The following is a 115,343-nucleotide window of genomic DNA, read 5'->3' on the forward strand; positions in this document are numbered from 1 at the left end:
GCCTGGAAAGTGTCCGGATGGCCGTGGAATCGGTGTCCGGATGCTCGTGGAATGAGTGTCCGGATCAGCGTGGAATCACTGTCCGGATGTGCGTGGAATGGGTGTCCGAGTCAGCGTGGAATCCGCACTCCAAGCAAAAGCCTGGCGCGATGCAACAGAGTCGAAGCTTGGTATAAAGCCAGGCAGTCTCAGATCTAGATCAGCTGGGAAACCTTGGTCTGGGGTTTCACTGATCGTTTCTAAATCGCCTATGGGGCGCTCTTACTGGGGGAGCAACCATGTGCTTGGACTGAAACCCCTTCGGGCATACATAGGCAAGCGATCTTACACTGCGGCCTACCATGACCTGATCCGGCGCATTGCTGAACGGGATGGCATACCTCTACCGGACGAATTACCGTCTCCGCCCCCACCTCGTGCTGATCAGTACCGCCGTATGTCAAAGGCGGGGCTCACAGACATTCCACAGCCAGCGCGTAGAAGGGCAAGCCGCTTAAAGAGCTAAGCTTCGAATTCGGACGCCACCTTTTGACTGGTGATTTTGAATCTTTGCGGTACGTTGTCCTCAAGTATTCCAGGACACATCGATAATGAAACCCTTCGCCTTTCTGCTGCTCCCACTTCTACTGGCTGGGTGCGGCGACAGTATCAATGGCGCCTACCAGGCCTCTATCCAGTACGCCGAAGAAAAGCCGCGCCCTGTGGGGTTGGCGATTATTCAAAAAGACCAGATCATCGCAGATGGCCGCGCTGTTTCGATTTCCGAATGGAAGCGTGAGGGTGCCACCTTTACCGCCTTCGACACCCAGGGTAAGCGTCTCGCTCAACTCAAGCGTAATGATGATGGTGACCTTGTCCAAGCGCTACCAATGAGCCGCGTCATCTACCATAAATTCGAGTTCTGAGATCGAGCTCCTACTACAGGATGCCCGGCCTCAATTCTTTGGTCAGTGGGCGAGCCTCAGGAATTTAGAATGCGCTTCTTCCTCTGCGGGCTGCTCGCAGCCTCCGTTTTCAGCGCTATTTCTAGCGTTGCTACAGCAAACGATATTGAGATTTTACCTTCGGCTACTGCAGGAGCCTCTTCCCCTCCAGAGGTATACCTGGCTGGCGAAATTACTGACGACACCGTCGCACAGCTCGCAAGTCTAATACCGAGCAGAGGCTTGGCTGGTTCAATCGTGTATTTGGACTCTGCCGGCGGAGATCCTCAAGCTGGTATGCGGCTTGGTGAGCTTATCCGCGGGTCTAGCATGAACACCGCTATCGGCAAGCCGGGGAAAACATCTGGACGCCCCTCCCCCGGGAAATGCATGAGTGCCTGCGTCCTAACTTATGCTGGCGGTAAGTTCAGGTTCATTGATCCAGCTTCCCAGCTAGGGATTCACCGGTTTTACCGGCGCACCGCACAGTCGACGGATCTTGATGTTGCTCAGGTGCTCTCCGCGGCCATCACTGCCTACTTAATCAAGATGGGCGTAGTGCCTGCCCTTTTCGAAAGAATGGTCCAAGTCGGCCGAGGTCAGATGGAGCTTCTTTCGCACTCTGACGCCGCTAGGCTCAACCTAGTGAACAACGGTGTGCTTCCGGCTGAATGGGGTATCGAAGGAAAGCAGGGGCAGGTCTATTTGATGGGGCGTCAGCAGACCTGGAACGGCACAGGCAAGCTGATAATGTCGTGCGCTCCAAATCAGCGGGTGAGGTTTTCAGCCCTTTATGACGCCGGCGATAACAACGGCTTTATCACTCGCAACGCCACGAACTACACCCTACGCATTAACAAGCAGTTCTTACCGATTGCTTCCCTGCAGGGAAAACCATCAGTCAGTGGTGACTATGTACTCGCCAGTTTCACCCCTAACGATTCAATGCTGTGGGCCATTTCCGGTGGCGAACAACTCGGTTTTGGTTTCCACACTAAGGATTCCAACACGTTCTACGGCTTCTTGGTCGATGCAACAGGCGAGCAGGACCTGGTCAGAAGTTGGATCAAGCACTGCACAGACCGCTAGGGGTTCTGCCACGGCCTGGATGAACCGAGGATTCTCTATCATTCATAGAGGAGCAAACCATGCGATCAGCTGCAGATTTCGAAGCCTCATCCCCGCAGAAGCGGGTATACAGTACCGACGGTACCACTTTCGGAATTTTGACTGGCGGTAGCCGTCGCTGTCAGATGGAAGGCTGCTTGGGGAGAAGCTTTGCTGTCCGCTGGCAAGATGGTCAACTCACCTACCCTTGCAGCAAAGGTCTAATTGATCACTCTTCAGGATCTCTGCAGGTAGGGAGGCAGTTTTAATGATCATCCCTCCCGGGCGTCTCTCACCCGAAACTCTTCAACGGTTGATCGAAGATTTCGTCAGCCGAGAAGGCACTGATAACGGTGATGACTCTACCGAAGCTCAGAAGGTGGCCAGGGTACGCGCCGAGCTCGATGCTGAGTCTGCAGTGATTTACTACGATGCTGAGTTCAGCCAGTGCATCCTCGCGGCCCGTAACCAGGTTCCACCTGAAATGATCAGGGCATGGAAGGAAGAACAGCAGGGATAGCCTCTCGCTAGGGCAGTTTTTAACTGCCCTGGTATGGATTTGCGTCTTGCATTAGGGGGAGTATTTTGTAGCCAGCAACCAATACTGGACTGATGTCCAAGGCCTCACGTCAATGCCAACTCAAGCGCATCAAGCTCTCTACCCTCATCCATCATTGCTTTGCGGATTATCCAGTCTGATTCGTTCACGAGGGCTGGGGAATGCAGCAGTTATCGACGGTCACGTCTTTTTTCATCTGGAGCACACCCCGGTACTGCACTGCGCCCAGATCACCGACGGCTGCGCATCCTGTTCGCCGATTCGCGCACTGATTGGCGCTGATGACCTTGATATGATGCAGATCACTGAAAGTGTGAGCAGGTTCCTTGAGTCTCCTGGCCGCTTTCGCCCCAAGTCAAAGGGGCTAGTTAAAACCTATCTAGCGGAGTGGTCGAATCAGGTAGCTAGGGCGTCCTGTGCAGTTGAGACTGTGCTCAAGATTTTTGACGCCCTGCTCGAGGTAGAGAATTGGTTATCTAGTGACGGACCGGGTGCCTGCGTTATCACTGGTGGCATCGTTATCTGGACTGCCGGCCGACACGGCATGAGCGATCTTCATTTAGCTGTCAATGTAGGAGAACGTCCTAATCCCGATATGACGACTGCTCATCGGTGGGATGCTATATCTGGTGCGTCAAACGCCGAGCTTGAACACTTGTTAGCGAGCCTTGAGCTTTGGAGCACGTCCCCATCGATCTGGAGCTTCCATGGTCGCAAAGTCCCTTCGGTGGTCTGACCAGCGTTGCTGCTTTAGGCTACCCTTAATAGCGACCAACCCCATTGATTCTGCTCTTAACCACAGCGGCAAAGATTGTGCCGGGAAATAACACCTCGGTAGTAGCTACATAGGAGAAATCGTTTTGAACACACCCCCATCTAAGGATGCACTCCGGGAATTCCTAGCATCAAAGTTTGCAGAAGCCGTTGAGCAGAATCCTGATGCCGTCGTGCTCTATGCCGCAGAGCGAGCCCCGGACCCTAAACCTTATGTGAAACGCCCAACCGTCCAGGAAGTGGCGTTCAAGCGCGAGCTCGAAAAAATGCGAGACCACCAGGCGGACAAAACACCAGCTGATTCGGCTACCTCCGTCTCCCCGGCGATCAGAACCAATGCTTTGTCTCTTGATGACTACCCTGGCCTTGTCCAGCCGGCTGAGAACAATGAATTCTGAACCCCTGTTTTGACTGTGAACACACCCTGCTTGGTGTAATGATCTGATTCCCGCAAATGCCGGAATTCCACTTACATGAGTTTCACCAGACTACCTCTTTGTATCCTCACGGTTGCTGTCATAGCTGGGTGTTCATCAAGTACGAGGCCTATGAGTTCCGGCAATCCGTTTGATGAGCCTCTCGCTGCACCTGAGGTTGTCGATTCGGTCTCACGTCAGCCACCACTACCTGTTCCCGCAACTCCGCAAGAGCTGCCCAATCAGGTTGAACTAAGTGATGGGGCTTCAGACCAGCCGGTGGAGTCTGATGTACAGGTTTATGCTGTAGATGAAGCTCCCTACTCTAGCGTCTCTGTCCCTTCTCCAGCTGTGGATACCTCTGATCCTTCGTCACCAGGTCAGACCCAGCCAACCACAACCCCAAGCCAAGCCGATGAGGTGCTTCAAGAGGCGCGCCGGGTTGGACGTACTGGAGATGTTATGGGACAGCTTGCCTTGCTTGAGCAGTCCGGATACATGGGCAATCCAAACGCGTTCTATGAATTGGCAAAGATCTATCTCACAGGCATTGGTGTTGAGAAAGCCCCAGACGCCGCTGTCGGGTACCTCAACTCTGCAATGAACCTGGGTCATTCAGAAGCTACGCGCGTCTTGGGCTGGCTATATGTGATGGGTAACGGGGTAGGCAAAGACGTTGCTTATGGTGAAATGCTGCTAGCTAAATCCGCGGAGACCAGCGTTAGAGCCAAACGTGAATTTGGTATGGCGCTGACTAACCAGCGCATTCCTCATCTGAATGATATGGAGCGAGGGCTCGAATATCTTAAGTCGGCCTCCGAAGCAGGTGATACAGAGGCCGCTAAGGCATTTGCGGCAGCTTTCACAGCCAACCCAGCTTCTGCGCCTGAACCTGAGCCCAGTACCGCACTTAGCGCGGGAGCGGATACAGCAAAGCGGCCTTATGAAGCCAGGCCACGCCAGGCTATTCGGGATGGTGGTGATGAGTTGGAGCAGTTGGGGCGAACAGGCGACACCTCAGCGATCTACCAATATGCGCTCAACCTGTCACTAGGGCGCATACGCGCCCAGGGAGATCCACAATTCAAGGCCTACTGCTGGTATTCCGTGGCTGCCGCCCGCGGGTATGGGCCAGCACGGGAAGAGGTTCGGTCTTTGGCGGGAGTCAGAACCCTCGCCGACAAAAAGTACCCAGGAAGAATGGATGCTTGCATTGCAGAACTGAACGCTGCAATCGATGGCTAGCTAGCGACGCTGGCCGCCGCGCGGCCAGTAACCGTAATCTCGTAACCACCACCAGGCAGTTCAATAGCTTTTACAAAACCGACGCTTTGAAGGCGACGAAGGTGACGCCCGCCCAGCATCGACTTGCGCGAGTTGTCCAGCTTGCTGTTGAGTGCACCGCCCAAGTCTGCAGCAGTGAGCACAGAACCTCCTAGCCCATTCAGTACCTTCAGGGCTTGAAGGTCGAGCTCGGAAATAACAATGTTGGCGGGGCCCCGCGAAAAATTCTGATGTTCGAGTAGCGGTGTTTTGGGGTGTCTCATTAGCTCATGTCTACGCTTACGGGTCGCAGCAACTCTATATGGTCAAGGATCGTAGGCAAGTCATTATGGCCCTTCGAAATTTGAGAGCACTCGTTGCGCTCTGTTGATTGATTAAAAAAAGCACCATCGTTTTGGGTAGCTACTCTACCGTTTATCGGTAACCATGGCCCCGCATGGAGCTCCAATTTCCCCGAGGTTGAGAAATGGCTGATTCACCACTACGCGTTATGATCGTTGATGATTCCCGCACAATTCGCAAAGCTGGCGAAGACATCCTGACCAGTGCCGGATGCGTAGTCATGCTTGCAGAGGATGGGTTTGACTGCCTCACCAAAATCAAAGACTTCGCTCCTGACTTCATCTTCGTTGATGTAATGATGCCCCGAGTTGATGGCTACATGGTCACCCAGGTCATCCGGTCTCACGAACACCTCAATTCAAAACCAGTAGTAATGCTTTCCTCGAAAGACGGGGTTTTCGACAAAGCCAAGGGTATGGCCGCCGGCGCAACTGATTACCTGTCAAAACCGTTCAAGCAAGAAGACCTGATCGCTGCCGTTACTAAGCACGTTCCTACCTTTGTGCCGATTACTACAAAGTGACCAGCAGCACCAATCAGCAATGACCCTATCGATGCCACGGGGCCTTCCATCTTGGCCCCGTTAACCCCACCTTTACATCATTTTCCATCTCAACCCTTGTAAACTCAGATTCACACGTTATCCCAGTATCACAGGCCAACGGCCTACCAAACAGGGTGTCAATGTCGACCCCTTCTGTGATCGCTTCGGGAGAACACGTATGACTGAATCACTTCTTCGTATTGCCTACTTCGCCATTGGCATCTACACATTTGCGAGCGCGCTGCTCACAAGCACCATTCTAAGCCGTGCGGATACCCTATCGGCTGTCGAAAAGCTCAGTCTGAGCAGTATCTGGGTGTCGTTCGTTGCCTTCGTTCTGATTGTAACTTGGGCCTCGAGGGCTGCCGCTGCAAAACCCGGTCACAAACTTTCCGAGTCATTCCTACGCGTCTCGTTTCTAACGATGGGGCTCTTCTTCGGTACCTGCGCCGTTGCAAGCACCATGGCTTTGACCGCATCCAACAGCGCACTTCAGGATTGGTTCTGCGTTGGTGGCCTGTGGTTCGCATTCGTAAGTTTCTGCGGGATCCTTTTGTTGCCCGGCCGTATTGGCGGCAAGGTAGTGGCTGCTGAACTTTCCACAGACGCGCATTCCGCATAACCGTTTTGACGTGATTCGGTCGCTGTAAAGTGTCAAAGTTGGATCAATATCCAGTGAGTCCAACGAGGGAACATGACGGATCTACAGCAAACTCATAATGCGTTTGGCGGTTTGGACGGCTATAGGGCCGTCCATGAGGCTCTTTCCCGAGCTCTTGCCGAGCCCGCTGCCCAAGGCGACCACGCACACGGTGCTCGCGCAGGATTTCTCCTTAGTCAGATTGCTCCTCAGGTGCAGGCCTTGCGCTCAGGCTCAATCACTCAAGCTCTGGAAGACGCTGGTGTGCCTCAGGAGTACCTTAATCTCCTCGCCCCATACCTCGTTCCTCAGGCAGAGCCGCCTCAGACCCTTGTTCATCAAGTGGTTGCGCTCTAATGCGAGGCACATTCAAATCTCAATTCCATTTTCAGGACTTGCCGACGACAGAACATATGGTTGTCTCTGGCGCGGAGCCAGGTGATTCCTTCATTGTGAATCAAGCTTCGATTCTTGTTCGCCACCCAATTGGTGATCAGTTCGCTTACACAAGCAACGACGCTTCGGGCGTATTCCTGGTGTGCTGTGAGATCGATGGGGCCGTTGTTGAAACCTTCGTCAAATTTCATAATGGACTGGTCACTTCCTGCGATAACAACCACTCACAACCCTGTGGTTACCGGTTCGCTCCAACCTGGATCAGGTCACATCGACTTGATCGGCCTGATGCAATCCGCACTCCCGAAGCCACTCATCTCGTTTCGCTTATTCGTGCTGTGGACGCCGGCGTGATTGTTGACCTTTCCTCAGATATGGATCGACTCATGGTTGCGCTCGCCCTTTGCCATGTCGACCTTTTAGGCGCGTTCACTCCAGCTCAGGCTTGGGCCTTCCTAGACGAGGCGCACATCTGCGCAGTGAGTCAGTGGGCTCGGTAGCATTGTCTGAATCGATTGTTTATTTAGACTGGCAGTTTCGCTACGCCCTTATTCAGAACGCTGATAGCCTTGAACGTATCTATAATACGAGACAAGTCATGCAGACTGATTGCACTGACGTCAGCGAGCATGTCACCCGCACGCTAGGCGTCCTTCAAGAACTGCCTCACGGCCCTTCTCATCAACGCCCTTTGAGTCTTTCTAACGATGGGGTCAACCCTGCTGAGAATAGCGGCTCACCTGATCATTACCTTAGGATTCTCCTAACCAACATAGCCAATGAGGTAGGCGCAGGGTTCCTCTCAAGCGTGAACCCTGCGCTCCTCGAGCAGTTTTGCATTATGACCGTCCTCAGAGGAGAGCCTGGCGGCAAGATGCTCAACGACTTGCTTTCTTCATTTCTCAGCTCCTATGCCGATCCAAAGAGCAGTGATTCAGCTGTTGACCTTCTCGGTGATCTCATTGGTCTTTCTGGCACCGCCCACACTCCTTCACCCGCTATTTAGAAACGTTCGGACCGCTCAATCGAGCCGTAACCAGAATTGGGGCCTAGCCCCTTTTTTGGTGTGAGGCTTCTGCCACGCGACAAGTACGTCTCCAATGGGGTTAATTTCTAGGAGTGTACTCATGAACACCACCATCTCTTCCCGCTCTACTACACCCCAGCTCGGATTCGATTTCCCCACTGGCATGGCCCTTTCTGCCGGCATCAACAAGTCTGGATCAAAATCCATCCCGGATCTCGACCTTACCAACCCAACTGGGATCGCAGCCGGGGAGGCTTTGTCACGAATGATCGTTGATGATCGCGTTCTCCACATGGGCATGACGACCTGGCGAGCTCTACTCGACCGTGCGATCTCTCTCGGGCACACAGAGTTGTATCCCTCTGAAAGTGGTCAGGTAGGCCTTCGCACCCCTGGTCTTCGTTTCGGACCGATCCAGCGCATGCCGGACCTGGGCCCGCAGTACGTCATTCAGTCAATTTTCAGAAACCGCCTCGATTCCCGCCTTAAAACAGAAGAGCAAGTGAAGTCTGGGCGGGTAATTGTCCAGGGCACGACCAAGGTTGAACTGGTCGTGCTCCAGGAGACGATGACTCTCTGCCTTTTCTTGGGCCGCAAGCAAATTGGGGCTCTCGAACTGGATCTGGACACATTGACAGCGGGTTGCGTGAACGACGGCGCCTCTCAAACCGCGGCATCTCTCACATCAAAGCTGGCCGAGGCCTTTCCCGATGAGGATCACCTCTTGATCACTCGATCGGCCCAGGCCGCCTTTGACCAGGTGCTGAAGGTCTTGGGGATCGGAGGTGTGAAGTGAGCCGACGGATTAACCAAGCTGTAATTCAACATCTGATTGATATTGAACATCGGGATTTAAACGCCGGGTCTGTTACTCCGCGGCTGGTAGAAGCCGCAGGTGAGGCGATTGCTGACGTTCTTCTTGATCATGGGTACCAGCTCGAGAGCAGCTATCGGGACGGTCGCGATGTTGTCCATTGCTACATCAACCCGCGAACAGGCGAGATTCTTGATGATATTGGATTCACTCTCGACCTTATGGATGACGGAGTGGACGGGCCAAACCTGACAGTGCTGTTGCGTACCGACGTGGCTCACACAGCACCCACTTTCGGCTTCTCCGAGGCATTGAGAACAGCCAGATCCTGGTACCTGCCCATGTCGAATATGGCGACTGCTCGCGAACTGTTCTCTGTTGCCGGCGGCCTCAAAACCGAAGCCTGCTTTGTGTGGCTCGCTGCTGCCTAGAACTAGATCATTGCGGGATGGGTGGAGACGTATGAAGAAGAAATCAACCAGCAAGAAGCACAGGCCGTTCAACGCACTACGTGAAGCTAGAAACAAGCTCGGGCTATCCCAGCTTGAGCTGGCTATCGAATTTGACGTTGCCCGTACGACCATCATAACTGCAGAGAAAACATCTCCTCGGCCGTGGATGACTATTGCCTGCCTAGGCCTAGGTAGCCTTATGTTTGTTGATCAAGGGGTGAAAACGCTATCTGGTGAGCGCTTCAGTAGTCTGCGTGAGCGGTTGGGCCTTACCCCTGGTTCCCTCGGATCGAAGCTAGGCTTTGCCGAAAGTACGATCATGACCTGGGAGAGGACATCGCCGCCGGCCTGGGCCCATCCAGCGATGATAGGACTGACAGTTTTATCGCTGGTAGGCTAACCAAGCTCTAATTTCTGAGCGGTTCCTTTGAGTTGGCAAAGGCGGGCAGTGCGTTACCCTGTTCGCCTTCATTAAACTGATTACAGAGGAATAGTGCACGATGTGGTTCAAAAACGTTTTGGTCTATCGGCTGACCCAAGATCTGCCTCTTACCCTCGAGAGCCTTGAGCAAGCGCTGCGTACCAAGGTTGCCAAGCTACCTGAAAGCCAAGTCCTCCAAACTGTTGGCTTCCTTGCTCCTAACAGCAAGAACCCCGACGCTCCCCTTGCTCACGTTGTTGATGGTGTGTTTCTCGTGGCACTCCGGATGTATGAACGTATCCTCCCCCCAGCAGTAGTAGCTGATGCTGTCGCTGAGAAGGTGGAAGAAATCGAGCTCAGTCAGCTGCGAAAGGTCTACAAAAAGGAAAAGGATCAGATCAAGGACGAGATCACCCAGGCCTTCTTGCCGCGCGCCTTCATCAAAAAGGCAACAACCTACGCTGCCATCGATCTCAAACAGAACCTGATCTATGTGAACACCTCGAGCCCTAAATCGGCAGAGGCACTTCTCTCGACATTGCGAGAGGTGCTGGGCAGCCTGCCGGTACGTCCTGTAGCAGTCAAAATTGCACCAACGGCCACCTACACTTCCTGGATCAAGACCGAGAAGGCTGCTGATGATTTCTACGTCCTCAGCAACTGCCGTCTGAACGACATCAGTGAGGACGGCGGGGAAATCCAGGTCAAGAATCAGGACCTTACATCTGACGAGATCAAACAACTGCTCGATAGCGGTAAAATCGTCAGCCAGATCAATCTGGCTTACAAGGACTTGCTGAGCTTCACTGTGAACGACAAGCTTGCAATTCAGGGCCTCCGTTTTGAATCGCTCCTGCATGAGAAGGCAGTTCAGGATGGTGGTGATGATGCAGATTCCCAATTTGACGCATCTTTCCTGCTCATGATGAAAACCTTGAACGAAGCCGTTCCAGCGTTGCTTACCGCCCTGGGCGGCGAGGATATTCCCGCCGGCGTTTAACTGACTGAATAAGGCCCGCCGCATGCGGGCCTTATGGTGAAAGCATGAATGATGTCGACAGCTTTATTCTCACGGTCCTGAAGACCGATGCGCTACCGGACAGCTTCAGTCTGGAGCAAGTCCAAGCTCTTATAGGCTCAGCTTTGGAGCATTCCGCGGACAAACAGTCTGCTCTTGACGAAGAGCGCATTCGCAATCTTCGCTCAGCCCTTCATACAATCGAGGAAACCACCACAGATACTGTGGCTGGGCTTGCTGCGCGGCATGCAAGGCTGTTAGATGATGACTGATGCCTACCAGCCGATAGCCGCGACTCAAATCCAAGCATTGCAACCCTTACTGGCTGGCTTCACCAAAGGCCTCATTGATCTAGCTACCCGCATTGCCAGCGGTCTTGCTGAGGTAGGTCTACCTACGAGCTTTGATCTGCAGGGCGACTGGGTAAAGCTCACTTTACTGACTGATCAGGGGGGCATCACCTTTGCCCTCATGGAGCCTGAGGTGTGCGGGTTATCGAACGAGGCTTTACCGATGCGTGTAGGGGTTAGCTTGTCGTTCGGTATTCCGGACGGAAACGAACTGACCGATAAGCCGGACACGATGTTCTACTTGCCGGCTTCGTTCACCGTGGATCAGCTCTTGGCACTCGGCCGAGGTCAATTTTCACCACTGCAGTTCACAGAGCTGTTGAACATGTCGGTGCGCCATGCCATGTCATCTCCACGTGATAAGTTCCCTCGCTCAATCCTCCTGATGATCGCTGAGCGAACTTCTTTACGTGACACTGGGGTTCGGTATTTTGAGCTTTGGACCCAGTCCCGTGGGGGTGTAGACATTCAACAACTACGCCCTACCAACAACCCGCACATCGCTGCAGCTGAAGCACGCACGCTTGGCTTCCAGCCAACTATCTATCGTTGCCAGTCAGGATTGTTCATCAGCTTTACGGAGACTGATGCAGGGGTGTTTTTATGAGAAGGCCACTCAGCGCTGGGATCGGTCTGCTGATCACCTTGAGCCTTGTTCAGGTGCAAGCACGTGCAGCACCTGTAGAAACACTGCCCAAACCAATACGGACCTCGTTGAAAACCGATTCGATAGTCTGCTCGCATCCCGAATCCCTATTCCTCATATACGAGGCAAGCTCTATTGCAATGGCCGGCGGGGGTAGCGATGCATTCAAAGCCTATTTTGCGGCTGCTGGGAACGTGTTCGAAGCACGATCTGAGTGTCTGGTCCAATCCCAGAGCATCGAGGTGACAGTAGAGGGTTACACCACGATTAATAATCCACTAAAACCCGAGCCAGTGGTATACGGGCGCTTTGGAATTGAGGGTTCGGATAATAAGGTTTGGGCCACGATTGGAAACCTCCCGGCCTTTGAGAAGGATGCTTTACGCTCGGGGTTGGTGAAATCATCCGCCCAAATAGCGGATACCCCACGATGAAAGACGCCTTAGCTGCTGTGCTTGGCGGAATATTGAATGGTTTTGAACAGGAGAGCCATGAAGCATACCTGGGTCTGGCCGAAACAGATTTCTATGCAAAGCTCGCTCAGGATATCGAAGAACGAACGCCCGAACGTTTCTCGATGCACCTGAGTGTCGAGCATATGAGAGCTGTGGACGGCTTGCTCCTGGCGAAACTTGGGGGTAACTCGAGTGCAAAATTCCTGTTTAAGCATGGGGATTTTATTGAGTCACATGTAAGAAAGGCCATCGAGCGTGCTGAAGGTTTTTCTTGTGGGGCAGATAAAACCAGAACCGTTATGCGTACGTTGGCTCGGCATCTTGTTGACGGCATCGCCATTGATCACGATTACTCAGGTGAGCGTACATACCACCTGCCAACAACAGTGCTTACGAACCAGGTTGAGGTCTTAAGTTTTTTCAATGGGCTGCACCGTCTATACTACGGTGATCCTGTCCCTTACCTTTCCCACCTGATGGCCTATCCACCCGCCAGCGCTATTTCATAATCAGGCGGTGACCGCGGCCGGCGAGCCTGGCCGCGTCAACCTCGTCATCGAATGGCGCAGTATTCCTTAAGGTCAGCGATACGTTCTTGTGAATACATGTCGCCCGACGGGAGCTTTCGAGTCTCAGTACGCTCAGTGGTTTGAGCTATACCCGGAATTCCGTCTCGGGCCTGTGTGATGGTGTAAACAAGGCGTACATCGTGACAAGGCTGAGGCTCACAACCCTTTTCTGAGGAGCAGATTTTTGCTGACTTCTCGACTAATGCATCAATCTGCCGGCACTCGATATTTGAGAACCCAGCCTTGCATTTGAATCCTTCAAGCTTGAGATCGTTGATCAGGCTCGCCATCGCCGGGCTTGGATCGGTTATCCAAGCGGATGTACATCCAGCTAACGATGCAACGGTCAATAGAAGCATGGCTGTTGTCGTTCTAGGCACTGCCCTTCTCCAGCTGGCGCTGATCTTGAATGCGTTGATAGATCTCATCTCGATGAACATCAACATCCTTCGGAGCAGTGATCCCCAAGCGGACCTGGGTACCAACGCAGCTCAGGACAGTAATCGTGATGTCATCACCAATCTTGATTGATTGACCGCTGTTTCGAGTAAGTACGAGCATGTTGCCTCCTGTATTGACTCCAAGACCATATCCCCTGCTCGGGTCCGACGCATCCGAAAAATGGTCCTCCGAATTCAGTGCTGGGATTCTCATGAATTCCGACGACCCCTTTTGGCGTGCAATCGAAATATCAGCCGTTATCCTCGGAGGCTGACCTGTTCTCGAGACCAAGACTGTGCAGATTTCAATGAAGAAGATCGTTTTGACCGTTGCCGCCATGGCGATGGCAGCTGCTGCATACGCAGCTTTGCAGCGGCCGGACGATGTGCAAGCACTTGCTACTGCGCAGGTTGAGGATTCCGACACCGTAAGATTGGCGATCGGCAAGGCATTCATTGCTGATCCTAAGTCTTTTGATCTGCCTGCAGCGTCTACACGTTTGGGTAAAGCCCGGCTGGAAGGATATGCGGTCTGCACGCAATCTGCTGAAGCCACTGCGGCCCAATACATTGAGGTTTCTCAGATGCTTGACGCTGTCGCGAACAATGTTCAGGACTTTCAACGCGTCATTGATGGGGTTATGGAATCGAAATCCGGCATGTCTGACTGTGATTTCCGCGTAATCGTAGCTATGGCACAAGCCAACAAGGGTATTTGATCACCCATGCATTCTTCGTCCGCCTTTCGTTATCGTCTTGTCTACCTCCATGTCGGCAGATTGAAAGCGAAGTGCGTAAATTCAAAAGTAAAGTGAGCCAGCTCACTCTTCTTGCTTCAACCGCCGCAATGCATATATGCATCGCGGGGTGCACGGGTAACCCCTAATGGACCACAGCAATCCAAGCACACAGCAACTCCCTGGGATGGAAAATGTATCAGCTTCGGCTGGCCGCCCCGACAACTCTATCGCTGCCAAGCTGCGCAACATGCAACATGCAGCATCGCAACATGCAACGCTCGGCCGGGCCAGATCTGCAGGGCGAACTATTCAACCCATATGAAATCCGACTTGATGATGCTGATCACAGTAATCTGGTATCGATCTACGATGCTCTGCCTCGGTTCAGTTGGGCTTCGAAGACTGTTCGTGACATGAGCCAGATGAGCACCCAGCTTGAGGGCAGCCTCAATGGTCAGCCCTTCCGTGTGGTCATGAAGGCTGTGAGCATGGAGATCCCAATTAAAATCAAAGGAAAGGCGACTGGCCAGACGGAGTGGGTTGGCTTGTACCCCAGCAGCCGCGAAGAGTGTGTTGAGGAGGCTCTTCGAAAGTTCAGCACACAGCCCGGGCGCTTCAATGAGGTGAAGTGCTCTGTTAGCTTCAGCCTTTACGACCTCCGGCAGGAACTCAAGTCTGTAGGCCATACCTACACCTACGATGAACTGCGCCAGGCGCTGGACATCCTGGCAAAATCAAGCTTGACGATACAAACCCGGTCCTCCGATGGAGACGTGATAGACATTACCTCCAACTATCTCCCATTTCTCTACTTGCGAAGCAAGAACAAGAAGAGCAAAAACTACATCGATGTGAAGGATATTTCCGATCAGGAGAAGGGTGACGCCACTCTGTGTATGGCCGTATTACACCCCCTGATCTCACGTGGCATCGAACGGGGCGATTACCGCCTGTACCACTACTCAACCTCGATGAAACTCACGAACAGTCTTGCTAAGACTTTAAACCGGGAGCTTTCAATGCGCTGGCGGAATGCTTCCCCTACCCACCCCTATCGCTTCCACCTTGTTGAGTTTTTGAGTAATACAGCGAGGGGCTTGTCCAAACGCATGCCTGAGGATTATCGGGCGGTGAACATAGCCTTGGCCGAGCTTGTGCAGGAAGGGGTGCTCTCCGAGTTTAAGTCGACACCGATCAAGAAGCCTAAGGGCAAAGGTGCAATCGACTACGTCTACGAAATCCTACCAACTAAAAAGTTTGTCGGGATGATGATCGATGGCCATCGTCGAGAAAACAACCGCCAGCTTGCCCTCACAGCGTAATCAACCGGCATACAGCATTAAGCCCGCATCATGCGGGCTTTTTTGCACTTGCTGAAAACTTCCCCTACACATCTCGGATTTGGGAAATTATGACTTTCAAGCTTTGGTAGCGGCCGTGAGGGTTGCGTCTATTACGCAGCCCGGGCACTGGTTGGGAGAAGTGCGTGCATTTGGCTGTCCAACCAAAGATGCCTTCATCGTCTCAAATTCAGAGGGTGAGAGGTTTCGATAGCCATTGCGCCAAGGGTCGTTCGGAGAATCCAAAAATCTAATACTGCCCTCGTTGCCTGCTGCTCTGACTGACTGTTCAAGCCTTTCATCGATGCTCTGTTTTTCGATCATGGTTTGATTTCCTGGGTCAGCGTTTGACTAATCATAATTGAACCCCTAAGCATCGCTCAATGGATTCAGGAGAACCTTCGTTACAGACCAATTGTAACCGAAGGCTTAGGTGCCATCCTGTTGCGCTCATTAATCCTAAGTCCGCCGCGACAGGTTTGAATAGGCAGCTATAGTTGTATTTCTCTCAAACCAACCTGTTCTGAAACATGTTCCAGGTGCAGGCAAATCAGAAGTCAGGAATGGTGCACGATTGCCGAGCCTAATCTTCTCTCGATACCAAATTATACTCGGTTTCCTTGCCTCCAATCCGAGGACTCTGCGTCTTCATGTCAAGACCTCGCTGTCGAATCACGTTCAAACCTTATTCAAAATCGACATCTGGCCGATCCGCCATCGATCGATTACTGTCATTTGAACAGTCAGGATTGCTCCACGATTCACCAGCGACGATAGCAAGGATTGATGCACGATTCGAAAATTCCAAATCGGTATGTTCCAGGCAGACTTGCATTTCTGCCCGTTCGCGCCCTTTTCTGAATTGACTTCAATGTTAACTGTGTTCTCGGTACCGCTTAGCAAGGATTGCTTCACGATTCCTTGATGTCGAAAGGAATGAACTGTTCTCTGACATTCGTCTCTAATTTTGACCAAGTGAAAATATTTTGTTCTTTTCACCGCTATACAGTAGTAAGCATTGGTTCACGATAGTAGTCAGGATTGGTGCATTCACCCTTTGTATCTCTAGTTATCCACAGAAATTCGGTCTAAATAGCAGCTTTCCTTAGCGAGGATTGGCTCACGATCAAGCTAAGGCTAGTGAGGTTTAGTTCACGATCAGTTCTTATACAGTAAGGATTGGTCCATGATTCCGGCTTCCTTTTTGTCTCTTAATCAGGATTGATGCACGGTTGGAGTCAGGTTTGGTCCACGTTGATACGCTGCAAGGCCCGCTGTTATTGGGTTCCTGAGTTCCTTCCTTCTTTTGTCCTTTTCCTATTTATTCCTTTGATTTACCCGCTTCTGGCACGCGCCCTTACGTAGCTTAATACCCTCAAATTCACTGCGAGGATTTCACTATGGAAGGACTAACCGCCTACGGTCGTTTTGCCGTCATTTGCTTTACGGTCGGGTCACTCGTTGGGAGCTTGGTCATCGGGTATCTGATGCTTACTCCTTCGCCACTACCAGTAGGCCCAACGGTTATCTCTTTCGCTGGCGCTGTATCACCAGCCTGCATCATCGCGTTAGTGATTGCTCGCTCGGTGCGTTCGATGTCATGGCTTCTGGCTCCAACCTTGTTGATTGGAGGGCTTGCAGTCCCTTTGGATTTTGCCTTCGCTTGCTTGCTCGGTTTCTTGAGCGAACGCGGCCTGCAGATGACGATAGCTGGTTTGCTCATGATTTCCATGGTCGCACTAGCAGTCGCTCTAGAGCGGACTTTGATACGAAGCTTGACTAACAAAGCACTCGGGATGCCGGTACAGCCTGGGCATGAAGAGATCTCTGGAGCCGCACGCTAATGAACGCAAAAGCAAGTCCAATTGGCGGCACCCAATCACTGCTCGTACGATCCCAGAAATGGCTCATGTCCAACCCTGAGTTGCTAGATGTGAAGCAAGCCTTATCAGCGATAGTTGCCAAGGTTTCCAAAGGTGCTATCGCCAACGACGATGATTCTCGGGATACCTACGACGCTCTGACTGAGCATTTTGTCGACGGCGGTGGCGACTTATCAGACCTCCCCTCCTACCCTGAAATTCCGATCAGTGACGGCTTGGAAACTAAGCTGGCAACTGTTGGTTCAGCAGGGCTTGATTATGGGAACTTGTACCCCGATCAGGTAACGGTCGCACCGCTGAGCCAGGAGGAAAAGCGAAGCAGGCTGCAAGAGCTCAGATCCACATTGGTTCGCCCAGGAGGTTTCAGATGAGCCCGTTGGAGCAAGCAAAAGAATGGCTCTCGAATGAAAAGCCAAACACTGAAGAAATTCAGCAATCTGTCGACAATCTATGCCACCAAGTGGCGAGGCCACCAAGCGGTTTATCTGTCGAACAGATCATGGCTGCTATTTCTCATCTGATGATGTCGATTGGAAAAGATCCAGCAGAATTGGTTCTCCCAGATCCCCCGCCCAAGGCTTGCCTTGACCTTAGCCCCCTGGGCGGCAACTCCGAGCATTTTGAACCAGAGCTGGACATCGTCGAGCGCCGTAGACGCTTCGAACAGTTGAAAGAGGACCTAAGGTCGCCGTTCTAAGATTCCGCTCGCTTCCGGCCCTTCAGCGACTCCACAGGAAGGCAAGGGGCCGATGACGCCTCGACAAAGAGATCAGCGTCGAAGAATTTTATGGCTTCCCTAAGCTCTGGCTCTTTCAGCAATTGTGCCAAGGCAGGATTGGTGCTCGATATCTGTTCCCATGCCTCACGCTTGTATTTCTCAGCTAGGCCGCTGAGCTTCACATACCTCTCACCCTTTGGCACAACTGGCATTGAATAGGTATTCATCCAGGTTGTAGCGGACTCATCTGCCATGGTTCACCAGCGGTTTTATAGATCAAACCACTGTGCCGGTATTCCCCCTCTCAGCAAGTCATAACGCCCTTCCCGAATTCTGATGAGGTGTTTTGGATTGTCATGTGTGCCGCGGCAGTTAGAATCTGCTCAATCATGGGCCAGAACTGACCATTGTCATGGCAAGAGCACTCATCCTCACTGACGTCGCGTCCGAGGCGTTTCACACTCAGCAGATCCTAAGCGACTTCTTCGATAGGGTTCGTGCGTGCAATACCGTTGCCGGAGCACTTGAGGAAATAGCTGAATCAAAGCCTGACCTGGTGATTGTCTTTGGGCTTGAGGGTTTCAGGTCCCAGCCATTCAAGGCTTTGGCTCAGGTAATAACCGACACCACCCCCGCAATGCTCATGTGTGTTGGTCCTCAGGTTGTCGGCAATGGAGAACCCGAACGGTCAATGATTGTTATCCCTCCGCTCAACCAGACCAATGTCGTAAAAGCAATACACGAACTCGGCCTGGCCGGCATCGTGAACCAATCCTCACTCAACAAATATTGCCTCCCGGCCAATTAGGGATGACCATGCTCAAGTCTTTGTTCAGCCTCACAGCTCTTTGCCTCGCCATCGCGGGCTGTGCTAGCAAGCCCGAGTTCCAGCAGAAAACGTACCAGTACGACTCCAAAGAGCACTCTGGGACCGTAGCTGTTACCGAAACCACCAATGTTCCTGATGAACAGTGCACAGAGCGCTGGCGGGATGAGCGGACTTACCAACCCAATGGTGTTCAACAGATCACCGGTTTTCGGATTGAAATTCAAATCCTTGACCACAGCCCTGACACCTACGGAAACCTGATCAAGGTTGAACTCCCATCAAACCACGGCCGTGATGTCCTGGTGCGCGACTTTCAGAAAGACAAGACTCTCATGGTCGGCGTCGACAAAAATGGCATGGTCAAACAGGGCGATTTGTTCTACTTCCCTGAAGGTTACTTTGTCCGTGCTGCACAGCCTCAGTTCAAAGACGAAAACTTGAGTTTCTGCCTAGGTGTCGATCGGACTTACGTCCCATCTGCAGAGTTGAATACACCTAACCCGCTGATCCACATGGACCGTTTGAACGTCCGATTCAACGGCAAACCTGGTGAAGAGAAGACCTTCAACTTCGGTTCGGTTCAACCGATCAGCGTTAATGTCCGGGCCGTACCACTGTGACTACGAAAACGGTTCTGGTTTTTGCCCCTAATGTCGGTGTGGCCTGTTCGATTGACGGACTGACTTCGATCGAGCTGGCGCAATACGCCATGGGGTACTACGAAAGTATGTTCGAGACATGCCGTGTCTCGTACCCGGATGGGAAGGATGCTTTCCTGATCGACGTTCTTTGCAACGGTTACACCGAATGCCATCAGGTTACAGCTTGGGCGGGTGTTCCTGAGGTCATCGAGTTCGATTTCGACAAATACCCTGCAACCCCAAAAGCGAAGCTTGATCACGCCACCTTTGGTGACGTACCAGCTCTCAAACTCATCATGAGCAAGTTTGCCAATATCCTGTGAGGACTTACCAATGCGTTGGATTGGTTTCATGTTGTGCCTGGTCCCTTTGGTAACCCACGCAGCAACCGCGGAACTGCAGGTCTCTGTGGTTGCAGGTGCTGAAGAGCCACAGGCTTACCACTACGCTCTGGATGGCAACAAATACGAGCTCGACATTCGTGAGAGCCATCGTTACCAGGCAGCATTCAAGGATGGTGCAACCAAGCGGGACGTTTGCCGGGAAGCCCAGTACAAAACTGGTCTGCTGCTCTCTTTGCGATCCTTGCCCAAAGCAGCTGATGGCTCGCAGCCTGTCGAGGTCATCGGTCAGGTCTCAACCCTTGATAGTCTGGTCGACGGCAAGAGTTTTTCCTGCGGTCAAAATCAAGAGGTGAACATGAGTAATAAAGCGTTCTCCGATACCGTCCAGGTTGAGCCCAACCGTACAAAGGTCGTTGTGATCGATGGTAAATACACGGTGATGTTGAAGGTGCTTTAGCACTTTTGAATGTGCTTCGGCATGTATTACGAGGGTTAACGTTTTTTGATCGGTGTGTCCTTGGAGGTCCCCTTGTTAAGACTTTTGATACTCGTATGTGTGTGCGCTGCTATTGCTGCAGCCCTTACGTCCGGATTATGGGGAGGCAAAGGTTGGTTCGTTTGATATTTATGGCTCATTCGTACAACAGGATCCTACTCACCGCCCCCCGGAAAGTGATGTAGACCTTTTCGGCTTTTTAGAGGGTTTCAGAATGTGGCACTACTCGCGTGTTGACTATCTGGGCCCTCATGCCATTTGCATTTTCTGCAACCGGCTTCTGCGGAGCCGCAAAGGAATCGTTATTTCCAACGGGTCTGAAGAGGCCTTTGCCGGCCCTAATTGCGCGAAAAAAATGCTAGGCCCACCAGAAGAACGTCTTCTGGACGTTACTCGCCTTGCGCTGCTCGTAGTCTCCGACGATGACCCGACTTTGCCTCCCGCCCCCTCGACTCTTCCAAGCTTGAAATCAGTTCCGCAGCTTGGGTCTGTACCCAAGACTCAGGTTCAGGTCCGCTCTCCACTTCCACCTCTCGACAAGATCGTTCAGTACCTCAGGCTGAGGTGCGAATTCATGTCCGAATTTGCGCACCATCGATCTCAAATATTGACTCAGGCTTTTGATGCCTATACCCGAACGGGGCAACTTGATGAAGCTGACCGCAAGAGAGTTGCAGGGACGATTCGTAATGCGGGTGAGCAGAATACGGTTTTCAGTGAGGCTAATGTGATGCGTTGCATTGGAGTCAATCACTGGCTTCGTGAGGCTCTGGAGAACACGCACGCCGATCGACGCGAATTTCTGACTGCGATGCTCAATAAACTCCATAGTCAGTGGCATCTCACTGAAGCTCAACTCTCAGCGGTTAACCGCTGGGGTGAGTGGCTACGTAAGAAGGTCCATTCATTCCCCCATCTCGACACCCAGGTATTCAGTGGTGTTGTGGTACCCGAATTTATGAAATCAAAAGGGCAAAGGAAAATAAAACCCTAACCCGGCTCCGTACTTAAACTTTGAACTGGATTTAAAGATAAATACGGACGCTGAGGGTTCTGGCACGCAGTTATGGGGTCAACAATTTGCCCATCCCAACATAACGAGATCCTCCCGTGACGAACCTTTCTCTTGCGACCACCAATGTCCCCCACACCCAAATTGATCCAGCGCTCTCTGGTCAGCGAGTGGCCTGTAATCTAATCCGACGCAATCCAAAGAATGACCCCCGTAAGGGTCGCAATAAGGCCCGCTATGCACAGATGAAAGAAAGCATCCGGGCTGAAGGTGTCATTCAACCCATCTTGTTGCGCCCTATCCTCAATGCTGACTATCCATACGAAGTCGTCTATGGGAACACCCGTTTCGATATCAGCGTCGATCTGGACATATCGGATATCCCCGCGATTATTCGTGAAATGACCGATGTTGAGGCGCGCCGCGCAGCCACCATCGAGAACATCCAGCGCGCCGATCTGACTCCCATTGAGGAGTCGTATGCAGCCGTTACTGAGCTTGCTGATCAGAACAACGATCACGAAGAGGCATGCCGTACACTCGGTTGGTCGCGCTCCAAGCTCGACGCTCGCATCCTTCTGTCCAAATGCTGCGACGATGTTGCTGAAGCCCTTGTGCAAGGGGATATCAAGCTCGGCCATGCCGAACTGCTTGCACCAATGATTCACGATGACCAGCGACTAATCTGTGCCCGTATTGTTGAGCGCAAGATGACAGTTGCCGCGACCCGCGAGCGACTGATCCAACTTTCCGGGGTTATCGCTAATGCCCCCTTCGATACAACTGCCTGCCAAGGCTGCGAACATAACAGCTCGCAATTCGGTGATCTGTTCGGCACCTCGCTTGGTGAAGCTAAGTGCCAGAATCGCACCTGCTGGGAGGAGAAAACGTCCTCGCTCATTAAGGTCAAGCTCATTGAGGCCGAGCAAGAGTACGGAATCGTCCATACCGACCTGACCCTTCCTGACAATGGCTATGTGCTTTTGGAAGACAAAGGCCCGAATGGCGTCGGCATCAATCAATTCACTGCTTGCACAGCCTGCAAGAGCTACGGCGCTGTGGTGAGCACCAAGCCGGGGAACGAAGGGCACATCATCGGTGGCCACTGTTTCAATACGTCTTGCCATAACGTGCATAAAACTGCCTACAAAGCCTTGATCGCTAGCGCCACTGCTGAACCCGCAGCGAATCAAAGCGACAACGCACAATCGCTTAGCCCGACTGGAAAAGCTCCGGCTGCTACCGGCCCAAAGTCGGCAACTAAGCCCGGTGCTAACTCCCCTGCCAAGCCGCAGGAGGTCAAAAAGGCGATCAAGCGCGAGGCATTCACTCTGTTTTCGCAAATGGGCAGTCAGGCTATTCAAGCGAATCCATCCTACTCGTTGGCGATTGCCATCGTTTCGATGTACCTCGACATGCGTTCCGATCTGCCAAGCGAACTGCTTACCCGCTTGCAGAAGGCCCTTGGCTTACCGAATGGTCTGTTCGGGCATGACCGGGCATCTACCGAGGCTGCACTGGCACAGAAACCCGCAGAGGAGCTTCAGGGATATCTGAGCCAACTGGCCGCTTGTACTGTTTTCCGCCGCGACGGCAGCGACCAATTCCAGAAATCGATTCCTGGTGCTCAATCCATTGCATTCATCAAGGCAGCGGGTATGGATCCGGTCGATCATTTTCAGATGACCGAAAGCTACCTCAAGTCCCTGACTAAAGCCGGTGTGGTCGCTGACTGTAAAGCCAGCGGTTTTGAAGCGAAGTATGACGAAGTCAAAGGGGCGAAAGAGTTCGCAAAACTTGTGATGGGCAAGAGCGATGAAATTATCAAGGCCGTCCTAGCATTTGAGGAATTCAGCTGGAAAGGCTATCTGCCAGAGACGATGAAAATCTCTGCTTACGATGGTTCTGGCACAGTCTAACCACCCCCACACTGGCTCCAACTTAACGAGGAACACAAACGATGAACACTTTTCTCCAGTCAGTAGGTGCGGTACTCACCACCGGCCTGAAAGCAACCGTCGAGCTGCATGGCTTAGGTGATGGAAAGATAAAGCTGTTGTACACCCCGGACATTGGCCCAACCCCTGAAAAATCCTCCGAGGCAGTCGTTCAGCTTCGTTCCGCAATTGCAAAGCCAATGGTAGTGAGTGGCACGCCAGAGGAAATCGAGGAAGCGTTCGCAGAGTTGATCGCATCCAAGGCGGCTGTAGTGCGTCGTGGTTTGAGCGCTCTGGATGAAATCGAGCGCCTTGCCACTAAGGCGGTTGATGAAGCCAAGTCGAAGCCTGCGGCAAAAGCTGCCTCCACTGCACCTGCTGTGGGCGAAAGCGAAGACCGTGACGATGAAGCCGACAGCGATGCAGACAGCGAAGCCTCAGGCCATCGCGCCCCCGTGGCAACTGAAGTTACTGGCAACAGTGCAACGAACTTTTAAGGGGGATTTATGGCCGTTTCAATTCTCACTCTGAGCCGTTTGTTTCGCTTTGCCGGTCGCGATCTTCCTGATCCTGATCCGAGCATGGAGCCGATGGATGTGCTCAAGCACTATGCCCGTCAATTTCCTCGCCTGAATGGCGGCAAGTTGATCGACCCTATCAACGAAGGAGATTCTCAAGTTTATGAGTTCCGTCAAGGCAACTTCGGCGACCGCGGCTAGCCCGATAGAACAACTCAGGGCATGGGCGGGCGGTGCAGCCGCCCCCACTCCCGAACCCACCATCAACGATTGCTGCCTTGAGCGCAGCCAGCAGGTCAGACTGTGGAATCTCATGCACAAACCAAGCAAACCTGGAGTCCTCTCCAGTTCCCTAGCGCCCCGCTAACCGCGCTGACCATCCCGCATGTTAGTGCAGCAGTGCAACACAGTGTTGCTGCCTTGTTCATGCGCGAGCACGGCTATTTGGTAGATCATAAAGGTCACAGCGCTTTCTGCTTGGAGGCCCTTCAGGGAGGATTGCTTCACGAATCTGACCTAAGCCCTCTCAACTGCTACCCGAATGGGTACGGCCTGCATCTGGTGACTGGCAAGGTTGTGCGTAGCATTGAGTCGCGGGTCGAGTTCACACGCGAGGCTGCGGTTCCTGATGCCGAGCGAATTGCTTACGGTCTGGCCCGTAAGGACATCGACATCACATACGCTTCCGGGATTGCGCTGTCGGTAGCTGAGGCAGGATTGCTGCACGATTCTGTTCTCGCCCCCATCCTCACTCAGGGGGCCGATTGCGGCTATGACCTTGTCAACGCAACTAAGGCAGCCCTTGACGCCTTGTGGCCTCAAGCTCAGCGCGAATGCCGAAATGTCGAAGGCGGCACGGTCTACACCGATCAGCCTTTTTACAGCCACATCCACGGTAACGACTTCTATCTAGAAGCCTGCGAGCGCAACTGCTTCTACCTCGATTGGCCAGAGTTGACCCAAGAGAATCTTGAGATGCATATCCTGCTGACCAAGACGCTCGACGCGATGAATACCTACTTGATCCCGTTTCACACGCCATTCACAGCTTTCAGTTGCTGGGGCCAGTACACGGGCGGGGTTTCTGAGAGCTACGAAGCTATCAAGGATGACGTTACGGGCAAGAGCCATGCTGAAATTGTAGAGGTTTTGAAGGCGCACGATGACCTCGACGAGCTTGGCTGGCTGGGGATGGAGATGGATGCCGACGAAATGGATGATGCATCTGTTGAGCGCGCCGCTTCACTGCTGTGGCAGATGGATGACGTCGAGCGCAATTTCAAATATCAGCTTACCTATGGCCAAGATGTTACCAACGAAAACCGTAAAGCCGAATTGGGTGAATTGCTTTCCCAGGCTCGGGAAATTAGCCGCCGGAACTCAAGGGAATCTGGTCTTGCGCAAGTTCTGTCTGACGCGCTCAGCTCTTGCATTAGCCGGGTTGACGGACACCAACCCGTTGACGCCCTAATTGCTCAGGCTTACGGCGACAGCGAGGAGCTTGGGGGATACGAGAACAGCCCAAACCGATTCTTCGATTGCATTTGGGTGCTCGCAGATGAACGCCATAAGGCGCTTCACGTTGAAGCTGTTGAGGGCTTCAACGCCGATCTAGAGGAGTGCGCTGATGTGACGGTGAAGCTCCCGCTAAACACCGGGGTGCTGGTGGCACAGGTCACAGTCCCGATAATGGAGAGAACTAGCCAATGCCTTGAACTGCTAAGGCGCATCCAGCTCTCTCTTGAGGTTCCTGCAAATGCTCAACAATGATGTCACGGCCCGCGCCCTCATTGCGTTTCACCACACCAAGACCAATCGTCTCGATTTCACTTCCCATGAGGTCATTAACTCACCAGTAGAAGGTGGGTTCACTCTCGGAGCTGGTCGGGCGTTCTCAGAAGAAGACAAGGAAACGCTGGTTGATCTTCTTTTGAATATTGACGCTGGCATCGAATTTATCGACACCCGGATTCTGATCAAGTCGCGTAGCTTGCTGGCTTGGTACAACCCGCCTCAGGTCATTGACGTTCTGTTCAGGGACGCTGTTCACAAAGCTCCGATCCCGGGCCTGATATTTATCGCTTCCCAAGGAAAGCTCCGCTGCTTCGCCTTCAAGGGTAAAGGGCGTCCTACCCCTGACACTAAACTGTTCTTGGCCCCAATGGGCAATATGTATAGCTCGGGGTCCTTCTGCTCGGGCAACTGCGATGTTCCAAAGGACAACACCATCGCGAGCATCCCCGGCTGGGAGCGATTCGTGCTGCAATGCGTGAATACGCACATGGGTATCAAGGTGCTCAAGACTCCGACGAATTACGAGGAGGTTATTGCCTTCTATAAAAAGCTGAGCGACACCAGCGCCAAAAACTTTCCGGCAGCTCAACTGCTTCCGATGCTTGCCAAGGGGGTTCAACTCACTCTGAAGGATGCAGTGGTTACAGGGGGTGAAGAATGACTGCTACCGTTCAGGCCTTGCCAGTGGCGACACGTTACAAGACCCCCAACGAATGGACTTCTAGAGCAATTCGTATCGTCGTACTTGGAGCTGGGGGCAACGGAAGCGAGGTCGTAGACTGCCTGTCGTCGTTGCACTGCGCCCTGCGCAGCCTTGGTCATTCACATGGGCTGCATGTCACCGTCATCGATGATGCAATAGTGCGCGAATCCAACCTAGTCCGGCAGCGGTTTTGGCCTTGTGATTTGGGCGCATACAAGAGTGTGGCCCTAGCCAACCGTTACAACCTGAACCTGGGACTTGATTGGGTGGGCCTACCGTACCGGTTTCCTTGTGAGGAAACTCGATTTGCGTTCGCCAAGGCCGACCTGCTGATTTCATGTGTTGATGTGAACTCGGCCCGGTTAGCAATCGGGAATAGTGAGGGTGATTTCAAGCACAACGCAATGTGGCTCGACATGGGCAACGGACATCGTCACGGTCAGGTTGTTTTTGGTGGGCTGCGGGCCAAAGACCGTAAGAAGTTTCCATGTGTACTGGATCACTACCCCGAAATTGCTGACATGGCTGACAACCATACGAAGTCGTGCTCTGCTGCTGAATCGATTGCAGCCCAAGACTGTCTAGTTAATCGAACGGTTGCCACGGCGGCGATGAACGTCGTGTGGGAGTTGATCCGTACTGGCTCTACAAATCGAAATTGGATCACCGTCAGTTTGGAAACGGGCGAGCAGCAAACCTACCCTTTCCCGCCTCAGAACAGCGATAGCTGATTCGCCTCGAAATAAATCCGCTCCATACACTGGGGCGGCAGACCGGAATGCCCTGACGCCTTAGCCCGGGCAATCATTCCTTCCCTGAGATTTGCTGCGAATGCTGCGGCACACGATGTACAAATCGTGAAATCTTGAAGCACGGGCAGATCATCAACTTCCACAGTGTAGATGACCTCACTCCCAGCTACAGACAGATCACAAAGAGTTAGCCTTGCAATCAAAGCTGGTTCAGGTCGGGCCATAGCAAGGTGAACGTGCTTGTGCATCACCAGCATCACCAAGGTGTCCCCTTGGCGAATAGCTTGTTGCAAGGTAGTCGTTGGGCCCACGGATCGATCACGTTTGGAGGTGTGATACGAGTATAACGCTGGCGCTGAATGAGTCATCTGAAAGCAAACCTTCTGAATCCTGGCTCAGTTAGCTAAAAATCCCAATATAGGGCAGTTGCCTTCCACTATTAGGCTATAGGGGAGACAAAATGCCGTTAGCAATCCATTTCTACGATGCAATCACAGCGGGTAAATCACCCGCTGAAGGTCAAATCGTGCGCTATGACTCGCTCATGTGCGAGGAGTCTCTAATGCCTCAGGTTATGGAGATGATGGTCGGTTTGCGCAGTGATGTGCATGTTGATCTGGAGGCTGCTGCTAACTCTGAACTCGGTTCAATGGATCTGCTGAGCGGCCATTCGGAATTGGAGTGTGCGAGAACAGTCCATCGTCATTTCACGCGACCAAACTGTTTGCATATCGGCTTAGGTAATACTACGCGAGTTGATCCGTTCCTAAGGTCAACTTTTTACCGCAATCTTCTTCCTTTCCCCTGCATTGGGCTACCGGGACACAGCTACTACCTGGATCTAGAAACCATGCTCCGGGCCATTAATATCTTAAGGCCGGATGAGTACCCTTGGGCGGACAGCCCTGACCCAACCAACACCCAATCCTTCCATCATTTCCTCATGTGGGATGCGAATGTAAGCGGCGAGAATCGCGCGGTGAGGTTGAGAGATCTACTGGCGGACACGCACGCCAGCTGTCCCAAGCTTGTTGGCCATGCTCTCAAGCACTCATCTCTACAGAGCATCAAATCTGCCTTGGGCTTAGAGCAGGGTGAGGTCAGCGATCTCGAAAGCGCCACACCCATGTACCTGGTACACCAAAGTCTGCAGGCACCGAAAGGCTTCATCCTTGGACTGCCAGTTGGTGTCGATATCACATACCCCGATATTTTGTATGTGGCGGATCTTGAGTCCGATCTTAGCCAACTATGCAATCCAGCAATCACTTCATACCAAAGCTTTGTCCGAAACCCTTCATCAAATCCTAATGGGCCGCTTGTGCGGATTTCCCTCAGCCGCTTTCCTTTCTGCGCACCGCTTTCGGCCATACGACCGGCCGATGCAGCTCGGCTTTCCATCGATATCGGACTGGTGAAGCGAAGGATCGCCCAGCTCAGGTCTGCGACGCTCTTACCGTCCAGGTTAAAGGAAACACCTGTACTCCAGTTGTCGTCTCAACCTTCTGACGTGTACCACCGCATGTGGGCAGGAGATTTTTCACCTAAAGACCAGGTACTGATGCAAGAGCTCCATCAAGCGCCTATGGGGGAATGGCTAAATCTAGCTGTTGGCGCGAGCGACGGTAGGTTCCATGAATTAGTCGTCCGTCTGCTGGGCAGGATAGCCCCGGAAATATTAACAAGCGGCCAAAGAAGCGAGGTTGATGCATTCACTCAATCTCGGTTCGCCAAAAATTCGCCCCCCCCACTTTGGGTAGCAGAGCTCTTGAAACAGGCACAAGATGGCAATGAAGCATCATCAGCGGCAGTCGGCCTTATGCAGCTGCACAAACGCATTACCCGCAATATCGGATAAGTCATGGAATCATCGACCTCACCCAGCTACGACCCATATGCTTTTTTACCCTTTGTTGCCTATCGCTCTCTTGATAGGTCCGAGGGAGAGTTTTGCTACTCATTGATGCACTTCGTCGAATCTGAGAAATTCCGGGGTGTCGATGAGTCCTATCGTCAGTTCCTGCTGAAGCAAGATGATCGTGATGACTTCCTGCTGGAGACAGGTGCCATTGACCAGGGTGGTGTAAGGCAGGATTGGGTTCAGGTTCGGTTTGCTCTGATAAGAGCAGGAATGTGGATGCAGTTGGTTCAGCACCAAGACCACCTGCGTGAGTCATTGCTTCAGGCAGGATGCGAAACAGGTGTTCCATTGATTGACCAGGTTGCCGCGGACATCTACGAGCGGTTGATGAAAGCTCATGAGCCAGGAAATGAGTTGCGGCGGGTTGTACTGGCGGGCGACTTAGGCGTGATCGATGCAGAGATATTCAAAACCTTTGACCATCTGTTTCAGAACCGAATGCCCGATGAAATCTACGTTTCAGATGAACCGGGGGTAGCTGAAATGGTGCACAAATATGCACTTGCCAGGTACATTCCCCTTCGAGTGTTCACTTCAGCAGATCAAGACTGTGCTGATCAGATGCTCGCTAAGGGAACCCATGTCTTCACAATCAGTGTAGAGGCTGAGTCGGATTCTTCCCTGGCAAACCGTTTGCTACAACTCGCTGCGGAGCAGGGGAAGGTCTTTCATCGCTTCCCTTGGGTCAGTTAAGTCGTGAAGGCCCAAGCGCTGATCATTGCAATGCTTTCGCTATGTGGCTGCGCTGCAGACCCTGCCTGGGTTGTAGCGCCTCCAAAAGCCATCTGTTTTGAGCACGCGGACAAAAAGTGCATCGGTGACATGATCGCTAAAAGCGTTGAGACCGAACATCCTGGTTCAGTTCGGGACTCAGCCATCCGCAGCACTACGGCATTAACTCTAGGCGCTGGTATTCCAACCCCCCAGCTTCTGATAGACCTGAAGACGCAGTCTGAAACCTTCATGTGCCTGAGGCCCGATATCGACTTTGTTAGTGCTGGGCAAGCGATCAACGCGGCTAGAGAGAAGCGCTTTGATTCAGCACTCGATGAGGCACTGAGTGTGAAGGATCCGGAAGCGCAGGTATTAGCCCTTCGCCACATTGCTGCGCTGGCATCTCGATCAAGCGATGTTAAGGCGATTGGACGGTCCCTCAACACCTTAAACTCGGTAGACCAGCCAGCGTATATGGACGCGCTTCAGCAACGCTTACTCACTCTTCTGGCAACAGGCGACATCGAGCGGGCAAATACCCTGAGAGACGTGTTGCTAGATTTTTACGCGAAGCGACCGGGCAGCACGATGGAGCTCGCTCAGATAGCGATTAGCTACGTGACTACCGGACATATCGAAGACGCAAACGTATTCCTGAAACGAGCGGCAGGCCTAGTCAAAGAACTGAACAGCAAAGACATTGGTGTGCTGTTCGGGCTGGTTATCAAAGCAGCCCAAGGTGTCTACCCTCCTCCACAGGACTTTTACGAGTTTTCTAGTGACGCCATGAGGCTTCAAGCTTACGTTCAGCTGGCGATCCTTTTTGACCGTTCAGGGCAAACTGGGTACGCCCACCGGGTAGCCAGTGACATGGCAAGGTTTGCACAGAAGTCATCATTTAGAGTCGACGGACGTGATGCTACCAACGCATTCAGCAAGGTTCTGATCGAAGCAATGTAATGTTATCCACAATTTCCGGGGACAAATGTGTGCATAACCCTCCGCAACTCATACGGTAACAACCCTCAAAGGATGTGGTTAATAATTGATCAGCACGACTGGTTCTGGCACATTCTTTTGGCAGTAATTATGGGCAATACCTCAAAGGGATTAGCCCATGAAATTCTCCATCAAGTGTTCCGATCTAGCTCACTACCTTAAAACCGTTGCACGTGTACCCCAGCGCAAAGCCACTGACGTCTACGGTCACTTTTTGATACAGGTAGATGCCTCAGGTTTGGTGCTGTCTGCTCATAACGGCCAGAAGCAAATGAGCCTAACCATCCCAGCCGATCTGTTCACCCTTCAGGGCGATGGGTTTGCTGTCTGCGTCCCGGCAGTCAAGTTCGACCAAGTGGTTTCAGCTCTGGCAAAAGATGCGATGGTTTCCATCCAGTTTGCCGAGCCTAAGCTCGTGATTTCAGCTGCGCGATCGCGCTTCACTCTCGCCACAATTCCTGCCGATCACTTTCCCGTCATGGAGTTCACTGCCGACCAGAGCAAGGGTGAGCTGAACATCGCTGGTAGTACCCTCAGTACCGCAGTTCATCAAGTGGGCTTCTGTGCTGCCCGTAATGACGTTCGGGTGATGCTCAACGGCATTCTGTTCGATTTCCAACAGGGGCTCATGACCCTCGCTGCCGCTGATGGACTTCGCCTGGGTGTCACTGAAGTACCTGTGACTGGTGAACCGATGCAAAACTTCATCCTGCCGAGCAGCTGCATTGAGGATGTTTGCCAATTCGTTGGCACCGGAAGCGTTCGGGTTTCAACCTCTGGCAGCATGGCGCGCTTCACTCGAGAGGGTGGCGTACTACACACGAAGCTAGTTGAAGGAAAATTCCCTGACTACCGCAAGCTGTTAGCAGCTGCTGAGCAAGGCGACGTCGCCCGCATTGTCCGCGACGAATTTGCTGGTGCTATGGCCCGTGTCGGGCTCTTGTCCGAAGGTGCAGTTTCCTTGGTGCGCCTCGCAGTTTCCGCCGAGTCTATCTCGATCCAGTCAGTGGGCGGTAAGGCCGAAGACCTGGCCGACGATGTTCTCCCATGCGACTACAACGCGGAGCCGCTGGAGATTGGTTTCAACGGCCAGCTGGCTGGGGAAATTGTACGTTCTCTTGGAGCCGCCGAGATCGATGTGATTTTTTCCGGAGCTGCTTCTGGCACGCTCCTAAGAGCTCGAGACTTGCCATCACACAGTTTCGTATTGATGCCGGTACGCCTATAGGGCCAGGCTCTGGAGATAAATGATGAGCAATGTTGCGATCCAGCTTTCAACACAACACCAAAGCCCGGCAGAGCCACGTATTGGTAGGGGCTTCGATCTGCCTACCCAGACCCCGGCACTTCCAAGCCTCGATGGCCCAAAGGGGCTCCTGAGCGCTCAAGATGAGCAAGCTCTGGGCTTCCGGATCCTCATGGGTCAACTGGACCTGGTACGGGCATTGGCCGTCGATACGAGCATTGTCTCTTCGATGGTCAAGGAGATCTGGGATGCCATGGGCGAGAAGGACAAGGTCGACAAAGCGGTTGCGCTGATCTACCACGACGGTGCCTGGTTACGTGTTGGTACCCTGCCTGAAGGCGACTACTCAGCCAAAGAGGCTCACAAGAATGCAAAGGCTATTGCTGATCAGAAATTTGCTTCACTTGTTCGACGCAAGCTGAACACGATCCGAACCCTGATTAGCGAATTGCGGGGCTATGCGGCCGAAGGCATGGACGGCACTCTCTTCAGCGCTGCTGTTCGCGATGAGCTGCGTTTGAAGCTCGCTGAGATCGTTCCATACGACTACATCTTGAATCGTGCGGCTGATCAATTTCGCGTCAACTGCAAGGAGTTGAGTGCTCGCACTCGTGATCTGATCAAGTTTATCTGCGACGAGGTTCGGATTCCTAAGATCAAGGTTGAAGGGATCATCTCTGGCAACTGGACATCACCTAAGCTGATTCCGGCATTGCTGATCTCTGGCGGCTATGAGCTTAAGCTTTTCCCCCCAGCTGCGATGAAGAAACTCCGTCACGGTATCACCAGCCGTCAGCAAGCAATCCTTGACGCTGCGTCCACCGGCGAAGCGCCAGCCATTGAGATTCTTTCCGCGTGGTCCGTTTTCAACCGCGTTGATCGTGATATTGAGAAATGCGCTGATATTTTCACCAACGCAAATGTTCGTCTGGTAGAGCAGCAAATCGGCCGCTTCCGTTTTGCGGACAAGGAAATTGCTCGGTCTGCAGCCAACATGGGATTGACTCGTGCGGTTTACAGATTTGCGCCTGAGATGGGTTTCCGCTTCTCGACGATCGCGCTCACTTGGATCAATGTATCCATCAGTCGAGATCTGGCTGACCAAGAGTCCATCCGCCTACCCGAAGGTATGCATAAACACCGTCGCATGATTTCTAATATGCTTCGTGATCAGCCAAACGTGTCTATCAATTCCCTGGCCGAGGCAACGAAGCTGGAGCAGGACGTTGTTCGTGACCTTGTCCACTTCGCCGGCGGTCAGAGATCGATCGACACAGCGTTCCAGGGCACTGACACTTCAGATGCAGATGGCCTTCATGAGCTGCTCGCTGACACCAACAACGATTTCATGTCTGAGATCGAAGACGACAGCATGCGCCAGTTTGTAGAAAGCGCTCTGGGAGACGTTCTAACCCAGCGCGAGATCTTCGTAATTGTCAATCGCTTCGGCATGGGCGACGCCCGTGAAAAAACCTTGGCAGAACTATCGGTCGAAATGAACCTCTCGAAAGAACGAGTGCGTCAGTTGGAGATCCAGGCTTTGAGTAAAATTCGCGACTCTGAATTCGCTGAGACGCTCTTTGAAATGTGGGGTGACATGTGAACGATCGCTTACCTCTTCCTGGGGCAGACGTAGAAGTCCAGGGCGTTATGGGAACTTTCGTGGGGGCCGATCTGATGAGTAACGGGCAGGTTTATTTCACTATTCGATCATCGGTCTCGAACGTGTCCTTGATGGCCATCAAGTGCATTGATTGCTTGGTAGGTATCCAGCGAATCAGTGACTGTGTCGTTACGGTCTCATCGGGGGCGTGTAAGTGGCGCAAGAGTCCGACTGGGGATCGATTCGATGAAGATTTCTCAACGATGCTTGGTCACTCTATTGAGGACTTCCAGGCATCTGAAGATGTACAAGGTTTTCAGGCCATGCTGTCACGGCGCAACATGGCTTGGGCACGGTCTCGTTGACGAGGTGACGCATCCTGGTTCTCTACGACCATGCCTGCGAACTCATCACGACCTTCAAAATCACCGTTCACCTCAAGTTTCCATGCCAGCGAAAGCATGCGTTCCGCATCCTCGCAGTCAGGCACCTCATTGAGGTTGTCGATTTTGGACTCTTCCGTTTTGACCTCCTCTACAGTAACTGTTTCAGTTTCCAGGATGATCTCTACAGGAGGTGGCGCGGGCGCAAGAACCGGCATGCCTTTGTATCTCCGTACCTCATTCACTGGATGCGACAATTCAGGAGGATGCTCATAATGCTGCGCCTCGGACGCATGGTTGCTCAGCTTCAGGTTCCAAAGGAACGCCAAGGCAATTACGAGCAACACTAAGCCTACAATCCAAATCAAATTCGATGGCACATCAATCACGACAAATTCTCCCGTTGCTAATACCCTAATAGTGGCCACCCACTACCCCATTTTATGTGGTTTTCGCTGGTGGCACAGCTCGCTGAGCGGATACTCAAGTCATTCTCTCAAGGGCATCACCATGAACACAGTACGCAGCGAACAGACCCAAAGCATCAGCCTTCCAGTAAACTTCAATGGTGTGCTTAACGTCACACTCCCCGCGCATGTCAATGCTGAGGAGTTTTGCGCGATGGCACTCGCTCAGTTCAAGCAGCTCCTCCAAGCTGAAACCGCCATGGGTGAGACGGGGGAAGCCTCCTTCTCGTTTGAGGGTGATGTTTGGAGCACTGAGGGCCAAGCCCAGGTTGGCGATTTGATGTTTGAGGTACAGCACGACCTCTCAATGAACGTATCAGGTGCGCTTGTTGCGCTTAAACCGCGAAAGGGCGAGTTCGGGGCGGACCGGTATCGCAGTCGAATCTGCGCTTACGTATCTGAGCACGATGTCTACGTTACAGGCCGCTGTCCACAGACTGACGCAGAGCGAGTGCTCGTGCTTGTCCGGATGGACGCTTCCGACCCCACTGTGCACGTTATGAACCCCTCATTTGACGAAGATATGAGCCTCGATGGTCAGGCGCCTTTGGTGAGTGTTCCATTCCGTGGCATGTCATTCGCCCTAAATTGACTCGACATTGAGTGGGAGGTCGACTCCATAATGATCAATCCCTTTACCCTCTCAAAACCTAGATTGGGTCAGCCCTGCAACGGATGTGGCTATTGCTGCACGTTTGAACCTTGCATGCTGGCCAGCACCTACTTGAACTGTACCTCTGGACCTTGCGTCGCTCTCGAACACAATGATGGGCAATCTAGCTGTGGCTTAGTCCGAAACCCCCTTGGCTATTTGTACCAGGCGGCCAATCCAGACTCCACGGTATCGGTTCTTGATCCATCTCCAGACCTGGAAGCTGGCTACCACTTATCCGTCAAGATCGCTGCTGCCTTGGGCGTAGGGCAAGGGTGCGACTCTGACGATACGGCCGATGCGTTGCATTGGCCTTCGCACATACCCGTAACCAACATTCCTTAGCCCGTTTTAGGGCACTCCAACTCCACTATTAGGTAAAGATTCCTTTTTGGAGATTGGGATGACCACTCGACGCGAATTCAACAAGCTTTCCGCGGTTACCGCTCTAGCAGCTGCGTCTGGTCTGGGCCTTGGGCTTAAGCCGGAAGATGCCGAAGCTGCAGTAACATCACTAGCGACCCTTCTTGTCATTGATCCTGTCACCCTCAGCTATATGGTTTATGGCCCTTGTTGCTGGTGGTGTGAGGATTACCTCATCGTGTCCCACTATCAGCCTGTAGCCATCTGTGAAGTGATCAAAGGCGGGGGCGATACCGCCTTGGGTCAGCCCATCAGCGGTCCGCTCAGTGCCGGCACTGATAACAACGACTACACCTCAATGCATGTGCGACTTTGGGAGATCCCTGACTGGGCCCTTGATATCGCTATGGCCTATCAAAGCTGCAAGCTTTGCGGGCCTGATATGGCTCGGACCTCGAATGTTGGGTTGACCAATATCCTTGATGTATGCGGAGCGGCATCTAATGTCCTCCAAAGTAAAGCGCTCAATGCGTTCAACCAAGCCTTGCCTAGTTGCTTTCCAAAAATGATCTATGACACTGAATTTGACCCCACTTGGAACACCGGGTGCAGAGATATCGGTGTTGCTTCCGCCCTGGGTATGGTGGCATGCACAAATCCTCTGACATCCAGCGTTTCCCTTTTTGGGTCGGAGATCTGCATAGGCACCAGGTGGGGAGCCCTTTATCCGCGACAAATGGCTGATCACGATGACAATGCGGCAATTGCCGCAGGAAAGGCTGCCTACCGAGCAATTCATGTCAGTGGCTTTTCTGTTGGTTCTTTCCCTTTCAATGCCTCTCTTTCGGTCGGAAAGCTTCAGCAGACGTCACCAGGGGTAACTGTAGGGTTTGAGGCTGGTAGCTTTCTTCTGGATACCCAGATGCGGTTGTGGCCAGTATCGCTGGAGGAGATCTATACCTTTGTGTGGTGGGTCCCAGTTGTTTGCTGCAAATCCTATGATGAGATCATGGGTTTCTGTACTCCACAAACGTGTGGCTGATGGGCTTCTGGCACGTGATTTAGCGCATAGAGTGGTCCCGACCATGAGGATCACACTATGCCAAGCGTTCAAATCAATACCTCTCCCCTCCTACGCAATTTCGCTACCCTGATGCCGAATACCTGCATACAGGTGACCACAAAAATGGGACCTCAGACGCTTCTCAGGGCTGAATTCCCACCTGCCGACTACCCCGTCGACTCAGATCAGCAGTTGCAGTTTCTCCTGGACTTGATTGCCACTTCGAATCCAGGCGCCCTGGACTTAATTCATGAAGTCGCAAGCCGCTGCGTTGAAGATCAGCGTACGGCAATCGGTGACTTGCTTCGTTCCGCTCCCAACCGGCACAACAACTAACTCTCGAAAAAAAGGCTACCCTTGGGTAGCCTTTGAATCAGAATGTTTTTTGTCCGTAAATTTGGGCAAGCTTTCGGGCCAGTCCCTCAGGGTTCGCCGAATACTGAACCGCGCCGGTATTGCGAGCAGTGTCCGGCATACTCTTAGCCCCAGATGATTCGTGATCTTGGGCCATGATCATTTTTGCTTTGCCCTTGATCGTTCTGATCCCACCAGACCCATCCATTCCCATGCCTGACAAAATGATCACCCCGAGGTGCGGGTGACAGTCGAAGACAGAACGAATCACTGCATCTATGCATGGGTTGAATGACACAGATTGAGCGCTGTATGGCTGAAGGTGGATCACACCAGCATTGATCACAATCGTGTTATCGCGCGGAACTAGGTACACGGAGTTAGGCTTGATTTTCATGCCTGACTCCGCTGATTGAACTCCCCACCCTGGAGCAACATCCTTCAAGCGTGCCAGCATCTGACTGTATCCAGCTTCTGACATGTGCTGGGCAACGAAAATTGAAATGGGCATCCTTGGAAGATCACCAAAGAACTGACGCAGCGCCTGCGGCCCACCTGAGCTCGCACCAATGATCCAAAGGTCGGGCACGTTCTTATTGTCCGCCTCATCCTTTTTTTCATCCAATTCGTTGGCTAGGTCAGGCAGAGCCAATTTGATTTCTTCGATCGTACGGTTTCGCCATGAGATACGATCACGTTGAGCCATGGCATACAGATTCTTATCGTGCACAAGACAGATGGGCTCTTCGCGGCCCAGTGCCTCCATCACCTCCTCACATTCCACGACGTTCGAGTCCGCCATGTCTATCAGCAGGATATGTGCATTGCTGATTTCCAGGTCGCCATCTTTCGCATGCGAAACGTCATACATGATCAGGTCGCCGACCAGTGGTGCAAGAAGCTCAGTGAACAACGCCTTCTGCACCTCATCCGTACTTACTACGCCAACTCTCATGCTGCGGATTCCTCCATCGATTTCTGCGCTTTGATCTGAGCTACAGCCTGTTGAAGAGACGGTGCATCACAAGGTTTGAGCAGATACTTGGTCACGCCGGCCCGCATTGCTTTTTCTTCAAGGCCCGTACGTGTAGTGATCATGATGATTGGAGTGTCGTCAAATTCCGGCTTGCGCCTGATCGCCTCAGTGAACTCGAAACCGTTCATATTCGGCATCTCAACATCAACCAGCATCAGGTCCGGCTTATCGATTAAGCCCAACTTGTGCAACGCGTTCTGACCGTCGACTGCAGTTATGACGGTGTATCCGAATCCGGTGAAGATTCGCTCAAGTTGACTGCGGTAGCTTCTTGAGTCGTCTACTACCAAAACAGTTGGCTTTTTTTCACGCTTCAGCGAACGAACGCGATTTTGTCGAACTTGATACCCTTTCGAACCTTGCTTGAGATTCAGTCGAGCCATTTCCATTACGTCCAGCACGAAGACAGGACTGCCATCTTGCATCTCTGTCTCACCCACCAATCCACGGACATTCGCGAGCATACCTTCAAGCTTTCTGATGTGGATTTCTGGCATAGAGTCGACTTCAGCCACCTCGATAGCTATCCGTTCATCACCTTGCTGGCAAAGAATGACTGTTACATCCCCTCCTTTCTGATCGGCACTGCGTGAGTCCGGCATAGCGACCAGATCTGCCAGGTGAACGACGTCGAAGCTGCGGTCGTCGTACGTGACAGTAGCAAAGCCATTAGCTGCTCTTTGCGCGGCCAGGGAGCTACGAGATACAAGTAATACTTGAACCATTGAATAGCTCTGAATCGCAAACCATTGGCTGCCAGAGCTCACTATCATTGCTTTGTTAGAGCCGATCGTGAATGGCAACTCAATCAGAAACCGAGTGCCGATACCCTTCTCACTTTCGATGTAGAGGCGACCCCCAAGCCCCTCAACAGTGGTTGCAACGATGTCCATCCCAACACCCCTGCCCGAGACATGCGTCAGCTTAGCCGCGGTCGAAAAACCGCTATGTGTGATCAGTCGCATGATCTCGGCACGGCTCAGTTGATCGCTATCGGAGATGATCTTCATCTCAATGGCTTTACGGTGTACGGCTTCAACATCAATGCCACGACCGTCGTCACTGATCTCGAGAACGATGTGTTTAGCCCGGCGGGATGCTTTGATTTTTACAGAGCCTAATTCCGGCTTACCAAGCCTCAAACGTTCTGCAGGGGGTTCGATACCGTGGTCTATGGCGTTCCGAATAATATGAGTCAAAGGGTCAGATATTGCGTCCAGCATCATCTTATCCATGATGACTTCTTCACCCGCCATCGTCGCTTCAACTTCCTTGCCAGTTGCTTTCGCGGCTGTCTTCGCAGCCCCTGTCAGCTTCTGTCTGGCGTTGAGGAATGGTACCAGGCGAGAATGGAGCAGATCTCGCTGGAGTCCGATTAGGGCGGGATCAAGCTCATAGAGAGCATTTCGCATTTGGCGGATGTACGAGAAGATCTCGTGAACCTGTTCACGGACTTCATCTACTTGTGCACCCATTGCAACATGCATCGCAGAAAGGTCATTGAACCGCTCTAAATCTGCTTCTGCAGCATCCTCAAATTTCCGGGCCTGAGGTTGATTGTTGAAGAAGCTCCTGAGGGCCGTCGTAAGCTGACCGTGTTGAAGACTGTTGGCTTCAAGTAATTCCCGGGCACCGGTTAGCCGGATGTGCGCCTCTTCGTTCAGGGCACTAAGACGGTAGCGTACTGCGACCAACTCCGAAGCCCTTTCCGCAGCAGCCTCTAACAGATGAAGTTCTACACGGATCTTTTCGGAGGTACCCCCGTTAGATTTCTTGCCATCATTAGTGGCCTGGGCCTGCTCACGCCCTAGCAGGTCGAGTACAGCGTTGGAGACGATCGGTTGTTCGACTCCAATCTCGCTGTCCATTTTAATGGTGTAGAGCCTGTCGAATGCCTCGGAAGCTTGGCGGGCGTATTCGGCTCGTACTGGATCGTCCTCAAAAGATTTCGCATGCGAAATCTTTTGGCTAGGGGCGATTTGGTTTTGGTCATCAGTCTCCCGCTGAGGTTGGGATTCCTGCACAGGATTTTGATCAGCAATTGATTCTTTCGCTACGATATCGTCGGACTGAATCAGCTGTTCAGGTGCTTGAGGAATGTTTAAGACTGTCGCCTGCTCGGCGTCATCAGTGGTGATTTCCTCATTAATTATGCCTCCCTGAACGCTATCCTCACGTACAGCTGGGCCATACTCGCCATCAGTTTCCATCTCGGCAGCAGCCGTTGAAGCTTGGCCCCTGCCACCTTTTCCGCGGCCACCTCGTTTCTTCCGAGCCGGTTTGGTTTCAGCTTGATCAACGCTGACCTCATCGAGGAACGTTACCACCGGCATTTCTTCCGCTACTTCGCCTGTGTCATGAGGCTGCTCGAGAATAGCTTGGTCTTCGGTGGCAGGCTCAAGATCGGGCTCGCTTGAGATCACGGTCTGAATCTGCGCCTCGAGTTGAGCACCGGGAATCGCTTGATCTGAATGGAGTAAAGACAGATCGATTGTGTTTGTATTTACGGATTGTTCAAGGCATTGAATGAGGGAACTCGGTATTGGGTATCCACGGCCCTTCTTAACATCCTCCGTCATCGCCGTAATAGCTTGCATCACCAGCATAACTAACTGAGCGCACGCTGGACTTGGATTGATAAGCTTAATTGAAAGGCTTTCAAACAGACTTTCCATCGAATGCGTAATTGCTGCAATCGATTGTGCTTCCGCCATCAACGCTGCACCTTTCAGGGTGTGCATATTGCGTTTGATGGTCAGCACCAAATCTTTATCGTTCATATCCTCGAGCCAGGCTGCAACGTTGCTTTCGAGATCGGGGAACACATCCTCAGCTTCATCTAGATAGAACTGGAAATCCTCGTTGTACTCTGGAGGAATCTCCATAGACGCTTGAATAATGCCTGCTTCAACTTCCTCACCATGGGTCGGTCCTGTGTCGTTGGTCAAAAAAGATTCTGCATGCGGAATCTTTTGCTCCTCAGAATCACCTTCCGATTTGTTGTGCCTTGCGAAAACCTCCACCTTCTGCTCGGTTGGCGGCTTAGCAATCGCGGCAGGCATTTCAGTGAATACCGCTTCCTCAATATCATCTCCAATTGAGGCAGCCATCGTGACCCATGCACCTAAGCGCGAAGTCTCAGACACCCACGGGAAATCCAACATGTACTTATGCGTCTGCGCGAGTACGTCGGAAAGCACCGATATGTCGTCGGCCGTTAGCGCTTTGCCAGCCGTGAATAGAACCTCAAAGCGAGACTCTAGGACGCCGTATACCTCGTGCAATACCTCACAATTCACAGACCCTGAGATGCCGTGTATTGAATGCGCAGCTCTGCAAATGTCACGAGTCAGATGAGGTTGGCTGCCCTCGCTAAATGACAGGAGAATCCCGTGGTAGAGAACGAATTCCTCACGGTAGAGTTCGATGTGGCCGCCGTCGATGCCTTCTGGATATTCGCGGAGCTCAGTAACAGTATCGCGTTCAACCAACTCACCAACCAGCACCGAACTAGTTTCTGAGGAGTCAGGTGTCTGATTCACGTCGTGGTTGGTAATTTGGGGTTCGTCGAGTGCTTGGACGATGCCTGGATCGGACTTAGCAAGTAGGGCTTTCTCCATATCCCTAGTGAAGATAGTGACCTTACCGCGAGCAGAGTATTCGTCCATGCAACGGAAAATCATCTGGAGGGACGAAACGACTAAAGCGTCAGCTTCAGTGCGATTGAAACCCTCATCTCGTGAATGGTTATTCACCGTTTGACTGAACGTGCCCATTGCTCTTGCAAGGCGGTGGAATGAGTCGAACCCATACAGTTTCGCACCCATCGCCAAACGGTCCGCAGCTTTGTACAGCTGCTCCATTGTCTTTCTATCGCGAACATCTGGTTTGAGCAGTACGGGCTCGAAGATCTTTCTGAGCTCAAAGATTTCTGAGAGGAAGTGATTTTCGTCGCTCTCATTAACTTCGTCGGTAGCGATTGCTGCCTCAAACTTTTCCATCAATTCTGAGGGAGATACAACATCAACGTGCTCGACCTGGATGTTCAGCTCGCTAAGTGCTTCTTCAGCCCGTGTCATGAGGGTAGGAGACGGTGCCATGCCGGCCAGAATGGCCGCAAGGTAACTCTCGACGGCTACAAGTGCCCGTGCCGACATATCTACCGCAGTGGACCCTTTGATCCCCTGTTCAGTCATCTGACTCAGGAAGCCCTGGCATGACCCATTGAGAACAAGACCTGCACGAGTCAATCCCGTGAAGGACAGTGCCGCGCTGGCGCCTACCAAGCGGCTTAGGCCTGATCTCAAATCCTCGATGCCTGCGCCGCTGTCCAAGTGATCGGTGATCGAGCGTCGGGTGAGTGCCAACTCTTGGATGGATTGCTCCACAACGCTGGCGATGACGTCAGGTTTTACCCCTGGAATACGCAATGATTGAATCGATTCGTTTGAGTCCAGGCGTCGGATGTGTTCATCAAGGAACATGAAATCCGACTTCAGCTTCTCAATCACGTCAGTTGTGAAACCGTCCACGGTGGACACCTTCTCCACTCTCGCTAGCGATTGCGCCGCGACAGCAGCCATCTCGCTCTCGTTCACCATGTAGAACACGCTGGCTACCTGCCGGATGGAGGCCCTGAAGGTCGCAATCTGGGCATCAAACGTCAGCGGCGATTTGCTGATGATCGCCCGGCCAAGGGAAACCATAGAGGTTTCCAGCAGAGGTTTGAGCTCGACTACCACATCCTTTATCGAGTCAGCACTGGCGGTTTCAATACGGGCTTGAAGCTCCGCGAGCGAGGTAGCGTCCACTGACTTTCTGACGTTGAATACGGCCAACACGTCTTCGATGGACTGAGGTAGCTTCGCGGACATGCTTAAGACAGAAAGCAGGGATTTGAATCTTGTGACACCTAGCGTCGCTTTAGCACCATCCTCTCCGTCAGACTCGGCTTTCTGAATGGCAACAGATAGCATACGAATTTTTGAAAGGGTATCGCCAGCCGCTCGGATAGCACCACAAGCAAGTGCTTCAGTCAGGCACTCCCCGACCCACCAAAAGCAACCGACTTCCAAATCGCTTGTTACGACCTGAAGTTCTCGAAGAATGTCGCGCAGTTCGATAACCGCAGCTTTATTCTGGTTGGTCATGTACGCGCTGAATGCGGTTTGAAATCGCTTGGGCGAACGACCAAAGACATCCTGACGTTCATCGTCAGAAACATCGCGGTTTCGATGCGGTGGCTCGACGTAAGCGAACTCCACATCGGGTGGAAGAAGGTTGTCCTCTTCCAGTAGTGGAACCCCACGGAGCTCCCTCAATTCGTTGATCTGTTTAGCAAGGATGCCAGCGCTATCTGGCGCGCCGTCCACAACCATACCCAGAAACTTCGGTATGGTCAGCAGACTACCCATTATTGAGACGAGCGCCTGCTCAATCTTCTCTTGAGCTAGTCGATGATCTGCAATGTTTGTAACGATGATCTTCACTTCGAGTGCTAAGGCACTGCCGCCGATGCACTCAGCAACATCGAGCGCGGCATGGATATGCTTGACCTCGATCTCGACATTTTTGAATGCAGCATCGCGATCCTTCTTTTGGTTTTCAAACCAAACAGGCTCGGCATCGGGTGGAGGACTCGCTAAAGCTTTTGACTTTTTATTAAAGACTTCAAGCTGCAACTTGGTCGTGTCGACGCTCTTCTGTATAGGAGCCCGAAGCCAGGTCAGTTGGGCGATACGCAGTTTGTTAGACATCGACAGACCTTTGGAATACGTTGGGATTACTGTTTGGAATACGGGTCATGAATGGGTGAGACCAATTGAGGGTCTCCCCGGGGCCGGTGATGAGGTGGCCACCTGGGACAAGCATTGCTGAAAGTCTGTCCAGGATTTCGTATCTAGTATCTGTGCGGTAGTAGATGAGCATGTTCTGTGTGATTACGATGTTCGGATTCGCCAGTTGCACGGGTCTGTCTTGCAGAATGTTGTGCTCCTCAAACGTCACCATTTCACGGACGAACCTGTGAAATCGCATCTTGTTACCGCGGGTAGGGGCTGCGGCCAGTAAGCCAACACCTTCATGCCTTGGGTACAGCCCCTCACGCGCAGTGTTTATGCACACAGATGAAACATCGGTACCGTGAACCCTGAAAGTCGGGTGACCAGCATCTAGTAGCGCGGAAGCAATGCTGAAAGGCTCTTCTCCGGACGAACATCCGACAGAGAGAATCCGCGGCGAGGTAATGCCTTCGCATAACTTGACGATTCGTTCAGTGGCTGGCAGCGATCGAAAGAACCGAGTTTCATGGTTCGTAGCCAGATGTAGAAGCATTGACCATGTCTCAGCGTCCACACGGCCCGACTTACGCCGTTCATCCAGGCTTTCCAGGTCCATACCAATACTTTCTACAAAACGCGTCAGAGCGCTCTTGAACGCGCCCTGACGGTTAGCATCAATCTGTATTGAGAACCTAGCCTCGATAGTCACTAACCATCGGTCAAATATGTCCAGCTCAGCCGGTGCATCGAGGCTATTCATCGTCAGTCCTTGGAGAATTGAGCGATCGTGCTCTGTAGGTCTTGAGCTTGTCGGTTAACGTTTTTGATTGCGACGGCTGTCTGCTCGCTAGCTGCGCTGTTATCAGCGCTGTACTGGTTTACGCTGTCTACAAGATCTCCCACGTCGCTCGACTTCGCCTTCAGCTCTTTTGTGTCTTCGGTTGCACGCTGTGCACCCAGAGTCAGGTTACCAGCCAGGTCCTTGATGTCTTTCAAAGCGTCTTGAGCAACATTCGACCTATCACGGAGCTTGTCTGTTTCACGCTGCGCACGATCCACCGCGGACTGGTTTTCGCGTGCGGCATCGTTCATTGTTTTCAGCTGGACATTAATTTGCACGACCGCATCTTTCGTCTCTTCACTAAGGCGGGACATTGCCTTTGCTGCGTTGGCAATGCGGATCGACTGCCCCTTATCCTGAAGCTCATCAGCCATAAGGTTTGCGTTGAAAGAGAGCATCGCGGCCCTGGAGGCTACCTCTGCAACAACCTGCGCAATTGTTTCCAGAACCTGGAAACTCTCGATCATGTGTTTCGAGCGGTGTTGGATTGATAGGGTCTGCTGTTGCAGCTCGAGGATGTTGTCATGAACCTGTGTTACCGACGATTCACCCGAAGCAACCTTCTGCACCATGTCGTCAGAGATCTGCTGAGTCTCTAACGTCATATCCTCAATCTGGTTGATGAACTGAGACAGATCGCCAAACAATTGGCTGATATGTTCAATTGCCTTGTCCTGCTCGCCACGATTCTGTGCAACGTTCTGCTCAGTTATCAGGGTTTGCTCAGTCGCTGCGGAAAGGCCAATGATTGTTTCTTTGACTTCGTCAAGAATTGTGGCGAAATTGCCAAATGTTTTGTTAAGGCCCTTGGCGATATCGCGCGTAGCTTCGTTGTCTTCAGTCAACCGTGTATTGAGCTTGCCCTGCCCTACCAACTCGATCTCATCAAGCAGCAATTTCAAATGCTTAGATCGTGTGCTTATCGAGACCTCTTGATGGCGGCCCTGAGTCTCAATGGACTCTGTACGACTGCTAGTGATCGATCGCATCATCAGCATTGAGATAATCGAAAGGAGCAACGTCAATCCGCCCAGGCCTGCGACGATAGTGATCCCCATTGGGCGACTGTCAGGCAGTGCTTCAACTGAACCGATGAGGCTGGCCGCGGACGAAGAAACTCGGTCACGGACATTCCAAATAGTTTTCGCATGCGGAATGTTTTCACTTACCCCTGATGCGTTATCAATGGTCTTTTGAACCAGGCGAACGACGGATTCAGCTTCTCGATAGCTTTTGACCAAGGGGGTCATAAAGTCTTGATCTTTTGGAAGCGACGGTCCGAGCCTGGCCAATGTAGTCACATACTGGCTGAATGCGCTCGCAGCCGCCCGCAACGTATCGCTGTTGATAGCGCCATCCGAGCTCAAAGCTTGCTGGCCTTCTTCCAGCGACGACACAGCCTTAGAAAGCTGTCCCTTGATTTGCGGCCCGGCCGATGATGCTTCAAGGCTCGCACGAGCCTCCTTCGCAGCTTTTAAAGCCTCGGCTGCGGTTCTCTGGGTGTCAGCCAGAGTCCTGCTGTATTGATCAGTAACTGTACGCTGGCTAACAATTTGGGAGATTGATGGTGAAATCTCTGCCCAGACCTTCTGAAGTGATTCCAGATTCGCCAGCACTACTGGTGGAGCTGGTTCGATACCTCGGACTGGATCACCGTTGCGCAGAGCAGCGAATGCTTTCTCTACAACATTTTCTAAATTAGCCATATCTGAGTTGTAGCTGCTATCTGTCGCTGCTCGCTCAGCAAGGTAAATGGCCTGCATAGCGCTTGTTTGTGCTTGGTAGCTGGCCTTCAGCAAGAAGCCTTGCTGGGTATTGTTTTTCAGGAATTGATACCCGGTATAACCGGCTGCGCCACCCGACAGGAGGACCATAATTGTTGCTAGTGAAACGATGGAAGAATTATTACTCATGCTGTCCAATCTCGGGTGGGGGTCAAGTGAGGTCAACGTTCTGCAGCTTGTCGTCTGCTATTAGCGCTGGGAGATCAATGAGGGCCCAGGTGCGGCCCCTTGCAGTTACAGCTTTCCGCATGCTCTTACCAAGCCCTGGGGGGATCATGAATTCACTCTGATCGCAATCCCGAAGCTCGCTCGCAAGTAAGAATTCGCAAATCTCATCTACGACAAGTGCCACGTTACCGACGCCCTCACCGCCCTTAACAAACAGGGCCGCTCCTGCTTCATTACCTAGGGCGGGGTCTCGATATATGTTCAAAAAGCGTGAAATATTTACGAAGGGAAGGAGTTGTCTGCCCAATCTCCCAGCGCCCATCAACCACGGCTTGGTGCCCGGAATTTGATTGAGCAACTTCGGCACCTGATCTACAGCAATGATCGAAGTAGACGGGCTAAGGCAGTAAGTTTCACCTATCCGGTAACCGGCAAAGTGCATCCCCCCTTTCTGCTTGAGGCTATTCAAGGAGTTCATCCATCTCAGTTAGAGCTTGTTCAAGCTTCGCCCGTGTGAAGGGTTTAGTCAGGTACAGATCGGCTCCGCTTATGAGACCAGATTGCTGGTCGAAAACGCTGCTTGCACCTGAAAGCATTGCGATTGGCTTGTCACCCCAATCCTTCCAACCGCGTAGTAGCTCGATGAGCCTAAGCCCGTCGAGCTGGGGCATTTCACGGTCTATGAAACATGCGTCGGGGTTTGTTTCTCGGATCACGGCCAGGGCCTTATACCCATCCTCAGCGACGTGAACCTCGTACCCGAGTTTTTCAAGCAGCGTGATACCTAGCTTCCGCATACCGCCGGCATCATCGACGATGCAGACAGATCTGATTTTGGGCATATTGAATCCTCTTCTATGCCCTAATAGTGAGGTTCAGGTGCTCCATATCTGGGGTATCAGCGAATCTGAGGTGGTTTTTTTTTGGCAGTCGTTATGTTGCTTGGGTTTAGGAGAACCCAGTGCCGTCAAAAACAAACCATCGATCTGCATTTGCCTCTGACCCGAAGTTTCTTGAGCGTCTTGCAAAGCAGGGGTTAACCCCAAACACACAAACAGCTGCCACCCCTCGCTCAGAGATAAACGCCCAACCCTCTGGCCGGACAGGTGAAAGCAAGGCAACCACCCGCATGCGCAAGGTGCGTGATGCCAATATGGACGGACGGAATGATCGGTTTGAATTCGACACGTTGACTAAGTCTTTGTGTGCCTTTTTCCCAGGTGCCCTACTTCTAGGACTCAATGTGATGTTGCGAGTGCATGATGCGAAGAGCACCTCTCTCAAAGCTACCTGGGTTAAACGAATTGAAGCGATGAAGCTTGAAGGCATGCCAGTTTTCAAAGAGTGGCTTGCTCGCGCTGAGTACCCAGTCATTGTGGAAGAGATTTATATAACCCCAGAAGTTAGGCTTTTGGACCACGAATCAGTGGCAGCAGCTTGCAAGCCTATCCTCGATGCATTCGTCGTGAATGGCTTTTTGCCGGACGACAACGGTCACTTTATAGCCCATCCCCTCGCCTTCACTGAAAGGGGCCAGAATCCTGGTCTCCTCATCCGGTTTAAGCCTACTCCTAAGCCGTGGGGCTTGATCGATGACGACACTATGCTCCGAGCTAGGACTTCAATGCTCGGGAACTGAACGATCTGTGGAAACCCAATCCTCGACGACATGGTTTTTGAGGACGAGATCTACACAGTCTCGGCCTTAGCTGAGTTGTCGTTTATTGTATTTTTGGCTTGACCTTGCATTAATTCTCATGTCGGGTATACCTGTGTATCCGTTACACGACGAACAGAGTGGATACACGTGTATCAATTAGATCCGAAAAAGCTGTCCTGTCTGGGTATCCAGGATGTACCTACAACCCTCATGAACATTGAGGTCGAGCGGCTTCACCCTGGGGTTTGGCAGAAGCGAAAGCTATTCAGTGAAGAGTCCTTGGATGACCTGGCGGACTCGATGAAGACAACGGGAACGAACGTTGTCCCCATGATTGTATGTTTCCGGCCAGATGGTGACTTCAGCATCATTGCAGGCGAGCGTAGATGGCGTTCAGGCCAACGGCTGGGGTTTCGAACCCTGAAATGCGAGGTTGGTGCCTATAGCTATGAGCAGGCTGCATACATTTCGGCTGTTGAGAATCTTCAGCGTACGGACCTAAACCCCATCGAGGAAGCTACCTCATACAATGACCTTTGCACGGAACTGAATCTTTCACATGGCGATCTGGCTACTCAGCTAGGAAAGAGCCGAAGCCACATCTCTAACTATGTTCGCTTGCTGGATTTGGACATTCGAGTACGCGACTCGCTAATCAGCTCCCGGCTTTCCTACGGTCATGCTCGGCCTCTTTGTTCATTGAAAAACAAAGCTGATCAACGAAACATTGCGGAAAAGGCTGTTCGGTTTGAATGGAGCGTTCAAAAGATTCAGCAGGCAGTGAACGCTCTCACTCAGCGTAAGCCCTCCCCCGTTAAGCTGTCTGATACGGATCCTGATCTCAAGCGTCTTGAGCGGGACATTTCAGAGGTCACTGGGCTAGATTGCGTTGTTAAACGCACTCCTGGCGGCAGCTGGCAGTTGGGGTTTCTCGCACCCGAAAGTGAATCGTTTACCGGCCTTCTAGACCGATTGGGTGTCCGCTTCGATTCTGATTTGGAAAACTGAACCGCGACATCATGTTTTTGGGACACCTGCCCTCCACTATTAGATAAATACATATGGATTCCCCGCAGATGCTTTCCCACCTCGAACTCATAGATTGTTTTAGTCCTGAGCGCGATGCTGGGCAGGAGATCCTCAGCGGTACAGCTCCAGGACCATTCCGCATGCGAAATCTTTTCAAACTGACCCTGTTGGCCGCGGCGCTGACGCTTTCGGGATGCGGTTCTCACGCGTCCAAGCCGTCAGAGTTATCGACCCTTGAACCGCAGAGCCAGTATGACGATCGCATTCAAGATGCTTTGGGCGCCCAAAAGTACACAGAAGCACAGATCCTTTATCAGCGCAGGTTCAACGATTACCAAACGCAGATCGACGATCTGGAAAAGAAACGGCGTGACTTGGACGCAAGGCTCAACGCCAGGGCTTACGAAAGTGGCCTAGCCGACGCACCCGTTTCTGATACTGAAGCGGGGCGAATACAAGAGTACCAGGAGGCCTCAAGAGCCTCTCAGTCACGTGTTGCTGAAGCTACCTCTCGCATGGCTATCGAGCAGTCATTGATCGAGAACAGGCGAGATAAGGAGCTCTTAGAAGCGGACAGCAAAGCCGCTAAGCTGATTGCCGATATAGAGATCAACGCTGCTAAGGATCTCTCAAAGGTTGAGGATCGTATCAATCAAGACATTGAGGGAAGGCGCAGTATTGATAGCGCTGAACGCCTTGCTGAGTCAAAGCGGTTTGATGATCAACGATTTACCCTTGCATTAGCTAACGCTGAGGCTGAAAGGCTTGCTAAGGAGCGCCGTGATCAAGAGTCGGCCGCGTTAGATAGAGCACGAGCCGAAGCTTCCATGCATGTGAGCGCTGAAGAAGCAAAAATTGCAGAGCTTCAACGACAAATTGGTGTAATCGAAGCCAACCTGGTCAAGGTCAAAGGCCAAGATCAGCTTGCAATCCGAACTCAGGAATCGAAGTTGAGCTTCGCCCAGGGTGAAGTCGATAGGCTCGCTAAGATCAGTAGCGAACTCAAAACGTCGGCATCATCAGCTCAAGCTGGTCTTACCCCAGCAGGCTCTGACTATGTGCAGGCGAAAAATACCGAGTTCAGTCGTGCTCGCGCAGAGGCGGATGTCCGGAAGACTCAGTTGATTGCTGAAGTGAAGTCGCAATCCGCTCGGGATAAAAACGAAATCACAGCCAGAGCAAGGACAGAGCTAGCTTCGCTTTCAGCAAACACTGAAATGGCTAAAGCGGATGTGATTGCACCGGTTGTAACCGGAAGGGCCGTCTACAACGGGACAATGAAACCCAAGGCAGCCCCCAAAATCCCAACTGAAACACAAGCCTCGCCTCAAAAGCCTGCTACTCCTGTGGCGAAGGGAGCTCCAGTTCTCACCATTAGTAGGTTCGAACCAAAAGTAGATGCAACGCCCAAAGTTGTCACGAACGATGAGATCGGTGGCGTCGTGCTAGCAGGAGGTCCACGAGTTTCTACGCCGGCCGCACAGGCTTCTGTAGCCCCTTTGATGGTATCGCCCAAAACACGCACGATCTACGACGTTTACTATGTGTACAAGGACGAGGGGAGCTGGACTAAATTTCAGCAGTTTTTGAAGGCATATGGGATCACTGATTTCGAGCCCACCAGGAATAACAAGGCAGGTGAGTTTTTCATCTATTGCGGTCGTTACTACGACAAGGATGAAGCAGCGACTCGAGTTGCGTACTTAAACAAAACGACCGCCTCATCCAATGTGAAGGTGCGCGAAACGCAGGTTCCTCGATAGAAAAAGATTCCGCATGCAGAATCTTTTTATTTGGTCTAAATTCCGCATTGCGTGAGAATTCAAAAATTATTTGCGCATGCGGGCTTTTATCCTTGAAAATGCCCGCGATGCGGTTACATTGATCTGCATCTGCAAAGGAGCCAGTCATGTCACCGAAGAAACGCACCCAAGATCCTGCGAAGGTCATTGTCATCGAGAATCAGAAGGGCGGCGTTGGCAAAACCACCATCGCTTACCATCTCAGCTGCTACCTGGCTGAGCAGGGGTACAAAACCTTGGCTATCGATCTAGACGGCCAAGGAAACCTCTCAAGCCGGTTCCTCGATCGATCCAAGCGAGTAGGTGGCTGCCGCTCCGTTCATCTTTTCAACGACACTACGCCTGATCTCAAGCCTCTGGACACACCAGACGGCGTCGATTTGATCTATTCGATTGATCGCGATGTCGAGCTCTTCAACGTTGAGCGTATGGATTTCGACAAAGCCCTGATAAATTTCAACGAAAATCTTGACCCTATGCTGGATGCGTATGACTACATCGTCATGGATACGCCTCCAGCCCACGGCAACAAGATGTCTGCTGCAAGCATCACCAGCAATTACATCTTTGTTCCTGTTGAAATGGCTGCCTTCGCCGTAACAGGGGTCGAAAGTGTTCTTGAAACTCTGGCTGAGATTCAGCGCTATGTATCGGACCGGCTACAAGTGACCGGCGTCATTTGTAACCGGCTCCGTCCGGTTAACTCCCACACGGAAGCGTTGGCCGAGCTTAATGCTGCGGGCGTGAACATCCTGACAGCTCGTTTGGGGACAAACGGCGCAGTGGATGATGCGTTACGGGATGGAGTGCCTGTGTGGAAGAACAAAAGAACAGGTGCTCAACGAGAGACAGCCAAGAGCATGGTTTCTCTCATGCAGGAAATCTGCGGTTATGTGGGTGCCAAGATCCAACCGCCACCAGCTAAGGCTGTAGCGAAGAAATCAGGAGTTACAAAGTAATGGCCCGCGATCTTACCCGTCTTAAAGGCCTTTCCAGCGTTAATGCGCTGACAGAGGGAGCTCAGCAGGGAACTGTTCTCGAGCTGGACCCAAGTCAAATTCGCGTAGAAAAACAGGTCCGTAAAAAGTTTCGTAACATCGAAGAGTTGGCGCGATCGATGAAGGAGGAGCAGCAATCTCCGATCATCGTTTCACCTCTAGACAAAAACACTAACACTTATCTGCTTCAGAAAGGCGAGCGGCGGCTGCGTGCCGCGATGCTCATCGGAGAAGGTTTTAAAATCAAAGCTATCGTCGACCCGACGATTCGAACAAAGTCTAAATCCACAGCTAGCCAGTTGGCTGAGAATATTCAGCGTGAACCGCTTACCCCGATCGAAGTCGCAATCGCGCTGGTTGATTTACGCGAACAGATGAAGGAAGAGGGCAAGAAAGGCACCGGCCGTGAACTCGCAGATTATTGCAACAAGCCCGAATCGTGGGTTTCTAAACACCTGGCACTTGCTGACCTACCTGATGAGCTTGCCGCTCTCATTGATGATGAGATCACGTCTGATTCGGAATTGATTCAATCATTAGCCAAAATTTGTGAGCTTAAACCAGATCTATATTTACAACTGATCGATCAAGCACGGTCTGAAGGCGGCTTAAGCCGCTCTGAGGCCCGCGATCACTTAAAGGCAGCTAAAGGGGCGCCTGCGCCTAAACAACCATCCGAGCCCCCTCATGTAACATCTCAGATGAACCCACTAACAAAAGATCAAAGTGGGACTGAAGTTGAAGCCGGCGGGGTAGGGCAGGGTGGTATCGAAACATCCGATCCGCAAGCGCAACAGAGCGGCGAAGATAACCTTGCAAAAGAACAAAACGGCGGAGGAAGCCTCCCAAAGACTCCGCCACCAGCAACTACACCGTCAGAACCTGGAGCCGGCCACACTGAACTGAACCCTACACCACCAACGGCTAGGCAGCAGGCGAAGAAGCTCGGGAAAAGCGAAGTCCGTGAGATTCCAGCTGATCAGATGGTTATGCAGGTTCGGGTATGCACTGACAAGAAGCACTTCACCGGCGAGCTGCTTCTGAATGTGGTTTGCGGAAACCCTAACAAAGGCATGGTTTCGTATCTCGATGGAAGCAAGCAGCAAAAAGGTCTGTTTGACCTTGATCAGATCGAAATAATTACTATTGCTCAGCTAGCGTCGGGCGACTAAAAGATTTCGCATGCGAAAACATTTAAAGGGCTGCGGCCCTTTTTTTGTGCCTGATTTGGGACATGCCGTCCTTGATTCTCAATCTGCGCAAAAGTAGCCTGAAGGTGTTTTTAGTGATCTCCCTGTGCTTCGAGTATTTCTCAAGCGCTGATCACGGCCTGCTCCGACCTACGTTATTTCGTTGGTTTGTTTAGGTGGTCTGTCTGAGGTGCTACTTCTCCTCCGGCCTGACTAATCGTTTTTGCTTTGGCTTTTGCTTTTGCTTTTTTGCACTTGCTTCAGCTTCACAGCTTGCCTTTGACTTCTGGTCTCTCGGCTTCGCTGATCTGCTCTTTAAAAAGTCATTGTCTTCGGTTTTTCTCAGGATTGCTTCCTGCGACTTGTCGTTTGGTGTTTACACATCCATCCGTCACCTCGCTCATTGCCCATCTGTGCTTTCACTTGCATGTGGTCGGTCTGCTTGGATTTTGACGTTTGTGTGTGTGTCCTTTCGCACTCACCATTCATCACTATCTTGTCGCAGTTCGCCGTCCCGATCTTAAAAACTATGACATCTCTGATGCAGTATCAAATCTCCTCAGAGAGATGTGTTTCGACTACCTTATCGTTTGTCGATACTGAAAACCTCAGGACTATGCCACCGTGTTCGCCGCTGCTCTTTGCTGATTATCAGCTCTTGATGCGCAGTTCATAGTTGTGTATTTCGCCCGCACCACACTTCGTGATGTAGGTTTAGAGCGTTTTCTTTGCATCTATGACTTTGTCTGGGTACCCCTCGTACAGCTTTTCTCAAGGCTGTAGGAGCGGTACCCAGGCGAAAGCAATCCCAACAGGCCCTGGCGTTCGCGTCAGGGCTTTTTGCGTTTCTGGTACATCGTGTCCTTGAATACGAGTTCCGACAGCTTTAGCGTCATAGGTGATCTTTTTGCCAGTTTTTCGCATGCGCATTTCGCATCGAACTCTGTCGAAGGTTCCTCGTACAGCTATTTGCTGCGCTAGGGCTCTTTAAAAATCCGTATTCACGTAACACACACCCTCAAGGGCACGCCTAATGCCCCTAGGGACATGGCTGCCTCATTTTTCAAGGAGATACAGCCATGTCAGATAGTCAAAAACGTCTTCCTTTGAAGGACGAGGTTGCCGATATTGTTAAGCACGCTGGTGGTTGGTTAAACGTCATCGAACGTGTAGCCCCTATCCTCGCGCCCGCAATTCGACATCATGGTCACGGCGTAGATTGTCCTTTCCCAGAGCGTCATCGGGAAGGCGGCGGTCGTGACTCCTTCAGGTTTTCCGAAAAGGCGGACCATGAAGGCCGGGCCATTTGCTCCTGCAACCAGGACGGATGGAGTCAGTTTGATCTGCTTATTCAAGCAGGTGTTGGCAGTAATTTTGTCGATGTCTGTAAAGAGATTAAGCGGGCGTTTGGTGGCGGTAGTGAGGCGTATAAGGCTAAAGAAGCTCCGGCTCCTAAGCGTCAGCGTCCTCGTTCAACTGCTGAAGACAATGCAATTAAGGCGGCTTCGATGAAACAGATTGTCAAGGATCTGCTTCCGCTTGGTCATCCTGATGCTGCAGTCGGACGGTTGTACTTCCGTCGCCGCGGAATCCCACTCAACAAAGCCATTGGCGATGTTAAATTCCATCCAGCTCTTCCGTACTACCGCACTCGTGTGGAGAACAAAGTCCGGATCAAGGAACTGGTAGGAAGGTTCCCGGCGATCGTGTCTGCATTTCGTAATGGGCAGGGTAGGGTGATGAACCTTCATCGCATCTTCCTCACTCAGGACGGATTCAAGCTTGATCACCCCCTGGTTTCGAAGCCTAAGAAGGTTTGCTCAGGTTTGGACAACTGGTCGAAGACACCCGTTGCTATTGCCACCGTCCCAGAGTGCAGAACCTTGCACATATGTGAAGGTGTCGAAAAAGGATGGGCGCTTCATCTGGTTACGGGTGAAAGCGTACGGGCTGCTAATAGCTGCACGTCTTTGCCTGGTCTCTACGTCAACCGTGATGAGTTTGACGACGTTGTGCTTTGGGCCGATCACGACCCTTACAACGAAGTTAGCGAAAAGCATGGTGCAGGTCAGACCTACATGTACAAGCTCTTCATCGAGCTGATGCGTGCAGGCTTTCGCGTATGTCTCATGATCCCCGATACGAACCCCACCAAGGAAGCGAAAGGTCCTGACTGGGAGGACATCGCGGTCAATGAGAAGGTGCTGGAGATGCCCCTGACTGAGCGTTTTGACTACCTGCGTACCCGTGCTCTCGAAGGCGGTGTGTTTACACCTACAGGCCACGTTAAGAAGATCTCGAAAGAGACCTTTTTGGCTGAGGCTAAAGTGGCGTGACTACAAAACAACCCTCTGGCCAGCTATTGCTGCCAGAGGGTTTTTTTATGCTGTCATTTTGGCTTGACGGCCGATCAGAGGTGAGTCAGCATTAACCCGTCCTACTAGCCCTCCTCGAGAGCTAACCTGATCTACGTCGTAGCATTTCTATGAGGTTTTTCAGGGTGTGATTCAAGTCATGCTAATTCTTGGCTTGTTGAGCACAGACATTGCTGGAACCATTTTGGACCCGTCTTTTGACGTTTCCATATTCGAGGTACTAGGCATTTCCTGCTGCGTTCGCGCTTCAGTAGATTTGTCCCAGGATTTTGTATCTCTGCCATCTCAGCGCTTTCTTGCTCTGATAATGGCTCCTCCGGCTTCATGCCAACTCCCCTGCACGGGTAATCTCTATGAGCTTATTCCTGGTGCAGTCAGGGATATAGGAGGTTCTTCATGTCGAACGAAGTTGAACTCGTGAGTGTCCCTCCAATTTGGAGGACACCTTCAGGCGATTCATTTGAGCAAGCGAAAGCACGCTTTTTGTCGCACGAACACGAAGGTAACTTTGATTTGAAGGATGAAAAGGAAGAGTCTGACGATTCTCCTTTTTAACTAAATATTATTTCCCTCAAGGGCACTCACACTGCCCTTGGGTTAGTCGTGTGCGCCGTTAATAGGTGAGAGCATGACTGCATATCTTAATCCGACATATATTTTCAACCCTGTCTCTGATGACTTTGTTGTTGATATGTCACCTACGCAGATTTTGAAATCTCAGGTCTGCCAACGTTCACTTGGCTATTACCGAGCTCGTATAAAACCAATGGCTACACCTTTGAATCTTGTGTTTGGTTCTGCCTTGCACTGGGTAATAGAAGGTTATATCAAAGGTTATATCGACCGCGATCAAATGGGAAAGCACTTCTCAGATGAGTTTTTCCGTTTGTCTATGTCAGGCTTAATCAGCATGGCAAAGTCAAAGACGCGCGAGGTTAACGAAGCAATCGGCAAGCGTCTAGCAGATCAGTTCCCATCGTTTTTCGAGAATCTGGGTCTTCGACCTTTGATCATTGAGGGAGCTTTTCGGCTAAGGATTTCACACAATACCTACATCAACCTGGTCATCGACTTTGTTGGTGTTGCGGAAAGGGACATCATTTTCAATGGTGTTCTTATCGCATCTAAAGGGGATACAGTCATTCTTGACTGGAAAACGGCAGCTACTAAGGAAGGCGCTTTATTTGCAGGCATCGCTTTGCAACTGACGTTTTACTGGGAAGCTGTACGTTTAGCGTGTGAGTCTCTTGGGATTAAGGAACCGACAGCGTGTGGTTTTGCCTCAGGGCTAAAGCCGAGTATGTCAAAACCTGATTCCGAGTCTCTTGTAAAAGCCATGTGGCAGCCAGTGCAATGGACCAAGCGTACACGTAGTGATGTTGAAGAAGCATTCGACTACGCTCGTGTAGTTGCTGGCCGTATTAGACGTGGTGAGTTTCATCGAACGTCTGGTGCTGCTTACAACTCTCCCTGTGATAGTCAAACTCGTTGTGATTTCGCTGGGCTGTGTCTGGAAGGTTCAAAGCGTGGCTACAGAATACCAGGTGGGCTAACAATTGCTGATCTGGTCTAAATCATCCTACCTAGTGGGGCACAACTGCCCCCAGGGTAATGCTGCCCTTCGGAGTGACAAATGAAAGAGTCAGTTCGTATGGAGCGGTATGCTCAACGTGCCGTCGATAAGCGCCGTAAAGAGGAAGACTCTAACCGCAAGATTGGTCAGTTTGTCTTGATCAAATATCTTGCGCAAGGTGATCATCTTTGTGAGGCACTGAAAAAGATGAGCCAAATGGAGCGGCAAATGTACATATCCCAACACACCGAACTGATCGAAAGTTCAGACGGTGCGGAAGGGATCAACGTGGTTTGGTGTCCCAATTCACAGGTTTTGACCCATAGACTCCTATCATCCGAACTTCGGAAGGAGTTCGAAGGACAGCATTACCTTAGTTCTTGGGTTCGTAAGGTAGGTCCTCATCAGTATGAAGCGCTACGCACTACATTGCGTGACAGACTGGAGAGACGAGTTGCCGTGCGTCAGCATCAAAAGAATCAACTTGCTATAGACTTCATTGAAGCTAATGTCGGTTAAATAGTTTTCCATCAGACGATGGGCTAAATCCAGCCCTCGGGCCGGAAGTAAATACTTCCGGCGGGACGCCCCGGGAGTGTTATCAACTAACGCGCGACGGCGTCACTGGAGGTACTGATGTCATACATCAAAAACCTGATGCTGGCAATTGTGTCAGCTATCATGGGTACTGTCTCTGCCTCCTTGTTTGAAGGGTGGACTGTTAAGGAACAGAAGATTGTTTTTCTGATTTCGGTACTGATGGTCGCAGTAATGCTGACCAAGTCTTCAACTTCCTCAAAGGAGAAGAGCAGAAAAATGAAATTGCAGCAGCGGAGAGCGCGTAAGCGTAAGTCCCTACGCGGCAAGAAAAGAAAAGGTCATGGCCCTTAAGTGTAATGGTGAGATGAAAACTTTCATTAACTCACTTAAGGAACTGACCATGTCTTCCACAGCAATCATAGCGGTATTGATCATGGCTTTTTTAGTATGGTTACGTTGCGATCACTGCGAAGCAAACGGAAAGCGTTTTATTCCGTTCAGACACACCCCTCGTAACTGAGGGAGCTGCAAGGATTCACCGCCCAGGGGCCCTAACAATCCCCTTTGGGTTGTTAGGTTTTGGGAGGGCGCAGCACTCTATAAAAACAAAATCTAATAATAATGGTGAATATATGTTTTATCAAAACTGCAAAAATCAACAAACTCGTTTATCAGGATTTCAGAAAGGGCTCGCTCCTATGAAAGCACTGATTAAAATCTATCATCAGTACCGCTTGGTCCTGGTCTTCGTGCTTCTTGCATCGACGATCACTTCTGAGCCACCTATGAGGCACTGGTTAGTTGTACCTACATTCGTGTCGGTATGGCTGGCTAAGGTTTTCAAATGGGGGGTGACTGGTTTTACGCTCTATATCCTCTTTTTCAACGGTATCCATCTACCTTGGTGGCTTTCAGTCGCTAGCGTGATGACCGGTGAAATTCTCTCGATAGCTGTCGCAGCTGCAGAGATGGAAATGAAGCACTACGGGTATCTAAACAGCTAACGCTGTCTGGTCGTGAAAACGTCCGGCACAGCTTTGCTGTTGCCGGGCGTCGGCAATTCCACGCCCGGTCTGCAGACGGGCGTTTTTTTTAATCTCCCGTCTGCAGCGGGTAGGAGAGTTTTGCAATGAACAACATGAATTTTCGCGGTGACCTCGTATGGTTTATCGCCCTCGCTAACGATCTAGTCACTCCTTGGGAGGCTGGCCGCCAGGCTGCTAACCTCAAAGAGGGCTTCACCAGCAACCCTTTTGAGACAAACACTTTCAACCATGCTGAATGGGCGAAAGGTTTTGCTCATGGAGTGTCGCATGACGCTCCGGCGGTGTCGCAATCCATCAATGCTTCAGTTGTAGTTTCACTACCTCTGATGGAAGTGCAGCACCTACCTGATAGGGCCTTCTGGGCCGAAGCTAACCGATTATCTGTCGGTGGAATGTCTGAGTTCGCACTTGCTGCGCGCTTGGGTGTTTCTCGGGATCAGTTAAGCGCTGGAATGATCCTTCATCACTTCTGGGATGAGGATGCGATTCCTTTGGGAATTCGCGAAGCGGGGTAACCCTTGCATTAGGGCTGGATAAAGCATCCGGCCTTGCCGGATGTTTTAAACATTCGACCGTGTGTGCTTTCGCATGCATTTAGTAGGTAAGGGTAATAAATATGTGGCTGATTAAAGTATGGGATGGGAATTCGAATTGTGAGTATCACCGAAAGGGATCTTACGATGAAGTGACCACTCAGCTTCGTCATTTACCACCAAGTTATATCTGGTCTGCTCAACCAGTCTGAGTAAATCTCAGACGGTTAGCTCGTTGGCATTTCGCCTGGATTTTGAATCCCGGCGACTGCCGGCGAGGAACCAAAATGTCTATATCTGCCGAATGGGTACCAGGTTTTACTGGTATCGCTACCGAAACGTTGCTGAACGTTCGTCGCGCTTCCACGGGCTGCAGGATCTCGAAAGTTGAGTTCCAGCAGTACCTTGAAGAGGTTGCTATGTACACCGGCACGCAGCTGAGCATGAACGGCAACGTTCTTACGCTGAAGCTGAAATGGATGGGTCAACTTCACTCCTTCGATCTCACTGAGATTGAAGGTGGCGACTACTCATGCCCGGTCCAATTGGGTGTGGGTACACATCTCATTCTTCTGTAATTCGGACGCCCTATCCGGGCGTCCTTTCTCCTAGTGATCTGGATCAAACCTCCAGCTCACGCTGGGTGTTTGCTCGAGTTCACTACTCGATTCGCACCCGGCTCCGGCCCCGGGTGTTACTTAAAGATTCCCCGTGGTCCGGCGGGTGAGAGGCTTTTAAAATGACTAACGTAACTAACGCTGTAACCAACACCGTAGCTGCTCGCACTGTTGCTGATATCGAAGCGATGCACCGTGAATCCCTGGCTTCGCAGCCGGTTAAAATGGTCATGGCTCACGAGCTTTTTGGCTTCTCTGAGGAACTCAAGGGAGTAGGGCAACTGCCTGTCTTCGTTGGGGACCATCCTCTAGTGCCGAAGGGTAACGATGATCATGTCTTCAACAAGAGCCTGGTTCGCCGGATCCTGTTGAGCATGAAGGGTGGCGATACCAGCTTTATGCTGGTAGGTGACAAAGGGACAGGTAAATCCTCCTTGGTTACACAGATGCACAATCGCCTGAACAAGCCGATGATCGCTATCACTGGCAGCAATGGCATCGACGACACTCACTTGCTTGGTTGCAAAACCATCAAGGGTGGTGACGTTGAAGAGTTCGATGGTGTTTTGAGCTATGCGTATCGCACTGGCTTGACATGCCTCATCGACGAGATCTGCACACTGCGTCCCGGTGTTATGGTTGGTGTCAACGACATCCTTCAAGGTGACGGGGTAATCAACCTGAAACACCACGGTATTGATCCTACGCTCAACCCACGTGATCTTTTGAACGTGGACGGCGGGATGACTATCGTTAAACACCCAATGTTCCGGTTGTTCGCGACCGATAACACTGGTGGTAAGCAGCAGAGCGATGCCCGGTTCGCCGGTGTCAACGCTCAGAACGCTGCTGTTCGTAGTCGCATGACCAGCTTCAAGGTGGGCTTCATGACACCTGAAGAGGAAATGAAAGCCCTCAAAGGTGCTGCAGATGCCTACGCTGCCAAGCGTGAACTGACCCCAATGGATGACATGTTCATCCATCAACTCGTAGAGTTCGCTTTCCGTTTTCGTAAAGCGTTCGCCATGGAAGAAGCCTGCGACAATATCTCGTTCCGCGAGATTCAGCGTTGGGCTTACAAGTGGATGATGTACGGCGATACTGATGAGTCCTTCGTGGATTCTATCTACACCAATCTTGAAGAAACCGACCGAGTGCTGGCTATTGAGTTGTTCAAGTCAACATTCAGCCGCGACCTGATTTTGCCGGAAGAGCATGCTTATTCGGTTACGTCGATCGCGGACGATTTCATCACCAAAAGTGTAGCTGCCTCAAAAGCAGCAGCCGCCTAACCAAAGGAGTTCGCCATGTTTTACGTTGTGAACCCCAATGGAAGTTTCCTGGCCGGCTTCCTGCCGGCTGGGACGCGCGAAAGCATCATGTTCGAGGGTCAAATGGTTCAAGGCGAACCTAAGATCACTAAGCGTTTGGAGGGAGCTGCAAGCAGCTCTCACGATGCATGGGAATTTATGTGCGAGATGGTTTCTGAGGCGAGAGCTGACGGTTATCTCGACACTGCATTCACTGCCAGCAAATTGCAGGTGCCAGCAGATCTTCACCATGAGGAATTCCCTCTGGTGTTGAGAGGCTTTTACGCACGTGTGAAGACTATGGCCAAAGATCAGTTCGCAGCCGGGCTTGCCAGGTTGCGGGCAGTTCATGAGGTCTTGTCACATGCTGATGTCCAGCTACAGAGCTATGACGATGACAAATTTGTTGAGATGCGCCTTGGGGCTCAAATCATCAGGTTTGGATTTGTGCCTGAACGGTTATGGGAAATCATGACCACGAAGGCGAAGGAGCTTTGCGAGAACCGCGGAATGCTGGATGACAATTACCTTCTCCCTGATGGGCGTGGGTTGTTGCATCTGCGCACTCGCGAAACCTTTCTTGATGTGTACGTCCGAGCATTTCTGCAAGGGGCCATCAAGGCGGGCGCGGTGATCGAGCTTACATCTGATCAGAACTGGCGCTTTCTCGAATCGAATCCGTTCATTGCCGCTGATGTGAAACATCTTCAGTGGTATCAGGATCACCCTGAAGTTCTCAGCAGTGTTCTCAAGCTAGACCAAACGATCCCTGTACAGGCGACGAAAGTCTTCAGTGCAGTAGATTTTTATTGTTGAAAATGCGGTCCTCAATGGACCGCACCTCTTTAGTGAGTTGGACCAAAATCCCAGCTCACGCCGGGTTTTTGTTCGAGTTCACTGAGCTCACACGACCCGGCACCGTGCCCGGGTTGAAACCAAATTTGTTCCTGTGCACGGCAGGTAAGAGGCTCCAAATATGAAAGCATTGATGAAAGCAATCACTCGCGTTGACGCTGCTCTGGATTTGTTCTGGATTGGCATCGTTCTGCGTACTTATCACGAAGCGCAGGCCGCACGTTTTAGCCGTTTGGCTGAGCGTCTGGCCCTTGCAGCAGTTGAGCACCCGCGGATTGACTACGTGAGCCACCAGGCTCTCCGTCACAAGCTGGAAGCTGATTTGCTGCAGGGTAAGGTTTAACAGTTTTACGGGCTGCCCTAACGGGCGGCCTCTTGCTCTGAGAGTTGAAATCCAGCTCTGGCTGGGTGTTTGTCGAGTTCTTCGAACTCAACGTCACCCGGCTCCGGCCCCGGGTGTAGATCTTTTATGCCCCGAGGTCCGGCGGGTGCGAGGCAACACCATGAAACTGTTCAAAACCGTAGCGCAGGCTGTTTCCAAATTCGTGATGATCCGTTACCACCGCCGCATGGCTCTGGCATACCGGAAGCTGGCTTCTCATCACGCCGATCTTGTCATTCACACGCAACACCGCGTTCCCACAGCTTCTATCGCGAAGCTGCGTGGCAACGCAGTGCTGCACGATCAGAAAGCTAAAGCAATCCGAATCGGAGAATGACCATGTCTGCAATGATGAACTTCAGCAAAAATGCAATCACTCAAGGCTGGATCTCGTTCTTTCGGGTCTTGGCTTCAAACTCGGGGATCGAGTTCGTCTTTGGTAAGGATGAGCAACCCCGTACGGACGGTCGACGTGTCTACCTTCCAAGCCTGCCTATGAACCTGACTAAAGATGATCTTGACCTTACGAAAGCCTTTGGCTTCCACGAGGTTGGGCACATCCAATTCTCTGATGTGGTTTTCTTCCAGGCATTTGCTGCGAAGCATGGCGATTTCGCCCGCTTCCTGCTCAATGCATTGGACGACGTCTACATGGAGTACAAACAAGCACAAGCGACCCGAGAAGCCGAAATCTATTTCCGGCGTAAGGCGAGCATCCTGTTTGAACGCAAGCGATTCCGTGACGGCAGCAATTCTGTTGCTGAAGCGGTTGCCTGCTATTCCCTTTGCTACTTACGTACCGATCGGTGGAGTGAGTATCGTGACCCGTTCGCGGTAATCGAGGCTAACTTCAATAAGCACTTCGGTGCTCATGCTGATCACGTTCGTGGCAATCTCAATGAAATTCTGATCAACGAATTCCCAAATGTGCAATCAACTCAAGATGCTGGCAGCTTGACGCTGCGGATCATTGCGATGCTGAAAGCGCTTGGTGAAGATGAAGAGAAGAAGGATGAGGGTCAACCTGAGGAGTCGAAGGGAGGTGAGCAATCATCACCTGCTGACGATTCAGGTTCGAATGGGGAGCCCAAACAGGACGGTGGCACTGAAGGTACCACTGGCGATTTGGAACCTGAGGATCCATCTGAACCAAGCAAAGACGGCGGCCAGGACCCAAAACAGTCTCAGGACAGTGATGGTGCTGACAGCGGGAAAGGCAATGGTGATGAGCAGTCCCCAGGTAACGGCGCTACTGGGCCTGATGGCCAAACTGGTGCACAGGCTGGTACAACTGATGGTAATGCGGGTCAAACCGGCGGTTCAGAGGCGGCTGATGGTCGCTCCCTGAAATCAATCGTTGACGAGATTCTCAATACCACTGGCCTCGGCGACAAAGAAGTATTTGACGACGGTGACGCCGTCAAGTCTGTCTCCAAGTCTGTACAAAGCGGTACCAACCCTGACTACAAAGGCCAATCGCTGGCTCCTGATTGCGTCATTGACGGCAAACTGGATCAAGCACCAGGTAAAGCAGGTAAGGGCTTCGGTGGAGGCGCTGGCAACAAGGAGAAGGTCGACGGGATGACGGTATGCCCCGAAGACATTTCTGAGGCCCGCGATATGGAAAAGCGTTTGGGGCGTAGGTCTCAAGTGCTAGCTAGTAAGCTGAAAGGCTTACTGATGCAACAGCAGGAAGCAGAGTCGTTTACGACTACTCGCGGTCAGCTGGGGCAAAACCATCTCTACCGTGTAGGCCTGGGCGATGTTCGCGTTTTCACTCAAAGTGAGGAAGCTCAACGTCCTACTACCGCAATCTCAATTGTTGTCGACCTATCCAGCTCTACTCAGGATAAAGCCGATAAAGATTTCGCCAAAGGTGAGAAGGACCAGTTTGAGGCCGCTGAGGCTCCAAGCACTCTTCGTTCGATCCTTGAATCCGTGATGCTCCTTGAGAAGGTCTTCGACCAGATCGGTTGCCCTCGCGAGATTCTTGGGTTCGCACCTAAAGGCGGCGAGCTGATTTCTATGGCTCGCTGCTTCGGCGATTCCTCTAAAACTGCAATCAACCGCATTGGCGGACTCAGGAAAGTGGCGGGCGGCGGTCACACCCCTATTGGAGAGGCTGTATTCCATGCAGGGCGTCGACTGGTGTGCCACGAAGCCAACCGTAAGGTGATGTTTGTCCTCACGGATGGTGCCCCTGGCAACGTTGCCAAGGCTGTTGAAATGACCCGCTTCTGCGAAAGCAGTGGTGTTCGTGTGGTGTATCTGGTCATTGGTGAAAAGGTCCGTACAGACTGGCTCACTGAGGCTCGTATCCCATATGCAGTAGCAGCTTCGAGTGTTGAGGTAACACCTGTTCTACTGGCTGAAGCCAGAAAACTGTTGATGTAACAATCACTGTACCCACCTGGGTATTCCGAGGTCTTGCCTCAGAACGCCCGGGTAGCCCTGGGCGTTTTTCATAAATGCCCCAACTAGGGTGCGAGGAAGTTATGTCCGGTCTAATCAACTACGACTACGTCGAAGTAGCAATTTCGGCGTTCAATGATCACGTTTTAGAGCCCGGTGAAATCTCTCTGGAAACAGTAGAGGGTCACGGCTACTCAGCTGGTTTCCATGGTTATCCATGGGGTGCACCGGACGTGATTAAAACCACTCCTGTTCTGCTGAAAGGCTGGAATGCTGGGTGGAAAGCCGCTTGTGAGCGCGATCAAAAGGAAGAAGCAGCTAAGCGTCTCGCTGAGAAATCCGCGAAGTGAAGCTGAAGGCTCTCTAGAGCCTTATCTCAACCAGGACGGCCTTCGGGCAGACCTAGCTGGGTGATTTTCGAGACATCGATCTCGATTCCACCTGGCCCCGTGACCAGGTGTTTGAAAACCAAATACCCCGACACGGCGGGAGTGAGATCCATCATGGACCTAGTAGATACCGCTGTAAGCGCATTAACGAACATAGCTCCTAACGGTGGCGCGCCTGATGAAAAGGCCGCTATCTGTGCAGCGTGCAATGCTGGATTCAATGCCCCTCCGGGAGCACTGACCCCACCAGAGTTCGAGCGATTCCCTCTCCTCACCGAGTGGTTCTCGATCGGACTTAACGCACAGGCTCGCTTTAGTCATACCGTTAAACCTGACGAATTCGGCTTCGGCCAATAAGTCAGGGAGGCCCGATATCGGGCCTCTTCTCCTCCTAGTGAGCTGGATCAAACATCCGGCTTACGCCGGGTGTTTGCTCGAGTTTATTGCTCGATACACACCCGGCTCCGGCCCCGGGTGTTAATTAAATTTGCCCCGTGGTCCGGCGGGTGCGAGAGAAATACCATGACTATTGCAAACGTAAACAGCTCTGTTCAGATCGTTGCTCAAACTGCTGAAACTGAGGTTGCTGTTCTAAATCATCAAATCAAGTGCATTTCTGAAGATCGTCAGATCGACATGAAAGACATTGACGTTGTGGTTGGAGAGCTGCCGAAGGAGGCACGTAAACTGCTCTGTGAGAAAATCTTCCCTAAGGACTTTCTGCGTCCATACCACCGCATTCGCGAACAAGCGGAAGAGGTGCTGGACAAGCTCGGCTCCATCAAAACTGATCTCGGCGGTATTAACACCATCGCTTCGGCAGTTGAGAAGGCAGAAGAACTTGATGCATTGGAAGTTAAATGGGATGAGCTGTTGGCAACTGATGAGGCGCGCTACACCGACATGTGCCAAAAGCACTTGCTCGAATTGGGTGCCAAAGCAATTAAAGGTGGCGCAGATCAACTCACTGTCTCGAAACTGATGGCAGCACTGGTCAAGCGTCAACCAACGTGGGAGGAAGTAGCTAAGAACCTCACCTTTGCGTACAGCGTTCACATTATCCAGCTGGACGATGCGAACTTTAATACCAAGCTTTACAAGGCCCAGCGCGACAGCGTTGTGGCTCTTCGTGAAGGGGTGATGGGTGCCTGCGTTCAGCATGTTTGTGCTGAAGCGTATGCAATTTGGAAGCTTGTAGACAGTAAGGATCGGACCACTAGCACTGGCGAGATCAAATTGAACCCTCGCACGATTCGTCGTGCTAAAGCGATGACTGAAAAGCTGGTTCCGCTGGCCTTCATTCATCCGCTGATCAAGCCGCTCCACGACGCCCTTTCGGCTGAGTTGGAAAAGCTGCCTGAGTCTGGGTTCATGAGTGCTCCTGAGTTCACCAACTTTGAACAGTGCCTGCTTGCATTACGTGACCAACGGAAAGTCGTTGATCACCTGACCAAAGGCTTGCCATTGATCTCTGTTGTGAGTACAGCGCAGCAAACCTTGTTGGGTGCCTCGGCTCCCCAGGGCAACACTGCAAGCGCACCTGTCCAGGGCGATGTAGCTCAACAGCAAAATGTAGCGACCGCCCCCGCGGTTGCCTCGACAACAACTGAAGTCACTTCTGTGGCTGCTCCTGTTGAAGAAGCTGCGGCTCCAGCCGTAGCTGCACAAGCTGCTGATGTGAAGCTAGAGCAGGCGGTCCCGGCCGTTGAATCAAGCGTATCTGCCCAGCAAACCGCTAACCCCGGTTCGCTCGCTTTCTACTTCTAAATTTCGAAACTTCCCACCCCTGACGGGCCACCACACCCGTTAGGGGAGTGGTGCGCCCAATTTGGAGCGCGCTATGCAAACTGATCTGTTCGGCGAAGTAATTCGCACACCATCCGTTAGAAAACAGTCCGACCGAAAAGCTACCGCCACCCGGCTGGTTTTTGATCGTAAGGCTCTGTGGTCGACCTCTGGATATCTGCCCGGTGCTGTTCAGGTTGATAAGGAAAACGTGGCTGAGGTTATGGCCACATCTGATACTCGATCTGACAACGCAACGATTGAGCGATTGGAAAAGGCTCTAGGGCTCGAACCTCTCGTGAAGAATGGGCAGTGGTTAAACGACACGTTCGGGTTTCAATACCGGCGCGTTGGTAAGCCATTCAAAGGCGCCAAACGTTATGGGGAGAAGGGCAGCCTTTTCCGGGATCTGAATAAGCAGCTTGTGCTGACCTCCGCGAGGTCTGCAATCGAACCGCTGTTCCATGACCCTTGCTCCTGGTTGGTCATCAACTCAATTATCGTCCTAGACGTTCGGTTGAGAATGATGGACGCCGATGAGGACCACCAATATTGCCTCAAAGCTTTCCTTCAAGTTCTTGCCCAACACGACTTCATCGACAACACCCGCACGGGGGACACCATCCGGTCTCTTACCAAGCGGGATCAGATGCGTGAAATGCGTGCCAAGCAACGTGCTGCAAAGGGTCTACCTCCGATCGAAGCTGTATCTAAACCCGTCAAGGTTGCCGAGCCACTTGTGGTTCCTGCTTCCGTGACAGTTGAGGTCAGTTGCGTGCCGGCGGTGGATGACGTGCAAGAGCCTGCACAGGTCGAAGACGAATTCGTACCTGAGCCTGAGCTCAATGCAGATCTCGCTGAGTTTGACGACGAAGCAGATGAAGTCATTGCGAGTAAGGGCGGGAGAAGAAAACCAGTATCTAAAGCTCTTATGGATGCTTTCGAGTCTGACGACTTCTCTTACGATTTTGACTAACTGATGTTCGAGGGGCGCTGCCGGCGTCCTCTCCATAATTCATTAGCCACCAAACGGTGTGCGAGCTGAGGTCCGGCCCTCAGTAGGAGAAAATCATGAAAGCAAATATCAAAGCTAAGCTGGTCCCAATGTTCGACGTAGCTGTGCTCAAGGCAGCAAAATTCCTCTGGTTGGTCATGAAGGTCTTTGACCCACGTCCACTTCAGACGCACTTTGCTGCTCGTAAGCCGGTTCAAAACATTGAGGTCACGCATTGCTTCTCACTACGCGGTGCTGATGCTGAGTTAAGTATTGCTCGGCTCTCAAACATGCACATTGGTAGTAGCACTGGGAAAGGGCGTACTGGATTGGTCAGCCGTAAAGGTCTGATCAAGATCTACAACGCTGAGAACGGTAAGTTCTTGATGATCCGAGCCCAGGGCGTACCGACCATAGCTGGTGAAAAGCAGCTGACCAAAGACTCTATTGCGTTGAACTATGACGCGAAAAAGGCTTTGGGTATTCCTAAAAACCAGGAGACCGAACTCAAGCTGTTTGTTGGCCCCGCCAACCTCGGTGACCAGGAGTTTTATCATATGTATCAAGACGTTGATGCTTCTAGCCGTACGGCTCGGGCACTCGGTTGGTACTTAGCTATCGGGGGCGTTGTGTACGGCATTTTTCAGATGGCCTTGAGCTTTCTTGAAGCTGCCGTGGCTGCGCTGTTCTAACTGATTGGTGACCCGCTTCTTCCGACTGACGGAAGGGGCGGGCGTCACCTCCAAGCATCTTCCTCTGGAGGTTGATTGGAGGTGGCGCCCGCCCCAGAAATCAGACGATGAGGTGTCACGATGTACGATCACGTTAGCGACAATTCCCCCCAGTTTGTTACAGACTTAGGCTTTTCGTTCGAGGGCCATTTTCGCTACGGCGCAGAGTGCATTCTTGCTCGGCCTGAGGCACCCAAGCTTTACTTCCAAGACTCCCTGCCGCTTGAATTCGTTCGCGATACCATGGAGAAATGGAATATTGAGCTGCACGGGTACCATCCAGGAACTGGGTACTATGCCTTCAGTCAAGAAGACGAGATGGCCAACCCTGGGTACCACGTACTGGTACTCTTTGCGGACATCAGTTTCTGTAACTCATTTATGGGCAACGTCGAGAACGAGACCCTACCGCCGATACTTGGCGGTTCGATGCTCCAGTATTCAAGCAAGTGAGCCTACTTCCTCGCTTGCTTCTGCTGGCGCAACCTCATCCGGCGTGCGTGTACCTGGACACGCACCGAGGGCCGAGCAGTCGGCCCTTACGCCTCCTGTACTTTCCCTACCCCATTTTGACTAGCGATCTTAGGACCTCACCGGCAGCATAGGTGACCGCCCATACTGAGAAGCCGCTTGCCAATGTCTAACAGAGAGTTCTTCAAGATCATGTGGACCGAGGATGCCTCTGACCGCAGCATTGATCTCGACCATTTCTCCCTCTCGTTCACTTACATCCGTGACTGGTTCACCGGCAACATTTTCGACTGGATCGTCGATTACTCTCACCTCTTGATTTACCTATCCTTTGCTCTATCGATAACCATGATTTTTCGTCGGACACTGAACGCCAAAAGCGGACTCGGTGCGCTTTTTGTCGTCTTGCTTTTATGGCATCAAGGTGAAAACTACACGCTTGCCCATTTGATTTTTGGACCTTCAGTAAACCCACAGTTCCTCAATCTCGGCCTGGCTGCTGTCTCACTACTCGGGGTCGGCGTTACGGTGGTTGTGAAGCAATGGCGCACGCTTGATCGGATCATGATTTTCAGTGCTCAATGCACCGTGGTAGCGACAACGCTTTTGTTCCACATGCTGCTTGTGCAGACAATTCTGCCAGGCTGGAATTTCAGCATTGCCTGGGGCAATGTTGCGGCAGTAGCGGTGCCCTCTGAGATGGATCGGGTCTGTGGCGAAAGTAGTCTAGTTTGCTGGCAAGGCGATACCTTTGAGCCGTCAGCATTCAATCCCTACATTCGGGATCAAGTCAGGGCGCGCATTGAGATGCTTAAGTCAGAACCGATAGCCGAGCTGGGTACGACTTTTGGCTCCGACAATGATCTTGTATCTAATGGAACGATGGCGGTGCTTGTGTATAAGAAGGGCAGCCATTTCTGGGTGATCGGTGACAGTCGATATGGTGTCCGCGCCCATACCGTTATTTTGAGGTCCTTCTACATCCTTTGTGCAGCAGCACACTCGGTATGGCTTTTCGGGGCGCTTGGGCTTCTGTGGTTCCACAAGCGCCGCTTCGCGAGGAGGAGGTCTTTTGCTGATTGACTTCGAGACAGTCCATCGAACTTACCTCAAGGGTTCAATGGATGAGGCCGGTTGGAGTTTTAACCCTGTAAACCCCGCAAAGCCTAGAACAGGTAGACATCTGAGCACCCACCAGGTTTTCAGTAATGCCGGGCTTGGAGTTGCCCTCTACTTGAGGAACGATTTCGAGGCGGGCCGTGCAATTAAGGTTCACGTTGGGTTGAAGCTTGTGTTCAGTCGGAAGGTTAAGGGCACGTTTCTTTTGCAAGATGATATGCAAAAAATCTCCTTAACTCTCGACATGGGTGGAGTGAGATCACTCTATGCATGGTTAGCCGGCGATACCCCCAATTTCACCTATGAGATTATTCGGCCGGGTGCTCCCAAGAAACAGGTGACCGGCTTTGAGACAGACCTCGAATTCCCACTTAGCATACGTGCCTTCGAAAATGACTCGGATGGTAGTGCTAGGTCTATTTTGGTTGGGCTATCCGACACCGACATTTTCCATCTGCAGCTGCACTGCCTGGGGCTAGCCAAGCTGCTTTATCCATCATTGAGTGATACTGCTCTTCTAGCGCACATGAAGCCTCGCATGAGGACCCCAACCTCATGCACCACGACCACTGGCACACCATCACATGTCAATGTGGTTCCCGAACCAACTGAGCTCCCCGCAGAGCCTCCTTTGGGCTCTATTCCTGCCAATGGTGAGTGTCTCCTAGAGGTCGACATTGAGAAGGCCAAGAAGGCCGTTTTCGCAGTTGGAAAGAATAGATGGCCACGCAAAGACATCGGTACGATCGAGCACATTCAGAATGGTCCAGTCGATGCCATGGATCGTTTTGTGAAAGCCGGCAACGTTGGTGACTTCACTGAGTGGGACAAGATTTACGGCTTGCTTCACCCCTCGACCAGGTGACTTCTCCAAAATGGGGCAGTCCAGTCCCACTATTGGGGTATGAACGAGAATCTGAAATTCCCACTGATTTATCAGCACAACGCTGAGTACGCCCGGGAGATACATGCGGCCAAAGAGGTTAGTCGGCTTTTGCAGAAGGTTGGCTTTCCTGGTGAGGACGTGTGGATCGATCTCCGGTTCGACTACTCATTGAGCGACCACTCCTCATCAAACCTAGACGTCATGCTGATACGGGGGCAGCCCCACGGTATCGTGAAGCTCAACCTGCAGGCCTTATTCTTGATGCAGGACTTCGAGGTGATGATCAGAGAGGTTATCCCCCATGAGTTAGCTCACGTCTTACATGGTGTGAAGTCCAAGGTTGATGGCGTCGAAATTCAGAAACCACATGACGAGGCTTGGAGCGACATCTTCATCGACCTCGTAGGTGGTTTCGATCAGGACATTGAGCCATTGGCCAAGGTTCGGGGTGAGTTTGATGATCGAGCAGTACGGTTGAGCAAGAGCGGCATCCTGGTTGAGTGTGAATGCGGGGATGATGAGTCAATCGATGTGATTGCCGACACCCCAGGTAATTCAGCCAAATTGCGTAACGAAGAGCTGAAGTGCACCACCTGCAAGTTTCCCTACGTCCGGTTTCAGGGCGATTCAATTCCGCAGCGCATCGCCGCTGACCTAAAATTCTTAGAGAAAATCAAATGCATCAAGCTTCAGCACACGCACCTTCAGCGTTAGCACAAGGCGTATCTCGCGGGAGTGGGTTGGACCATTTCGTAGACATCCATATCGGTGTGGACGCGAAGACTGGCGAACCCAAAATATGGTCGTATCCGTCGGTCACCAATTTCAACATCATTTTCCTTGGGGGGTCGGGTGCCGGTAAGACACATACGATCCATCACATGGCAGCAAATGTGTATGTGCGAGGTACGACCCTACACGTTATCGACATTAAGGGTGACTTCGCGCATTCGAACTTTGAGGCTACGGGCTTGGGGCATATGCTCCACCCTGAAGACTTTAATGAGATCAAGTTCAACTACTACCAAGACGGCTGCTCGCTCAATCCGCTGCAGGTCCCGCGGACAGAGGAGGGTGGGGGAGTCGTGCGTACAATTGAGTACGTTAAAGAGCTTGTTAAGGTCTTCAACCCGCAGGCAGGCCCGAAGCAGCTGAACTACCTCATCGAGATTCTAAAGACGGTCTACACGAAGTCAGGAATCGACCACGATGACCCTGAGACTTGGGCGCGGCAATCTCCAACCTTGATCGACGTGCTTGGTGAGATCGATTTGATCTTTAATGCCCTCACTGGGGGAATGGACACCACCACCGTTGCGGACATCTTTAAGGCCTTTGGCCAGGCCAAAAACCAGGCTGAAAAAGACATCCGGAAGATGAAGATCGATGAGGAGCCTAATTCAGCAATTGAGGAGCGAGTTCACGAAATTCGAGCGACCCTTGAGGACACGCTAAAAGGTCATGCTTCAAAGCTTATCAACTTCGATGCCCTCACAAATCGAAATGGCGCCCGTAGCGACTGGGAACATTGGTCAAAGGAAACTCTATACAGTCTCAAAGCAATCATCCAAGGGATGGTTGATAGCAGGCTGTTCACCGGCAATCCGTCTAAGCCGAGGCAGGGAAAAATCAACCGCTATGATCTCACCGCTCTGAGCCCAGCTCACCAGCAAGTGATCATGCGGATTATCGCAAGCCAGGTATTCGCAATGGGGGTAATGGAGACCAAGCGTAACAACGCCTTCAACCCTAAATTTCCAGCTCACATCCTCATTGCGGACGAGGGTAAACACATCAAGGAAATCTCCGTCTCTCCAATAAGTCCGTTTAACCGAATCGGTACGGAAGGTCGAGGCTATGGTGTTGGCGTCTGGTGTGGTGTGCAGCAGCCCGACCAGGTCACCAAAGATCTGCTCAAGAACTTTGCAACGTTTTTCCTGCTCAAGACCCCTGATGCCTCGTACCAAGAAATAACGAAGCTGTTTGGTGTTCGTCCGACCTTGCTGAAATCTCTCCTGCCGCGCGAGAACCTTTTGTTCGGTACCGGAGGTCCATACTCGCTCGTGAACCATTTCCGGTGATTGTGATGATCAAGCGCTATTCCATTTTGGCTATGGCTGTCCTTGCCATGTCGGGTTGTGCTCACGACGAGAAGCCTTTCTTCGCACCCTCTGAATCTGAATTGCAGGATCGGAGCCAACTCTCGGGCGCGGACCAGGCTGTTCTAATGGGTAAGTACCAGCACGCTGAGCGGATGCTTGCCCAATACGTTAGCCGCAATAATTCTGGTCAACTCAGAATGAAATACTTCGGCATCAGTGGCGAAAACAGAAAGCATGCAATCGATACCGTAGCCACTCTTCTCTGGGAGACCGGTCGCGACGATTCGTTGAAGCAGTTCGCGAAAGATTACTTATCCGGGTCAGAGTATCAGACGACCCTGTGCCGCATATCAGAGCGACAAGCAAAGTACGAAGAGGCCTATCACTGCTGGAACGAAATGGGGGAGATAGATCGTGCTGAAAGGGTTGTCAGAACTGAGGCAGCCCTTCGGATTTTGAGCACCCCTTAAGATCACTTTCCCCGGGATTGCCCCGGGGAAAAGTTTCCGCATGCAGAATCTTTTAGCTGGTTGCGTCTGCATCCGGCGTTTCGTTGTCGTCTTCATTTTTGTCGAGTGTTGGACGTAGCACTTTGACGTTTCCGTACTTGGTGGTTCCCCATTTAGGCACTGTTGTTGGGAGCAATTCGGAGATTCGATCCTTATTGAGAAGCACGCAGGCCTTCCATGGTTTCACACCAACCCTTACGTCGAACATCGCAGTGGGGCTTTCCATGTCCTTGACCTTCCACATGAGAAGGCCTAGTGAATCGAGTGCATTCTTGATTACGGGAATCGACGGGTGGCTGAAGCTTCGTGAGTCCACGCCCAACTGCATTTGACGAGCAAGAGCGTTGGGTAAAAATTCATCAAGGGACTCAATCAAGCGTGACATGGGCATGATCACATACTCGAAAGCATCCTTCGTCCAGCCTGCATCTTGACCGCCACGGTAAGCATTGATATCTGCCACGTTCAAGAACTTCTCTACTGCCGAAGCAACAAGATCGACCGTATTTGAGGCAGCTTGAGCAGCAGCGATACCTGCCGCTTTCTCAGACTGAATAATCTTTCCGTCGGCATGCCGGATAGCGCTAATGAGCCGCTCTACGCGGTCCCCTGCATTAGTGGGCAGATGGGTCGGGTGGTGGTAGTAACGCAGAGCCATCGTGAGCGTGAAGCGGTCCTCAGGGGCAAGCGAGTTGAACTCGGGCTGTTGCCGGACTAGATAAGCACTGAATGTGTTGTGGTGGGTCGCGTCCTTGCGTTTGACCCATTCACCAGGGCCTTTTTGCTGATACGCGAGGAGCTTGTCGATGTCGTGAGCCAGGCCGGCGACGCGAGCAAGAGGCTCCTCCCAACCTTTGGCACGCATGTAATCAGCAACGGATTTAGAGATTGCTATGGAGTGGTCCCCGAGAGATGCATCAGCATGGTGATGTCCTACGCTCGCCGGAACTTCTGGATGAGCCTTGAGTAACTCAAGAATGGCAACTTGGAGCTTTTCAATCGGCGATTCTGGCGGCCTAGCAGTGGCGACCGGTGCGCGGTCGCATCGCAAATAGTATTGCTCAAAGGGGTCCGTATCCTTAACACCAGGAATGACTGCCCCAGTGCTGGCATCTCGGCTATCCGGGATCATTACCATCATCGTGCAACCAGGAATGTCACAAGGATAAATGCCTGTTACCGCTGGATCTGGTTCCTCCATTTCCTCAGCTTTGGGCTGATCGTTGCGTGGAGCATAGATTTTCGCAAAGCCTATGGTTACGAGGGAGTAAGCCACCGCCGAGAACAATAAGGCGTGGACAATATTCATGCCTACAGCAGCAAGGGTACCCAAGTAGCCACCATCCGAAATCACCTGCGTAACCAAGTGTGGCTTGAACATGTACCAGACGGGCGCAAGCGCGTGTGCCTGGTAGTTGAGTTCCTCGCCGATCTCGACGAGGTAGGCCGCGTATCCACCGATCACCAAAGCCAACATGACGATCAATGGGAACATCGCGGATTTAGTGCTCGATGCTGCTGAAGAGCTCATTTTTGACATACCAAAAGCGGGGACTCAAAAAGGGTGCCGGTTTTTTTCGAAAAGTTCCAACCAAAACCGCGTTTTTGGAGCACTGGCCTTCCACTATTACGGTAACAGTCACCTCCAAAGGATTTTGTTTGTGAAGCATGCCCTGTCCATCCTGGCACTGATGATCGGCTGCCAAGCGGCTTATGCGGCGAATAGCGCGTTCAGCGACAGCGCCCTCGCACGCAACGAAGCCTTGTCCCCGTTCGATCGGTCCTATGAGGCCGGTCGTGCGCAAAACATCAACCAACCCGTCGACTACCAGCAGACTAAGCCCTCACACGGCCTTCAACTCGATCTCTCTGCTGATGATCCAGTGATTTCCGTTCAGGAAACTGAAACGGAGCGTAAGTACCGGCAAACCCTGGCTGACCTTGAAACAAATAAGCAGTCTCTGATGAATGCGCGTAAGGAAACTGAGCGCCAATTGGAGGCTGCTAAAGCTACCGCCGAAGCAACTGCGGCTAAGCGCCGTTCCGATCTGCTTGCGCAGCAGGTAGAGATTCAGCAAGCGCTAGCGCTTAACCGACAAGCTCAGCAACAAGCAGAACGCCTGAAGTATGAGCAAGTCGCAGCAGTGGCCAATATCAAGGCTCATAGCGACCAGCTGCTAATGCTGGCCGAAAACAATGCTGAAGTGATTGAGTCTTCTGCCCATAAGCGGGTGATCCTGGAGCGAATCGATCCCACAGTCGTGATGAACGAAACGGTTACCGCTGAGTACCAGGCAGCAACAATCAAGCAAATCGTAACCGGCATCATGCCGAATGGCTGGCGTGTGAAGACTGACTTCAGCCGTAAGCCAGAACTTGAGGTTCGCACCTATGAATTCGTTTCCACGGATGCTCGGGATGTCGCACTCCGAAGTCTTACGGCCTCGGTTCGCGACGCCAAAGTCCGTTACCAATATTTTTGGGATTTGAAGGATGCCGGTGGCAACCCTTCTCCAATGATCCTCCTCACCGATCGCCCGTAACGTAAGGCCAGCTAATGAAGCTCAAGCATATTGTACTTGCACTGACACTGGCCTCCGGGTTGCTCGGTTGCCAGAGCCAATTCGAATTCTCCCCTGAAACTCAGTACGGTGCCCTGCGGCCCGATGCTAAAGAGAAAATGCAGGCTCTTCGGGGCAATACCTATGTGCGTGAGATTCGCACGGAGGATGCCGCCAGGCGTAAGCCGGTGTTCCTGAGCAAGAAGGGGATTCCCCTGCGCTCCGTCCTGGCTGAAACACTTCCGGGTTATTCAATTATCCCGCGCGGTAAGGTAAATCTGAATGACACTATCGACGTATCCGCTGACGGCATGCAGATGGCGGATTTCATCGAGTACATTGAGGGAACTCGTGATCTCGACATAAAGATCGAAGGTAACCGAATTTTTGTCAGCAATTACTCTACGCGTGAATGGAACTTGGCAGCTTTTGCCTCGACCCGTAACGTAAACAACGTGATTGCGTCTACTCAAACCCGCGGTGCCAAAGCGGGTGACAGTGAAGACAATACCAAGGAAACCGGCACGTCCACTGGCAACATCATTGGTTTCACCCTGTCTGAGGACGAGTGGACCAAAATCATGGAAGGTGCCAGAAAGATCATCGGTGCCGCCTCGGATAAAGGCGGCTCTACGCGCTCAATGGGTACTGCAGATAGTACGAGCGTTGGATCTGGAAGCCGCGGTAGCAACTCCCCCACTGGCCCATCGAACCAACAAAGTTCTGGGTTGAATTTCGACGTTCAACTCCCAGCTATGATTGGCGGCTTGGGTGACTCTGAGGAAGCACCTGCGTACATCGAGGGCATTCGGTCTGTAGGCATCGTTACTGCCGGCGGCAAGCCTTCAAAGATGAAGGTTCTTGATCGATATCTTAAGCGTGCAATCGAAGAGTCCACGAAGGTTGTGAACGTTCAGGTCGAGGCTTATGACGTCCTCCTGACAGATGGCAAGCAAAAGGGGATCGACTGGAATCTGTTGGTCAATTCTACGGTCAGCGGGAACCCCCTCGGCCTGAATTTCTTTAACACGTCTCCTAAGAGCGACGACCCTTTCTGGAACGTTCAAGGAACCTACACCTCCTCCAAGGTAACGGCATCGGCTCTGGTTAAATTCCTCGAGCAATACGGCCGTGTTGAGCTTAAAGATCAACCCAACATCACTGTCCGCAATGGCGTCCCAGCTCAAATCTACGCCGGTGAGGAACTGACCTACATCGTTGATGTTGAACAATCTCAGGATAAGAGCGGAAACGTAACAGTGACCCCTAAGCTTGGCCGACTGAAGGTTGGTGTAACGCTTAGCGTTACTGTCCGTGTTCTTGATAATGACCAGTTGCTTGTTGATGTCTGGCCTGTGATTTCCAACCTGAATGACCCGGACACAATCAACATCGGTGATTATTCGTTCAATACTCCGAGAGTGAATCTTAAAGAGTTCAGCACCCAGTTGATTACTTCCTCGGGCCAGTCAGTGCACCTTGGTGGTTTGATCACAAAGCGTATGAACGAAGCCATGCGCCAGTTGCCATGGCAGAACCTGGTGACCAAAGCGATTCTTAATCCGCTCACTCAAGGCATTAACAACTCTCTGGAGCGGCGTGAACTGGTTCTGGTCGTAACCCCAACATTGGTGCAAGGGGCGTTGTAATGGCAGAACTTCAGCTTGGGATACCGATCAAGATAGGTGGTGAAGAAGTCATCATCTTCCGTGACGCTATCGGTACCGATGCTTTGGCAACTGGCCGTGATGCTGAAGTATTCACGGTCATTGAGCATGCCGGCCCGGATGGTCGTCCACCAATCTATATTGATGAGAATGAGCTCGGCACGTTAAGGGAGGATTTTCCCGGCACAAACGTGTATGGCCTCTGGCAGCTCTTATTTGCAAACAACCTTGTGCCCTTGGGGCACGAGGTTGTTGTATTCCCTACCAGCGAAGCAGGTGGCGTATACCTGCAAATGCAGAATGGGACTGACTATGACAGTCCTGCAAATATCAAGCGATCCTCTGAGTATATCGACAACTACTCTGCGGACTTATATGGCTATGATCTGCTCGCAGCGCCAAGAATCCGCGTTGACATCACCGACCTGATCCTTCCATCGACGCCAGCGTTTACACGAGTTGAGCTCTTTTCCAAAAAGCAACACGAACGTACAAAGCGTTGGTATCTCGCTCTAGCGATTTGCATCGTTGCTGCTGTCGCCGCCGTTGGCTACAACTACACAATGTATGCGGTTTTCACGATGAATATGGCCGAATACACAACCAAAAAGAAGTTAAGCAGCGACTTGGATACGCGCGTCGCGGGCCTGTTGAAAGAACGGCTTCAGACCATACCAAATGATGGCGTCGTTATTTCGAGCATAGATCAGGTTCTTGCCTTCGATCCCAAGATATCTACGCCTACTGCTGCCGGGCACACAAATGGTTTTACAGCTGGGCATGTTTTTATGACGCGGCCTGATTTTGCAGTGGATCTTTCGGGAAAGATTCCAGGTGTTACATCAAAGTTGATGCCCCAAATGTCCTATCTCTTGACTGTATCTCCTGATGCACTGGAGGTAGCGTATTAATATTCAATCCTTCCGGAAAAGATTTGGGGCCAAGGGCAAAAACACCCGTGGTGAGCCTCTCTTCACCGGCGCCATGTACTTGGCGATGATTTCTGTAGTTTTCATCAGTCTCAAAGTGACGATGTCGCTGAGTGAAGACCGAAAGCTACCTAATGACTACAAGCAGATAGATCGTGTCAATAACGGGTTACAGAACGAAATTGATGCCATTAATAAGCTTCCGGTACTGCCGAAGCTTGAAAGCTCATGGAAAATGGCCAGTGCTACCGCTGCGATCCACAGAGTTTCTTTCAAAGCTCTGGATGATCAAGCCAAAAGTGAACAAGCCAATACTTATTCTGGGCCTCTCCGAAACTGGACGGCTCAAGTAAGCGGCTCGCCGCGGGCTGTACTTGGAGCCGTGAAAAAAATCCAATCTGAGGTTCCGACGTTCTTGTATGACTACACGATCTCAGGCGGAATCATGAAGTTAAACATCACTGTTGTAGGGACCTGAGATGAAATTCTTTCCTAACTTATTGGTAATGGCAGTGACTGCTGTTGTTGCATGTCCGATCTTCGCAGATGATGCTGACCAGGTACTTGACCGTCAGAAGACCCTCAGTGCAATGGAATACAAGCGCGACCTCTTGAAGATCCAAGCCGACATGGCTGAAACCTATAAGAAGATGTCCGATGCCAGTTTCATTGTTGATAATGAAGGTAATCCACTTGGGGTGGAAAGCATCCAGAAACTGGGCGTAGAGGTGCGCAAGCAGGGCCGAGTTTCCGAGGTCAACCCGTTCCAGAGTTCTGGCTCACCAATCGTCCCCAATGCGATGCCCTTCATGCTCGATCAGCCGACCATGAGCGGGGCCGTACCCAGCACGCCGAATTCCGCTTTTGGCAATCAGCAGCGTCTACAACAGGCACCCTTGCCGAATCAAGAGCGTCCAGAACCACAAAAGCAGCCGGCATCTGATGACGACGATAAGAAGATCCTTTCTCTCCAAGAAGTTCGCGGCGACTCAATCATTCTCAGAACCAATGACGGCGACCGGATCCTCCGTGTTGGTGAGAAGGTCTATGACCTCACTCTGACTCGCTTCTCAGTTGATAAAGCATATTTGAAGGGGCCTAAGGGAACCCAGGTAGTTTCAATTGACTGGACATCTTCCAAGCGCTATGCGGACGACTGACTATGAGCTCTGAAAACATACGATCTATTGAGCTTCAACAGAAGAAAATTCTCAATCTTCTAGTTTCCGAGGGGAAGATCACCAATTCACAGGCTCAGTCGTTACCGCCGTCTGAGTCCGTTGAGTCGATCATCCCAGACATTGCTCGGATGACGAATAACGAGGACGCATTAGTTGCTGCTGTAGCAACAGCATTGAGTCGTCCTGCATTTGTCGAGGTTGAAGAGGGGCGGAAAGCTGTCCTACCGGGCCCCTCTGAAAACTACTGCGTTTACGATGGCATTGTGTTTCTGACCAATCCTCTGGATCAGCGGTCCATTTCACGAGCTTTGGCTTGGGCCCGTCAGAAAAAGAACGAAGGGGAGCTGAAGACCGATAGCGAGCTTCGTGTTGGCGTCATTGGTGCAGCCAAACTAGACGGGTTACGCAACACCGTTATCGATGATGATGAAGTCATCACCGCAGATGGTGAACAAGCTAAACAGCTTGCTGCCAAGCGTATTGACGACATGATTCGTGAAGCTGCATCGAAGGACGCTACCGATATCCATCTGCAGCCCACGCAGGGTGATCGGGTTCAGGTGCGCTATCGCATCGATGGTGATCTTCGAACCCAAAGAACCTATTTAAACACCCTTCATGACTCTATCTGCCGGGTGGCGATTGAAACTCGAAGCAACCTGATTCTTGAAACAGGTACTCCCCAGGACGGCAAATTCAGCTTCGATTTGACGGGCAATAAAAAAATCAACCTACGGTTGAGCTCTTTGCCCGTCCAGCGCGGCTCTGATAAAGCGCTGAAGCTAGTGTTGCGTCTTCTCGGAAACAACACCCAGCTTTCTAGCCTTCCGCAGCTTGGCCTTTCGAAGCGCAACGAGGACATCTTGCGACGGCTAGGTAACCAGCCTAACGGTCTCATAGCTATGACCGGGCCGACTGGTTCTGGAAAAACAACCACGCTCAGCGCTGTGCTCGTTGATGCATATCGCAATAACCCTGATCGTAACTACCACACCATCGAAGAGCCGGTTGAAATTCAGCATGAGGGGATGTCGCATACTGAGTGCGGGAAACATCTGACTTTTGCTGACGCGCTTCGGGCCCTTTTGCGGCAAGACCCTGACGTTATTTACGTTGGTGAGATGCGTGATGAGGAGACGGCTGATCTGGGATTCAAGGCATCTCAAACTGGTCACTTGGTGCTAACTACCCTGCACACTAACAACGCCCACGAGTCGATCGGTCGACTTGAGCGAATGAACATCCCGCTGGACATAATCGCTTCCAACACCTCTGCGTTTGCAGCCCAACGGCTAGTACGCCGACTTTGCAGCGGTTGCAAGGTTGAGTACAGATTAAAAGATTCTGCGGCCCAGGCTTCGCTCTATGGTCTGAACCAGATATTCAATGGGGACACCGATGTCTGCCTCTATCGCGCCAACCCCAAGGGTTGTGAGAAGTGCGGGCATGAATCGGGTGGCATGAAAGGCAGGGCTGGCATCTTGGAAATCCTTGAGTTCACGCCTGATATCCAGGAAGCAATCCTGGCTGGCGTGCCGCCTAACACCATGCGCAGGAACGCAATTGCGGACGGCTCCTTCCTCGATCTCTGGGACGATGGTTTGCGTCTGGTCAAGGCCGGCATCACCAGCTTCGAAGAGCTCGAAAAGCATCTGCGTCCTTATTTGACTGACCGCCTAAGTGCAGGCCGGGCAAGTCAGCATGGGGCCAAGGGCTTGTCACATCCGGCCGGGCAACAAACACCTTCGCATCTTCGAATTCAGCCACAGCTCTGACCTTTACTGAGTGGCGACACCTATGGAATTTGGGAAGGGTGTTTTGGATAGCGTGTCCCCACAACATCCAAGACAATCTTGCAGTGCAGATATCTCCCGGAAAACAGGGCGATGGATGGCATTCGGATGGGGGATTTCGATTCACCCCTGTCCTGCATGAGGTCTTTAGCTCTGTCATGGACGGCCGCCTCGGCGGTACCAGTAGCACCTAGCAGCAGATTCAGCTCACATCATCTGCGTTTACAAACAGTCATGAAAACCGAGGCAACTCCGAGATGAAACACCAACACCGAGTTTCAAACCAAGCGCTGAAAGTTCAGAAGGGCTTCACCCTTCTGGAAATCGTAATCGCAATCGCCATCCTGGCCATGCTGGCTGCGTACATTCTGCCTGGCTTGCTCCAGAACAAGGAAGACGCCAAGTACAGCACCGCGCTGACACAGCTCGAGAAAGACTTCCCGTCCGCCATTACGCGTCAGGTATCCCGTACCAATACCTGCTCCAGCACCTCGATCACCAAACAGCTGCTGCTCGCGCGTGGCCTGCCGACCACCACCGTATGGAACACTGACTGGAGTGTCGCTGGTGTGACCTCGAACACCGTCACCATCAACTACACCATCGATTCAACGGATGCCAAAACCGCTTCTGATATGGCAACCGCCCTTTCCTCGAATAACAACGTGCAGTCGGCAACTGCCTCTGGTAACACCCGGATCGCTGTCACTTACCGCTGCAACTGATCGGGAAATGAGATAATGGCTTACTGGCAGATTCGCTACATCGGAGAGTCCGGCTCCATCGAAACTTCTTCGTCAATCAAAGCAGAGAGTCGCGAGCAAGCCATTACTCTCTCCGGTCGCCCCCCGGCCTTCATCCAGCAAGTAAAGATTGATCACCTGGGTGCTGTAAAGGCTACGTTTGAGAAACGATTCCAACTTGTTGAACAGGTTCTGATTCTCTCTGCAATTGGTTCAAAGCTGGCGAGCGGTAAAACAATCGGCAAGGCAATCAAGGAGTCGGTCGATCATGAGCGTCTTGGCATTACCTACGCCGAGCTAGATCAGTGCGAAACCCCCAAAGAATATTTTACCAAGCTGCGGTTTGATGAAACCGCAATCTTGGTTGCGGACGCCGGCGAGAAGGCAGGAAAGCTATCCGAATCGCTCTTCAGAGCTTCAAAAGCTATTCAGGAGCGGATTAACGCCAAGAAAGAATTCGGTAAGGCCATGCAGCAAGGCCTCCTCTATACGGTCCTGGGATGCTTGTTCATGATTGGTATCCCGCTATGGGCTGGCGGCACAATGCACGACTTCATTGAGGTTCAACGCATTCCGCTTAAACTCAACAGCATGAGTAAAATGATCATGTTTCTGTACATGGTCTACACCCAGTATTTTGTCTTCTTGATTGCTGCAGTCGCCGCTACCTATGTATTCCGGGAGAAAATCTGGGACAACATTCGTACGCTGCCGATCTTTTCATTCATCAACGACCGGATGAAGATCTCCCGAGGACTCGATTTTGTAACCTCTTACCAGCTGTTACTGGGTAGCGGTTTCAACAACCTTCAGAGCTTTCGGTTTCTCGCAGTGCGATCGAAGGGGCTTAGCCATCGCCTTTACCTAGAGGCGGCTGACCGGTTGACTGAAGGCCGTCAGCTCTCTGATGTGTTTGACAGTCCGGAATGGCCCACGATTGTCCATCAAAACTTGCAGGGATTCGAGGAACAGGGCCCCAGCGGCCGGGATATGATCCTCTCGAATCTCAACGAAGCCTTGCGTGCCTATTACCTCGAGTATTCCTCACGTGTCAGTAGAGCGGCTTCGATGCTCGGTTTTGCAATGATGATTCTCACCATCATGATGTTCGCAATCGGGTTCTACATGCCGATTGTAAACCTCAACTCAGCGTTGAAACAGATGTGAGATCTCGCGATGCCCAAGCGGGCTTCACTCTTTTGGAGATCATTTTCGTGCTGGCTATCATGGCAATCCTCAGCACTGCGATCTTGCCCCCAGTACTTGAGCGGATCACCGAGGCAAAGGTAGAGGGGTCTATCGGGCAAGCTCAAATGATTTTGCAGATTTGCGAGATCGCTAGAACGAAAGTTCTGGCTACATCTGTAGATGCCCGGGGCCGATACACCCATACCTATGGCTCTCTAGATAACTGGGCATCGACCACGGTGCTTCAGTCGAAGCTGACCACCAACTACGACCTGGCTACAAAAAATGCCCTTGGTTCCCAGATCCTGGTGAAGTTCGACGCGGCCAGGTGCTACGTGGCAGTTGACCTACCGTTCCTACAGAGCGACTACGGTGGCTATTCAACCGAAACTGTAGGTGGGAAGACTCGGGTGATAGTCACCACGCGAATCAAGAATTCCTCATACCCATCTTGGGTTGTCAATCAGAAACGGATTTTGCACGATGAAGAAACACGCTGATCGCAGTAGAATCAAAGCTCAGGCGGGCTTCACACTCATCGAGCTGTCAGTAGTTTTGTCAATTCTCGCGCTTATGGCTGTGTTTACGGTTCCTAAGCTTATGGAGTCGATCAACGAGAGGCGCGTCAGCTTGACTATTCAAGAGACGCAAACTTTCTTGGATGCTGTGCGCACATATCGAATGAAGAATGGGGTCTGGCCGGCCAGTCCAAGCTGCACAGACGCCCAGATCGTGCTTCAAGGTACGGCCCCACCGATGCTCGCGGGAGTTGCCAACAAGAACAAATTCAACTCAGCCATTAACACCTCTTGCACCGTTTACACCTTCAGCATTTCTCAAAACATTATTGCGGACTGGGATGGGGATGTTGCGAACGGTTTGCCTGCGACCACTATCACAAATACGTCAAGCCATACTGTTAGGACAACTATTGGTGTCCCAGGTACAGAGCCGGCCCTTGATTCGAAATTGAGTCGCATCGCAACTGGTGATCCCGAAGACAACAGAATGAAAACTGCTCTCCTGATGGGGCAGCAAACCATTGCAGAAGGTGGTGATATTCAGCTTTCCAAGGTCAACCCTAAGGTTACCGCTTTGAATGGGGAGCTAGAGCTTGCATCCGGCTCGGGAAGCGTAAGCATCGCGACTAACAATATTCTGACAGTTGACAATATTAAGATTAGGTCGAGGAATAACGCTCTCCTTTCGGATCTGCTACCGAACTATGTTCAGAAAGGCACATACCTTGTCAGACATGGCTGGGGCGTTATAAAGCCGACTTGCTCGAATGGAGGTCTCCCTAGGGCTTCGTTACGGCCTGGCATGATGTCTGGTGGTTACGACCCTGGTGTCACTGGTAGCGGTATTTTCGGGTTCGTGTACCGGCTTATCGACAACGGAAGCATGTGGGTTGTCCAGACGGATATCTGGGGGACCGCGGAAGAGCGGAACAAGCTGGACTCGCTCGTAGACGTGTACTGCTATTACCCCTAAGCCTCACAAGAGGCGTTCGCCACTATAGGTTAACTGATAAGTGCCGTACTCAGTCATCATCGCCAAGCCCACAAAGGACTGCAATGCAGATTGCACTTACTGTTCTGCGCCTCCCGACGGCAATGCAGGGTGGACCTTCGACGATTTCCGGAAGATGTTCGATCGGCTTGTTGATTCCTTCACCCCTAACGTGCAGTGGATCTGGCACGGCGGGGAGCCGATGCTCATGAAGCCTGAGTTCTACATCAAGTGTGCTGAATACGCTCGGGCGCGCCACCCTGGTGTGAAGTTTGCTATTCAGACCAACCTTCTGGCCTACAAGTCCTCGCGCTGGAAAGATGTCTTTGAAGACGTCTTTGAAGGTCGTATCTCAACCAGTTATGACCCTTATAAGCGCTACCGCACTGTTAAGGGGTCGGCTGACACATACGACAGATTGTTCTGGCGCGCTATGGATGCGGCGATTGGCGATGGGTTTCGTCCACTTGTCATCGGTGTGTATGACGAAGGTGCTGCCCCGGCTGCAATGGAGATGTATGACCGAGCTAAGGCCTATGGTGTATACGGCTTCGACATTCGATTCAACTACGCGTATCCGGCCGGTCGGGTCAGAGATTCTGGCATGCTGATAAAACCAAACACGTATGGTCAGATGCTGGTAGATCTGTACGATCGCTGGGTCAAGGATCTGCCTATTTTCAACATCACGCCTCTGGATCAGATGCTCCAGAAGGTTGCTGGTTACCGAAGCACTCTGTGCCCTTGGACGAAGTCTTGCGGCGGTAAGTTTTTAACCATCGATCCAGACGGTTCAGTATTCAATTGCAGTGAGTTCAGTGACCTTGGTGATGAGCGCTACCGATTTGGCAATATTCTGACGGGTGAGGTCCAAGGTTCCACTCCTGTAGAGGTAAAATTCTACCCGCCGGCCGAGATCGTTTCTGCCTTAGCTGCGTCGCCTGCGTCCAAAGAGATTATGCGGCGTCAAATAAAGTTTCCGGTCGACTGCCGGTCTTGTGATCATTTCATCGAATGTGAAGGTGGTTGCGCCCGAGATTCGGTTTTGTTTGAGCGCGGCATGGGTGGCAAGTTTGGATACTGTGAGAGCTGGAAAATGGTTTTCACCAGGCTCAAGGAATCAGTGGCAAGCGGCGAGGCTGATAAGCTGCTTTTGAAGCTTGGCATCACCCCTGCGGATGCTCACTCGCGCATTTCAGACCTGAGCAAGGTGTCCTGATGCTCCAGGTCTACTTGAAGCCAACAAATTACTGCAATGTTGGGTGTGATTTCTGTTACCTGCCTGATGAAGTCAGGTCCAATAAGAAACGAATGACAACGGAGACGTTGGAGCACTCGCTGCAGCTGATCCGGGATCTTGCTGCACGAGAGGGGCACGACCGTGTATCGATCCTCTACCATGGTGGCGAGCCTCTTACTCTGGCCTCAGAAGTATTGTTCGAATTCTCTGATGCCGTGCGTCAGGGGCTTGTTGGGCTTGAAGTACAAGAATCTATCCAAACCTCATTGATCCCTCTGCGCCCGGGCCACATTGCTTTTTTGCGTGAGCGTTGCGGCGCCTTCATTGGCTCCTCCATCGACTTTTCTGGCCGAACTATCAATGGTTCTAGCAGCCGGTACGTAGACCTTTGGATGGATAAGGTTCAGTTGGCCCGGGACAATGGCCTCGAGGTTGGACCTGTCATGGTGCCGACCCGCGGCGAGCTAGGCAGGGCGCCCGAGATCTACGCATGGTTCAAGAGCAATGGTTTCAAACATTTCAACATCGAACGCTACAACAGCCAAGGCGGTGATGAGAATCGCCCTGATAACCGTGAGCACGCAACATTTCTCCGTGATTTATTCGACATCTCGATGGCTGACCTACGTCAGTTCGGCTCGTGCGTTACCAACAATGCTGTGGGTGCCTCGATAGCCGGTGTATTGAACGGGCAGCCAGGAGAGCGTTGGGGCGGGACTTGCCAGCGTGACTTTCTTGTAATAAATCCGGACGGCTCTCTCAACTCATGTCCTGACAGGATGGAGTATGAAGTCGACGCCTGGCCTAAGGCCTCTGATGGTATCGATGCATTTCAGTCTAGCCCTGCGCGCAAGGGTTGGATCAGAGTCCAGCATATCGAGCACGTCGAAAACCACTGCCGAAAATGCGAGTTCCGGAGCTGGTGCAAGTCCGGCTGCCCGATCACTGCGCATCAGGTGCATTCAGGACTGGGTGAGTGCGCTGGATATCGATCGCACTTAAACCATGTCCAGGATTTTCTGAGCTCGGCGGATGGAGTCCGGCTGGCTTCTTCATATCTAGCGGCAGCTGGAATATACGGGTACGACCCCTACACCTACGGCATAGAGCGTATTCAGTGAGCATCGGCGCACCTGATTTCGATCACATGGTTTACGTGCGACTGATCGAGGCCTGCAACCTACATTGCGAGCACTGCTTTATCCCAAACAATCCAAAGCGGATGAGTTGGGCGCAGATTGAAGCAATTCCGGCTAAGGTCAAAACCTTCGCTGTTCCAGGTAGCACCATCCTGTTTCAAATGCATGGCGGGGAGCCAACTCTCGTAGGTGTCGAGTTGATGCGTAAAGTTGTTGTATACCTGCGATCGAATCTTGAGGGATTCAAGGTCGTGTTCTCACTGCAAACAAATCTGATGAACTTCGACCTCAGGTGGGCCGACCTCTACAGAGATTTTTTTGACGGCGTTGTAGGCGTTTCTTGGGATCCGGTTATTCGTCGTACCAAGGCCAGCAAGCCTGGGTCCAATGTAGATTTCGAGGAGCGGTTCTGGCGAAATATGGAATCCCTGCAGAGCGCTGGGCTTGAGCCGTACATGGTGATTACAACCACCAAGATCCTGATGCAACGGTTCAGAAACCCCTCAGACCTAATCGACTACCTTCGCTCGAAAGGAATCCGTCACGTTCACTTTGAGAGGCTGACTAGGACCGGATATGCAATCACCAATTGGGATCGTATCGGTGTGACCAACCGCCAATACAGTCTTTGGATCGCCCGGTTCGCTATGGCTTATTCTCGGTATATCGCGACTCCTCGAGATCACTACCAGGATATTCACATATCCCCACTAGACGGCTTGACTGAAAGCGTCCGGAGGCTTCGCAGTGGGCAGCGTGGAGGCTATGGATGCTTGTCTGGCGCTTGTGATACCCGGTTCCACACCTTTGACGATGGCGGCTACTACAAAGCTTGTACTGCACTCACATCCGAATCAAATAACCGTAACGCCATAGGCAGATCTGATGCCCAGCCGACTCGACTAGTTGAGATGCGCGAGGATCGCCAGATTGACTGTTATAGCTGTCAATTCAAGCCAATCTGCAGTTCAGGCTGCATGGCGACACCAAAAACGGATGAGAGCGGAGAGTGTGCCGGTGGGTTTACCGCGTTCAAGCTCATCAACGAGCAAATGGCTTTGGCTGAGCAGCCATCGCTGATTGCAGTCGCGGGATAGAACCCCTTGGGATCTTGAATAATTCGGTAGTGTCGTTTTGGCTTCGTGATTGGGAAACCTGAATGTACTATCCCGATGTACTCCCACGTCCACCATTAGCTTGGTGAGCTGGGCGAGACTTCTGGTCGGGAATGGTCAGGACCTCTGAAGTATTGCTACATCCAAGTCCGGTTCCATCGGCAATGGGTGAGTAGTCGGTGCCGTATGGGCCGCGTTGATAATCTGGAGAGAAGGCGAATAATGAGTAAATTTACTCCCAACAGGGTGCTGGCTACTTTGGCCGTGAGCGCGATCGCGGTAGCGGCGTTCAACAGCGTTGAAACCAGATTCACAATCAACGAGACCCAGGCCGAACTGGAAGCTGACCACAACGTCGCCCAGATGCGGAAGCTGCTCGAAATGAACCCGATCAAGCCAATGGTAGAGCGGCATGCTGACACTCTGAACAGCGTCGTTAAGCACGAGGCCGTCCCGCGGATCAACAACATGCTTCTGGCCGCTACAGCAACCGCCAAGGACATGGACTCCACGAACGTCGGCAATTGGGGCTATTGCCATAGTGCATGCCATGGCGCATGTCACGGTGCATGTCACGGTGCACGAGGCTGGCGCTAAGGCAATATGAACATGACCCCCCCTGAATCGACCCAAACTGATGACGCAGCTGCCCTGACGGGCTCTCATTTGCCGGAGTCTGCAACCACTGTGGCTGACAATGTAGACATACCCACCCAGGTCAGCGACGACCAGGTTGACGAATCGATACCCGAAGAATTTCGGTACAACCTTGTGTTCAACAAGAAGGTGTCTGAGCTTCGTGCGCTGTTCGAGGAGCAGCATCGTCAGATCCGGGAGGAGGGTGCTGAAAAGCCAAAACGCGACGTTGCTTATCAATCTGTGATCTGTGACGAGCAGTTGAATCAGATTCCACTTGACGCCCGCTCCATTGGCCTGCTTGTTCAAGCTGATGACCAAAACCCTGCAATGCTGAGCGAAAACTTTGAGTTCAGCCTTATCCTCGCTATGGGATCGTCATCGCCTGGCACAATTGATGTGCCTTTTGACACGTCGGTGGATACGCGTGAAATCCTCTACCAGGCTGAGTCTGCTGGTTTTGGGGTTAATCTACTTCCCCCGGCGAACGCTACGGTTATTAATGCCGAGGTTGAGGCATATTGTGACCTCATTCGTGATTACGGTCGGATCTCGTTGCATGGCCAGAGCTGCAATATCCGGGTGTCGCCGATCGATGGTTACATGGAGTACCTGCTGTACGCAGAGCTTGGCTACAAACCAAAGGTCATCTCCACCGACGAGATGATGAACTTGCTCTACACCGATACCATGCCCGAAGTCGTTATGGATCATGTTAAAGCGTGCATCGCGGAGGTCGTGATTGAAGTCCTAGGCCCGGACTTCATGAAAGACCTCGTTGTAAACACTGTAAAAGCCCTGCACCTGAAGGATTTACAGTTCATGGAAGCTCGGGCCAGTATCCTTGAAGCTGAGTTGGATACCCGCACTCCGTTTCCAAACATGATTCGCATCCTGGCTGAGGCTACGGGGCTTCGCGGTGCCGACGCGGCCGGATTACTGTTCGAGCTTAAGAACGCAATCCACACAGTGCTCGATAAGTACCTACCATCTGACCCAGTAGTAGAACCAGAGCCCGAAAATTCCACCGCCTCCAGTGCTGAAGTTAAGAATGCAGATGGAGTTCAGCAGGTCGACCCAGAGGAAAAAGTACCTGCAGAGGATTCAGGTATGCGCGTTCGAGCTCCTAATACCAAGCAAGCGGATTTGGCCAAAGCTTTGTGCCTGATGGCTAGTTCTGTTGCTGGAGGCCCTGACGCTCTCAAAGCTGTTTGGGCTTCCATCGAGTCTGCGACTCAGCTCGATCAGCGGATCAACCTTGACCGTGAAACCACCCTCCCAAGTTTGGCTGCAGGTCGTGTAGCTGATGCTCTTGGTGTTGCACCAAAGGTCGCTGCCTTGGCTGCAGGTGAGCTTGCGACACTTCTTCAGGTTGTTCTCGAAGCTGGCGGTGCTATAGAGCCGCCACCACCACCTGCCACGCCCAAGCCCACCCCACCCAGTGGCTTGATCGCTGTCGGTTAAGTCCCGGCTGGCAGCAGTAAGCTGCCAGCCTATGAGGCATGCATGCGCTCAGAAGCTATCGGATTCATCAACGTAACCCGACAGTGCAATGTTGACTGCAAGCGGTGCTATCTCACTGAGGAGCACCGGGCCATTAAAGAGCGGTTGCCGGTCGCCACACTCCAGCAATTCCTCCAGTCATCATTTTGGGCAGACCGAGACTGCACCCTCATTTGGGAGGGTGGCGAGCCTTCAGTGATTGGGCCGCAGGCGATGCAACTTTTAGTTGATACAGCCCGTCGCCTGCTGCCAAGCGCAAGGCAGACCATGGTTACAAACTGCTTTTCAGTGCCAGACTGGCTATTGGCAATGGTTCATGAAGAGTTTGATGGGCTGGTCGAAACTACCTATGCACTTGGCAACAAATTCAACCTGGCCGGATCTGAAGTCATCTATCAGGAACGGTTTCTTTCCGGCCTCAACAAGTTCTGGTCCGCTGGGGTCCCTTGCGTTGTCAACGTTGAGCTCAATGCAGAGACGGTTCAGGCTGGAGCGGATGCCCTTGTGGATGTCATGCTTCAAAGTGAATGCAAGGTATGGGAGTTCGACATTTCTGTCGACTTCGCTTCATTCTTGAAGACACCCGTATATCACCCCGCCAGTACGCCGGCATTACCGCTCACTGTTCCATACCAGAAAGCCTGGTCATTCCTCGCAGATCTAAGGGAGCGGCATTATGCACGGCTGACTCGGGCCGGCATCACAATTGGTGTGTTCGAGCAGAATCCTGATGCGGGCAACCTTCAGTTCAATGTGCTTTCCGAGGATCGGTTCCTAACCCTGAATCCAGACGGCACAGTCACTACCAACCCGCTGTACTCTGACCTCGAAGGCACCATACTCGGTGATCTGCACGTTAGTTCGCTCGACTCCATGATTATTTCACGAAACCGGCTATCCCGAATTTCCCATGAGCGCAGAAGAATTAGGGCTTGTCACGGGTGTGAGCATGTCAGCTATTGCGGTGGCGGACCGGCGCATGTGCCTGTTTTTGATGGCTCGGGCGAGTGTGCCGGCGGACTCAGCATCTGGAATTCTTCGTTGAGGATGCAAAGTGCATAAGGCGTCTCGTGTAAACCAAGCAAACATCAGCATCACCGCGACCAGGTGGTGTAACCGGCGCTGCACCCACTGTTATATCGACCCAGCTGAGCTGGGAAATCCGACGCAAATGGACGAGGCTGTATTCAGATCTGTCTTTGACAGTGTTGCTCAGCTCGTTGCGTTGGATACTGGTCTAGAGGAAGTGGAGTGGGAGTTGATCGGGGGGGAGATTACAAAGCTCCCCGTTGCATACTGGGAGCGAAACCTTCCCTATGCTTTGAATAAGTGCCGTGAATTCAATGCTGGCTTCAAAACGCCAGGATCTATCAATGTCCTGACGAATCTGATATTTGCCAACGATAAGCATCGGAGCGAGTACGTCGACCTGTTCAACACCTATGGTGACTGGCCAGAGATGGCGATCTATACATCCTGGGAACCCGACACAAATCGTTTTGGCAAAAACATGAAGCTCATGGGGCCCTGGGCTGAAACTGTGCGCGCGATCAAAGCCAAGCAGAAGATTCTCGATGTGATTCTTACGAAGACCACCGTGGCGATGGGTCCAGATTACTTACTAGAAACGTTTCTGCCGCTCGGCATAACCGACTTCAGCATCAAGATGATAAGCCCTTACGGCTCGGGGAGGGCTTTTTGGCAGCCAAATATGGTGTCTTTCAAGGAGATGAGTGACTACCTATGTCGACTCTTTGATATTGCGCCACCCGGAATCACCTTCACCCCCGCCGATGAAATGTCAGGAGCCGTTTTCCGCGGAACAAGCTATCAGTGCATCGGCAATTTTCGATACGATTTAGCTGTGGAGCCTGACGGGTTGACTACATTCAACGCTAATCAAACGACAGCTGAAGCAGCCCTTGGCGAGCGTAAGATTTATGTTGGTGATGATGATTGGGCTTACCGGGTCCTTGCAGACAACACTCAAGAGCTAGATAACAAGCTATCTAAGTACCACAGCTATTGTTTCCAATGTGAATTCCACTCTGCGTGTGCTGGCGGCTGGTACCACTACAGGGTAGCCGAGCCAGCCGATGTCCGGCCATGGGATAAAGGAGATTGTCCAGGCTACAAGCAGTTATGGACAAAGGTTAAGGATCGACACGGTTCGTTTGATCCTGTGCAGGCCAGGCATAGCTCGGAAATGCAATCGATGATGATGAGCGCTAAGGCTCAGCCCCCTTCTGAAGTCTTCCATGAGGAGGCGGTAGGGGTTGCAGGGACATTCTCAGATTGGCTGAAGCAAACCCGCGGAGCAAAAGTAAACGTGCGTGCATCGAGCAGTTTCGATAAGCCGTTGATCCAGCGACTGTGGGCTTATCAAGGTGTAGGGACGGCCACGATGATCCAGCAGGCTGAGATACACCTGCTAACAGCTACGGAGCAGCGCGTGCTCTTCGAGCACCTGGTGTATCAAGATCTATCCGCGGTTTCGGTACCTTCAGAGGCTTTATGGAGTTGGGTTGACGCCAATGGCGGTGATCCATTGGCCGACCTGCTTGCAAGAGCTGAGGTTGACCTAGAGTCTAGCGGGCTGTGCCACACAGACATATTGGTGGCCGGACACAATACCGAACTTGTCCGCTGGGTGCTCAAGTACCCGCGCCTTTCGCATTCTGGCGAGTCGAATAATGAGCGGCACCCACTCGTACAGCAGCTCGCGCACCACCTTCAGCTTGAAGCACGAGCCAAAGACAGAATTGCAAGGCGTCGGCATAACCTTAGCTGAACCTAGACCGCTTTAATGGAGCGGTTTTTTTTTGCAGAACGGCCGAAATGGGGCAGTCCCCTCCCACTATTAGGGTATGAATATCCAACCCTTCGCCCTTCCGCGTAACCGCTCAATTGAGATGATGTCGACGACCATATCGACCAACCTCAATTGCAATCTGGCGTGCCAACACTGTTACATCCAGCCAGAGCTGCTCCGACGTAAAGAGTACATCGACGAAGCGACCTTTCGGCGGGCGGTGGAGGTCATCATTGAAGCCTTCCATCTAGATCAGTCCGTTACCTACCTACACCTGGACGTACTTGGGGGGGAAGCCACCCTCATGCCTTTTGAGTTCTGGCAGCGAAACCTCCCTTGGGTGCTTGGCCAGATTGATGAGATGAACAGGATTGGTATTCAGACAGAATTCACCTTTTGTTCAAATCTGATGTGGAAGGACGATCGGTATCTAGGTCTCCTTCGTGAGTTCAAGGGGCACCCCGCAATGGATATTGCGATCCCCTTTGAGGGACCTGAGAGTGGGCGGTTCGGAAGAGGCATGGCCATCCTGCCTAAGTACCTCAAGCGTATAGAAGCCTTGGGCGACTGCAACATGCTCAACCTGGTGCTTGTAATGGGGCAGGGTCTAATTGATCTTGGGCCTGAGTACATCATCGAAACGTTCGTGAAGCGGGGCGTTACCGACGCAACCTGCGACATGATTTTTCCATGGGGTTCAGGGAAGGCGTATTTCGATCGAGCCCAACCTCAGTACCAGGACGTTGCCGAGTACATTTCGACACTGGCTCGGCTGGGCAAGCAATATGGATTGACGGTCGATCACCTGGACGACATGAAAAAGTCGTTACGTACGCTGTCACGGTCCCAGAACACGCTTAACGATGCTTACGAGTTCCACTGGGACCAGAGAGGGGAGCTTTCGCTCAATCCCAATCAGACCGGCACAGAGGCGCTCAAGCCCTACATAAATCTAAATGCGCACGATGCGAATGCTGCACTGAAAGTTGTTTGGGGTAACAACAGTGAGCTCGATAACAAGCTCAGCTACGAGCACGACTTCTGCCGTGACTGCCAATACCTGCAGGCGTGTAATTCCGGGTGGTATCCACACAAGGATTTACCGCCTGAAACCGTTCGGTCGTTCATGCAGAGTTCAGATGACAGCTTCAGCTGCCCAGGTTTTTTCCAGCTTTGGGAGTCACAGGCGAGTGAGAATTTTGATCCGTTAGGTGTAAGCAAGTACGCCAACGTCCGCCGTATTAAGCGAGCTCAACTCAGGAAGCAAGCTGTTGCGGATAACTCTGCTCCGCTGCGCGAGGCTGACTACACGTGCGATTACGAAGGTTATTTCGAGGCCGTGAAGGGGGCGACTCGAGTCCTACTGGAACCGATTGATATGTTCGGCTGCACCCCCCGCCAGCGCTTGTGGTTCTACGATCGCCTGCAGAAACAGATCCTCCTGCCGGACGGCAGCCTGGATGGTTTCGATGAGCGCTATTCGATTCTGGCTCACCATCTGGCAGGTAATTACCACTCGATTGCATTCAGTGACGAGCTGGTATGGGCGGCACTCAGGTCAGGTCCCACGACGCCATTGTCCCGCTATGTCATCGACGCTCTATCACTCTCTTCGTGGGCAGAACTTCCTATTGACGTCTTGGGCGGTAGCACCCGGCAAAGCTCCGGCCTAGAGGTTTCCCATAAGTTCGAGGATCTGCTCATTTGGGCCCTGTTCCGACGTCCACCGCCTGACATTCTTGCCTTGGCCTTCGCTCGGCGGCCGGCGGTGATAACTGAAGAGTCAGCCAGTTTCCTTCGTCGAATTTCAACAGTCGCAAGAGCGATTGGCGGTCGTGAACTCGGCATTGATCACAACGAACCTTCGCTAGACGGTGCCGCATGAATCGAATTTGGCTGTTGTTGCTCATTGGTGTCAGTGCTCAGGCACAGGCATTCCCAGTGATTTTGGGTGGAGCTGGTGCCCTGGCTCTGGGTGCGGGATTCCTCCCACTTCTGGGAATTGGTCTTGCCTTATATTTCGGCGTCAAGCTCTGGAAGCTCCCCCGACTTGCCCTGATTATTTGTTCCCTGGCTGGATTTTTCATTTGCGCGATCGTCTGCATCCAGTGGGCTGACGCGAATCGTGAAGCGATCCTTGCTAACACACAGAGCCTTGGAGCCCCCTCACAGCGCACTACTGACATCCCATACCCTTATGTAAGTGATGCTGCCCAAGCATTATCAGGGTCGCGCATTACCGCAGATGACTTCTACAAAGGGGTCTCTAATCGCAAGATTCGTGTCATCCGCGTCGACCTTGGCCCTCAGCTATTCAAGGATTTCGGGTTTGGAGCGACTGCGACGCAGATCCACAATAATCCTGAGCCACTGCTAGGGATAGCTAAGAAGGGAAACCAACAAGTGGTCCTGGTCGATGAGAGGGGGACTACAGCAGCTGCGATAGCTGAGGATCTGAATGAGAGATTCGGCGTTCACATACAATTTTTGGAGGGCGGCGCCAATGCTCTCAATGACTATGCGTGGGATCACTTGGCTAAGCTCGGTGATGATCATGCGGTGTTGCCAGCAGACATTCCATCGTTCAAGGAGCAGCGGAACCCAACCATCATCAGTACGACCAATCCCGATGAGTTTTTGAACTATGGCTGGCTGCATGGGCTGACGGTGACCCTTCCTGTGTTCTTGTCAGGGGCTGATGCTATTGCCGAAGCCCTTCATGGCAAGACCGTTCTCATCACTGCGGCTGAAAGTCATTACTCGGGTGATACCTGGATTTTGCTCGATATGCTTCGAGCTAGGGGTGTCGATGCCTACTTCATGCAGCCAACCCGAGAAGAGTTGCTGATCAAGCCAGCATACTTCAAGGCTTACAAAAACGCAGATCGATACTTCGGAGCAGCCCAATCGTTCGACTACGTGTTGGGTTACCAAGACGTTCGATTCCTAGACTTCCAGTCTGCTGATGATTGGGCCAGAACAAAGAACCAGTTACCACGCACTGACCATATCGACATGGAAATCGTGGCCAAAGGTGGGCTTACTCAAGCTATTGCCGGGCTGGATCAAAGCAAAGCTTACGTTGGGCTGGCATACGATCGAAGGACTTTTTATCACTCCATCCTTGCGGGCGAAATCCTGTCGGCAGGCGGAGTTAGATGGCTCGGTATCAACACAGAGCCCGGCCTCTTCAATCGAGCGGTGCTTACTGACGACGATCTCATCGACCCGGAAGCGGCGATGTACGCAAGTATCGAGGGCAGAAGCATCCGAGCTATTGGAAGCGTGTTCGGTTTGGTTCCTGGATCAGCTGCATGGGTTGTTTTCTTGAACCTGGCCATCAGTTTTATTGGTGCATTCTTAGCTGCCCGCCCACGACATCCGGCCATGAAGGTCGCCGTAGCTCTCGTTGGTACAGTGGCCACTTACATTCTCTGGCTCGCGTATCTTGAGACAACGCCGGTTTGGGCTAGCGATGATCTCATTTCAATCTCGCAAATATTGGGTGCCTTGTCAGGCTGGATTGCAGCCAAGCACTTTCTTGCCCGCCGGCAGTTCAAAACTGACGCTGTCATTGATGTTCTACCCGCGAAAATTGGTCTTCTGCAGCGGGCTGCGGAGCTTGGCTACAACGTGCAGAAGGGGTACGTGGTTTCAAACGTTGACCTCGACAGGTTTCCGCACTGGGTAACTTCAGCGCGTGTACTGGTTCGATCCGCAGCTTCCTCAGAGAGTTCGTCTGCTCAAACAATCGGGGTGTTCGAGTCGATACCTGCCCAGGGCAAGGCTGAGGTAAAGGCAGCACTGAAGACTGTTCATGCGCAGATCACTGCCGCCGGCGAAGTCCCTTTTTCACTTATCCAGACATTTATCACCGCGAGAATGTTCGGTGTAGCAATGTTTGGCACTGCTGGTGACGGTCATCTGTTCATCTGTGAAGGGGGGGTGGGCGACGCTGCTACTGCCGGCACAGGGAAGACAGAGCGTGTAGCGATACCTATCTGGAAAACTTCTGGCTTGTCGAATGACACGAAAAAGGTTCGCTCAGCACTTCTAAATCTGCACCGGGATATGGGGGCAACTTCGATTGAGTGGGCGGTGTCGGCAAATGGAGTTCTCACGATCCTCCAGGTCAGTACAGATACCCTTGGGCGACCCGGTCTTTCAAAACTGTTGAAAGGCACCAGCGGGTATGGCCGTACATCATCTAGGTTCGTTGCACTACCAGTAGACCATGGAAGCTCCGTAGGTGCCGCGGTGGTGGCCGCTATGGCGGCACCTGGTGATCAGTTCTCGGTTGGGGGAGTGCGTCTAGCTCGGGTTCGCAGTTTCGTAAGTGCTCGGGCACTTCAGCTGGCCGATATCACCTCGGTACTTGGGTCCCTGCCTCGATCTGCATTCTCCCGCGTCCCAGGAGCTCTCCTGTTGAAGGCTTTTGAATTGGCTGACAGAAAGCGTGATAGCGATCGCCGGACCCGCCAAATCTCGCTTGGCGGTCCTGATCGCGCATTGGCCGAAGCTATTGCATGTGAGCTTGCTGTCGTCTCTCGCCTTTACGGCCGCTTTAGTCGAATAGCCACGACCGCGATCGAGCTGAAGATTGAATCCCCAAGTCAGGGATTTGAACGGGCCTTGACCTCCACTTTGATCGGGCATGAGGCCAGCAAGTTCAGCCCAGACGAGACTGTAGAAATGGCATCAGTGGCAGGGTATGCAGGTGTTACCTCATACGCTCCGTTTGCCGAACCTTGCTTAGACGCTGAGCTGGTATCAAGCGTTATACAGGTAGTGGATTCCCCTCTTGCCTGGATGAAGGACAAATGCGCAGTAATGATGATGGTTGAACTTGGAAGGCTGAGTCCTGCAATTGATGAACTTTGCCGGCGCGGGGTCGCCGACCTTCTGCTAGACATCTTGCCGTCATACCTGGGCGATCTATCCGGTAACTGCCCGGTTTTTGATGAAGTGCCCAAGCAAATCCGCAAATTCTTTGAGTATGGTCAGCACCATCCGCAGGCGGGCACCAAGCCTATTGCCTGGGGCGTACCTCGCCCGGGGCTCGAATTGACACTCACAACCCCTGACAACTTTGCTGCAGGCACAGCGGTTTACTTGGAAACGACGGACATGTCCCAGCTTGCCATGATTTCGACAGCAGGTGCTCTAGTTGTCCGATCTGGCTCCTCGCTATCGCATCTTCTTCAGCACGCCCGCAGGCTGGACATTCCGCATGTTGTGGGCGTGGAATGTGGTGCAGATTTAGTTGGTAAGACCATTCGAATTGAACCTACAGGTGGGGTGTTTTGTGCATAACGCCCTAGACATGTTGAATGTGTGCATAGCGCCCACCCGATTGTGCAACCTCAGTTGCACCCATTGCTATGTCGATCCCGCCCTTTTGCGGGACAAAAGCATGATGGATGAAGGTACTTACCGCGAGTCCTTCCAGCGGATCGAGGAGTTGTTCTGTCGCGACAAAAAGGTCACCAAGATAAACGTGGAGCTGCTGGGTGGGGAGTTGACCATGATGCCCCTCCAGTTCTGGGAGCGGAACCTGCCGTGGACCCTCAAGACTATGAAGGCCTGGGAAACCCTTTATGACGCTGAGGCAGCGTTGATCTGGTGCACAAATCTTATCTTCAAAGACCCTGGTTACATTGACCTCCTCAACTCTGTCGGAACCGAGTTTGGCTACGGGATTGACATTTTTGTCCCGTGGGAGCCCGACACCAACAGGTTTCTAAAAAACGACAAACTACTTCCTCGGTATTTCGCGACGCTTGAAGCCATTACCGGTATCAAACGGAAAACACTGTGTATCACTATGAGCCGAGGAGTCATTGAGCGCGGCCCTCAATTCATCGTCGATGAGTTCGTCAGCCGTGGAATAACTGACATCAGCTGCGACATGCTGTATCCGGCCGGCAGCGGTAAGAGCTATTTCTTGAAGACCTGTACGTACGGAGATGTTTCCGACTACCTGCTTGAACTCAACTCCTTGGTTCCACAGGGTGTGACTATCAGCCCGCTTGTGGAGATGCGAACCGCTTCCCGATCAGGCGAGCACTATCACTATCCAGGCAACGACTCATACGACATAGAAATCGAGCCCAATGGGCAGGTCACGTTCAATTCTAGCTACACCGGTAATGAGTCAATTTTCCCGACCCAGACTCTATCCGTGCACGATCCACTGTTCTCAGCGAAGGCCATCTTCAATAACACTCCTGAGTACGTCTCTCGGCATCGGATGCCTTATCAAGCATGCGGGACGTGCAAATTCGCCATCACCTGCTCAGGAGGGTGGGCGTGGCATAAGGATCTCGATCCAAATATGTCATCGCTCATTGCGTCTGGCGATTGTGCTGGTTTGAAGCGCGTGTGGGACTTTGCAGATGAAACCACGGTAGGTAGGTTGGACCGAGCTGGCTATCTCAGACGAACAGAAGCTCGCCGGCGCCAGGGGGGAATGACAAAGAGGCTCGTTACGACTGCTGTGGCCAAGGGCAAGGATGTGCCACTCATTGAGGACTGCGTTGCTGGTAACTACGACAAGTATTTCACTGAGTTCGACCGGGCCAGGCTAGTAGCAATGAAGCCTGGAAAGCTCTTCGAAAAAAGGTGGGTAGAGCGGCTCTTTTTCTACGATGCAATTGGTGCCCAAATCGATGACTATCCGGGCTGGTACGTTGAAGCCGCCGACGAAGGTGGAGAAGAGCTCTATCGGCATATTGTCTATGGCAATTTTCATTTCCTCGAGTTCGACCCGGTCGCCGTTTTCAATGAGATTCGTTACCGCGGCGAATGGTATCTGTCCAAGCTGATGATGCGGACGATTCAGGAGCTTGAGGGTTGTCTGCCAGTTGGAGCGGAAACGATCGGTGGAAGCCATGAGGAGATGATCCAATTTTGTAGCCAGGTGATTCAGATGCGGGAGCGAGCAGCATGATTCCCTCACCACTCACGCTTCATATTCGAATGACAAAGGCCTGCAATGCCGATTGCGGGTATTGCAGTAGCTGGCAGGAATCGCAGTCGACACGAATGCCCGCAAATGACTTCAAGCGCTCTATCGATTTCATATTCCAGGAAGGGTTTCAAAAACTCGGTATTTCTCCGACACATCTCACTGCCCAGTACATCGGCGGAGAGATTTTGACGGTACCTCACGCAGAGCTATTGGAGTGTGTCACCTACTTGCGCGACATGGCAGCCTCACGTGGGATTCAATTTGTAGATGGTGTCCAGAGTAATCTGATTGGTTCTCCCGCCCGGGCAAAACGACTTTACGATTTGTTTGAAGGTCGGCTTGGTACTTCTGTAGATGACATGAGTGATGTCCGGACCGTTGCTGGTTCGCCAGAAAAGTACCGTCTTATTTGGAAGGAGGCTGATACCGCTCTTCGGCGTGAGCGGAGTGTGCCGGGGGCCGTATATGTCCTTGATGAATCTGGCCTAAACGGCGTAGCCCGACAAATGATGCTCTCTGCCAGAGATCAAAGAATGCTGACTCTCCGCCCGCTCTTCCAGGGGGGCACTCCAGGCCAGGTTTTGCAGGGGGCAGAGGCTACAAGGGACGCATTTGTAACAGGTTTCCGCCAATGGTTCATGCGACTACCCATCATCGTAGAGCCTTACTTCTACCTCACTCAGGCACGAGTTCGAACGCTGTCTGGCCAGCAGCAAGCTGTAGGCGCTGCCTGTGCGTTTCAGTCCGACTGCACCAAGCGGTCACTCTCCCTTGAGCCGAATGGTGATCTCTATGTATGCCAAGACATGGCCGATGGCGGAATAGGGAAGCTAGGCAATGCCCTCACAAGCATTTGGGACGCTGAAATGGTTGCAATGCTCAGTGAGCGGCCGAACCGTCTCGACGACAACTGTCGTTCGTGTCCGTATCTCACTGAATGCCAGGGTGGCTGTATGTTCGAGTCAGCAGCTCAAGGGCGTGGCATGTACGGCAGAAGCCAGCACTGCACAAGTTGGAAGTCTCTGTTCTCACTGATCGATCAAGGCGTCGCCGAGCATGGGTTAGGTGAGGTCGTTGATTGGCTTCATAGAATCGACATGCGGCACGCGAACACCAAATCAGCGGGTCTTGATAGGGCCAAACTGGCCGCAATGGTGGAGGCTGAATTTTGAAGCACCTGAATTCGATTTACAGGGATGGCTTCGCTGTAAGCTCTATCCCTAGGCACATTGCTGACGCTTTTCTGAAGGCCGCGAAGGCGGATGATTTCCAGCCCGATAAGCCTGGCAGCCCTGATGTGGTGTCGTGGGAAGAAGATGATCCCTCGCGAAGCCTGTCAGTACCGCTGGACTACCTGGGGCCCATGGAATTGATTGGTCTGGGCAAAGAGACAGAGCACATCCGGGCCCATATGGGCGACTGGAGCCGGACTAACGTGATGCTCCAGCGTGGTAAGCGTGGGGACTCGATGGGATGGCACCACGACTCCTACGACCCCATGCAGATGGTGGTGATCATCTACCTATCGGACGAAATCTGGACTCCTGAAGACGGCGGGCAGCTGTTGTTGGGTGAGGGTGACATTGACGACAAGGGAGCGCTTGTCGATCCATCAAAGGTTGTCGTGAAAGAAGCTGTGTCGCCCAACCAAGGCACAGCCGTATGGCTGATTAACACGAACCCGAGATGGGTTCATAGCGTGTCTGAGATCCTTTGCGACAAGGCGCGCTACACACTGATTGGCCAATTCGGCTATCGAGAGAATGTAATGCGTGCTTACCCGCGCAAGAGATATGGAGATGATTGGCGTTGAGCAGTGTTCACCTCCCGCTGAGGCGGCTTCAATTCAGGGATGCACTAATAACGGCTCCGGTTTCGCTAACGCGTACTGGAGTTGTATTACGTGTTCTTGATGCCTTTGTGGACGGGATTTACGGGTCGCTACGTCCCGACACGATTGTGATGGGAAATGATCCCCTCGTGGGGATTTGTGCAGCCCTTTCCCTGGCCGACCAGGGCAAAAAAGTTGTCATGCTCCCAGACACACTGGACGCCAAATCATGGCCCAATCCTGACTATGGCAAAAATGCGGTCGCGATCTTCAACTCTTGGGATGAAGCGATCGCCGAGGAAGTCCGCAGTCGATTCCCGTCATTACCCTCCGGGGTCTCTATGGCCGAATGCCTTTCATTTCTCTGCAGCGCTTGCATGGCCACTAGCCGGGTCACCTTGATTGATGGTGCGACCTTTCAGACTAGTCACGGACATATCCGTGGTGAGCCAGGTCGTGAAGTGTTGTTTCCGGTACGTCCTGGAGAGCGGGATGCAGCGGGAATCAACCCTGCCTGGAAATACCTCTCAAGACGTCTACACCGAACGATCATCAACCACGATGAGATCGAATTCATCAGCGCCCGCAACGTCGTTTTGACAAGCCACCCGTCATCGTTCGTTGACTCAAGCGGGAGTGCTTACACGCGCGTTGGCCAAGCAAGATTAAACAAACCCGAGGTGGTTGATAGCGACGGACGAATCGACGACCTCCGATCAGTCTTATTTAAAGGAACGCCCCCATGCAGCCAGGCTTGACCTCAATCGGCGAAACGGGGCGCAGCACATTCCTGTTTCAGATCAACGTCACTCGCCGGTGCCAGCTACGTTGCTCACACTGCTACATTTTGTCCGACAAAAAGGACAAGAGTCCTGACATGAGCGAAACGGAGTTTCTCCACATTGTGGCTGGGATCGTCGAGCACATGCAGGCGGATCATAATTTCGCTCAGCGCTACAACCATGTCGATATCCACGTCATCGGCGGTGAACCCTCGATGCTTGGAGTCCCATTCTATGAAAGCGCATTGCCTAAAGCTAAGGCATTGCTTGCCCTGATCCCACAAGCAGTTTCATTCTCGATTGTGACCAACCTTGTGACAAAAGAGGCGCTTGATGTCGCCCGGCTGTTCGACAAGATATCAACATCCTATGAGCGGTCTACCAGGTTCACGAAGGGTAGGCAGGAAGAGATCTGGCGAAACAATGTGACCACGCTCATGAATGAATCCCGACAACCAGAAATCTACGGCCCCAAAGATTTCGCTGTCACGACTGCGCTAGTTAAGCCTGTTGTCGAAGCCGGCGCCGTTGCGATGATGGAAGAGTTGTACCAATTGGGTTTCACGAAAGTCCATTTCGGCTTCTTCATCCCATCGGGCGATGGGGATCTTAATGCAAAACTCATTCAGCCCAAGCACGCGGCAACCTCAAAGTTCTATATGGAACTGATGGACTGGTACCTGGCCAAGCGTGATCACATCGATGACCTCTGGATCAATCCTTGCGAGTCATGGCTTGAAGCTGTGTTCCGGAACGTCCCCTCGGACGACGTGGTATGTCCAATCGTCGCTGGCGCTCTGGATTTCGACTCTGACGGCCGTACGATCAGCTGTATCGAAAAGGGTGGCACTAACGACTACGTTTCCCACGGCAATGTCTTTGAGACGAGAGAGGTCATTGGGGAGGGTGGTGTTACCGAAGTTGAGTTTACGACGTCCGTCCACGATGTTCTCACTTCAAAAAGTTATTTGCGAGAGGTCGCGAAGGCACGGCGATTGCCAGAGATATGTCGTACCTGCGATGAGCGAACGCTGTGCCAGGCAAACTGCGGTGTATTGCATGAGCAGTGGAATCAGAAAGACGAATGCCCGGGCTTCAAGACCTTCATAAAGTACGTGCGCCATCTGGTCGAGGAAAAAGGCGTACTTCCAAAGTCTGTTCTCGAGCGTGAGCGCGCGATGGGAAATAACTTGATTGCGGTGGGGTGAAAGTGGACGAGTCTAGAACACCAGGATTCTTCTCAATTTTCCCTCTCTTGGCTCGAATAATTTTCCGCGCTGCCAAGAAATTGCTGAGTTTCGAAACCCTCGTTGCCCTGGAGAAAAAGCAAGGGCAGGGCAGCGGCGAGCGCACGCCTGAAGAGGTTGAATTCGAGACCCACCTTGAGTCGACCCCGATTTACGTAGAGGACGCCTCTTCGCCGTATTTCAGAAAAGCTGAATCCCTCATTGAGGAATCCAACAAGCTTGGCCAAGGCCGATTCGTTATCGATGAGGAGGTGCTGCGTGCAGTCCGGCAGCGATAGCTTTTCACTCATGGGCCCAGCCCTTCGGCCAGACACGATTGAAAATGGTTACTTCGTTTTCACCATAATGCCGACGCTGCACTGCCCCTATAACTGCAAACATTGCTATCTGAGCAAGGAGCAGCGAGCAGATAAGAGCGTTATGTCCCTCGATGATCTGCGGGTCATTTGTCGCAAGATCTACGACTATTTCGAGGAGCAGCAGCCGGATCAGAAAACCATCATTGCGTACAACTACGGTGGGGAGCCAACTGCCGCCGGGCCTGAATATTTCGAAGGTTACGTTCAGATGATGGCTGAAGAGTTCCCAGCAGCAGAGGGCTACCAAGTACGTCATGTGATGCTGACCTCAATGCTTGGTGTCGACCTCGATGTATGGGAACCGCTGTGGAAGAAGCACTGCAATGGCTATGTACAGACCTCATACGATGGCGATATGCGTTCAGGTAACTATGTACGCAAGTGGGAACTCAAGGTTCGGGAGGCGATCAGGCGAGGTCTGAATGTCGGTACCATCAGCGTGGTCAACTCGGACCTCCTGACCCAGGGCCCAAGGCACACTCTGGATAAGCTACGTGAGATGGGAATTCAGGAGTCGGGTTGGCTGCCGTTCATGCTCAATGAGCAGAACGACGTGCCCGGCAAATACGAAGTACTTGCCCCAACCATGAAAGCCTTCAATGACTTCATGATCGAAATGCTCGACTACTGGTACGAGCTGCAGGAGCGTGGGGTCAATGCTCCTGCGATCGGCGAAGCACACTTTGCCGTGGAAAAGATCAAAGGCAACGCCATGAGCAACATGGCCGGCCAAACACTGTTCCTCCTCCCCGATGGCGACATGGTTCTTCCCAATTACCGTGATGGCTGGAAGGAGTACCTGCACTCATTTGGGAACATCCTTGAGCCGGGGGTGACTTTTCGAGACATCCTCTGTTCGCGAGAGCGGCTTCTGTACCTGCGTCGGCAGATGCGTAGGAACAACAATCCTGAATGTGCATCCTGCGAATTTCGTAACGCATGCCTTCTCGAGTTCGCAAAACCAAACAAGCCTGACGATGAGTGCTTCGGCGCAAAGCGATTTGTGGCACATGCCATCAATCGCAACGCCTTAGATCCCCGCCTCAGTGGCCCCGTTCAACTGTACTAGGAGAAACCCGGTGTCTGTGCTCACAACCAGTCATCTTAATGACAAACCCTTGAGGCCGGAGGACGCGACTAACATCACTCTGACCAAGGACAGCCTTGAGGCTGAAGATAACAGCGGTCGGTTCGAAATAATGAAGCCTCCAGGAGCGTGGAAAGACTTCTTCGATAAAATGCTCTCTGAGAAGGGTAGAGGTAACAAGCGTAAGGCCGCAAACTTCACCACCCCGTTCAACGGGGAACGTTACCGCTGCATCTTGGCTGACTCCTCGGGCGGCCAGGTCATTACCATGCGTAAACTCATGAGCTCGATACCGCGAATTGAGAAAGATCTAGGGTTGGACTGGAACGCGATACGTCCGCTTCTTGAGGGGTCGGGCTTGACCATTTTTGCGGGGCAGATGTCGTCAGGTAAATCGACAACGATGATCTCAGCAATCGAGCAGTTGGGGCGCAAACGCGGAAACCTCGGTACGGTGGAGGATCCTATTGAAGTTGAGTTCCGGGGCGGGGGAGTGATTCAGCGTGAAGTAGGTACGCACGTTGACTCATTCGCAGAAGCGATCCGTGACTTCGTCCGGCAGTATCGCAACACAATTATGGTTGGTGAGATTCGTGACCCAGAAACTGCCGACGCAGCGGTTCTCGCCGCATCCCTCGGTCACAGTGTTGTGGGTACCCTCCATGCGGACAGTGCCATCGATATCCCAACGCGCATGGCTTCGCTGCTCGATCCCAAACTCGCTCGGATCTTGCCATCTGTTCTACGCGGACTTTGGTGGCAGCATGTCTATCGACGCGGTGACGGGAAAAGCAAGCCGCTTCCCATTTACGAATCGCTGTATGTAACCAACTCTGTACGTCAGATCATTGCTGACGGCCCAGAGAAGTTGCCTCAGTTGATGAACGAAATGGTTTCTCAGAAACGTGTATCTATGGCCCAGTCGGCGACAGCTTGGGTAAGCAAGAATCAGGCAACACGTGAAGAACTTCGCCAATGGCTTGAGACACGTGGTCGTATCAACGACTCACAACTGGACTACGTTCGGTAATGTATTGATACGCTGTAGCGCCCCTCAGTCAGGGGCGCATCTCGGCGAAGTGTTGTAATTCTGAGGGGATTGCCGGCATACCAAGCAGGTACCCTTGGCACAGGTCAATATTCAAATGCTTGGCCAGTGACAACTCGTCTATAGTCTCAATTCCCTCAAGCACAACCTGCTTACCTCGCCGACGGCAAAGCTTTACCAGACGCTGCACCTCTGCCCGCGCTGACTCAGACACCATGAGCTCCATGGTTGACTCGCGTGAGAGTTTGCAGCCTACAACCGAGTCGCTTAGCAAGAGCGAGCGCTTTGCGTAACCATCACGCACGTCATCGACCATCACTGTCAGCGCCTGTAAACGAAGAGCCTCAAGACGCTTCGCAAGCAGGTGAGCATCAACGTCTGCAGTTTCAGTCACTTCAAACGTGACCCTGCCCATCACATTCGCTGCAAGGAGGGTCTGCACGGCATCTCCGACGAAGGATGGGTGCGCGATCGACAACTGGCTTGTGTTGATCCAGACAGAAAGCCTCGGCCGGGATTTCAATTGATTGATCACCTGGGCCAGAACCCAGCGGTCGATATCGACAATCGAACCATCAGACTCTGCACGCGCGACAAGCGCAGCTGGCCCCTGAGTCCCAGTGCTGTCAGAAATCCGAAGCAAGGACTCAAAGGCTATTACTGATCTTTGGTCATCCATGACACTGAAGACTGGCTGGTATGCCAGGCTGAATCTTACGGGCACTGATCCCTCATGTGCCCAAGGCGAAGTCTGGGATAACCTCTGGATCGACATATGACGCAACCAAGCATTGAGCGGATACCTTAATAGTGGGATGTCACTACCCCATTTGCCGCATTCCGTTGGAAATGATTCATTTGGTCTGGGCTGGTGGCACTAAAGACCGCCGTTATTCTGGGTGTATCGAAAACGGAGATCTGCCCGAATGAAATTCCTCAGCCACCTCTCAAACATCACAGACGGGACAGTTGTCCTGGCCTCGACAGAGCGTGTCGCGCGACACATTAAGCTACAAGCAGCACTGCTCCAGGCGGTAGGTGGGAAGAAGGCTTGGTTCACCAAGGGGCAGATTATGACCATCACGAAGTGGATTGAGACCACTTGGTTGGAGCTGATGCCCGACGAACAAGCCCTCAACCCTGTTCAGGAGTTGGCCACTGTGAAGTCGGTAATTGACCAGTCGGACCTACTGCCGTCAAACATGATCTCTTCCACGAACGCAGCTCGCCGAGTTGGGGTGGCGTACTCGCAGGTAAACAAGTACCTGATTGGGATGGATAGTGATCGCTTCCGATTCAAAGAAGAGTTTGAGGCTTTCCTCCAATGGAAGACTCAACTCGATAGCGTGTGCGGCGCAAAACAGTATGTGTTCCGTGCTCACCTCCCTACGCTCCTGCTTAAGGCTATCAAGGCTGGCGATGTTCAACCCCCGGAGCGGGTGATTATCGTAGGCATGATGTCCCTGAACCCAGCAGAAAAGGCCGTGTTCGATGCCTTAGAGGCTCTCGGTACTGATGTAATTATCGTCTCAGCAGAGGGGGATAAGACGACCCCGCGTCTTGTGCGCAGCCACAATAATGCGAGCGAAATGCTAGAGGTCGCGCAATGGGTGTCAAATCACCTGCTGCCCTTCGTGGACGCCCCTCATGCTGCACCTTCACTCGCCATCGTCGTACCTGACATCCGTTCCTACAAAGGCCCCTTGCTTGATGCGCTGAGCTTGCATACGAGCCCAGGATCATTAATGCCTGCTGGTCCGGATGGTGAAACACGCGCGCCGTGGGATATTTCCAGTGGTGCAACGCTGGGTAGCCGCCCCATGATCCGTGCGGCTATGGATCTGTTGTCCATCACGCCCGACAAGGCAGATTCCGAGACTTTCAGCCGTGTGCTGCGCTCTCGCTGGATTGCTGGCCATGTGGGCGAGTCTGCGACCCGTGCCCTTCTGGATCTGTGGTTCCGTGACAACCTAGGCCTGAACATGGGTGGCAAGGATTTTCTGCGGGCTATTGGGGCATACAAGGGGGATGCAGTTCCTGATTTCCGAAAGCGCTTTGGTGGACTTCTTGAGAAGTTGGTGTCCGGCGAGCAAAGCCGATATCCATCTGAGTGGGCCGACCATTTTACCGAAGCCCTGAACGATATGGGCTGGCCCGGTCAGAGCGAACTGGACAGTGCCAATTTCCAGACACTTAATGCTTGGGCTGAGGCGCTTGCAATGTTCCGCACACTGGATGCTCAACTCGGGACTGTTCAGTATGAGCGAGCATTCATGTGGCTCAGGGAGGTCGTAGACACACGACAATTCCAGCCCCGTATCAGCCATTTGGCCCCAGTTTCGATCTTGGGCTATGAGGATGCTATCGGCCTCAACTTCGACGCCTTATGGATCGTTGGCGCATCGAACAACGTATTGCCGGGCCGCGCTGAGCCATCACCCTTCATTCCTACCGATCTTCAGATTGATGCGGGGATTTCTGACGCCTCTAGCGAAGGGATGCTCGCATATGCTCAAAGTGTCGTGGGCGCACTCCTCAGCTCTAGCGCTGACGTCACGGTGTCGTGCCCCAGCCATAACGAAAAGGGGGCGGCCATCGGGGCCAGTGAGTTGTTTGGCACGTGGCCCGCAACTGCACCTACCCTGGAAACAAAGGGTGACTTCCTTGATGACCTGATGGGCCAGTTGGATAGGAATAATTACGAGCAAGAGGTGGCCCCAGCTGTCAGCGATATCGAACTAACTGATATCAAGGGTGGAGTTCGCATCTTCAAGGACTATGCAGAGTCCCCATTCTTTTCATTCGTGCGCAATCGCCTACGAGCCAACATGTTTCCGCAACCAATCATCGGCCTTGATCCTCGAATCCAAGGGACAATGATCCACCTTGTGCTTGAAAAATTTTGGACTGAGGTGGTGACCTCCAAGGCACTCAAGGCATTCTCGGTTGCCGAGCTCAAAGCCAAGGTCCAGCACCACACTCAGCTGGCTTCCGAGGACCTTCTATACAAGCTGATCTGGCGCTACGGCATGAAGCTGATCATGCTTGAGCAACGTCGTATCGTCGACCTGACCATTGAGTGGTTGGAGCTCGAAAAGAAGCGGGAATTCGAGTTCGAGGTTATCGGCTTTGAAGAACGCCATGACATCGTTGTTGGGCAGGTACCTTTGACGGTAAGCCTTGATCGTCGGGAGCGCATCTTCTTGAACGAAGAGCAAACGGTCTCTCGGAGTGTTGTGTTTGACTACAAGACAGGCCAAGAGATGCGGATGAACAGTCTGAATGCTTCCACCCTCACAGAGCCTCAATTGCCAATCTACGCGACCAAGATCGACCTCAGTGTCGCTTCAGTAGAACCAATCGACGGCATTGTGCTGGCTCAGGTGAATCAAAAGTCTCTCGGTTTTCATGCTCGCTCAAACTTTTCGGCCAATCTCGTCGAAGGGAAGAAGGCCAGACAAGAGGACGTCGATACCTCGGACAAATGGGAAGCTCAGAAGGATGCATGGAACCGGCAGTTGGATTCTATGAGTGCTGGCTTCATCCGTGGCGAAGCGACTCTGGACCTATGTGGAAAGGGGTTTCCAATCGGCTACGAGTACATTGCGCCTATCGCACGATAAGCGTCAGTCGGGCTCCCAATGCATAGCGAAGGGGAGCCCATAGCTTAAAACATTCCGCATGCGAAAACTTTTAGTCCAATCCCGGGTTTACCGACCTGCGTCCTGAAAGATTACTTTGGCGGCTGGTGGCACGCGGGGGCGACGTTATTCTGGGTGTATCTGAATTGGAGCTGACCACATGACTGCATTCGTACCCTTCGCCGCTCTGCCGCACCTGGACCCTATTTTTGCTGGAATCCGAGGTCTCAGCATTGCAGATGCTGAAGCGCGCGCCCTGGCTATCGACCCTCGCCGCTCGCTACTGTTACTGGCCCCGGCCGGATCAGGTAAAACGTCTACCTTGCAAATGCGCTTGCTTTCCTGCCTGACAGTCGTGGAGCGCCCTGAGGAAGTGCTGGCTATCACATTCACCAACATGGCTGCTGCTGAAATTGTAGAGCGTGTTATTGGTGCGTTGCAGCAGGCAGCGACTGGCATTGAGCCTGAATTGGCCCATGAGCTCCCGCAATACCGTCTGGCTCGTTTGGTGCTGGATCGAGATAAGGAAATGGGTTGGAACCTTCTCTTGAACCCTAGCCGTCTGCGCATTATGACCTTCGATAGCTTTTGCGCTTCACTGGCAAGCAAAACTCCAATCATGTCCGGGCTGGGTGGCGGTAAAACTACCGACGATGCTTCGCTCATCTATCGTCAAGCGATTCTCGAAACCCTCAAGTCCGTTAACGACAACGACATTCCTGAGGCTCTCTCTAACGCGCTTGAGGCGGTATTGTCTTTCGCTAAAAACCGATTTGAAGCTTTGGTTCCACTGTTCGAAAACCTACTAATGAAACGCGATCAGTGGGCCGGCCGTATCATGGCACTGGACACTATTGAAATGCAGGAAGCGGTCAGCTCAGTTGTTCTGCATGCTGCCCAACAAGCTATTTCACTGATCCCAGGATCTGATCTCGAACGTGCAATGACTTGTCTTAAATCTGCCTCCGGTGCCCTTGATGGTTTCGAGTGGGCTGCGGAAATGCCCGCTGCCATTGCGAGTGCGAAAACGCTCGAATATTTCGGGCAATTTGCCTCCTACATGCTGACTAGTACCGGCACGCTCCGGGCGAAAGTAACCGTAGCCAACGGATTCCCAGCTAAGCATTTCTGCACAGTTGAGATGAATGGAATTCTGGCTGACCTCAAGGTTAACCCTCATTCTCAAGAATATGCTCAGGCCCTAGCCACACTTGCAACCCTGCCAGAACTTCAATACCCAGCTCGTTCAGCAAAAATGGTCGAGCACTTCACGGTAATTCTTCGGTATCTGTTGGCCAATCTGACGCTGGCAATGGAAGGGACAAACTCACTGGACTTCCCTGAAATCGCTCAGCGCGCCATTCAAGCTCTCGGCGCTGGTGAGACTGTCGGCGACGCCTTGCTCGAAGAAGACCGGATTCTGCATATCATGGTTGATGAATTCCAAGACACCAACCAGGCCCAGTACGACCTATTGAAACTGCTGGTAGAGAACTGGGAGCCGGCCGACAATCGTTCTATCGCTTATGTCGGCGATGGCTTTCAGTCGATCTATCTTTTCCGTGGCGCTGACCTGAATCTGTTCACGTCAGTTGTCGAGGCGAAAGCTTTCGGGCCCAAGCAAATGGATATTCTCCGGTTGACTGTCAACTTTCGGTCCTTGCCGGGCGTCGTTGAGTGGAATAACGCGACCTATGCCGAGGTCTTCAAAGACTCAGCTTATGAGTTCGTCCCATCGGTAGCGTTCCGGAAAGGCGATGGCGGTGTGAGCGTACACCCCGTGGCCACAGGTCAAATCGGTGAAGCCGAAGAAGTTACAAAGGTTGTTCAGGAAGCCCTTTCAAAAGACCCTTCAAAGTCGATCGCAATCCTAGTACGTGGTCGCTCGCACCTGAAACACATTCTGCCGATGTTAAAAGAGGCTGGAATTGAGGTTCGCGGTAAGGATATTGATCCCATTGGAGAGGCTGCCCCTGTCTCTGAAGTGATTTCACTGATTCGTTCACTCTGGCATTCCGCTGATCGAGCTTCGTGGATCGCACTGTTACGGGCAGCGTTCGTTGGTCTTAGCTGGGCAGACTGTTTGACTGTCGCCCGGGGGCATAACGTCATTGAGAATGCTCTACGCGACGAAGGCGTGCAGGCTCAATTGTCTTCCGAAGGACTGACCCGAGTGTTGAGGCTCTTGGAGGTTCTGGACGGAGTGAAGCGCTCCAGTCGTGGTTCAGAGCTGGGTTGGGCTGTTAAATCAGCCTGGATCGCCTTGGGCGGACCTGCAACGGTAAATACTGGCGAGATGGACGATGTGGAAACCATCTTCAAGCTACTCACTTCACACACGGAGTCAGGTGACCTTATTGACCCTCAGGCCTTTTTCCGCGCGATTGACAAAGCATATGCAAGCCCAAAAGCTGGCGCGGTAACAGTCATGACTTGCCACGGCTCCAAAGGCCTGGAATACGACATTGTGTTGATTCCTGGCTTAAACAAAGGCGGGGCTAAAGATGATGCGCCTCTGTTCTACTTCCGCCAGATGGATGGTGTCTTTTCCGTCGTTCCTAACCTCGGAGACTTGGACACTACCACCCCTGATAGTCGTCTATTCAAATTCGTTGGCCGCATGGTTCGCAAGGATATTTCTGATGAAGTATGTCGGGCGGCGTACGTGGGGACGACTCGGGCCAAAGAAGATTGCCACCTTTTCGTATGCGTCGACCGTTTCCCTGCTGCCGAGGGTGAGGTCCAGAAAGAGAAGGAAATCAAGCCAGCAGCAGGTTCGTTGGCTGAGTGCTTGTGGTCGGCTATTGGAGCCCAAGTGAAAGCGGTCGCCCCGGCATTCCCTATTGTTGCAGTTACGGATTCTGGGGTTCCCTCTAAGGCACGCCTGGCTCCCAGCTACAAAGTCGAATTGCCTAAAACGGTCTTTGTTCCGGCTGCAAGCAATGACCAAGTACCCACTGAAAATGAACTGAACGATGAATTGCGGGAGGAGGAGGGGAGCGACTATCGCGCCAAGACCATCGGTATCGTCTACCACTGGTTTGTAGAGCAGATCGGTAAGCAGGGTATCGAACTCTGGGATGAAGCTCGCGTGCGTACAAAGGCTCAGGCTATCGCATCGATGCTTCGTCGTGAAGGCTTCCCTGCTGCTGAGGTTCCTCAGGCGGTTGCTCGCATCCTCCGGCTGCTGTCCAATACCGTAAACAGTATTCATGGGCAATGGATCTTGAAGAAGCGTCCGGGCAGTGGCCATGAGGTGCAGGTCAGTGCATACCGTAACGGACGTTGGGTTCACCGCTTCCTGGATCGACCTTTTGAAGATGATGGGGTTTACTGGATCAGCGACTACAAAACTCCGGACTGCCCGGAGGGTATGTCCGAAGACGCTTTTGTTGCGCGGGAGGTTGAGCGGTACCGGCCGAAAATGGATGAGTACGAGCGTGCTGTGAAAGATGCCGGTATCACCATCCCTGTTAAAAAGGTGCTGTATTTCCCAGCATTCGACCGGCTTGCAGAGGTTGCCTAAGCCTAACGAGGGAACCTGATTTTCGGGTTCTTGACTGTGATGCCCATTCGCTTATGCAGAGGCCTTGAATCTTGCGGCTTTCTGTTCTTGAGTGAAATGGGTACCTCAGTCCTGATGGAAACCAAAGCTCGAAATAGCTGTTCATCGAACGGGATCTGCACACACTCATCTCTAAAGCTCAGCAGCCCAACCACATTCGATTCTTTGAATGCCTCCCGAGCAAGGCCGATATACAGCATCACCTGGTAGTATTCCCGGCGTCGTACGAAACCCTTGTACATTCGGTTTTTGAATTCACCGATTACAATTTGCCCTGTACGATTTCCGCGGAAAATGGCATCCGGTTCACCTGCTACGCCGAGTGCGCTGAGCCGTTTTCGTGGATGCCCCTTGCCTAGGTCAGTCCCTACAATTACCCACTGAGTTGCAGGCAGCGAAAACTGCTTGTAAATATCGAGTGGTGCCTTGGCTTTGAGGGCCAGATACAGCGACAGGGCCGCTACAATAATTCCAAGAATGATCAGCATGTCAGAATGTAATCACCTTAAAGTAGAGCAGGGCGGCGATGGCTACCAACACAATGGCAATAAATCCGCCTTTGCTTGGCCCCGCGCCGATCCGGCCATGCGCTGCGGTACCCATTTTGGCTAAACGTTGGTTGTATGCCCCACCACCGGCCCCAACGAACTTGCGCGGATCCTCTGCATAAGCGGCGATCTTGCTAACAGCTACGTTCGTACTGCGGCGCATGCCGAAACCTCAGATTGTGATTGAAAGAAAAAGGTCTTGTACCCATCAAACTTCAGCAACCCTTCCTCTTCCAATGCTTTGAACGCGCGACTGCCCGACCGCCTCTCGACCCCCGCAAGGGTTCTTATTTCATCTTTGCTGGCATGGACCTCTATACCGCGGGCCGTGGGGCGTGAGTCGGGATGCTCAACCAGCATGGTAATCACCCGCTTGATGCGATCAAGGTCCTTGGCAAATAGGTACTGCGCAGCCTGGGAATGCTTGGTCATCAAGTTCAGTTCAGCGGCCATGAGAACAGTCTCGCTGTAGCTGTTCGCTTTCATGAACTCATCGTATTTTGACTTTGAGACAGCGAGTAGGAAGGTATGGCTTCGAGTCTCGTAGCCAAACCGTACCTGCTTAGGTTGAAGTGGCCAGATTATGTCACCCTTCCGAAGGGCGTCTACGAAGATCCCCTTGCCCTGGACATCTGGCGAAAGTGCATAGGCAACCACGCAGCCTTGAAGGACGATGAAGA

Annotated in this window: 112 protein-coding genes (1 of these 112 running past the window's edge); 95 read left to right on the forward strand and 17 right to left on the reverse strand. The window is 52.3% G+C overall.

Going from position 1 to position 115,343, the window contains the following annotated elements:
• Positions 1–590: 590 nt before the first annotated feature.
• From H8F22_RS28655 to H8F22_RS28680, 6 genes are all read left to right on the forward strand, one after another.
• Entirely contained in the window at positions 591–905 is a 315-nt protein-coding gene (locus tag H8F22_RS28655; protein WP_078465910.1) for a hypothetical protein, read from the forward strand.
• A gap of 69 nt (positions 906–974) precedes the next feature.
• Positions 975–2,012, forward strand: a complete 1,038-nt coding sequence (locus H8F22_RS28660) for a COG3904 family protein (protein WP_078465909.1) — start codon at positions 975–977, stop codon at positions 2,010–2,012.
• Positions 2,013–2,298: 286 nt separating this feature from the next.
• Positions 2,299–2,550 (forward strand): YheU family protein, encoded by a 252-nt coding sequence (locus tag H8F22_RS28665; protein WP_078465908.1) that lies wholly within the window; start codon positions 2,299–2,301, stop codon positions 2,548–2,550.
• Positions 2,551–2,662: 112 nt separating this feature from the next.
• Positions 2,663–3,325: a hypothetical protein gene (locus H8F22_RS28670; protein WP_153045969.1), complete on the forward strand. Its 663-nt coding sequence runs from the start codon at positions 2,663–2,665 to the stop codon at positions 3,323–3,325.
• A 124-nt stretch (positions 3,326–3,449) separates the two neighbouring features.
• The gene (locus H8F22_RS28675; RefSeq protein ID WP_011923225.1) at positions 3,450–3,761 is read left to right on the forward strand and encodes a hypothetical protein; all 312 of its coding nucleotides are present in this window, start codon (positions 3,450–3,452) and stop codon (positions 3,759–3,761) included.
• Between the two features lie 150 nt (positions 3,762–3,911).
• On the forward strand, positions 3,912–5,024 hold the full coding sequence (locus H8F22_RS28680) for a tetratricopeptide repeat protein (protein WP_169904125.1): 1,113 nt from the start codon (positions 3,912–3,914) through the stop codon (positions 5,022–5,024).
• Here the strand turns inward: H8F22_RS28680 and H8F22_RS28685 are convergent.
• On the reverse strand, positions 5,021–5,206 hold the full coding sequence (locus H8F22_RS28685) for a hypothetical protein (RefSeq protein ID WP_116827419.1): 186 nt from the start codon (positions 5,204–5,206) through the stop codon (positions 5,021–5,023). The two genes, H8F22_RS28680 and H8F22_RS28685, sit on opposite strands and share 4 nt — an antisense overlap.
• 323 nt (positions 5,207–5,529) lie before the next feature.
• On the opposite strand from H8F22_RS28685, the gene H8F22_RS28690 reads away from it, so the two are divergent.
• The 10 genes from H8F22_RS28690 (at position 5,530) to H8F22_RS28735 (ending at position 12,677) form a co-directional block, all read left to right on the forward strand.
• Positions 5,530–5,928 (forward strand): response regulator, encoded by a 399-nt coding sequence (locus H8F22_RS28690; RefSeq protein WP_011923228.1) that lies wholly within the window; start codon positions 5,530–5,532, stop codon positions 5,926–5,928.
• Positions 5,929–6,127: 199 nt separating this feature from the next.
• Complete coding sequence (locus tag H8F22_RS28695) at positions 6,128–6,571, forward strand: hypothetical protein (RefSeq protein WP_011923229.1); 444 nt, start codon at positions 6,128–6,130, stop codon at positions 6,569–6,571.
• Between the two features lie 916 nt (positions 6,572–7,487).
• The gene (locus H8F22_RS28700) at positions 7,488–7,991 is read left to right on the forward strand and encodes a hypothetical protein (RefSeq protein ID WP_169904126.1); all 504 of its coding nucleotides are present in this window, start codon (positions 7,488–7,490) and stop codon (positions 7,989–7,991) included.
• Positions 7,992–8,112: 121 nt separating this feature from the next.
• Positions 8,113–8,808, forward strand: coding sequence for a hypothetical protein (locus H8F22_RS28705; RefSeq protein ID WP_169904127.1), 696 nt, complete (start codon positions 8,113–8,115; stop codon positions 8,806–8,808).
• Positions 8,805–9,257 (forward strand): hypothetical protein, encoded by a 453-nt coding sequence (locus H8F22_RS28710; RefSeq protein WP_011923235.1) that lies wholly within the window; start codon positions 8,805–8,807, stop codon positions 9,255–9,257. The genes H8F22_RS28705 and H8F22_RS28710 overlap by 4 nt, the downstream gene beginning before the upstream one ends.
• A 31-nt stretch (positions 9,258–9,288) precedes the next feature.
• The gene (locus H8F22_RS28715; protein ID WP_078465903.1) at positions 9,289–9,678 is read left to right on the forward strand and encodes a hypothetical protein; all 390 of its coding nucleotides are present in this window, start codon (positions 9,289–9,291) and stop codon (positions 9,676–9,678) included.
• 100 nt (positions 9,679–9,778) lie between these two features.
• Entirely contained in the window at positions 9,779–10,699 is a 921-nt protein-coding gene (gene rdgC, locus H8F22_RS28720) for a recombination-associated protein RdgC (RefSeq protein WP_078465902.1), read from the forward strand.
• Between the two features lie 44 nt (positions 10,700–10,743).
• Positions 10,744–10,989, forward strand: a complete 246-nt coding sequence (locus H8F22_RS28725) for a hypothetical protein (RefSeq protein WP_078465901.1) — start codon at positions 10,744–10,746, stop codon at positions 10,987–10,989.
• Positions 10,982–11,674 (forward strand): hypothetical protein, encoded by a 693-nt coding sequence (locus tag H8F22_RS28730; protein WP_169922125.1) that lies wholly within the window; start codon positions 10,982–10,984, stop codon positions 11,672–11,674. Before H8F22_RS28725 ends, H8F22_RS28730 begins: the two co-directional genes overlap by 8 nt.
• 469 nt (positions 11,675–12,143) lie before the next feature.
• Positions 12,144–12,677: a hypothetical protein gene (locus H8F22_RS28735; protein ID WP_078465898.1), complete on the forward strand. Its 534-nt coding sequence runs from the start codon at positions 12,144–12,146 to the stop codon at positions 12,675–12,677.
• Positions 12,678–12,721: 44 nt separating this feature from the next.
• On the opposite strand, the gene H8F22_RS28740 is transcribed toward H8F22_RS28735, so the two are convergent.
• Positions 12,722–13,096, reverse strand: a complete 375-nt coding sequence (locus H8F22_RS28740) for a hypothetical protein (protein ID WP_169904129.1) — start codon at positions 13,094–13,096, stop codon at positions 12,722–12,724.
• A gap of 13 nt (positions 13,097–13,109) precedes the next feature.
• Entirely contained in the window at positions 13,110–13,298 is a 189-nt protein-coding gene (csrA, locus tag H8F22_RS28745; RefSeq protein ID WP_011923241.1) for a carbon storage regulator CsrA, read from the reverse strand.
• Between the two features lie 187 nt (positions 13,299–13,485).
• Between csrA and H8F22_RS28750 the strand changes: the two genes are divergently transcribed.
• Positions 13,486–13,896 carry a hypothetical protein gene (locus H8F22_RS28750; RefSeq protein ID WP_116827411.1) on the forward strand — a complete coding sequence of 137 codons (411 nt, stop codon included), beginning with the start codon at positions 13,486–13,488 and terminating at the stop codon, positions 13,894–13,896.
• A gap of 275 nt (positions 13,897–14,171) precedes the next feature.
• Positions 14,172–15,239 carry a replication protein gene (locus tag H8F22_RS28755; protein ID WP_228758995.1) on the forward strand — a complete coding sequence of 356 codons (1,068 nt, stop codon included), beginning with the start codon at positions 14,172–14,174 and terminating at the stop codon, positions 15,237–15,239.
• A gap of 96 nt (positions 15,240–15,335) precedes the next feature.
• On the opposite strand, the gene H8F22_RS28760 is transcribed toward H8F22_RS28755, so the two are convergent.
• Entirely contained in the window at positions 15,336–15,581 is a 246-nt protein-coding gene (locus H8F22_RS28760) for a hypothetical protein (protein WP_155007412.1), read from the reverse strand.
• 1,076 nt (positions 15,582–16,657) lie between these two features.
• Between H8F22_RS28760 and H8F22_RS28765 the strand changes: the two genes are divergently transcribed.
• From H8F22_RS28765 to H8F22_RS28855, 19 genes are all read left to right on the forward strand, one after another.
• Positions 16,658–17,101: a hypothetical protein gene (locus H8F22_RS28765; RefSeq protein WP_078465895.1), complete on the forward strand. Its 444-nt coding sequence runs from the start codon at positions 16,658–16,660 to the stop codon at positions 17,099–17,101.
• Positions 17,101–17,511 (forward strand): hypothetical protein, encoded by a 411-nt coding sequence (locus H8F22_RS28770; protein WP_078465894.1) that lies wholly within the window; start codon positions 17,101–17,103, stop codon positions 17,509–17,511. The genes H8F22_RS28765 and H8F22_RS28770 overlap by 1 nt, the downstream gene beginning before the upstream one ends.
• Positions 17,508–17,837, forward strand: coding sequence for a hypothetical protein (locus H8F22_RS28775; RefSeq protein WP_078465893.1), 330 nt, complete (start codon positions 17,508–17,510; stop codon positions 17,835–17,837). The genes H8F22_RS28770 and H8F22_RS28775 overlap by 4 nt, the downstream gene beginning before the upstream one ends.
• Positions 17,838–18,270: 433 nt before the next feature.
• Positions 18,271–18,666: a response regulator gene (locus H8F22_RS28780; protein ID WP_078465891.1), complete on the forward strand. Its 396-nt coding sequence runs from the start codon at positions 18,271–18,273 to the stop codon at positions 18,664–18,666.
• A gap of 8 nt (positions 18,667–18,674) precedes the next feature.
• Complete coding sequence (locus H8F22_RS28785) at positions 18,675–19,307, forward strand: hypothetical protein (protein WP_169904130.1); 633 nt, start codon at positions 18,675–18,677, stop codon at positions 19,305–19,307.
• Positions 19,304–19,651, forward strand: coding sequence for a hypothetical protein (locus H8F22_RS28790; RefSeq protein WP_011923250.1), 348 nt, complete (start codon positions 19,304–19,306; stop codon positions 19,649–19,651). The genes H8F22_RS28785 and H8F22_RS28790 overlap by 4 nt, the downstream gene beginning before the upstream one ends.
• A 10-nt stretch (positions 19,652–19,661) precedes the next feature.
• Entirely contained in the window at positions 19,662–20,129 is a 468-nt protein-coding gene (locus H8F22_RS28795) for a hypothetical protein (protein WP_169904131.1), read from the forward strand.
• A gap of 613 nt (positions 20,130–20,742) precedes the next feature.
• Positions 20,743–21,162 (forward strand): hypothetical protein, encoded by a 420-nt coding sequence (locus H8F22_RS28800; protein ID WP_169904132.1) that lies wholly within the window; start codon positions 20,743–20,745, stop codon positions 21,160–21,162.
• Positions 21,163–21,278: 116 nt separating this feature from the next.
• Positions 21,279–23,099 (forward strand): PRTRC system ParB family protein, encoded by a 1,821-nt coding sequence (locus H8F22_RS28805; protein WP_324188478.1) that lies wholly within the window; start codon positions 21,279–21,281, stop codon positions 23,097–23,099.
• A gap of 41 nt (positions 23,100–23,140) precedes the next feature.
• Positions 23,141–23,614: a PRTRC system protein E gene (locus tag H8F22_RS28810; RefSeq protein WP_169904133.1), complete on the forward strand. Its 474-nt coding sequence runs from the start codon at positions 23,141–23,143 to the stop codon at positions 23,612–23,614.
• 9 nt (positions 23,615–23,623) lie between these two features.
• Positions 23,624–23,836, forward strand: coding sequence for a PRTRC system protein C (locus H8F22_RS28815; protein WP_078465885.1), 213 nt, complete (start codon positions 23,624–23,626; stop codon positions 23,834–23,836).
• Positions 23,837–23,938: 102 nt separating this feature from the next.
• On the forward strand, positions 23,939–25,405 hold the full coding sequence (locus tag H8F22_RS28820) for a hypothetical protein (protein ID WP_169904134.1): 1,467 nt from the start codon (positions 23,939–23,941) through the stop codon (positions 25,403–25,405).
• Complete coding sequence (locus H8F22_RS28825; protein ID WP_116827401.1) at positions 25,392–26,090, forward strand: PRTRC system protein B; 699 nt, start codon at positions 25,392–25,394, stop codon at positions 26,088–26,090. The genes H8F22_RS28820 and H8F22_RS28825 overlap by 14 nt, the downstream gene beginning before the upstream one ends.
• Positions 26,087–26,863 carry a PRTRC system ThiF family protein gene (locus H8F22_RS28830; protein ID WP_169904135.1) on the forward strand — a complete coding sequence of 259 codons (777 nt, stop codon included), beginning with the start codon at positions 26,087–26,089 and terminating at the stop codon, positions 26,861–26,863. The genes H8F22_RS28825 and H8F22_RS28830 overlap by 4 nt, the downstream gene beginning before the upstream one ends.
• A 481-nt stretch (positions 26,864–27,344) precedes the next feature.
• Positions 27,345–28,742 carry a hypothetical protein gene (locus H8F22_RS28835; protein WP_116827399.1) on the forward strand — a complete coding sequence of 466 codons (1,398 nt, stop codon included), beginning with the start codon at positions 27,345–27,347 and terminating at the stop codon, positions 28,740–28,742.
• A 3-nt stretch (positions 28,743–28,745) separates the two neighbouring features.
• Complete coding sequence (locus tag H8F22_RS28840) at positions 28,746–29,498, forward strand: hypothetical protein (RefSeq protein WP_169904138.1); 753 nt, start codon at positions 28,746–28,748, stop codon at positions 29,496–29,498.
• 3 nt (positions 29,499–29,501) lie between these two features.
• Positions 29,502–30,479, forward strand: coding sequence for a hypothetical protein (locus tag H8F22_RS28845; RefSeq protein WP_169904139.1), 978 nt, complete (start codon positions 29,502–29,504; stop codon positions 30,477–30,479).
• Positions 30,480–30,636: 157 nt separating this feature from the next.
• Positions 30,637–31,746 (forward strand): DNA polymerase III subunit beta, encoded by a 1,110-nt coding sequence (gene dnaN, locus H8F22_RS28850; protein WP_169904140.1) that lies wholly within the window; start codon positions 30,637–30,639, stop codon positions 31,744–31,746.
• 22 nt (positions 31,747–31,768) lie between these two features.
• A complete protein-coding gene (locus H8F22_RS28855) occupies positions 31,769–33,367 on the forward strand; it encodes a sigma factor-like helix-turn-helix DNA-binding protein (RefSeq protein ID WP_169904141.1) in 1,599 nt (532 codons plus the stop codon).
• Between the two features lie 316 nt (positions 33,368–33,683).
• Here the strand turns inward: H8F22_RS28855 and H8F22_RS28860 are convergent, their stop codons facing one another.
• The gene (locus tag H8F22_RS28860; protein ID WP_169904142.1) at positions 33,684–34,139 is read right to left on the reverse strand and encodes a hypothetical protein; all 456 of its coding nucleotides are present in this window, start codon (positions 34,137–34,139) and stop codon (positions 33,684–33,686) included.
• Between the two features lie 121 nt (positions 34,140–34,260).
• Between H8F22_RS28860 and H8F22_RS28865 the strand changes: the two genes are divergently transcribed.
• Together H8F22_RS28865 and H8F22_RS28870 are read left to right on the forward strand one after the other, a co-directional pair.
• Entirely contained in the window at positions 34,261–34,809 is a 549-nt protein-coding gene (locus H8F22_RS28865; RefSeq protein ID WP_078466149.1) for a hypothetical protein, read from the forward strand.
• Between the two features lie 463 nt (positions 34,810–35,272).
• A complete protein-coding gene (locus H8F22_RS28870; RefSeq protein WP_116827395.1) occupies positions 35,273–36,274 on the forward strand; it encodes a hypothetical protein in 1,002 nt (333 codons plus the stop codon).
• 394 nt (positions 36,275–36,668) lie between these two features.
• Here the strand turns inward: H8F22_RS28870 and H8F22_RS28875 are convergent, their stop codons facing one another.
• Genes H8F22_RS28875 through H8F22_RS28900 form a run of 6 tightly spaced genes read right to left on the reverse strand, consistent with a single transcriptional unit; the run spans position 36,669 to position 47,100 of the window.
• The gene (locus H8F22_RS28875; RefSeq protein WP_011923268.1) at positions 36,669–37,604 is read right to left on the reverse strand and encodes a chemotaxis protein CheB; all 936 of its coding nucleotides are present in this window, start codon (positions 37,602–37,604) and stop codon (positions 36,669–36,671) included.
• A complete protein-coding gene (locus tag H8F22_RS28880) occupies positions 37,601–43,441 on the reverse strand; it encodes a hybrid sensor histidine kinase/response regulator (RefSeq protein WP_169904143.1) in 5,841 nt (1,946 codons plus the stop codon). Before H8F22_RS28880 ends, H8F22_RS28875 begins: the two co-directional genes overlap by 4 nt.
• The gene (locus H8F22_RS28885; protein ID WP_011923270.1) at positions 43,434–44,225 is read right to left on the reverse strand and encodes a CheR family methyltransferase; all 792 of its coding nucleotides are present in this window, start codon (positions 44,223–44,225) and stop codon (positions 43,434–43,436) included. Before H8F22_RS28885 ends, H8F22_RS28880 begins: the two co-directional genes overlap by 8 nt.
• Positions 44,226–44,227: 2 nt before the next feature.
• A complete protein-coding gene (locus H8F22_RS28890; RefSeq protein ID WP_169904144.1) occupies positions 44,228–46,219 on the reverse strand; it encodes a methyl-accepting chemotaxis protein in 1,992 nt (663 codons plus the stop codon).
• A 22-nt stretch (positions 46,220–46,241) separates the two neighbouring features.
• A complete protein-coding gene (locus H8F22_RS28895) occupies positions 46,242–46,727 on the reverse strand; it encodes a chemotaxis protein CheW (RefSeq protein WP_162886998.1) in 486 nt (161 codons plus the stop codon).
• The gene (locus tag H8F22_RS28900; RefSeq protein WP_011923273.1) at positions 46,720–47,100 is read right to left on the reverse strand and encodes a response regulator; all 381 of its coding nucleotides are present in this window, start codon (positions 47,098–47,100) and stop codon (positions 46,720–46,722) included. Before H8F22_RS28900 ends, H8F22_RS28895 begins: the two co-directional genes overlap by 8 nt.
• 119 nt (positions 47,101–47,219) lie before the next feature.
• Here H8F22_RS28900 and H8F22_RS28905 point away from each other — a divergent pair, with 119 nt between their 5' ends.
• The 28 genes from H8F22_RS28905 to H8F22_RS29040 all read left to right on the forward strand — a co-directional run bounded on the left by H8F22_RS28905 (position 47,220) and on the right by H8F22_RS29040 (position 73,527).
• On the forward strand, positions 47,220–47,897 hold the full coding sequence (locus H8F22_RS28905; protein WP_011923274.1) for a hypothetical protein: 678 nt from the start codon (positions 47,220–47,222) through the stop codon (positions 47,895–47,897).
• A 168-nt stretch (positions 47,898–48,065) separates the two neighbouring features.
• A complete protein-coding gene (locus H8F22_RS28910; protein WP_011923275.1) occupies positions 48,066–48,926 on the forward strand; it encodes a ParB/RepB/Spo0J family partition protein in 861 nt (286 codons plus the stop codon).
• 68 nt (positions 48,927–48,994) lie between these two features.
• Positions 48,995–50,710, forward strand: a complete 1,716-nt coding sequence (locus H8F22_RS28915) for a hypothetical protein (RefSeq protein WP_228758996.1) — start codon at positions 48,995–48,997, stop codon at positions 50,708–50,710.
• A 146-nt stretch (positions 50,711–50,856) separates the two neighbouring features.
• On the forward strand, positions 50,857–51,708 hold the full coding sequence (locus H8F22_RS28920) for a ParA family protein (RefSeq protein ID WP_194940988.1): 852 nt from the start codon (positions 50,857–50,859) through the stop codon (positions 51,706–51,708).
• Entirely contained in the window at positions 51,708–52,919 is a 1,212-nt protein-coding gene (locus H8F22_RS28925) for a ParB/RepB/Spo0J family partition protein (protein WP_169904146.1), read from the forward strand. Before H8F22_RS28920 ends, H8F22_RS28925 begins: the two co-directional genes overlap by 1 nt.
• A gap of 1,097 nt (positions 52,920–54,016) precedes the next feature.
• Positions 54,017–55,273 (forward strand): DUF7146 domain-containing protein, encoded by a 1,257-nt coding sequence (locus H8F22_RS28930; protein ID WP_169904147.1) that lies wholly within the window; start codon positions 54,017–54,019, stop codon positions 55,271–55,273.
• A 435-nt stretch (positions 55,274–55,708) separates the two neighbouring features.
• The gene (locus tag H8F22_RS28935) at positions 55,709–55,867 is read left to right on the forward strand and encodes a hypothetical protein (RefSeq protein WP_155007399.1); all 159 of its coding nucleotides are present in this window, start codon (positions 55,709–55,711) and stop codon (positions 55,865–55,867) included.
• A 73-nt stretch (positions 55,868–55,940) separates the two neighbouring features.
• A complete protein-coding gene (locus tag H8F22_RS28940) occupies positions 55,941–56,885 on the forward strand; it encodes a PD-(D/E)XK nuclease family protein (protein ID WP_011922816.1) in 945 nt (314 codons plus the stop codon).
• A 60-nt stretch (positions 56,886–56,945) separates the two neighbouring features.
• A complete protein-coding gene (locus H8F22_RS28945) occupies positions 56,946–57,404 on the forward strand; it encodes a hypothetical protein (RefSeq protein WP_011922817.1) in 459 nt (152 codons plus the stop codon).
• A gap of 117 nt (positions 57,405–57,521) precedes the next feature.
• Complete coding sequence (locus H8F22_RS28950) at positions 57,522–57,776, forward strand: hypothetical protein (protein WP_078465865.1); 255 nt, start codon at positions 57,522–57,524, stop codon at positions 57,774–57,776.
• Between the two features lie 281 nt (positions 57,777–58,057).
• Positions 58,058–58,429, forward strand: coding sequence for a hypothetical protein (locus H8F22_RS28955; RefSeq protein WP_169904148.1), 372 nt, complete (start codon positions 58,058–58,060; stop codon positions 58,427–58,429).
• 125 nt (positions 58,430–58,554) lie between these two features.
• The gene (locus tag H8F22_RS28960) at positions 58,555–58,986 is read left to right on the forward strand and encodes a hypothetical protein (RefSeq protein WP_011922819.1); all 432 of its coding nucleotides are present in this window, start codon (positions 58,555–58,557) and stop codon (positions 58,984–58,986) included.
• 305 nt (positions 58,987–59,291) lie between these two features.
• Positions 59,292–59,582, forward strand: coding sequence for a hypothetical protein (locus H8F22_RS28965; RefSeq protein WP_116826566.1), 291 nt, complete (start codon positions 59,292–59,294; stop codon positions 59,580–59,582).
• Between the two features lie 161 nt (positions 59,583–59,743).
• Complete coding sequence (locus H8F22_RS28970; RefSeq protein ID WP_011922821.1) at positions 59,744–60,913, forward strand: AAA family ATPase; 1,170 nt, start codon at positions 59,744–59,746, stop codon at positions 60,911–60,913.
• Positions 60,914–60,928: 15 nt separating this feature from the next.
• Positions 60,929–61,747 carry a hypothetical protein gene (locus H8F22_RS28975; protein WP_169904149.1) on the forward strand — a complete coding sequence of 273 codons (819 nt, stop codon included), beginning with the start codon at positions 60,929–60,931 and terminating at the stop codon, positions 61,745–61,747.
• 160 nt (positions 61,748–61,907) lie between these two features.
• Entirely contained in the window at positions 61,908–62,129 is a 222-nt protein-coding gene (locus tag H8F22_RS28980) for a hypothetical protein (RefSeq protein WP_007250479.1), read from the forward strand.
• Between the two features lie 160 nt (positions 62,130–62,289).
• Positions 62,290–62,505, forward strand: coding sequence for a hypothetical protein (locus H8F22_RS28985; RefSeq protein WP_078465861.1), 216 nt, complete (start codon positions 62,290–62,292; stop codon positions 62,503–62,505).
• Between the two features lie 2 nt (positions 62,506–62,507).
• Positions 62,508–64,562, forward strand: coding sequence for a hypothetical protein (locus tag H8F22_RS28990; RefSeq protein WP_169904150.1), 2,055 nt, complete (start codon positions 62,508–62,510; stop codon positions 64,560–64,562).
• Between the two features lie 101 nt (positions 64,563–64,663).
• Positions 64,664–64,930, forward strand: a complete 267-nt coding sequence (locus tag H8F22_RS28995) for a hypothetical protein (protein WP_078465859.1) — start codon at positions 64,664–64,666, stop codon at positions 64,928–64,930.
• A 561-nt stretch (positions 64,931–65,491) separates the two neighbouring features.
• Positions 65,492–66,736: a DUF3150 domain-containing protein gene (locus tag H8F22_RS29000; RefSeq protein ID WP_169904151.1), complete on the forward strand. Its 1,245-nt coding sequence runs from the start codon at positions 65,492–65,494 to the stop codon at positions 66,734–66,736.
• 73 nt (positions 66,737–66,809) lie between these two features.
• Positions 66,810–67,730 carry a hypothetical protein gene (locus H8F22_RS29005; protein ID WP_169904152.1) on the forward strand — a complete coding sequence of 307 codons (921 nt, stop codon included), beginning with the start codon at positions 66,810–66,812 and terminating at the stop codon, positions 67,728–67,730.
• A gap of 95 nt (positions 67,731–67,825) precedes the next feature.
• Complete coding sequence (locus H8F22_RS29010) at positions 67,826–68,440, forward strand: hypothetical protein (RefSeq protein ID WP_011922828.1); 615 nt, start codon at positions 67,826–67,828, stop codon at positions 68,438–68,440.
• 120 nt (positions 68,441–68,560) lie between these two features.
• Positions 68,561–68,932 (forward strand): hypothetical protein, encoded by a 372-nt coding sequence (locus H8F22_RS29015; protein WP_011922829.1) that lies wholly within the window; start codon positions 68,561–68,563, stop codon positions 68,930–68,932.
• 183 nt (positions 68,933–69,115) lie between these two features.
• Positions 69,116–70,033, forward strand: coding sequence for a hypothetical protein (locus tag H8F22_RS29020; protein ID WP_169904153.1), 918 nt, complete (start codon positions 69,116–69,118; stop codon positions 70,031–70,033).
• On the forward strand, positions 70,023–70,934 hold the full coding sequence (locus tag H8F22_RS29025) for a hypothetical protein (RefSeq protein WP_169904154.1): 912 nt from the start codon (positions 70,023–70,025) through the stop codon (positions 70,932–70,934). The genes H8F22_RS29020 and H8F22_RS29025 overlap by 11 nt, the downstream gene beginning before the upstream one ends.
• Positions 70,935–70,973: 39 nt before the next feature.
• Positions 70,974–71,669 carry a SprT family zinc-dependent metalloprotease gene (locus H8F22_RS29030; protein ID WP_078465854.1) on the forward strand — a complete coding sequence of 232 codons (696 nt, stop codon included), beginning with the start codon at positions 70,974–70,976 and terminating at the stop codon, positions 71,667–71,669.
• A 26-nt stretch (positions 71,670–71,695) separates the two neighbouring features.
• Complete coding sequence (locus H8F22_RS29035) at positions 71,696–73,036, forward strand: type IV secretion system DNA-binding domain-containing protein (protein WP_011922833.1); 1,341 nt, start codon at positions 71,696–71,698, stop codon at positions 73,034–73,036.
• Positions 73,037–73,041: 5 nt separating this feature from the next.
• A complete protein-coding gene (locus H8F22_RS29040; RefSeq protein WP_169904155.1) occupies positions 73,042–73,527 on the forward strand; it encodes a hypothetical protein in 486 nt (161 codons plus the stop codon).
• A 52-nt stretch (positions 73,528–73,579) separates the two neighbouring features.
• Here the strand turns inward: H8F22_RS29040 and H8F22_RS29045 are convergent, their stop codons facing one another.
• On the reverse strand, positions 73,580–75,097 hold the full coding sequence (locus tag H8F22_RS29045; protein WP_228758997.1) for an HD domain-containing protein: 1,518 nt from the start codon (positions 75,095–75,097) through the stop codon (positions 73,580–73,582).
• A 130-nt stretch (positions 75,098–75,227) separates the two neighbouring features.
• On the opposite strand from H8F22_RS29045, the gene H8F22_RS29050 reads away from it, so the two are divergent.
• The 24 genes from H8F22_RS29050 to H8F22_RS29165 all read left to right on the forward strand — a co-directional run bounded on the left by H8F22_RS29050 (position 75,228) and on the right by H8F22_RS29165 (position 104,376).
• Positions 75,228–76,109: a hypothetical protein gene (locus H8F22_RS29050; protein WP_169904230.1), complete on the forward strand. Its 882-nt coding sequence runs from the start codon at positions 75,228–75,230 to the stop codon at positions 76,107–76,109.
• 14 nt (positions 76,110–76,123) lie between these two features.
• Entirely contained in the window at positions 76,124–77,776 is a 1,653-nt protein-coding gene (locus tag H8F22_RS29055; RefSeq protein WP_194940990.1) for a type II secretion system protein GspD, read from the forward strand.
• Positions 77,776–78,705, forward strand: coding sequence for a hypothetical protein (locus H8F22_RS29060; protein ID WP_169904157.1), 930 nt, complete (start codon positions 77,776–77,778; stop codon positions 78,703–78,705). Before H8F22_RS29055 ends, H8F22_RS29060 begins: the two co-directional genes overlap by 1 nt.
• A gap of 79 nt (positions 78,706–78,784) precedes the next feature.
• The gene (locus H8F22_RS29065) at positions 78,785–79,201 is read left to right on the forward strand and encodes a hypothetical protein (RefSeq protein ID WP_153045957.1); all 417 of its coding nucleotides are present in this window, start codon (positions 78,785–78,787) and stop codon (positions 79,199–79,201) included.
• 1 nt (position 79,202) lies between these two features.
• Positions 79,203–79,883 carry a hypothetical protein gene (locus H8F22_RS29070; RefSeq protein ID WP_011922840.1) on the forward strand — a complete coding sequence of 227 codons (681 nt, stop codon included), beginning with the start codon at positions 79,203–79,205 and terminating at the stop codon, positions 79,881–79,883.
• A gap of 2 nt (positions 79,884–79,885) precedes the next feature.
• Positions 79,886–81,679: a GspE/PulE family protein gene (locus H8F22_RS29075; protein ID WP_011922841.1), complete on the forward strand. Its 1,794-nt coding sequence runs from the start codon at positions 79,886–79,888 to the stop codon at positions 81,677–81,679.
• Positions 81,680–81,954: 275 nt separating this feature from the next.
• The gene (locus H8F22_RS29080) at positions 81,955–82,422 is read left to right on the forward strand and encodes a prepilin-type N-terminal cleavage/methylation domain-containing protein (RefSeq protein WP_169904158.1); all 468 of its coding nucleotides are present in this window, start codon (positions 81,955–81,957) and stop codon (positions 82,420–82,422) included.
• Positions 82,423–82,437: 15 nt separating this feature from the next.
• The gene (locus H8F22_RS29085; RefSeq protein ID WP_169904159.1) at positions 82,438–83,607 is read left to right on the forward strand and encodes a type II secretion system F family protein; all 1,170 of its coding nucleotides are present in this window, start codon (positions 82,438–82,440) and stop codon (positions 83,605–83,607) included.
• Positions 83,604–84,128: a type II secretion system protein gene (locus H8F22_RS29090; RefSeq protein WP_169904160.1), complete on the forward strand. Its 525-nt coding sequence runs from the start codon at positions 83,604–83,606 to the stop codon at positions 84,126–84,128. The genes H8F22_RS29085 and H8F22_RS29090 overlap by 4 nt, the downstream gene beginning before the upstream one ends.
• Positions 84,112–85,122 (forward strand): type II secretion system protein, encoded by a 1,011-nt coding sequence (locus H8F22_RS29095; RefSeq protein WP_169904161.1) that lies wholly within the window; start codon positions 84,112–84,114, stop codon positions 85,120–85,122. Before H8F22_RS29090 ends, H8F22_RS29095 begins: the two co-directional genes overlap by 17 nt.
• A 154-nt stretch (positions 85,123–85,276) precedes the next feature.
• A complete protein-coding gene (locus H8F22_RS29100) occupies positions 85,277–86,359 on the forward strand; it encodes a radical SAM protein (RefSeq protein WP_169904162.1) in 1,083 nt (360 codons plus the stop codon).
• On the forward strand, positions 86,359–87,501 hold the full coding sequence (locus H8F22_RS29105) for a radical SAM/SPASM domain-containing protein (RefSeq protein ID WP_169904163.1): 1,143 nt from the start codon (positions 86,359–86,361) through the stop codon (positions 87,499–87,501). Before H8F22_RS29100 ends, H8F22_RS29105 begins: the two co-directional genes overlap by 1 nt.
• A complete protein-coding gene (locus H8F22_RS29110; RefSeq protein WP_169904164.1) occupies positions 87,498–88,616 on the forward strand; it encodes a radical SAM protein in 1,119 nt (372 codons plus the stop codon). Before H8F22_RS29105 ends, H8F22_RS29110 begins: the two co-directional genes overlap by 4 nt.
• Positions 88,617–88,856: 240 nt before the next feature.
• A complete protein-coding gene (locus H8F22_RS29115) occupies positions 88,857–89,231 on the forward strand; it encodes a hypothetical protein (RefSeq protein ID WP_169904165.1) in 375 nt (124 codons plus the stop codon).
• A gap of 12 nt (positions 89,232–89,243) precedes the next feature.
• Positions 89,244–90,734 (forward strand): hypothetical protein, encoded by a 1,491-nt coding sequence (locus tag H8F22_RS29120; RefSeq protein WP_169904166.1) that lies wholly within the window; start codon positions 89,244–89,246, stop codon positions 90,732–90,734.
• 42 nt (positions 90,735–90,776) lie between these two features.
• Positions 90,777–91,835: a hypothetical protein gene (locus tag H8F22_RS29125; RefSeq protein WP_169904167.1), complete on the forward strand. Its 1,059-nt coding sequence runs from the start codon at positions 90,777–90,779 to the stop codon at positions 91,833–91,835.
• 109 nt (positions 91,836–91,944) lie between these two features.
• Positions 91,945–93,564, forward strand: a complete 1,620-nt coding sequence (locus H8F22_RS29130; RefSeq protein WP_169904168.1) for a radical SAM protein — start codon at positions 91,945–91,947, stop codon at positions 93,562–93,564.
• A gap of 76 nt (positions 93,565–93,640) precedes the next feature.
• Positions 93,641–95,470 carry a hypothetical protein gene (locus tag H8F22_RS29135; RefSeq protein WP_011922853.1) on the forward strand — a complete coding sequence of 610 codons (1,830 nt, stop codon included), beginning with the start codon at positions 93,641–93,643 and terminating at the stop codon, positions 95,468–95,470.
• Positions 95,467–98,898, forward strand: coding sequence for a PEP-utilizing enzyme (locus H8F22_RS29140; protein ID WP_169904169.1), 3,432 nt, complete (start codon positions 95,467–95,469; stop codon positions 98,896–98,898). The genes H8F22_RS29135 and H8F22_RS29140 overlap by 4 nt, the downstream gene beginning before the upstream one ends.
• 100 nt (positions 98,899–98,998) lie before the next feature.
• Positions 98,999–100,534: a radical SAM protein gene (locus tag H8F22_RS29145; protein WP_228758998.1), complete on the forward strand. Its 1,536-nt coding sequence runs from the start codon at positions 98,999–99,001 to the stop codon at positions 100,532–100,534.
• Positions 100,531–101,727: an SPASM domain-containing protein gene (locus H8F22_RS29150; protein ID WP_169904171.1), complete on the forward strand. Its 1,197-nt coding sequence runs from the start codon at positions 100,531–100,533 to the stop codon at positions 101,725–101,727. Before H8F22_RS29145 ends, H8F22_RS29150 begins: the two co-directional genes overlap by 4 nt.
• Positions 101,724–102,368: a 2OG-Fe(II) oxygenase family protein gene (locus H8F22_RS29155; protein ID WP_194940991.1), complete on the forward strand. Its 645-nt coding sequence runs from the start codon at positions 101,724–101,726 to the stop codon at positions 102,366–102,368. The genes H8F22_RS29150 and H8F22_RS29155 overlap by 4 nt, the downstream gene beginning before the upstream one ends.
• Positions 102,369–102,475: 107 nt before the next feature.
• Positions 102,476–103,144, forward strand: coding sequence for a hypothetical protein (locus H8F22_RS29160; protein ID WP_169904173.1), 669 nt, complete (start codon positions 102,476–102,478; stop codon positions 103,142–103,144).
• 119 nt (positions 103,145–103,263) lie between these two features.
• Entirely contained in the window at positions 103,264–104,376 is a 1,113-nt protein-coding gene (locus tag H8F22_RS29165; protein WP_228758999.1) for a radical SAM protein, read from the forward strand.
• A gap of 32 nt (positions 104,377–104,408) precedes the next feature.
• Here the strand turns inward: H8F22_RS29165 and H8F22_RS29170 are convergent, their stop codons facing one another.
• A complete protein-coding gene (locus H8F22_RS29170) occupies positions 104,409–104,705 on the reverse strand; it encodes a hypothetical protein (protein WP_169904175.1) in 297 nt (98 codons plus the stop codon).
• Positions 104,706–104,835: 130 nt separating this feature from the next.
• On the opposite strand from H8F22_RS29170, the gene H8F22_RS29175 reads away from it, so the two are divergent.
• Both H8F22_RS29175 and H8F22_RS29180 read left to right on the forward strand, forming a co-directional pair.
• Positions 104,836–105,843 (forward strand): transcriptional regulator, encoded by a 1,008-nt coding sequence (locus H8F22_RS29175; RefSeq protein ID WP_228759000.1) that lies wholly within the window; start codon positions 104,836–104,838, stop codon positions 105,841–105,843.
• Positions 105,844–105,853: 10 nt separating this feature from the next.
• The gene (locus tag H8F22_RS29180; RefSeq protein WP_169904176.1) at positions 105,854–106,891 is read left to right on the forward strand and encodes an ATPase, T2SS/T4P/T4SS family; all 1,038 of its coding nucleotides are present in this window, start codon (positions 105,854–105,856) and stop codon (positions 106,889–106,891) included.
• A gap of 28 nt (positions 106,892–106,919) precedes the next feature.
• On the opposite strand, the gene H8F22_RS29185 is transcribed toward H8F22_RS29180, so the two are convergent.
• Complete coding sequence (locus tag H8F22_RS29185) at positions 106,920–107,633, reverse strand: EAL domain-containing protein (protein WP_194940992.1); 714 nt, start codon at positions 107,631–107,633, stop codon at positions 106,920–106,922.
• A gap of 202 nt (positions 107,634–107,835) precedes the next feature.
• Between H8F22_RS29185 and H8F22_RS29190 the strand changes: the two genes are divergently transcribed.
• Positions 107,836–110,532 (forward strand): PD-(D/E)XK nuclease family protein, encoded by a 2,697-nt coding sequence (locus H8F22_RS29190; RefSeq protein WP_194940993.1) that lies wholly within the window; start codon positions 107,836–107,838, stop codon positions 110,530–110,532.
• Between the two features lie 178 nt (positions 110,533–110,710).
• Positions 110,711–114,076, forward strand: a complete 3,366-nt coding sequence (locus H8F22_RS29195) for a UvrD-helicase domain-containing protein (RefSeq protein ID WP_194940994.1) — start codon at positions 110,711–110,713, stop codon at positions 114,074–114,076.
• A 2-nt stretch (positions 114,077–114,078) separates the two neighbouring features.
• Here H8F22_RS29195 and H8F22_RS29200 read toward each other — a convergent pair whose 3' ends face one another.
• The 3 genes in view from H8F22_RS29200 to H8F22_RS29210 are tightly spaced (at most 1 nt apart) and all read right to left on the reverse strand, a layout consistent with a single transcriptional unit that may run on beyond the window.
• On the reverse strand, positions 114,079–114,603 hold the full coding sequence (locus H8F22_RS29200) for a hypothetical protein (protein WP_078465829.1): 525 nt from the start codon (positions 114,601–114,603) through the stop codon (positions 114,079–114,081).
• 1 nt (position 114,604) lies between these two features.
• On the reverse strand, positions 114,605–114,826 hold the full coding sequence (locus tag H8F22_RS29205; RefSeq protein ID WP_078465828.1) for a hypothetical protein: 222 nt from the start codon (positions 114,824–114,826) through the stop codon (positions 114,605–114,607).
• Positions 114,805–115,343: the 3' portion of a Crp/Fnr family transcriptional regulator gene (locus H8F22_RS29210; protein WP_078465827.1), read on the reverse strand. The gene runs 187 nt beyond the window's last position; only the last 539 of its 726 coding nucleotides appear in the window; its start codon lies off the right edge, out of view; it ends in the stop codon at positions 114,805–114,807. Before H8F22_RS29210 ends, H8F22_RS29205 begins: the two co-directional genes overlap by 22 nt.

This window comes from Pseudomonas mucoides (assembly GCF_015461845.1).
Classification (GTDB): Bacteria; Pseudomonadota; Gammaproteobacteria; order Pseudomonadales; family Pseudomonadaceae; genus Aquipseudomonas; species Aquipseudomonas mucoides.

Coding starts and splice junctions, on each gene's coding strand:
- H8F22_RS28655 (WP_078465910.1), top strand. CDS start 591: ATGAAACCCTTCGCCTTTCTGCTGCTCCCACTTCTACTGGCTGGGTGC.
- H8F22_RS28660 (WP_078465909.1), top strand. CDS start 975: ATGCGCTTCTTCCTCTGCGGGCTGCTCGCAGCCTCCGTTTTCAGCGCT.
- H8F22_RS28665 (WP_078465908.1), top strand. CDS start 2,299: ATGATCATCCCTCCCGGGCGTCTCTCACCCGAAACTCTTCAACGGTTG.
- H8F22_RS28670 (WP_153045969.1), top strand. CDS start 2,663: ATGCCAACTCAAGCGCATCAAGCTCTCTACCCTCATCCATCATTGCTT.
- H8F22_RS28680 (WP_169904125.1), top strand. CDS start 3,912: ATGAGTTCCGGCAATCCGTTTGATGAGCCTCTCGCTGCACCTGAGGTT.
- H8F22_RS28690 (WP_011923228.1), top strand. CDS start 5,530: ATGGCTGATTCACCACTACGCGTTATGATCGTTGATGATTCCCGCACA.
- H8F22_RS28695 (WP_011923229.1), top strand. CDS start 6,128: ATGACTGAATCACTTCTTCGTATTGCCTACTTCGCCATTGGCATCTAC.
- H8F22_RS28705 (WP_169904127.1), top strand. CDS start 8,113: ATGAACACCACCATCTCTTCCCGCTCTACTACACCCCAGCTCGGATTC.
- H8F22_RS28715 (WP_078465903.1), top strand. CDS start 9,289: ATGAAGAAGAAATCAACCAGCAAGAAGCACAGGCCGTTCAACGCACTA.
- rdgC (WP_078465902.1), top strand. CDS start 9,779: ATGTGGTTCAAAAACGTTTTGGTCTATCGGCTGACCCAAGATCTGCCT.
- H8F22_RS28725 (WP_078465901.1), top strand. CDS start 10,744: ATGAATGATGTCGACAGCTTTATTCTCACGGTCCTGAAGACCGATGCG.
- H8F22_RS28730 (WP_169922125.1), top strand. CDS start 10,982: ATGACTGATGCCTACCAGCCGATAGCCGCGACTCAAATCCAAGCATTG.
- H8F22_RS28735 (WP_078465898.1), top strand. CDS start 12,144: ATGAAAGACGCCTTAGCTGCTGTGCTTGGCGGAATATTGAATGGTTTT.
- H8F22_RS28740 (WP_169904129.1), bottom strand. CDS start 13,096: ATGCTTCTATTGACCGTTGCATCGTTAGCTGGATGTACATCCGCTTGG.
- csrA (WP_011923241.1), bottom strand. CDS start 13,298: ATGCTCGTACTTACTCGAAACAGCGGTCAATCAATCAAGATTGGTGAT.
- H8F22_RS28750 (WP_116827411.1), top strand. CDS start 13,486: ATGAAGAAGATCGTTTTGACCGTTGCCGCCATGGCGATGGCAGCTGCT.
- H8F22_RS28755 (WP_228758995.1), top strand. CDS start 14,172: ATGCAGCATCGCAACATGCAACGCTCGGCCGGGCCAGATCTGCAGGGC.
- H8F22_RS28760 (WP_155007412.1), bottom strand. CDS start 15,581: ATGATCGAAAAACAGAGCATCGATGAAAGGCTTGAACAGTCAGTCAGA.
- H8F22_RS28765 (WP_078465895.1), top strand. CDS start 16,658: ATGGAAGGACTAACCGCCTACGGTCGTTTTGCCGTCATTTGCTTTACG.
- H8F22_RS28770 (WP_078465894.1), top strand. CDS start 17,101: ATGAACGCAAAAGCAAGTCCAATTGGCGGCACCCAATCACTGCTCGTA.
- H8F22_RS28775 (WP_078465893.1), top strand. CDS start 17,508: ATGAGCCCGTTGGAGCAAGCAAAAGAATGGCTCTCGAATGAAAAGCCA.
- H8F22_RS28780 (WP_078465891.1), top strand. CDS start 18,271: ATGGCAAGAGCACTCATCCTCACTGACGTCGCGTCCGAGGCGTTTCAC.
- H8F22_RS28785 (WP_169904130.1), top strand. CDS start 18,675: ATGCTCAAGTCTTTGTTCAGCCTCACAGCTCTTTGCCTCGCCATCGCG.
- H8F22_RS28795 (WP_169904131.1), top strand. CDS start 19,662: ATGCGTTGGATTGGTTTCATGTTGTGCCTGGTCCCTTTGGTAACCCAC.
- H8F22_RS28800 (WP_169904132.1), top strand. CDS start 20,743: ATGTCCGAATTTGCGCACCATCGATCTCAAATATTGACTCAGGCTTTT.
- H8F22_RS28810 (WP_169904133.1), top strand. CDS start 23,141: ATGAACACTTTTCTCCAGTCAGTAGGTGCGGTACTCACCACCGGCCTG.
- H8F22_RS28815 (WP_078465885.1), top strand. CDS start 23,624: ATGGCCGTTTCAATTCTCACTCTGAGCCGTTTGTTTCGCTTTGCCGGT.
- H8F22_RS28825 (WP_116827401.1), top strand. CDS start 25,392: ATGCTCAACAATGATGTCACGGCCCGCGCCCTCATTGCGTTTCACCAC.
- H8F22_RS28830 (WP_169904135.1), top strand. CDS start 26,087: ATGACTGCTACCGTTCAGGCCTTGCCAGTGGCGACACGTTACAAGACC.
- H8F22_RS28835 (WP_116827399.1), top strand. CDS start 27,345: ATGCCGTTAGCAATCCATTTCTACGATGCAATCACAGCGGGTAAATCA.
- H8F22_RS28840 (WP_169904138.1), top strand. CDS start 28,746: ATGGAATCATCGACCTCACCCAGCTACGACCCATATGCTTTTTTACCC.
- dnaN (WP_169904140.1), top strand. CDS start 30,637: ATGAAATTCTCCATCAAGTGTTCCGATCTAGCTCACTACCTTAAAACC.
- H8F22_RS28855 (WP_169904141.1), top strand. CDS start 31,769: ATGAGCAATGTTGCGATCCAGCTTTCAACACAACACCAAAGCCCGGCA.
- H8F22_RS28865 (WP_078466149.1), top strand. CDS start 34,261: ATGAACACAGTACGCAGCGAACAGACCCAAAGCATCAGCCTTCCAGTA.
- H8F22_RS28870 (WP_116827395.1), top strand. CDS start 35,273: ATGACCACTCGACGCGAATTCAACAAGCTTTCCGCGGTTACCGCTCTA.
- H8F22_RS28875 (WP_011923268.1), bottom strand. CDS start 37,604: ATGAGAGTTGGCGTAGTAAGTACGGATGAGGTGCAGAAGGCGTTGTTC.
- H8F22_RS28880 (WP_169904143.1), bottom strand. CDS start 43,441: ATGTCTAACAAACTGCGTATCGCCCAACTGACCTGGCTTCGGGCTCCT.
- H8F22_RS28885 (WP_011923270.1), bottom strand. CDS start 44,225: ATGAATAGCCTCGATGCACCGGCTGAGCTGGACATATTTGACCGATGG.
- H8F22_RS28890 (WP_169904144.1), bottom strand. CDS start 46,219: ATGAGTAATAATTCTTCCATCGTTTCACTAGCAACAATTATGGTCCTC.
- H8F22_RS28900 (WP_011923273.1), bottom strand. CDS start 47,100: ATGCCCAAAATCAGATCTGTCTGCATCGTCGATGATGCCGGCGGTATG.
- H8F22_RS28915 (WP_228758996.1), top strand. CDS start 48,995: ATGCTTTCCCACCTCGAACTCATAGATTGTTTTAGTCCTGAGCGCGAT.
- H8F22_RS28920 (WP_194940988.1), top strand. CDS start 50,857: ATGTCACCGAAGAAACGCACCCAAGATCCTGCGAAGGTCATTGTCATC.
- H8F22_RS28925 (WP_169904146.1), top strand. CDS start 51,708: ATGGCCCGCGATCTTACCCGTCTTAAAGGCCTTTCCAGCGTTAATGCG.
- H8F22_RS28930 (WP_169904147.1), top strand. CDS start 54,017: ATGTCAGATAGTCAAAAACGTCTTCCTTTGAAGGACGAGGTTGCCGAT.
- H8F22_RS28935 (WP_155007399.1), top strand. CDS start 55,709: ATGTCGAACGAAGTTGAACTCGTGAGTGTCCCTCCAATTTGGAGGACA.
- H8F22_RS28940 (WP_011922816.1), top strand. CDS start 55,941: ATGACTGCATATCTTAATCCGACATATATTTTCAACCCTGTCTCTGAT.
- H8F22_RS28945 (WP_011922817.1), top strand. CDS start 56,946: ATGAAAGAGTCAGTTCGTATGGAGCGGTATGCTCAACGTGCCGTCGAT.
- H8F22_RS28950 (WP_078465865.1), top strand. CDS start 57,522: ATGTCATACATCAAAAACCTGATGCTGGCAATTGTGTCAGCTATCATG.
- H8F22_RS28955 (WP_169904148.1), top strand. CDS start 58,058: ATGTTTTATCAAAACTGCAAAAATCAACAAACTCGTTTATCAGGATTT.
- H8F22_RS28960 (WP_011922819.1), top strand. CDS start 58,555: ATGAACAACATGAATTTTCGCGGTGACCTCGTATGGTTTATCGCCCTC.
- H8F22_RS28965 (WP_116826566.1), top strand. CDS start 59,292: ATGTCTATATCTGCCGAATGGGTACCAGGTTTTACTGGTATCGCTACC.
- H8F22_RS28970 (WP_011922821.1), top strand. CDS start 59,744: ATGACTAACGTAACTAACGCTGTAACCAACACCGTAGCTGCTCGCACT.
- H8F22_RS28975 (WP_169904149.1), top strand. CDS start 60,929: ATGTTTTACGTTGTGAACCCCAATGGAAGTTTCCTGGCCGGCTTCCTG.
- H8F22_RS28980 (WP_007250479.1), top strand. CDS start 61,908: ATGAAAGCATTGATGAAAGCAATCACTCGCGTTGACGCTGCTCTGGAT.
- H8F22_RS28985 (WP_078465861.1), top strand. CDS start 62,290: ATGAAACTGTTCAAAACCGTAGCGCAGGCTGTTTCCAAATTCGTGATG.
- H8F22_RS28990 (WP_169904150.1), top strand. CDS start 62,508: ATGTCTGCAATGATGAACTTCAGCAAAAATGCAATCACTCAAGGCTGG.
- H8F22_RS28995 (WP_078465859.1), top strand. CDS start 64,664: ATGTCCGGTCTAATCAACTACGACTACGTCGAAGTAGCAATTTCGGCG.
- H8F22_RS29000 (WP_169904151.1), top strand. CDS start 65,492: ATGACTATTGCAAACGTAAACAGCTCTGTTCAGATCGTTGCTCAAACT.
- H8F22_RS29005 (WP_169904152.1), top strand. CDS start 66,810: ATGCAAACTGATCTGTTCGGCGAAGTAATTCGCACACCATCCGTTAGA.
- H8F22_RS29010 (WP_011922828.1), top strand. CDS start 67,826: ATGAAAGCAAATATCAAAGCTAAGCTGGTCCCAATGTTCGACGTAGCT.
- H8F22_RS29015 (WP_011922829.1), top strand. CDS start 68,561: ATGTACGATCACGTTAGCGACAATTCCCCCCAGTTTGTTACAGACTTA.
- H8F22_RS29020 (WP_169904153.1), top strand. CDS start 69,116: ATGTCTAACAGAGAGTTCTTCAAGATCATGTGGACCGAGGATGCCTCT.
- H8F22_RS29030 (WP_078465854.1), top strand. CDS start 70,974: ATGAACGAGAATCTGAAATTCCCACTGATTTATCAGCACAACGCTGAG.
- H8F22_RS29040 (WP_169904155.1), top strand. CDS start 73,042: ATGATCAAGCGCTATTCCATTTTGGCTATGGCTGTCCTTGCCATGTCG.
- H8F22_RS29045 (WP_228758997.1), bottom strand. CDS start 75,097: ATGAGCTCTTCAGCAGCATCGAGCACTAAATCCGCGATGTTCCCATTG.
- H8F22_RS29055 (WP_194940990.1), top strand. CDS start 76,124: ATGAAGCTCAAGCATATTGTACTTGCACTGACACTGGCCTCCGGGTTG.
- H8F22_RS29060 (WP_169904157.1), top strand. CDS start 77,776: ATGGCAGAACTTCAGCTTGGGATACCGATCAAGATAGGTGGTGAAGAA.
- H8F22_RS29070 (WP_011922840.1), top strand. CDS start 79,203: ATGAAATTCTTTCCTAACTTATTGGTAATGGCAGTGACTGCTGTTGTT.
- H8F22_RS29075 (WP_011922841.1), top strand. CDS start 79,886: ATGAGCTCTGAAAACATACGATCTATTGAGCTTCAACAGAAGAAAATT.
- H8F22_RS29080 (WP_169904158.1), top strand. CDS start 81,955: ATGAAACACCAACACCGAGTTTCAAACCAAGCGCTGAAAGTTCAGAAG.
- H8F22_RS29085 (WP_169904159.1), top strand. CDS start 82,438: ATGGCTTACTGGCAGATTCGCTACATCGGAGAGTCCGGCTCCATCGAA.
- H8F22_RS29095 (WP_169904161.1), top strand. CDS start 84,112: ATGAAGAAACACGCTGATCGCAGTAGAATCAAAGCTCAGGCGGGCTTC.
- H8F22_RS29100 (WP_169904162.1), top strand. CDS start 85,277: ATGTTCGATCGGCTTGTTGATTCCTTCACCCCTAACGTGCAGTGGATC.
- H8F22_RS29105 (WP_169904163.1), top strand. CDS start 86,359: ATGCTCCAGGTCTACTTGAAGCCAACAAATTACTGCAATGTTGGGTGT.
- H8F22_RS29115 (WP_169904165.1), top strand. CDS start 88,857: ATGAGTAAATTTACTCCCAACAGGGTGCTGGCTACTTTGGCCGTGAGC.
- H8F22_RS29120 (WP_169904166.1), top strand. CDS start 89,244: ATGACCCCCCCTGAATCGACCCAAACTGATGACGCAGCTGCCCTGACG.
- H8F22_RS29125 (WP_169904167.1), top strand. CDS start 90,777: ATGCGCTCAGAAGCTATCGGATTCATCAACGTAACCCGACAGTGCAAT.
- H8F22_RS29130 (WP_169904168.1), top strand. CDS start 91,945: ATGGACGAGGCTGTATTCAGATCTGTCTTTGACAGTGTTGCTCAGCTC.
- H8F22_RS29135 (WP_011922853.1), top strand. CDS start 93,641: ATGAATATCCAACCCTTCGCCCTTCCGCGTAACCGCTCAATTGAGATG.
- H8F22_RS29140 (WP_169904169.1), top strand. CDS start 95,467: ATGAATCGAATTTGGCTGTTGTTGCTCATTGGTGTCAGTGCTCAGGCA.
- H8F22_RS29145 (WP_228758998.1), top strand. CDS start 98,999: ATGATGGATGAAGGTACTTACCGCGAGTCCTTCCAGCGGATCGAGGAG.
- H8F22_RS29150 (WP_169904171.1), top strand. CDS start 100,531: ATGATTCCCTCACCACTCACGCTTCATATTCGAATGACAAAGGCCTGC.
- H8F22_RS29165 (WP_228758999.1), top strand. CDS start 103,264: ATGAGCGAAACGGAGTTTCTCCACATTGTGGCTGGGATCGTCGAGCAC.
- H8F22_RS29170 (WP_169904175.1), bottom strand. CDS start 104,705: ATGAGTGAAAAGCTATCGCTGCCGGACTGCACGCAGCACCTCCTCATC.
- H8F22_RS29175 (WP_228759000.1), top strand. CDS start 104,836: ATGTCCCTCGATGATCTGCGGGTCATTTGTCGCAAGATCTACGACTAT.
- H8F22_RS29190 (WP_194940993.1), top strand. CDS start 107,836: ATGAAATTCCTCAGCCACCTCTCAAACATCACAGACGGGACAGTTGTC.
- H8F22_RS29195 (WP_194940994.1), top strand. CDS start 110,711: ATGACTGCATTCGTACCCTTCGCCGCTCTGCCGCACCTGGACCCTATT.
- H8F22_RS29200 (WP_078465829.1), bottom strand. CDS start 114,603: ATGCTGATCATTCTTGGAATTATTGTAGCGGCCCTGTCGCTGTATCTG.
- H8F22_RS29205 (WP_078465828.1), bottom strand. CDS start 114,826: ATGCGCCGCAGTACGAACGTAGCTGTTAGCAAGATCGCCGCTTATGCA.